This window comes from Achromobacter sp. DH1f (assembly GCF_000633435.1).
Classification (GTDB): domain Bacteria; phylum Pseudomonadota; class Gammaproteobacteria; order Burkholderiales; family Burkholderiaceae_B; genus Achromobacter; species Achromobacter deleyi.
In genome coordinates, this window is sequence record NZ_AYMF01000003.1 from 1 (window position 1) to 106,503 (window position 106,503).

96 protein-coding genes, 1 tRNA gene and 1 riboswitch are annotated in these 106,503 nt (G+C 67.6%); of the genes, 50 read left to right on the forward strand and 47 right to left on the reverse strand.

Annotation, left to right across the window (positions count from 1 at the left end; genetic code table 11):
* Nucleotides 1-683 precede the first annotated feature (683 nt).
* Complete coding sequence (locus U858_RS0101960) at nt 684-1,913, forward strand: CaiB/BaiF CoA-transferase family protein (RefSeq protein ID WP_025135514.1); 1,230 nt, start codon at nt 684-686, stop codon at nt 1,911-1,913.
* Between the two features lie 88 nt (nt 1,914-2,001).
* Nucleotides 2,002-3,528, forward strand: a complete 1,527-nt coding sequence (locus U858_RS0101965; protein ID WP_025135515.1) for a 3-hydroxyacyl-CoA dehydrogenase — start codon at nt 2,002-2,004, stop codon at nt 3,526-3,528.
* Between the two features lie 119 nt (nt 3,529-3,647).
* Here U858_RS0101965 and U858_RS0101970 read toward each other — a convergent pair whose 3' ends face one another.
* Entirely contained in the window at nt 3,648-4,568 is a 921-nt protein-coding gene (locus U858_RS0101970; protein ID WP_025135516.1) for a cytochrome c5 family protein, read from the reverse strand.
* A 231-nt stretch (nt 4,569-4,799) separates the two neighbouring features.
* Between U858_RS0101970 and U858_RS0101975 the strand changes: the two genes are divergently transcribed.
* A tRNA-Arg gene (locus U858_RS0101975) sits at nt 4,800-4,874 on the forward strand.
* Between the two features lie 195 nt (nt 4,875-5,069).
* Here U858_RS0101975 and U858_RS0101980 read toward each other — a convergent pair.
* Complete coding sequence (locus U858_RS0101980; RefSeq protein WP_025135517.1) at nt 5,070-6,230, reverse strand: calcium:proton antiporter; 1,161 nt, start codon at nt 6,228-6,230, stop codon at nt 5,070-5,072.
* Nucleotides 6,231-6,455: 225 nt separating this feature from the next.
* Here U858_RS0101980 and U858_RS0101985 point away from each other — a divergent pair, with 225 nt between their 5' ends.
* Entirely contained in the window at nt 6,456-7,481 is a 1,026-nt protein-coding gene (locus U858_RS0101985; protein ID WP_025135518.1) for a helix-turn-helix domain-containing protein, read from the forward strand.
* On the opposite strand, the gene U858_RS0101990 is transcribed toward U858_RS0101985, so the two are convergent.
* Together U858_RS0101990 and U858_RS0101995 are read right to left on the reverse strand one after the other, a co-directional pair.
* Nucleotides 7,469-8,260 (reverse strand): hypothetical protein, encoded by a 792-nt coding sequence (locus U858_RS0101990; protein ID WP_025135519.1) that lies wholly within the window; start codon nt 8,258-8,260, stop codon nt 7,469-7,471. The genes U858_RS0101985 and U858_RS0101990 overlap by 13 nt on opposite strands.
* A 48-nt stretch (nt 8,261-8,308) precedes the next feature.
* Nucleotides 8,309-9,136 (reverse strand): phosphatase PAP2 family protein, encoded by an 828-nt coding sequence (locus U858_RS0101995; RefSeq protein WP_029953458.1) that lies wholly within the window; start codon nt 9,134-9,136, stop codon nt 8,309-8,311.
* Nucleotides 9,137-9,551: 415 nt separating this feature from the next.
* On the opposite strand from U858_RS0101995, the gene U858_RS0102000 reads away from it, so the two are divergent.
* On the forward strand, nt 9,552-10,670 hold the full coding sequence (locus U858_RS0102000) for a porin (protein WP_025135521.1): 1,119 nt from the start codon (nt 9,552-9,554) through the stop codon (nt 10,668-10,670).
* A gap of 299 nt (nt 10,671-10,969) precedes the next feature.
* On the opposite strand, the gene U858_RS0102005 is transcribed toward U858_RS0102000, so the two are convergent.
* A complete protein-coding gene (locus tag U858_RS0102005; RefSeq protein WP_025135522.1) occupies nt 10,970-11,215 on the reverse strand; it encodes a hypothetical protein in 246 nt (81 codons plus the stop codon).
* A 207-nt stretch (nt 11,216-11,422) separates the two neighbouring features.
* On the opposite strand from U858_RS0102005, the gene U858_RS0102010 reads away from it, so the two are divergent.
* The 13 genes from U858_RS0102010 (at nt 11,423) to U858_RS0102070 (ending at nt 23,962) form a co-directional block, all read left to right on the forward strand.
* Nucleotides 11,423-12,547 carry a cupin domain-containing protein gene (locus tag U858_RS0102010; protein ID WP_025135523.1) on the forward strand — a complete coding sequence of 375 codons (1,125 nt, stop codon included), beginning with the start codon at nt 11,423-11,425 and terminating at the stop codon, nt 12,545-12,547.
* An 89-nt stretch (nt 12,548-12,636) separates the two neighbouring features.
* Nucleotides 12,637-13,548 carry a fumarylacetoacetate hydrolase family protein gene (locus U858_RS0102015; protein WP_025135524.1) on the forward strand — a complete coding sequence of 304 codons (912 nt, stop codon included), beginning with the start codon at nt 12,637-12,639 and terminating at the stop codon, nt 13,546-13,548.
* A gap of 58 nt (nt 13,549-13,606) precedes the next feature.
* A complete protein-coding gene (locus U858_RS0102020; RefSeq protein WP_025135525.1) occupies nt 13,607-14,776 on the forward strand; it encodes an ABC transporter substrate-binding protein in 1,170 nt (389 codons plus the stop codon).
* Entirely contained in the window at nt 14,773-15,687 is a 915-nt protein-coding gene (locus U858_RS0102025) for a branched-chain amino acid ABC transporter permease (protein WP_025135526.1), read from the forward strand. Before U858_RS0102020 ends, U858_RS0102025 begins: the two co-directional genes overlap by 4 nt.
* Entirely contained in the window at nt 15,687-16,670 is a 984-nt protein-coding gene (locus tag U858_RS0102030) for a branched-chain amino acid ABC transporter permease (RefSeq protein ID WP_232786473.1), read from the forward strand. Before U858_RS0102025 ends, U858_RS0102030 begins: the two co-directional genes overlap by 1 nt.
* Nucleotides 16,660-17,427 carry an ABC transporter ATP-binding protein gene (locus U858_RS0102035; RefSeq protein ID WP_025135528.1) on the forward strand — a complete coding sequence of 256 codons (768 nt, stop codon included), beginning with the start codon at nt 16,660-16,662 and terminating at the stop codon, nt 17,425-17,427. Before U858_RS0102030 ends, U858_RS0102035 begins: the two co-directional genes overlap by 11 nt.
* Nucleotides 17,414-18,106, forward strand: a complete 693-nt coding sequence (locus U858_RS0102040; protein WP_025135529.1) for an ABC transporter ATP-binding protein — start codon at nt 17,414-17,416, stop codon at nt 18,104-18,106. Before U858_RS0102035 ends, U858_RS0102040 begins: the two co-directional genes overlap by 14 nt.
* A 21-nt stretch (nt 18,107-18,127) precedes the next feature.
* The gene (locus U858_RS0102045) at nt 18,128-19,189 is read left to right on the forward strand and encodes a carbon-nitrogen hydrolase family protein (protein ID WP_025135530.1); all 1,062 of its coding nucleotides are present in this window, start codon (nt 18,128-18,130) and stop codon (nt 19,187-19,189) included.
* A gap of 54 nt (nt 19,190-19,243) precedes the next feature.
* Complete coding sequence (locus U858_RS0102050; RefSeq protein WP_025135531.1) at nt 19,244-20,005, forward strand: GntR family transcriptional regulator; 762 nt, start codon at nt 19,244-19,246, stop codon at nt 20,003-20,005.
* On the forward strand, nt 19,998-20,882 hold the full coding sequence (locus tag U858_RS0102055; protein ID WP_025135532.1) for an alpha/beta hydrolase: 885 nt from the start codon (nt 19,998-20,000) through the stop codon (nt 20,880-20,882). Before U858_RS0102050 ends, U858_RS0102055 begins: the two co-directional genes overlap by 8 nt.
* 25 nt (nt 20,883-20,907) lie before the next feature.
* On the forward strand, nt 20,908-21,822 hold the full coding sequence (locus tag U858_RS0102060; protein WP_025135533.1) for a LysR family transcriptional regulator: 915 nt from the start codon (nt 20,908-20,910) through the stop codon (nt 21,820-21,822).
* Between the two features lie 157 nt (nt 21,823-21,979).
* A complete protein-coding gene (locus U858_RS0102065) occupies nt 21,980-22,972 on the forward strand; it encodes a tripartite tricarboxylate transporter substrate binding protein (protein WP_025135534.1) in 993 nt (330 codons plus the stop codon).
* A gap of 45 nt (nt 22,973-23,017) precedes the next feature.
* A complete protein-coding gene (locus U858_RS0102070; protein ID WP_025135535.1) occupies nt 23,018-23,962 on the forward strand; it encodes a succinylglutamate desuccinylase/aspartoacylase family protein in 945 nt (314 codons plus the stop codon).
* Nucleotides 23,963-23,968: 6 nt separating this feature from the next.
* Here the strand turns inward: U858_RS0102070 and U858_RS0102075 are convergent, their stop codons facing one another.
* Genes U858_RS0102075 through U858_RS0102085 form a run of 3 tightly spaced genes read right to left on the reverse strand, consistent with a single transcriptional unit; the run spans nt 23,969 to nt 27,056 of the window.
* On the reverse strand, nt 23,969-24,490 hold the full coding sequence (locus U858_RS0102075; RefSeq protein WP_025135536.1) for a lipocalin family protein: 522 nt from the start codon (nt 24,488-24,490) through the stop codon (nt 23,969-23,971).
* 53 nt (nt 24,491-24,543) lie between these two features.
* Nucleotides 24,544-26,115, reverse strand: coding sequence for a glutamate--cysteine ligase (gshA, locus tag U858_RS0102080; RefSeq protein ID WP_025135537.1), 1,572 nt, complete (start codon nt 26,113-26,115; stop codon nt 24,544-24,546).
* Nucleotides 26,116-26,147: 32 nt separating this feature from the next.
* Nucleotides 26,148-27,056, reverse strand: coding sequence for an alpha/beta hydrolase (locus tag U858_RS0102085; RefSeq protein WP_042884166.1), 909 nt, complete (start codon nt 27,054-27,056; stop codon nt 26,148-26,150).
* Nucleotides 27,057-27,101: 45 nt separating this feature from the next.
* Between U858_RS0102085 and U858_RS0102090 the strand changes: the two genes are divergently transcribed.
* Nucleotides 27,102-27,641, forward strand: a complete 540-nt coding sequence (locus U858_RS0102090) for a hypothetical protein (protein ID WP_025135539.1) — start codon at nt 27,102-27,104, stop codon at nt 27,639-27,641.
* Here U858_RS0102090 and U858_RS0102095 read toward each other — a convergent pair.
* Nucleotides 27,631-27,867 carry a helix-turn-helix domain-containing protein gene (locus U858_RS0102095; protein WP_115596918.1) on the reverse strand — a complete coding sequence of 79 codons (237 nt, stop codon included), beginning with the start codon at nt 27,865-27,867 and terminating at the stop codon, nt 27,631-27,633. The genes U858_RS0102090 and U858_RS0102095 overlap by 11 nt on opposite strands.
* Before the next feature lie 109 nt (nt 27,868-27,976).
* Between U858_RS0102095 and U858_RS0102100 the strand changes: the two genes are divergently transcribed.
* Nucleotides 27,977-28,873: an AEC family transporter gene (locus U858_RS0102100; RefSeq protein ID WP_025135541.1), complete on the forward strand. Its 897-nt coding sequence runs from the start codon at nt 27,977-27,979 to the stop codon at nt 28,871-28,873.
* Nucleotides 28,874-28,919: 46 nt separating this feature from the next.
* Here U858_RS0102100 and U858_RS0102105 read toward each other — a convergent pair whose 3' ends face one another.
* The 5 genes from U858_RS0102105 to U858_RS0102125 form a co-directional block, all read right to left on the reverse strand.
* Complete coding sequence (locus U858_RS0102105) at nt 28,920-29,927, reverse strand: Ldh family oxidoreductase (RefSeq protein WP_025135542.1); 1,008 nt, start codon at nt 29,925-29,927, stop codon at nt 28,920-28,922.
* 31 nt (nt 29,928-29,958) lie between these two features.
* A complete protein-coding gene (locus U858_RS0102110) occupies nt 29,959-30,894 on the reverse strand; it encodes a hydroxyacid dehydrogenase (RefSeq protein ID WP_025135543.1) in 936 nt (311 codons plus the stop codon).
* Between the two features lie 13 nt (nt 30,895-30,907).
* Nucleotides 30,908-31,921, reverse strand: coding sequence for a tripartite tricarboxylate transporter substrate binding protein (locus U858_RS0102115; protein WP_025135544.1), 1,014 nt, complete (start codon nt 31,919-31,921; stop codon nt 30,908-30,910).
* A gap of 90 nt (nt 31,922-32,011) precedes the next feature.
* Nucleotides 32,012-33,187: a UxaA family hydrolase gene (locus U858_RS0102120; RefSeq protein WP_025135545.1), complete on the reverse strand. Its 1,176-nt coding sequence runs from the start codon at nt 33,185-33,187 to the stop codon at nt 32,012-32,014.
* Nucleotides 33,188-33,218: 31 nt separating this feature from the next.
* On the reverse strand, nt 33,219-33,500 hold the full coding sequence (locus tag U858_RS0102125) for a UxaA family hydrolase (RefSeq protein WP_025135546.1): 282 nt from the start codon (nt 33,498-33,500) through the stop codon (nt 33,219-33,221).
* A 183-nt stretch (nt 33,501-33,683) separates the two neighbouring features.
* Here U858_RS0102125 and U858_RS0102130 point away from each other — a divergent pair, with 183 nt between their 5' ends.
* The 4 genes from U858_RS0102130 to U858_RS0102145 all read left to right on the forward strand — a co-directional run bounded on the left by U858_RS0102130 (nt 33,684) and on the right by U858_RS0102145 (nt 37,829).
* Nucleotides 33,684-34,439 (forward strand): GntR family transcriptional regulator, encoded by a 756-nt coding sequence (locus U858_RS0102130; protein WP_025135547.1) that lies wholly within the window; start codon nt 33,684-33,686, stop codon nt 34,437-34,439.
* Between the two features lie 79 nt (nt 34,440-34,518).
* Nucleotides 34,519-34,600, forward strand: a riboswitch (SAM riboswitch).
* Nucleotides 34,590-35,867, forward strand: coding sequence for a homoserine O-acetyltransferase (locus U858_RS0102135; RefSeq protein WP_025135548.1), 1,278 nt, complete (start codon nt 34,590-34,592; stop codon nt 35,865-35,867). It overlaps the preceding riboswitch by 11 nt.
* Nucleotides 35,864-36,478, forward strand: coding sequence for a methionine biosynthesis protein MetW (metW, locus tag U858_RS0102140; RefSeq protein ID WP_025135549.1), 615 nt, complete (start codon nt 35,864-35,866; stop codon nt 36,476-36,478). The genes U858_RS0102135 and metW overlap by 4 nt, the downstream gene beginning before the upstream one ends.
* A gap of 103 nt (nt 36,479-36,581) precedes the next feature.
* Nucleotides 36,582-37,829 carry a muropeptide transporter gene (locus U858_RS0102145; protein ID WP_042884187.1) on the forward strand — a complete coding sequence of 416 codons (1,248 nt, stop codon included), beginning with the start codon at nt 36,582-36,584 and terminating at the stop codon, nt 37,827-37,829.
* 16 nt (nt 37,830-37,845) lie between these two features.
* Here the strand turns inward: U858_RS0102145 and U858_RS0102150 are convergent, their stop codons facing one another.
* Nucleotides 37,846-38,715 carry a universal stress protein gene (locus tag U858_RS0102150; RefSeq protein WP_025135550.1) on the reverse strand — a complete coding sequence of 290 codons (870 nt, stop codon included), beginning with the start codon at nt 38,713-38,715 and terminating at the stop codon, nt 37,846-37,848.
* A 250-nt stretch (nt 38,716-38,965) separates the two neighbouring features.
* Here U858_RS0102150 and U858_RS0102155 point away from each other — a divergent pair, with 250 nt between their 5' ends.
* Both U858_RS0102155 and U858_RS0102160 read left to right on the forward strand, forming a co-directional pair.
* Nucleotides 38,966-39,604: a trimeric intracellular cation channel family protein gene (locus tag U858_RS0102155; protein ID WP_025135551.1), complete on the forward strand. Its 639-nt coding sequence runs from the start codon at nt 38,966-38,968 to the stop codon at nt 39,602-39,604.
* Between the two features lie 188 nt (nt 39,605-39,792).
* Nucleotides 39,793-40,494, forward strand: a complete 702-nt coding sequence (locus U858_RS0102160; RefSeq protein WP_025135552.1) for a GntR family transcriptional regulator — start codon at nt 39,793-39,795, stop codon at nt 40,492-40,494.
* A 26-nt stretch (nt 40,495-40,520) separates the two neighbouring features.
* Here the strand turns inward: U858_RS0102160 and U858_RS0102165 are convergent, their stop codons facing one another.
* Genes U858_RS0102165 through U858_RS0102180 form a run of 4 tightly spaced genes read right to left on the reverse strand, consistent with a single transcriptional unit; the run spans nt 40,521 to nt 43,475 of the window.
* Nucleotides 40,521-41,288, reverse strand: a complete 768-nt coding sequence (locus tag U858_RS0102165; RefSeq protein WP_025135553.1) for a LamB/YcsF family protein — start codon at nt 41,286-41,288, stop codon at nt 40,521-40,523.
* 1 nt (nt 41,289) lies between these two features.
* Nucleotides 41,290-42,288, reverse strand: coding sequence for a biotin-dependent carboxyltransferase family protein (locus U858_RS0102170; RefSeq protein WP_025135554.1), 999 nt, complete (start codon nt 42,286-42,288; stop codon nt 41,290-41,292).
* Nucleotides 42,285-43,019 carry a 5-oxoprolinase subunit PxpB gene (gene pxpB / locus U858_RS0102175; protein ID WP_025135555.1) on the reverse strand — a complete coding sequence of 245 codons (735 nt, stop codon included), beginning with the start codon at nt 43,017-43,019 and terminating at the stop codon, nt 42,285-42,287. Before pxpB ends, U858_RS0102170 begins: the two co-directional genes overlap by 4 nt.
* A gap of 24 nt (nt 43,020-43,043) precedes the next feature.
* Nucleotides 43,044-43,475, reverse strand: coding sequence for a VOC family protein (locus U858_RS0102180; RefSeq protein ID WP_013391240.1), 432 nt, complete (start codon nt 43,473-43,475; stop codon nt 43,044-43,046).
* A 140-nt stretch (nt 43,476-43,615) separates the two neighbouring features.
* Between U858_RS0102180 and U858_RS0102185 the strand changes: the two genes are divergently transcribed.
* Nucleotides 43,616-44,479: a LysR family transcriptional regulator gene (locus U858_RS0102185; RefSeq protein ID WP_025135556.1), complete on the forward strand. Its 864-nt coding sequence runs from the start codon at nt 43,616-43,618 to the stop codon at nt 44,477-44,479.
* Between the two features lie 14 nt (nt 44,480-44,493).
* Complete coding sequence (locus U858_RS0102195) at nt 44,494-45,084, forward strand: HD family hydrolase (protein WP_025135557.1); 591 nt, start codon at nt 44,494-44,496, stop codon at nt 45,082-45,084.
* Between the two features lie 446 nt (nt 45,085-45,530).
* Here the strand turns inward: U858_RS0102195 and serA are convergent, their stop codons facing one another.
* The 9 genes from serA to phoB all read right to left on the reverse strand — a co-directional run bounded on the left by serA (nt 45,531) and on the right by phoB (nt 54,972).
* A complete protein-coding gene (gene serA / locus U858_RS0102200) occupies nt 45,531-46,730 on the reverse strand; it encodes a phosphoglycerate dehydrogenase (protein WP_025135558.1) in 1,200 nt (399 codons plus the stop codon).
* A 165-nt stretch (nt 46,731-46,895) separates the two neighbouring features.
* Nucleotides 46,896-47,369, reverse strand: coding sequence for a DUF411 domain-containing protein (locus U858_RS0102205; protein ID WP_025135559.1), 474 nt, complete (start codon nt 47,367-47,369; stop codon nt 46,896-46,898).
* 25 nt (nt 47,370-47,394) lie between these two features.
* On the reverse strand, nt 47,395-48,396 hold the full coding sequence (locus U858_RS0102210) for a copper resistance protein B (protein ID WP_025135560.1): 1,002 nt from the start codon (nt 48,394-48,396) through the stop codon (nt 47,395-47,397).
* A gap of 18 nt (nt 48,397-48,414) precedes the next feature.
* Entirely contained in the window at nt 48,415-50,232 is a 1,818-nt protein-coding gene (locus U858_RS0102215; protein ID WP_042884172.1) for a copper resistance system multicopper oxidase, read from the reverse strand.
* Between the two features lie 18 nt (nt 50,233-50,250).
* Nucleotides 50,251-50,745 (reverse strand): plastocyanin/azurin family copper-binding protein, encoded by a 495-nt coding sequence (locus U858_RS0102220; protein ID WP_025135562.1) that lies wholly within the window; start codon nt 50,743-50,745, stop codon nt 50,251-50,253.
* A gap of 73 nt (nt 50,746-50,818) precedes the next feature.
* Nucleotides 50,819-52,213, reverse strand: coding sequence for a heavy metal sensor histidine kinase (locus tag U858_RS0102225; RefSeq protein WP_025135563.1), 1,395 nt, complete (start codon nt 52,211-52,213; stop codon nt 50,819-50,821).
* Entirely contained in the window at nt 52,210-52,896 is a 687-nt protein-coding gene (locus U858_RS0102230) for a heavy metal response regulator transcription factor (protein WP_025135564.1), read from the reverse strand. The genes U858_RS0102225 and U858_RS0102230 overlap by 4 nt, the downstream gene beginning before the upstream one ends.
* A gap of 57 nt (nt 52,897-52,953) precedes the next feature.
* Entirely contained in the window at nt 52,954-54,261 is a 1,308-nt protein-coding gene (gene phoR / locus U858_RS0102235) for a phosphate regulon sensor histidine kinase PhoR (protein WP_025135565.1), read from the reverse strand.
* A gap of 12 nt (nt 54,262-54,273) precedes the next feature.
* A complete protein-coding gene (gene phoB / locus U858_RS0102240; protein ID WP_006386862.1) occupies nt 54,274-54,972 on the reverse strand; it encodes a phosphate regulon transcriptional regulator PhoB in 699 nt (232 codons plus the stop codon).
* 161 nt (nt 54,973-55,133) lie between these two features.
* Here phoB and ubiE point away from each other — a divergent pair, with 161 nt between their 5' ends.
* From ubiE to rfaE2, 6 genes are all read left to right on the forward strand, one after another.
* Nucleotides 55,134-55,910 carry a bifunctional demethylmenaquinone methyltransferase/2-methoxy-6-polyprenyl-1,4-benzoquinol methylase UbiE gene (ubiE, locus tag U858_RS0102245; protein ID WP_025135566.1) on the forward strand — a complete coding sequence of 259 codons (777 nt, stop codon included), beginning with the start codon at nt 55,134-55,136 and terminating at the stop codon, nt 55,908-55,910.
* Nucleotides 55,911-56,090: 180 nt separating this feature from the next.
* On the forward strand, nt 56,091-57,092 hold the full coding sequence (locus U858_RS0102250; RefSeq protein WP_025135567.1) for a Tim44 domain-containing protein: 1,002 nt from the start codon (nt 56,091-56,093) through the stop codon (nt 57,090-57,092).
* A gap of 218 nt (nt 57,093-57,310) precedes the next feature.
* Nucleotides 57,311-57,949: an SCP2 domain-containing protein gene (locus U858_RS0102255; protein ID WP_025135568.1), complete on the forward strand. Its 639-nt coding sequence runs from the start codon at nt 57,311-57,313 to the stop codon at nt 57,947-57,949.
* A gap of 3 nt (nt 57,950-57,952) precedes the next feature.
* Nucleotides 57,953-59,506 carry a ubiquinone biosynthesis regulatory protein kinase UbiB gene (gene ubiB / locus U858_RS0102260; RefSeq protein ID WP_025135569.1) on the forward strand — a complete coding sequence of 518 codons (1,554 nt, stop codon included), beginning with the start codon at nt 57,953-57,955 and terminating at the stop codon, nt 59,504-59,506.
* 180 nt (nt 59,507-59,686) lie between these two features.
* Nucleotides 59,687-60,565, forward strand: coding sequence for a ferritin (locus U858_RS0102265; RefSeq protein ID WP_025135570.1), 879 nt, complete (start codon nt 59,687-59,689; stop codon nt 60,563-60,565).
* A 13-nt stretch (nt 60,566-60,578) separates the two neighbouring features.
* Nucleotides 60,579-61,067 (forward strand): D-glycero-beta-D-manno-heptose 1-phosphate adenylyltransferase, encoded by a 489-nt coding sequence (rfaE2, locus tag U858_RS0102270; protein WP_025135571.1) that lies wholly within the window; start codon nt 60,579-60,581, stop codon nt 61,065-61,067.
* 77 nt (nt 61,068-61,144) lie between these two features.
* Here rfaE2 and U858_RS0102275 read toward each other — a convergent pair whose 3' ends face one another.
* From U858_RS0102275 to U858_RS0102305, 7 genes are all read right to left on the reverse strand, one after another.
* The gene (locus U858_RS0102275) at nt 61,145-63,763 is read right to left on the reverse strand and encodes an autotransporter outer membrane beta-barrel domain-containing protein (RefSeq protein ID WP_304413253.1); all 2,619 of its coding nucleotides are present in this window, start codon (nt 63,761-63,763) and stop codon (nt 61,145-61,147) included.
* A 205-nt stretch (nt 63,764-63,968) separates the two neighbouring features.
* Nucleotides 63,969-65,297 carry a TolC family outer membrane protein gene (locus tag U858_RS0102280; protein WP_025135573.1) on the reverse strand — a complete coding sequence of 443 codons (1,329 nt, stop codon included), beginning with the start codon at nt 65,295-65,297 and terminating at the stop codon, nt 63,969-63,971.
* 107 nt (nt 65,298-65,404) lie between these two features.
* Entirely contained in the window at nt 65,405-66,085 is a 681-nt protein-coding gene (locus U858_RS0102285; RefSeq protein ID WP_006386870.1) for a protein-L-isoaspartate O-methyltransferase, read from the reverse strand.
* A gap of 205 nt (nt 66,086-66,290) precedes the next feature.
* Complete coding sequence (gene thiD, locus U858_RS0102290) at nt 66,291-67,133, reverse strand: bifunctional hydroxymethylpyrimidine kinase/phosphomethylpyrimidine kinase (RefSeq protein ID WP_025135574.1); 843 nt, start codon at nt 67,131-67,133, stop codon at nt 66,291-66,293.
* Nucleotides 67,130-67,939 carry a thiazole synthase gene (locus U858_RS0102295; RefSeq protein WP_025135575.1) on the reverse strand — a complete coding sequence of 270 codons (810 nt, stop codon included), beginning with the start codon at nt 67,937-67,939 and terminating at the stop codon, nt 67,130-67,132. Before U858_RS0102295 ends, thiD begins: the two co-directional genes overlap by 4 nt.
* 229 nt (nt 67,940-68,168) lie before the next feature.
* Entirely contained in the window at nt 68,169-69,071 is a 903-nt protein-coding gene (locus U858_RS0102300) for a cobalamin-binding protein (RefSeq protein ID WP_025135576.1), read from the reverse strand.
* 121 nt (nt 69,072-69,192) lie between these two features.
* On the reverse strand, nt 69,193-71,244 hold the full coding sequence (locus U858_RS0102305; RefSeq protein WP_025135577.1) for a TonB-dependent receptor: 2,052 nt from the start codon (nt 71,242-71,244) through the stop codon (nt 69,193-69,195).
* 443 nt (nt 71,245-71,687) lie between these two features.
* Between U858_RS0102305 and metH the strand changes: the two genes are divergently transcribed.
* The 10 genes from metH to U858_RS0102355 all read left to right on the forward strand — a co-directional run bounded on the left by metH (nt 71,688) and on the right by U858_RS0102355 (nt 84,347).
* The gene (metH, locus tag U858_RS0102310) at nt 71,688-75,461 is read left to right on the forward strand and encodes a methionine synthase (protein ID WP_025135578.1); all 3,774 of its coding nucleotides are present in this window, start codon (nt 71,688-71,690) and stop codon (nt 75,459-75,461) included.
* A gap of 155 nt (nt 75,462-75,616) precedes the next feature.
* On the forward strand, nt 75,617-76,345 hold the full coding sequence (locus tag U858_RS0102315; protein WP_025135579.1) for a FadR/GntR family transcriptional regulator: 729 nt from the start codon (nt 75,617-75,619) through the stop codon (nt 76,343-76,345).
* 83 nt (nt 76,346-76,428) lie between these two features.
* Nucleotides 76,429-77,328 carry an ABC transporter substrate-binding protein gene (locus U858_RS0102320; protein ID WP_025135580.1) on the forward strand — a complete coding sequence of 300 codons (900 nt, stop codon included), beginning with the start codon at nt 76,429-76,431 and terminating at the stop codon, nt 77,326-77,328.
* Between the two features lie 150 nt (nt 77,329-77,478).
* Nucleotides 77,479-78,312, forward strand: a complete 834-nt coding sequence (locus U858_RS0102325; RefSeq protein WP_025135581.1) for an ABC transporter substrate-binding protein — start codon at nt 77,479-77,481, stop codon at nt 78,310-78,312.
* 10 nt (nt 78,313-78,322) lie between these two features.
* A complete protein-coding gene (locus tag U858_RS0102330) occupies nt 78,323-79,360 on the forward strand; it encodes an L-idonate 5-dehydrogenase (RefSeq protein WP_025135582.1) in 1,038 nt (345 codons plus the stop codon).
* 33 nt (nt 79,361-79,393) lie between these two features.
* Nucleotides 79,394-80,059 carry an amino acid ABC transporter permease gene (locus tag U858_RS0102335; protein WP_025135583.1) on the forward strand — a complete coding sequence of 222 codons (666 nt, stop codon included), beginning with the start codon at nt 79,394-79,396 and terminating at the stop codon, nt 80,057-80,059.
* Complete coding sequence (locus U858_RS0102340) at nt 80,056-80,715, forward strand: amino acid ABC transporter permease (RefSeq protein WP_025135584.1); 660 nt, start codon at nt 80,056-80,058, stop codon at nt 80,713-80,715. The genes U858_RS0102335 and U858_RS0102340 overlap by 4 nt, the downstream gene beginning before the upstream one ends.
* Nucleotides 80,712-81,524: an amino acid ABC transporter ATP-binding protein gene (locus U858_RS0102345; RefSeq protein ID WP_025135585.1), complete on the forward strand. Its 813-nt coding sequence runs from the start codon at nt 80,712-80,714 to the stop codon at nt 81,522-81,524. Before U858_RS0102340 ends, U858_RS0102345 begins: the two co-directional genes overlap by 4 nt.
* A gap of 28 nt (nt 81,525-81,552) precedes the next feature.
* On the forward strand, nt 81,553-82,764 hold the full coding sequence (gene manD / locus U858_RS0102350; protein ID WP_025135586.1) for a D-mannonate dehydratase ManD: 1,212 nt from the start codon (nt 81,553-81,555) through the stop codon (nt 82,762-82,764).
* Entirely contained in the window at nt 82,752-84,347 is a 1,596-nt protein-coding gene (locus U858_RS0102355; RefSeq protein WP_025135587.1) for a mannitol dehydrogenase family protein, read from the forward strand. The genes manD and U858_RS0102355 overlap by 13 nt, the downstream gene beginning before the upstream one ends.
* Before the next feature lie 68 nt (nt 84,348-84,415).
* On the opposite strand, the gene iaaH is transcribed toward U858_RS0102355, so the two are convergent.
* A complete protein-coding gene (gene iaaH, locus U858_RS0102360; RefSeq protein ID WP_025135588.1) occupies nt 84,416-85,864 on the reverse strand; it encodes an indoleacetamide hydrolase in 1,449 nt (482 codons plus the stop codon).
* A 146-nt stretch (nt 85,865-86,010) separates the two neighbouring features.
* Between iaaH and U858_RS0102365 the strand changes: the two genes are divergently transcribed.
* Complete coding sequence (locus U858_RS0102365; RefSeq protein WP_025135589.1) at nt 86,011-86,838, forward strand: helix-turn-helix transcriptional regulator; 828 nt, start codon at nt 86,011-86,013, stop codon at nt 86,836-86,838.
* Between the two features lie 45 nt (nt 86,839-86,883).
* Here U858_RS0102365 and U858_RS0102370 read toward each other — a convergent pair whose 3' ends face one another.
* From U858_RS0102370 to U858_RS0102395, 6 genes are read right to left on the reverse strand one after another with little or no spacing between them, the layout of a single operon-like run.
* On the reverse strand, nt 86,884-87,873 hold the full coding sequence (locus tag U858_RS0102370; RefSeq protein WP_025135590.1) for a tripartite tricarboxylate transporter substrate binding protein: 990 nt from the start codon (nt 87,871-87,873) through the stop codon (nt 86,884-86,886).
* 23 nt (nt 87,874-87,896) lie between these two features.
* Nucleotides 87,897-89,036, reverse strand: a complete 1,140-nt coding sequence (locus U858_RS0102375) for an FAD-dependent monooxygenase (RefSeq protein WP_025135591.1) — start codon at nt 89,034-89,036, stop codon at nt 87,897-87,899.
* A complete protein-coding gene (locus U858_RS0102380) occupies nt 89,033-89,509 on the reverse strand; it encodes a thioesterase family protein (RefSeq protein ID WP_025135592.1) in 477 nt (158 codons plus the stop codon). Before U858_RS0102380 ends, U858_RS0102375 begins: the two co-directional genes overlap by 4 nt.
* Nucleotides 89,496-91,184, reverse strand: coding sequence for an AMP-binding protein (locus U858_RS0102385; protein ID WP_025135593.1), 1,689 nt, complete (start codon nt 91,182-91,184; stop codon nt 89,496-89,498). Before U858_RS0102385 ends, U858_RS0102380 begins: the two co-directional genes overlap by 14 nt.
* Nucleotides 91,185-91,207: 23 nt before the next feature.
* Entirely contained in the window at nt 91,208-92,101 is an 894-nt protein-coding gene (locus U858_RS0102390; protein WP_025135594.1) for a VOC family protein, read from the reverse strand.
* 24 nt (nt 92,102-92,125) lie between these two features.
* Nucleotides 92,126-93,385, reverse strand: coding sequence for a hypothetical protein (locus U858_RS0102395; RefSeq protein WP_029953463.1), 1,260 nt, complete (start codon nt 93,383-93,385; stop codon nt 92,126-92,128).
* A gap of 153 nt (nt 93,386-93,538) precedes the next feature.
* Here U858_RS0102395 and U858_RS0102400 point away from each other — a divergent pair, with 153 nt between their 5' ends.
* Nucleotides 93,539-94,261: a TetR/AcrR family transcriptional regulator gene (locus tag U858_RS0102400; protein ID WP_025135596.1), complete on the forward strand. Its 723-nt coding sequence runs from the start codon at nt 93,539-93,541 to the stop codon at nt 94,259-94,261.
* 24 nt (nt 94,262-94,285) lie between these two features.
* Here U858_RS0102400 and mutY read toward each other — a convergent pair whose 3' ends face one another.
* Nucleotides 94,286-95,353, reverse strand: coding sequence for an A/G-specific adenine glycosylase (mutY, locus tag U858_RS0102405; protein ID WP_029953465.1), 1,068 nt, complete (start codon nt 95,351-95,353; stop codon nt 94,286-94,288).
* 168 nt (nt 95,354-95,521) lie between these two features.
* On the opposite strand from mutY, the gene U858_RS0102410 reads away from it, so the two are divergent.
* The gene (locus tag U858_RS0102410) at nt 95,522-99,133 is read left to right on the forward strand and encodes an indolepyruvate ferredoxin oxidoreductase family protein (protein WP_025135598.1); all 3,612 of its coding nucleotides are present in this window, start codon (nt 95,522-95,524) and stop codon (nt 99,131-99,133) included.
* 100 nt (nt 99,134-99,233) lie between these two features.
* Here U858_RS0102410 and U858_RS0102415 read toward each other — a convergent pair whose 3' ends face one another.
* Nucleotides 99,234-99,935: a M24 family metallopeptidase gene (locus tag U858_RS0102415; protein ID WP_025135599.1), complete on the reverse strand. Its 702-nt coding sequence runs from the start codon at nt 99,933-99,935 to the stop codon at nt 99,234-99,236.
* A gap of 264 nt (nt 99,936-100,199) precedes the next feature.
* On the opposite strand from U858_RS0102415, the gene U858_RS0102420 reads away from it, so the two are divergent.
* Nucleotides 100,200-101,156, forward strand: a complete 957-nt coding sequence (locus U858_RS0102420; protein ID WP_025135600.1) for a GlxA family transcriptional regulator — start codon at nt 100,200-100,202, stop codon at nt 101,154-101,156.
* A gap of 53 nt (nt 101,157-101,209) precedes the next feature.
* Here the strand turns inward: U858_RS0102420 and cheD are convergent, their stop codons facing one another.
* The 3 genes from cheD to U858_RS0102435 all read right to left on the reverse strand — a co-directional run bounded on the left by cheD (nt 101,210) and on the right by U858_RS0102435 (nt 103,939).
* The gene (gene cheD / locus U858_RS0102425; protein WP_025135601.1) at nt 101,210-101,986 is read right to left on the reverse strand and encodes a chemoreceptor glutamine deamidase CheD; all 777 of its coding nucleotides are present in this window, start codon (nt 101,984-101,986) and stop codon (nt 101,210-101,212) included.
* A 325-nt stretch (nt 101,987-102,311) separates the two neighbouring features.
* Nucleotides 102,312-103,220 (reverse strand): ABC transporter permease, encoded by a 909-nt coding sequence (locus tag U858_RS0102430; protein WP_025135602.1) that lies wholly within the window; start codon nt 103,218-103,220, stop codon nt 102,312-102,314.
* Nucleotides 103,217-103,939 (reverse strand): cell division ATP-binding protein FtsE, encoded by a 723-nt coding sequence (locus U858_RS0102435; protein WP_025135603.1) that lies wholly within the window; start codon nt 103,937-103,939, stop codon nt 103,217-103,219. Before U858_RS0102435 ends, U858_RS0102430 begins: the two co-directional genes overlap by 4 nt.
* Before the next feature lie 315 nt (nt 103,940-104,254).
* Between U858_RS0102435 and U858_RS0102440 the strand changes: the two genes are divergently transcribed.
* Together U858_RS0102440 and U858_RS0102445 are read left to right on the forward strand one after the other, a co-directional pair.
* Entirely contained in the window at nt 104,255-105,271 is a 1,017-nt protein-coding gene (locus U858_RS0102440) for an amino acid ABC transporter substrate-binding protein (RefSeq protein ID WP_025135604.1), read from the forward strand.
* Nucleotides 105,272-105,405: 134 nt separating this feature from the next.
* On the forward strand, nt 105,406-106,503 hold a 1,098-nt coding region (locus U858_RS0102445), incomplete at its 3' end, for an amino acid ABC transporter permease (RefSeq protein WP_025135605.1).

The window sequence follows — 106,503 nt, forward strand, 5'->3', positions numbered from 1 at the left end:
GCGCGGGCGGCCACGTTTGGCATTCGCGTTGTGGACCGTGTTGTGGGGGCGCTTCGCGCTTATGGAGATGGGTTTTCTAATGGTTTCCCCGTCAGGGGGGAGGGGCGGTGATGGGCGGCGCGGCAGGTACTGGTTTGCGCGGGGTGACTGTCTCGCGCGCCGCCCATCGGGCGCTGTATGTTCATGTGGAACGCCACGGCATCCGCGCCGCTCGAGAACAGCAGCCTCACCTATGCGCGAGAGCGTCATTGGTGCACGCAAGACGCCGCGTAAGCCTCGTAAGGCCGCCCGCGCGGCCGGCACGAGGCGGGCACCGTCCCACCCCGCCCACTCCCCTAGTTCGACATAAAAATGCCAAGCACACCGCCCGCCCCAGCCGACGTCAAATTGCAACTGATGCAGCTCTGTGGCGTGTGGCCGGGGGGACGCGGGGCGTGTAGATGCGCCCGACGGAATCCGTAGGGAGCCGAAGGCGTACGAGGATGAGGACGGGGCAGTCCGGAGCGAAGGCTCCGGACCGCAATCGTAGCCCCGCGTCCCCCCGGCCACACGCCGCAGAGCGTCTCAAGAACCTAAACTCAAGCAATCAACCGTCCGCCACTCGACCACCCAAAAAGCCACACAAAGCCCCCACCGGCTAATATCCCCCCTAACCTATCACTCTTGCCGCGAATAGATAAAAAATGTCGCAACGTCCTGCTCCTCTTACTGGTGTGCGTGTGTTGGATTTGACTCGTGTGTTGGCGGGTCCTTGGTGCACGCAGAACTTGGCTGATCTTGGGGCCGAGGTCATCAAGATCGAACGGCCCGGCGCGGGCGATGACACGCGCGCCTGGGGGCCTCCGTATCTCAAGGATGCGGCGGGCAATGACACCAGCGAGGCGGCTTACTACCTGTCTGCCAATCGCAACAAGTTTTCGGTCGCGCTCGACATCGCGTCGCCGCGTGGGGCCGAGCTGGTGCGCGAATTGGCGTTGCAGAGCGACATCCTGGTTGAAAACTTCAAGGTCGGCGGGCTTTCCAAATATGGGCTGGATTACGACAGCCTCAAGGAAATCAATCCGCGCCTCATCTATTGCTCCATCACCGGCTTTGGCCAGACCGGGCCTTATGCCAGCCGTCCGGGCTATGACTTCATGATCCAGGGCATGGGCGGGCTGATGAGCATCACCGGCGAACGCGATGATTTGCCAGGCGGCGGGCCGCAGAAGGCGGGCGTGGCGGTGGCGGATCTGATGACCGGCATGTATTCCACCGTGGGCATCCTGGCGGCGCTGCATGAACGTTCGGTCAGCGGGCTGGGGCAGCACATCGACATGGCGCTGCTCGATTGCCAGGTGGCCATGATGGCCAACCAGAATCTGAACTTCATGACCTCCGGCAACGCGCCGCGGCGGGCCGGCAATGCGCACCAGAACCTGGTGCCGTATCAGGTCTTTGCGGCCAGTGATGGCCACCTGATCGTGGCCGTGGGCAACGACAGCCAGTTCCGCAACTATTGCGGCGCCATCGGCTTGCCCGAGCTGTCGGCGGATCCGCGGTTTTCCACCAATCCTCAGCGCGTGAAGAACCGCGAAGCACTCGTGCCCTTGCTGGTCGAGCGCATGGCCACGGGGGCGCGCGATTACTGGCTGGCAGCGCTGGAAGGCGTGGGCGTGCCGGCCGGGCCCATCAATACGCTGGACCAGGTCTATGAAGATCCGCAGGTGCTGGCGCGCGGCATGAAGCGCGAGCTGCCGCATCCGGTGGCCGGCACGGTGCCCATGGCGGCCAGTCCGCTGAAGTTCTCGGGCAGCCCGGTGCAATACCGGCGTCCGCCGCCCATGCTGGGCGAGCACACGGCGCAGGTGCTGGCTGAAAAGCTGGGCTTGTCCGCCGAAGAAATCCAGGCGCTGGCCCAGGGCCAGGCCTGATTCATAGGGCCGCGCGGCGCTTGCCGCCGCGTGGCAGCAAGCGCCGCGGCGCGCGAACACTATTCCCATTACAGGCAGGAGAGAGTTGATGACGGAGATTCAAACCATCGGCGTCGTGGGCGCCGGGGCCATGGGGCGGGGCATTGCCCAGATCGCGGCGCAAGCCGGTCTGCGCGTGCGCCTGTACGACACCAGCGCCGATGCGGTGGCGGCGGCGCGCGAATCGCTGCGCCAGACCTGGGACAAGCTGGCCCAGAAGGGCAAGCTGTCGGCCGCGGATGCGCAGGCCGCGCTGGACCGTGTCGAATCGGCCACGGCGCTGACCGATATGTCGCAGTGCCAGCTGGTGGTCGAAGCCATCGTCGAGCGCCTGGACGTCAAGCGTGACCTGTTTGCCGCGCTGGAAGGCGTGGTGGCCGATGACTGCATCCTGGCCTCGAATACGTCGTCGCTGTCCATCACCGCCATCGCCGCGGCGTGCAAGCGGCCGCAGCGCGTGGCGGGCTATCACTTCTTCAACCCGGTGGCGCTGATGAAGGTCGTCGAGGTGATCGACGGCCTGCGCAGCGCGCCCGAAACCGGCGACGCGCTGGCCGAGCTGGCGCGCCGCATGGGTCATACGCCCGTGCGCGCCAAGGACATGCCCGGCTTCATCGTCAACCATGCGGGCCGTGGCATGAACACCGAAGGCCTGCGCGTGGCGCAGGAATCGGTGGCGACCTTCGCGCAGGTGGATGCCATCATGCGCGAGCAGGCCGGTTTTCGCATGGGCCCGTTCGAGCTGCTGGACCTGACCGCGCTGGATGTCTCGCACCCGGTGATGGAATCGATCTATCGCCAGTTCTTCGACGAGCCGCGCTTCCGTCCGTCGCCCATCACCACCGTGCGCCTGGCCGGTGGCCTGATCGGCCGCAAGGCTGGCGAAGGTTTCTACACCTATGTCGACGGCCAGAAGCAGGTGCCCGCCGAGCCGCCCGTGCCGGCGTTGCCGCAGGGCCTGAAGGTCTGGATCAGCCCCAGGCATCCCGAGGGCTATGCACGCGCCACGGCGCTGCTGGAAAAGCTGGGTGCGCCGCTGGTGTCGGGCGCATCGCCGGCCGCGGACGCGCTCATCATCGTCACGCCCTTTGGCGAAGACGTGTCCACCACGGTGTCGGCGCAGGGCCTGGATGCCTCGCGCACCGTGGGCCTGGATACGCTGCAGGCCTTTGACACGGCGCGCCGCCGCAGCATCATGGTGTCGCCGGCCACGCAGGACAAGTGGCGCGATGCCGCCCATGCGTTGCTGGCGGGCGATGGCGTGCCGGTGTCGGTGATCCAGGATTCGCCGGGTTTCGTGGCCCAGCGCATCGTGGCCATGATCGTCAACATTGCCGCCGACATCGCGCAGCAGCAGATTGCCACGCCCGAGGATATCGACCGTGCCGTGACGCTGGGCCTGGGCTATCCGGTGGGGCCGCTGGCGCTGGGCGATGCCCTGGGCGCCGAGCGCATCCTGGAAATCCTCAAGAGCATGCAGCGCGTCACGGGCGACCCGCGCTATCGCCCCAGCCTGTGGCTGCAGCGCCGCGTGCAGTTGGGCATGTCGTTGCTGAAGGCGTCCGCCGCCGACTGATCCCCGGTGGGCTGTGCGCCATGTAAAAAGCCCTTCGATTTCTCGAAGGGCTTTTTCTTGCGGGGGCCTGGTGTGCCAGGCGCCCTGCGTGCGCCGCGGGGCGTGGCGTGGATGCGGCCTTACTTGGCGGCGTCCACCATGTACTGCACCGCCGCACGGATGTCGTCTTCCGAGGCGTTGGCCGCGCCGCCCTTGGGGGGCATCGGCGGCTTGCCTTGCATGGCGACCTTGACCATCGCGTCCATGCCGGTCTTGATGTAAGGGTCCCAGGCGGCCTTGTCGCCGAACTTGGGCGCGTTGGCCACGCCGGTGGCGTGACAGGCGAAGCAGACGCTCTTGTAGAGCTTTTCGCCGGCCGGATTGACGGCAGCGGTGGACTGCGCGGGGGCCGGTGTGGCAGCAGGAGCCGGCGCAGCGGCGGCGGCAGCAGGGGCGGCCGCAGCGGGTGCAGCAGCAGCGGGTGCAGCAGCAGGGGCAGCGGGCGCCGCGGCCGGCGTGGCGTCGGCTTCCTTCTTGGCGCCTTCTTCCGCGGGGGCGGCTGGTTCGGGCAGCGAGCCGCCGGACTTGTTGGCCATGTAGACCACGGCACGGGCCACTTCGTAGTCGGACAGCGTGGGGTTGCCGCCCTTGGCGGGCATGCCGCCCTTGCCATGCAGGGCCACGTTCATCATGGCGTCAAAGCCGGACTGGATGAAGGGCGCCCAAGCGGAGTTGTCGCCGATCTTGGGGGCGCCCGCCACGCCGGCGGTATGACAGGCCGTACAGACGGCGGCAAAGACTTGTTCGCCCGTCTTGAAGACCTTGGGGGCGTTGGCGTCGACCAGATCGAAACCGGCGACTGGGGCAATGCGTTTGGTGACGGCTTCGTTGGACAGGGTGTCCGAGCCGGCGCCTACCTTGGTGCCTGATACGACCAGATTCACCAACAGGATGATGATCGCGATGGGCACCACGAAGGATAGGACGATGGTGACGACCAGTTGCTTCGGGGTCTTGATGGGGGAGGAGTGCTCTTCTATGTGTTCCTGCTCGTTGCTCATGACCAAATCCTGCTAACGGGTACCGGGGGCGCCTGGCGGCGGCAACAGAAAATCAGTACTGCACAAAGGGCGGCAAAAGCAGACCGCCTTGCAAGCAAACGCTGGATTATATAACGGTGTCATGGACACGCGTCCAACCCCCGGACACGGGTTTTCGCGGAGTTTTCCCTATGCTTTGATCTGCTTCATGCAGATTGCGCAAAACTAGGTACAATACCGCCTCCTTGCGCTGCGCCCGTAGTTCAATGGATAGAATGAGAGTTTCCGAAGCTCTTGATACAGGTTCGATTCCTGTCGGGCGCGCCACCTCTGCGCTTTACCCCCCTCCCTGCAAGTCCCCCTCCAGCTTTATTCAAGCCCTGTCTTCGCCGTTTCGAGCCAGACTCGAATATGCCGTGGCCGATGCATGCTGCCTGGTCGTCGCAATACTGAAGCTGGCGGTTCGTTGCCATGACGAATATCGGGCGCGCGTTCAACGTCAGCGATTTCGCTTCACCCGCTTCAGGGGTTGAATAATAAAAAGCCGTACACCGCAAACAATGCCAGGTGCATCGCACCCTGCATGACGGACGTCCGCTGGCCATTGAAAGACAGCATGCCCAGCAGCACCGTCAGCCCCAGCAAACCCGTTTCCAGCATCGATATGCCCATGACGACCTGCTTGCCGGTCACCAGGCCGATGACGAGCACGGCGGGGACGGTCAGGCCGACGGTCGACACGAAGGCGCCCAGGCACAGGTTGACCGAGCGCTGCATTTCATTGCTGCGCGCGGCCTTGATCGCGGTCAGTGATTCCGGGGTGAAGACGATGATGGCGATCAGCACGCCGCTGACGGCGATGGGCGCGCCGGCCGTGACCACGCCGTAGTCGATGACGATGGCCAGGTGGTGCGCCAGCAGCACGATGGGGATGATCATGCCCAGCAGCAGCGCGCTGCTGCGCCAGATCGAGGTGTTGTCGCCCGATTCGCTGGTCGGCTCGTTGGGCGCAGGGGTCGCGCTACCGGCAGTCACGGCCATCTGCCCCGCGGGCGGCTGGATGAACAGCCGCTTTTCGCGGCCCATCTGCAACCCCAGGAACACCGCATACAGGCCGGCAGTGATGGCGGCAATGGTCCAGGCCTGCAGCGTGGTGAATTCGCCGGCGCCCGACAGGTAGTTGGGCAGGACGAGCGCGGTGCCGGTCAGCAGCACGATCATCGTCAAGTAGGCGTTGGCGCCTTGCGCGTTGTATTCCTGTTCGCCGTGCTTCAAGCCGCCCACGACCAGGCAGAGCCCCATGACGAGGTTCAGGATGATCATCATCACCGCGAAGATCGAGTCGCGGCCGATGGTGGGAAATTCCCCCGGGCCCAGCAGCATCGACGCGATCAGGATCACTTCGATCGAGACGATGGACAGTGTCAGGATCAGCGTGCCGTAGGGTTCGCCCAGCCTGTGGGCCAGCAGGTCCGCTTCGTGCACCACGCCAAACGAGGCCGCGATGATGGTGAAGAACAGGACGGCGAAGCAGAGCATCGCGGCCACCGGGGTCAGCGGCTGCGCGAGCCACGTGCCGCCGTAGACGGTGAAGGCAATCACGACCAGCCAGGCCCAGCCCAGTTTCAGCCAGGTGGTCTTGGGGATGCGAGGGGGGTGTGCAGAAGAGGAGGGGACGGGCATCGCTGTTCTTTCCGTGAAAGATGACAGGGTCGTCCCTAGGAGTGACACGCCGGCCAGGTCGTCCTGGCGGGGTAAGCGCGAGTGCGCTTGAGTGAATGCGATTTTAACCGATCGGGCGTCGCGCTCAAGCGGGCCGCCGTGCCCGGATAGTCACACGTCATGGCGGCAAAGCTACCTGCGTCGGTTATCCTGCGGTTGATCGCTCTCAAAGAAGAAGACCTCATCATGGCCTCCACGGATATCCTTATTTCCACGGACGCAGTCGAGCCCGCGCTTCGCAACGACTATTGGCGCGAGGTCACGCGGCCGTTCTGCGACACGACGCCGATGGCCGATGACGAGGCCGCGACGCTGGAAGGCACGATGCGCATCCGCACCGTGGCCGGCCTGACGCTGGGGTCTACGGCCTTCAATGCCCAGCGCTACAAGCGCGACCGCTGGACCATCGCCCGCAGTCCCATCGACCACTATCTGGTGCACGTGCTGGTGGCCGGCTCGATCCGCGGCGATTTTGCCGGACGCAACGCCGTGGCCGCGCCCGGGGGCATCTGCATCATCGACTTGTCGCGGCCCTACGCCTGCGAGGTGGACGCGGGCGTGCGCCTGGCCACGACGGTGCCGCGCGCCAGCATCGATAAATTGCTGGGCGCGCGCGACCTGCACGGTTTCGCGCTGGATCCCCGACTGCCGATCACGCGGCTGCTGGTGGATTATCTGCAAGGGCTGCATGCGGTATCCGGCGATCTTTCCGCCAGCGAGGACGTCGCGGTGCAAGAAGCGCTGATGACCTTGCTGTCGGCGGGCCTGGCCGGGGCAGGCCCCGCCCAGGATGAGCCGCAGTCTGTGCTGGGACGGGCGCTGCGCGCACGCACGCTGGCTTTCATCGACCGCTACCTGGCCGATCCGAAGCTGGGCCCCGAACTTCTGATGCAGCGCTTCAGCGTCTCGCGTGCCCACCTGTACCGCGCGTTTGCGGATCTGGGCGGCATTGCCCATGTCATCAAGAGCAAGCGGCTGGATGCCGCCTACGCCGCATTGATCGATCCGCGAAGCGCCGCGGTCGCTACGGCGCGGATCGCCGCCGATACGGGGTTTTCGGATACCGGAAAATTCCGCAAGGCGTTCATCGAGCGCTTTGGCATGACGCCGCAAGACGCGCGTGATCGTGAACACTGGCCCGTGTCCATCACTGGCGGGGCGCCCCAGCTATCGCAGCATTTCGCGGCCTACGGCGCGGATCAGAAGCGGTAGGCCAGGCCCATGATCGGGCCTTGCTGAACCACGTTGTAGATGAAGCCGTTGCGGTTGTAGTTCACGCCCAGCGCGCGATAGCCCAGCACCGCGGAAAAATTGTTCTTGAACTGGTAGCCAAATGCCGCGGTGGCGTCCCAGTCGAGCCGGGCCTGGCCCGCGCCGACGAGGCCCCATCCGGTCACGAACCAACTGTCGTCCAGCATGTAGCGTCCGCGCAGGCCGACGACGGCGTCGATCCACGTCGCGCTGTCGCGTTCGCCCTTGCCATCCAGCCGTCCGCCCTTCAGTGAAATCTCGGTGCTGGCATACCAGAGGCGCCCGCCGCCGACGACGTCCAGGTGGCCGCGATCGGATTCGGCCACGCTGTAGCCTGCCCCTAGAAAGCCGGAGAACGACTTGGACGTGATGTCGACTTCCTTGCTGAGCACGCCGATGCGGTTCTTGCCGCTGACCGACAGGCGGCTGTACATCACATCGCCCAGCAGGCTGACGCGTTGGCGCCGGGCTTCGATGGCGCCCATGAAGGCCAGGTCGAGGTCGCTGAAGATCTTGCTGAAGCTGGAATCGATCTTGCTGGCCGGCTGGCCGAATTGGCCGGCCTTGCCGCTCAGGCTCGCGGCCCAGATATAGGGGCTGGCGCTGACGCTCCAGCTGTCGCCGCTGTTGGCGTTGTCCTTGAGCAGCGGGCTGATGGGCAGCGGGTTGTCGGCCAACGCCGCGCCGGACAGGGCGGACAGCGCAGTGGCGAGGATCAAGGTGGGGACGAAAGACCGCATGATTTCCTGATGAGGCAATGTCTGGAAAGGCGTGGCGATGCGCGCCGATCAACGCGCCGACAGGACGGCGTCTTCCACACCGCAGTTCTGTTTGGGCGCTGCGCCATTGGCCTTGGCCGCCAGCACTTCCTGGCGAGCGGCAGCCATGTCGGCCAGGAATTCGGCGTTGGTGTGCAGTTTGGCCACCGTGGCGGCGCCCATCGTGCGGCCGGCGTCGACATCGCTTTGCCAGTGGGCGTTGCAGATGACGCGGCTTTGGCCGAATTCCAGGCCGCGGCGCAGCAGCGCGTTGGTTCGTTCAGGATTGAGTTCGGCCAGCACCAGCGCCCAGGCCCAGCCTGCGGCCGTGTGGCCCGACGGATAGGAGCCGTCGTTGCGCAGCAGCGGTTCCTGTTCGGCGAAGCAGGTGCCTTCGTTGTGCACCACAAACGGACGGGTGCGGTTGTAGGTGTTCTTGACGCCGTAGGTGGACAGGCCGGCGTCGGTCAGCACGCGCTGCATCAGCACGAACAGGCGCGGCGTGGTGGTCTCGCTGATGTCGATGCCCATCGCGCACGAGAAGTTCGCGGCCGGCTGCGGAAACTGCAGATCGGCGTCCAGCCTTGCCAGGCCGGCGCGTGCCTTGCCGCGTAAGGGGATCGTGGCAGTGCGGGCTTCTTCATCGCGGGCCAGCGCGGCGCTGCCCTTGGCGGGCGGGGGGCCGAGCAGTTCCAGGCTGTCGGGCAGTTCCTTGGGCGGGATATAGCCGGCCGCCAGCTGGAAGTGCGGATCGGTGACCTTGGGGCCGGGCGCGTCCTGCGCGGCAGCGACCCCGGCGTTCATGCCGGCCAGGGCCAGCGCAAAAAGGGTTGCTGTCTTGGAAATTCTCGAGCGCATGTTCGGCCTGTACCGTCGGTGAAATCAGTGTCTGCGGGAAGTCATTCAATGCGGCCTGGCGCGGCCCGACCTGAATGTGCGGCAGAATTTACACCGGGGTATCGCACGTAGAACCACGCGTGCGGCGGGATGAGACAAATTGGCGGGAAGATTGAGACAGATGGGCGCGGGGGCCGTCGAGGCCTCTTGAATAACACACCCGCATGACACCCCATGCAGCGGCGCGCCACGCGTTTTCGCTGTCGGCCATACACCACAGATCGCCCATGATTTCAGGGTGAGTCACCTGTTTCCGCTTGTGTCCCGAAAACTGACACATAGCGTTCCTAGAATCCATTCCTGTCATGCGCGGCGTTGCCGCTGGTGTTGCGGGGCGCCCGCAAGCGCATGTCTGTTCAATTAACGGGAATCTGTAATGAAAAAGACTTTGTTCGTCACCGCCCTGTTCGCCGCGCTGTCTGGCGTTGCGCACGCTGATACCTCGGTGACTCTGTACGGCTTGATCGACACGGGCGTGGGCTTCCAGCGCATCAAGGGCAACGATGGCTACAAGGAATCGAAGGTCGGCATGACCAACGGCGTGTCCAGCGGCTCGCGTTGGGGCCTGCGTGGCGCCGAAGACCTGGGCGATGGCCTGAGCGCCGTCTTCACGCTGGAAAGCGGCTTCAACTCGGCCAACGGCCAGTCGGGCCAGAGCAGCCGCCTGTTCGGCCGCCAAGCCACCGTCGGCCTGAAGAGCGATTCCTGGGGCCTCCTGGAATTCGGCCGCCAGACCAACATCGCTTCGAAGTACTTCGGCGCGATCGATCCGTTCGGCGCCAGCTACGGCCAGGCCAACGTCGGCGCAGCCTTTGGCGCGGCCAACACGGTCCGTCACGACAACATGGTGCAGTACTCGACCCCGTCGTTCGGTGGCTTCCAGGTCGGCCTGGGCTACTCGTTCAACGTGGCTGACACCACCGCCGCGCAAACCGGCTTCAAGACCGCCGACAACACCCGCGCCATCACGGCCGGCGTGCGCTACGTGAATGGTCCGCTGAACGTGGCCCTGTCGTACGACCAGCTGAACCTGGCCAACCAGGTTGCCGGCGCCAACGACTCGTCGCCCAAGCAGTGGATCATCGGCGGTTCGTACGACTTCGAAGTGGTCAAGCTGGCCCTGGCTTACGGCCAGACGCGTGACGGCTGGTTCACCGGCCAGGCCATCAACGCCTTCGGCAGCGGTTCGACCACGGCCAAGAGCTTCGGCAGCAACGTCGTCGCCAAGGACTTCAAGTCGAACTCGTACCTGGTCGGCCTGTCGGCCCCGATCGGTGGCGCAAGCAGCATCCTGGCCTCGTGGCAGCGTGCTGACGCCAACAACACCGCTCTGACCGGCGACGATGCCACGATGAACATCTACAGCCTGGGCTACACGTACAACCTGTCCAAGCGTACCAACCTGTACGCGCTGGCTTCGTACGCCACGAACTTCGCCTTCATCGACGGTGTGAAGAGCACGGTCGGCCTGGTGGGCGTGCGTCACCGCTTCTAAGCGACGCCTCGCGGTCCGGCGCCTCGGCGGCGCGTGCATCGTGCGCGCCGTGGAGAAGCCGGACCCGCCGAACCGGCGGCCATGCCGCCGGTTTGGCGGACCGCGGTTGCATTGAGCGGACTGGGCGTCTTACCCGGCCACAGACGCGAAAAAAGCGGCCACCTCCCTAGCTCCACTCTCAGTCCGCTCACCCTAACCCAGGTCAGGATGAGTCAGCCTGCCCGAAGGCCCAAGCGCCACCGGCACCGCAATGCGGTGCCGGTGGCGCTTCCGTTTGAGGGGACGGAAAAGGGGAAGGGTCAGTCGTCCAGCGACGGCACGGTGCCGATCTGGGCGAGGATGCGGGGCGATTCCATGTCGCCGGTTTCCTTGTCGATCATGACTTCGTAGGCAGCCACGCCGGCGAACTTGGAGGCCATGGAGTTGGCGATGCGGATGGCGCCGAACTCGCTGCTGGCCGGTCGGATTTCTCCGGGGGCCACGCCGTTGGCGGCAGCGCGGTAGGGGACGACGATGTACTGGACGAGATGAGCGGCTTCGGACACAGGATTCTCCTGGACGACGTTTTTCGGGCGAGCGAAATGTAGCATGTTGCACTGTGTTTTTGTACAGTATTTTCAGCAAGTGCGCAGGTAAATTTTTGACGGGCCCATCGGCCCCAGGAAAACCCCTAGCGCGCAAAGATTGCCCAAAGTCCCGCCCGCCTCTAATATTTTCGAAAATCTTTTAGGTTTTATAAAAAGAGGCAAGGGATGGAAGCGAACAGGTACGACGCCTACCGGGAAAGCACCGCCGGCCGCGCCAACGTGGCGGATTCGCCGGAGCGCATCGCCTACTACGAGGAACTGGCGCGCCTGGAGACCGGCGCGCTCTGGACGGTCGCCAACAAGATCGAGCCCTGGGCGCCGCGTTCGGCCTCGGTGCCAGTCGTGTGGCGCTACCAGGAACTGCGGGGCCACGTGCTGCGCTCGGCCGAGCTGGTCTCGCCCGAAGAGGCGGGCCGCCGGGTGATCTACCTGAACAACCCCGGCCGGCGCGACGTGGCCGCGGCGGTGGGCTGGCTTTATTCGGGGCTGCAGGTGATGCAGCCGGGCGAGTTGGCGTCGGCCCATGCGCATTCGCATTCGGCGCTGCGCTTCATCATGGAAGGCACAGGCGCGTTCACGGTGGTGGATGGCCACAAGATGACGCTGGGCGCGAACGATTTCGTGCTGACGCCCAACGGCACCTGGCACGAGCATGGCGTGGCCGAAAACGGCAGCACCTGCATCTGGCAGGACGGCCTGGACATTCCGCTGGTCAACGCGCTGGAGGCCGGCTTCTATGCGGTGCATCCCGACCTGAACCAGACGGTGACGTACCCGGTGGACGACACCAGCGCCAATTGGGGCAACGTCGCGCTGCGGCCGCAGGCGTCGGGCTGGACCAAACCCTATTCGCCGCTGTTCAAGTACGAATGGGAGCCCACCTACGAAGCGCTGCGCCGCCACGCGCGGGTGTCGGCGGGCAGCCCTTACGACGGCGTGCTGATGGACTACGTGAACCCGGCCACGGGCGGGCCGGTCATGCCCACCATCGGCGCCAGCATGCAGCTCTTGCGGCCGGGCGAACACACGCAGGCCCACCGCCATACCGGCAGCTTCATCTACCAGGTGGCCAAGGGCAGCGGCTTTTCGATCATCGATGGCAAGCGCTACGACTGGACCGAACGCGACATCTTCTGTGTGCCGTCCTGGGCCGTGCACGAGCACGCCAACCTGTCGTCCAACGACGATGCCTGCCTGTTCTGCTTCAACGACCTGCCGGTGATGCGATCGCTGGCCCTGTACCGCGAAGAGGCGGTCAAGGACAACGGCGGCCACCAGAAACTGATCTAGCGGCGGCACCCCCCTCTCTGAATCTTCATCCGCCGCCCGGGGCCACCCGGGCGCCTGTCTCAACTCGTCTTGAATTTCCTGGAGTTCCTATGCGCTTGGTAACTTTTCGCGCCCATCCCACCGCCGCCGCCCGCCTGGGTGCGCTGGCCGAAGGCTATGTGATCGACCTGGCCCGCCTGGGCGAGGCCGGCGGCGTGGCGCTGCCGGACGACATGCTGGCCTTCATCGACCTGGGCCCGGTGGCCGTGGCGCAGGCGTCGCGGCTGCTGGAGGCCTACCGCGGCAATTGGCCCGTGGGCGCCGCCCTGCCGCAGGAAAACGTGAAGCTGCTGGCGCCGATTCCGCGGCCGCGCAAGAACATCTTCGGCATCGGCCTGAACTACGTCGAGCACGTGGTGGAATCGAGCCGCACGCTGGACACGTCGGCCGACCTGCCCAAGCAACCCGTGATCTTCTCCAAGCCGCCCACCACGGTGATCGGCCCGGGCGACGCCATCGAGCACAACGCCAAGATTACCCAGCAGCTGGACTGGGAGGTGGAACTGGCGGTGATCATGGGCCGGCGCGCCACGCGCGTGGCCGAGGCCGATGCGCTGTCGTACGTGTTCGGCTACAGCGTGATGCTGGACATGAGCGCGCGCGATTGCCGCCGCGCCGGCCAGTGGATCTATTCCAAGGGCCAGGACACCTATGCGCCGTTCGGTCCGTGCATCGTCACCGCCGACGAGATTCCCGATCCGCAGGTGCTGGACCTGTGGCTGACGGTGAACGGCGAAAAGAAGCAGGGCTCGAACACGCGCCACATGCTGTTCAAGGTGCCGTTCCTGATTTCCGACATCAGTGCGGGCATCACGCTGGAGCCGGGCGACATCATCGCCACCGGCACGCCGGAAGGCGTAGGGGCGGGCCGCAAGCCGCAGGAATGGCTGTGGCCGGGCGACGTGGTGGTGGCGTGCGTGGAAGGCATCGGCACGCTGCGGCATCCGGTGGTGGCGGTCTAGGCGAATTCCGGCGCCGGCCGCAAGGGCGGCCGGCGCAGCGGTCTCCAAGGGGAAAACAATGATCAAGCAAACAGTATGGGCGGCCGCAATGGCCATGGCGCTGGGCGGCGCGGCGCAGGCCGCGGACCCGGTCAAGATCGGCTTCATCGCCACGCTGTCCACGCCGGCGGGCTACATCGGCGAAGACGAACGCGATGCCTTCAATCTGGCCATCAAGCAGGGCGGCGGCGCGCTGGGCGGGGTGCCGGTGCAGCTGGTGATCGAGGACGACGGCCTGAAGCCGGCCAATGCCAAGCAGGCGGCCGACCGGATGCTGCAATCGGGCGTGAAGCTGTTCACCGGTGTGAATTTTTCGAACGTGCTGGCCGCGGTGGCGCCGGGCGTGGTCAAGGCGGGCGCCTTCTACGTCAGCCTGAATCCCGGGCCGTCCAGTTTCGCGGGCGAGAAGTGCGACCAGAATTACTTCGTGGCCTCGTACCAGAACGACGCCTTCCACACGGCCGGCGGCGTGGCCGCCAACGAGCTTGGCTACAAGCGGGTCGTGCTGCTGGCGCCCAACTACCAGGCCGGGCGCGACGCCATCGAAGGCTTCAAGCGCACCTACAGGGGCGAGGTGGTGGCCGAGATCTACACCAAGCTGGATCAGTCGGACTTTTCGGTGGAACTGGCGCGCCTGCGGTCGCTGGCGCCCGAAGCCGTCTACCAGTTCCATCCGGGCGGCACCGGCATCAACTTCGTCAAGCAGTACGCGGCGGCTGGCCTGAACAAGACCATTCCGATGCTGATGCCCAGCTTCTCGATGGATGCGCGCATGATCCAGGCCACCGGCGACGCGGCGCTGGGCGCCTACACCACCGGCATCTGGTCGGTGGACTTCGACAACCCGCAGTCCAAGGCTTTCGTGGCGGCATTCAAAGCGGCCTACGGCCGCGTGCCGACGGACTACGCCATGCAGGCCTACGACACCGCGCAGTTGATCGGGGCGGGCCTCAAGGCCACCGGCGGCGATCTGTCGCGCCAGGCCGAGTTCCGGGCCGCGCTGCGCAAGCCAGAATTCGCGTCGTTGCGCGGCAAGTTCAGCATGAACACCAACCAGCATCCGGTGCAGGACCTGTACCTGATGAAGATTGAAAAGGACGCCAGCGGCGCGCTGTCGCCGCATCTGGTGCGCAAGCTGGTGTCGGACGACAAGGACGCCTACGCCCAATTCTGCAAGATGCCGTCATGACCTTGCTCTTTGAACAGTTGCTCAACGGGCTGCAGTTCGGCGCGATGCTGTTCCTGCTCGCGGCCGGACTGACCCTGATCTTCGGGATCATGGGCGTGGTGAACCTGACCCACGGCTCGTTCTACATGGTGGGCGCGTACTGCGCGGCCTACGCCATCGGCACCACCGGCTCGTTCCTGGCGGGCGTGCTGGCGGCGTTGCTGGGGGCGGGGCTGTACGGCCTGTCGGTCGAGGTGCTGGTGATCCGCAAGCTGTACAAGCGCGACCACCTGTACCAGGTGCTGGCCACGTTCGGCCTGCTGCTGTTTTCGAACGAGGCGGTCAGCCTGATCTTCGGGCGGCGCCCGCCGCTGGTGGGCATTCCGTCGTTCCTGGAAGGCGCGGTGACGCTGGCGCCGGGGTTCCAGTATCCGCTGATCCGCCTGTCGTTCATCGCCATCGGCGCGCTGGTGGCGGTGGGGCTGTGGTGGCTGGTGAACCGCACACGCATCGGCATGCTGATCCGTGCCGGCGCCGACGACCGTGAAATGGTCGACGCGCTGGGCATCGACATCAAGAAGCTCTACACGCTGGTGTTCGGCCTGGGTGCGATCTTGTGCGGTCTGGCGGGCGTGATGGCCGCGCCGCTGCTGGCGGTGGAAATCGGCATGGGCGAACGCATCCTGATCACCACCTTCGTCGTGATCGTGATCGGTGGCGTGGGCTCGGTGCGCGGGGCGCTGGCGGGGGCCTTGCTGGTGGGCATGGTGGACAGCATGGGGCGGGCCTTCCTGCCGCAGCTGCTGGGCGCGGTGTTCTCGCCGGCCACGGCAGACCCGCTGGCCGCGGGCCTGGCATCGGCCAGCATCTATGTGTTGATGGCGATCGTGCTGATCGCCAAGCCGGGCGGGCTGTTTCCGGCGCGGGGATGATGATGACAATGAATCTTTCGAATCGCGCGCGCTGGGGGCTGGCCGGGCTGGTCCTGCTGCTGGCGCTGCCGGGGGCCGCGGCGGCCTCGGGTTCGCCGTTCCTGATCGGCGTGGTGACGCGCTTTCTGATCTACGGGCTGGCGGCGGTCAGCCTGGATCTCGTGATCGGCTACGGCGCCATGGTCAGCTTCGGCCATGCGATGTTCTTCGGGCTGGGCGGCTATGCGGTGGGCATCATCGCGTTCCACACGGCCGAGGCGGGCCCGCTGTTCGGCTGGGCCGGCAGCAATGCCGCGCTGGTGGTGTGGCCGATCGCGCTGGTGGTGTGCGCGCTGGCGGGCTGGGTGTTCGGCTACCTGGCGCTGCGCACGCGCGGGGTGCAGTTCATCATGATTACGCTGGCGTTCGGCCAGATGGTGTATTTCATCCTGGTGTCGCTGCAGTTCTACGGCGGCGACGACGGCCTGATGATCGCGCAGCGCAATGTGCTGCCGGGCCTGAACCTGGAGAACCCGGTGACGTTCTACTACGTCTGCCTGGCGCTGCTGGTGGCCTGGACGCTGCTGTGCATCCGCATCGTCAATTCGCGGTTCGGCATGGTGCTGCAAGCGCTGCGCCAGAGCGAGCGGCGCGCGCTGAACCTGGGCGTGGCGCCCACGCCGTACCGCCTCTCCGCCTTCGTGCTGTCGGCGGTGGGCACGGGGCTGGCCGGCGTGCTGTGGGCGAACTACGCGGGGCTGGTGACGCCCGACATGGCGGCCTGGACCAAGTCCGGCGAGCTGATGGCGATCGTGATCCTGGGCGGCGTGGGCACGCTGCTGGGGCCGATTGCGGGCGCGGCCGTGTTCCTGGGGCTGGAGCAGCTGCTGTCGTCGTTGACCGAGCATTGGCTGCTGTACATGGGGCCGATCCTGGTGCTGGTGGTGCTGTGGGGTCAGAAAGGCCTCTTCGGTCGCTTGTTGGAGACGCGTCATGCCGACTGACACGCAAACCCTGTTGCAGCTATCCGGATTGCGCAAGGCCTTCGACGCGGTGGTGGCGACCAATGGGGTCGACCTGGACGTGCGGGCAGGTGAGATTCACGCCATCATCGGCCCGAATGGCGCGGGCAAGTCGACGCTGATCGCGCAGATCTGCGGCGAGATCCGGCCGGACTCGGGGACCATCCACCTGGAAGGGCGCGACGTGACCGCGCTGCGGGCCTTCGAACGCGCCCGGCTGGGGCTGGGGCGATCGTTCCAGATCACCGAGCTGTGCCACGAATACACCGCGCTGGAAAACGTGATTCTATCGAGCATGCTCAAGGGCGGCCGGGCGTTCGGCGCCTGGTCCGACCCGCGGCGCGACGCGGGCCTGAAGGCACAGGCGATGCAGTGGCTGACGCACGTGGGCCTGGCCGAGCGCCGTCACGTGCGCACGGCCGACCTGGCCCATGGCGAAAAGCGCCAGCTGGAATTGGCGGTGGCGTTGGCGCGCTCACCGCGGCTGTTGCTGCTGGACGAGCCCATGGCCGGGATGGGCCCTGAGGAATCGGCCCGCATGACCCGGCTGCTGCTGGGCATGAAGGGCGACTACGGCATCCTGCTGGTCGAACACGATATGGACGCCGTCTTCGCGCTGGCCGATCGCATCAGCGTGCTGGTCTACGGCAAGGTGGTGTTCAGCGGTGCCCCCGACGAGGTGCGGCGCCATCCGGACGTGCGCGCCGCCTACCTGGGAGAAGAACATGTTGAAGGTTGACGGCCTGACGGGCGGTTATGGCTCGAGCAAGGTGCTGTTCGGCATGTCGTTCGAGGCGGGCGAGGGCGAGGTGATTTCGCTGATCGGCCGCAACGGCATGGGCAAGACCACCACCATCAAGACGCTGATGGGCATGCTGCCGGCGACCGGCGGGCAGGTGCAGTTTCGCGGCCAGACGCTGTCGCGGCCCGCGCCCAGCGTGGTGGCGCGGCTGGGCGTGGGGCTGGTGCCCGAGGGCCGGCGCGTGTTCGGGTCGCTGACGGTGGAAGAAAACCTGGTGGCGACCTCGCGCGCCGCACCCGGCGGCTGGGACCTGGCCCGCGTCTACGCGCTGTTTCCGCGCTTGCAGGAACGCCGCGGGCAATCGTCGCGCACGCTGTCGGGCGGCGAACAGCAGATGCTGGTGGTGGGCCGCGCGCTGATGACCAACCCCAAGCTGCTGATCCTGGACGAGGCCACCGAAGGGCTGGCCCCGCTGATCCGGCAGGAAATCTGGCGGTGCCTGCGCACCCTGAAGGCCGAAGGCCAGACGATTCTGGTGATCGACAAGAACCTGCCCGAGATGGCGACGCTGGTGGACCGCCACTACATCGTCGACAAGGGCCGCGTGGCCTGGTCGGGCCAGCCGGCCGAACTGTCTGCGCAGCCCGAGCTGGCGCAGCGCTATCTGGGTATCTGACCCGCAACAGGAACCGAAATCATGCTGAATCTGCCCCAATTCAAGGCCGCTGCCGTGCAGGCGGCCCCCGTCTTCCTGGACACCGACGCCACGGTCGACAAGACCTGCGCGCTGATCGCCGAGGCCGCCGGCCAGGGCGCCCGCCTGGTGGCGTTTCCGGAGGTGTTCATCTCGGCCTATCCGTACTGGAGCTGGGTGATGAACCCGGTGCAGGGCAGTCCGTGGTTTGAAAAGCTCTGCAAGAGCGCCATCGAGCTGCCCGGCCCCGAGATCCGCCGCATCGCGCAAGCCGCGCGCCAGCACGGCATCAACGTGGTGGTGGGCGTGAACGAGCGCAGCCGTTTTGGCGTGGGCACGATCTACAACACCATGGTGTTCATCAACGACGAAGGCCGCATCCTGGGCCGCCATCGCAAACTGGTGCCGACCTGGGCCGAAAAGCTGACCTGGGCGCACGGCGATGGCGAATCGCTGCGGGTGTACGACACCTCGGTCGGCAAGCTGGGCGGGCTGGCCTGCGGTGAAAACACCAATACGCTGGCGCGCTTTTCGCTGCTGGCGCAGGGCGAAATGGTGCACGTGGCCAGCTATATCTCGCTGCCGGTGGCGCCGCCCGACTACGACATGGCCGAGGCCATCCGCCTGCGCGCAGCAGCCCATTCGTTCGAAGGCAAGGTGTTCACGGTGGTGTCGTGCTCGACGATCTCGACCGAGATCCAGGACGCCATCAGCGCCAGCCACCCCGAGGCCCGCGAGACGCTGGCGCGCCGCAACAGCGCGTTTTCGGGGATCTTGGGGCCGGACGGCCGCGTGATCGGCGAACCGCTGATCGACGACGAAGGCATCGTCTATGCCGACATCGACCTGTCACGCTGCATCCAGCCGCGCCAGATGCACGACATCACCGGCCACTACAACCGCTTCGACGTGTTCGACCTGCGCGTGAACCGCCGGCCCCTGCAGGCGGCCCGCTATGACGACCAGGACGATCTGAACCGCGAGGAGCCCGACTGGGCCTCGTCGGCCGCGCCCGCCGAGCCGCAGCCCGATGCGCGCCGGCAAGGGCGGTCGGCCCGCGAGTAGAATGGGCCGCCGGCCCCGGGCCGGCCGGCTAGCCGCCGACATCTGGAGAGCACGTTGAAGCCAAGAATCAAAGCCTCCCGCCTGGACGAGCCCGGATCGGACGGGAGCGCCGAGGTAGAGGAAATCACGCTGTCCGAGCAGGTCTACCGCCTGCTTCGACGCGACATCATGAGCGGAGCCTTCGCGCCGGGCCAGTCCCTGCGCCTGGAATTGCTCAAGCAGCGCTACGGCAGCAGTTTTTCTCCCATCCGCGAAGCCCTGAACCGCCTGCGCAGCGAGCGCATGGTGGTCACCACGACCTCGCGCGGTTTTCGCATTGCGCCCCTGTCGATCGAAGAGATGTGGGACGCCTGTGAAACGCGCATCCTGATCGATTGCGACGCCTTGAGACGGTCGCTGGCCAATGCCGACGATGCCTGGGAGACGCGCCTGGTGGGCGCGTACCACGCGCTGACGCTGGCGGCGCAGCGCGCGGGCGAAGCCTCGCCGCCCAGCCAGGAACTCGAAGAATCGCTCGAGGCCCGCCACCTGGACTTCCATCACGCGTTGATCGGCGCCTGCCGTTCGCATTGGCTGCTGGACCTGTCCACGCAGCTGTACGCGCAGACCGAACGCTACCGGCGCCCGGCGCGTGCCGGCGCCACGGCCTACGGACCCGAGCGCAACGTTGACGACGAACATCGCCAGCTGCTGGACGCCGCGATCTCGCGCGACGTCGAGCGTTCGGTGGCGATGCTGGCGGCGCATTACCGCAAGACAGCGCAGTTCATCGAGCACATCATTTCCCAGGACGACAGGCAGGCCATCAATGAGTGACGCGGATATCGATCTGTTTTTTCCCACCATCGCCGAGCGCGAGGTGCAATACAACGCCCGGGAATCGGTGCCGGATTTCGACGCCTGCGTGCGCCGCTACGCGGAATCTGCCGCAGCGGTGAAGTCGCGCCGCCCCGGTCTCCTGAACCTGCGCTACGGCATGGGACACGATGAACGGCTGGACCTGTTCCTTCCCGCCGCCACGTGCACGCCGGCACCGCTGTTCGTGTTCATCCATGGCGGCTACTGGCGCGCACAGCGCAAGGAAGACGCGCCGGTGATGGCCGAGGCCTTCAACAACGCCGGTGCCGCAGTGGCGGTGCCTGAGTACACGCTGGTGCCCGAGGCCACGCTGGGCGAAGTGGTGCGCGAAATGCGTTCGGCGCTGGCCTGGCTGTATCACAACGCGGCTGCCTATGGCGTGGACCGCGACCGCATCTACGTGGGCGGCAGCTCGGCGGGCGGCCAACTGGCCGGCATGCTCGCCGCGCCCGACTGGCCGGCGCGCTATGGCGTGCCCGACGACGTGGTCAAGGGCACCCTGGCGCTGAGCGGCCTGTTCGATCTGCGGCCGCTGTGCGACATCCTGCCCAACACCTGGCTGCAGCTCACGCCCGACCAGGCCGCGCACCAGAGCCCGATCTTTCACCTGCCCAAGCGCGCCGGCCCGATGCTGCTGGCGGTGGGCGGGCTGGAAACGCAAGGCTTCAAGAACCAGACCGAGGCCTTTGAACGGGCCTGGAAGGGCGCCGGCCTGCAAGCCACCCGCATCCCCACGCCGCAGTGCAATCACTTCGACCTGGTGAACGAGCTGGAAGACCCGAACAGCGACCTGACCCGCGCCACCCTGGCGATGATGGGTCTGGCGCCGGCCTGACGGTCAGGCCGACGCCTCGCATGCCATGGCTGACCTGAAGCTGCTGGAAGACCTGATCGCGCTGGCGCAGACCGGCAGCTTCGTGCGCGCCGCCGAGGCGCGGCACGTGACGCATCCGGCGTTCGGGCGCCGCATCCGCGCCCTGGAAGCCTGGGCCGGCGCGCCGCTGGTGGAACGCCAGCGCGTGCCCGTCACGCTCACAGCCGAAGGCGAGGCCCTGCTCAAGACGGCCACGCAGGTGGTCGAGCAGATGGGGCTGGTGCGGCATCGCATCCGCAGCTCGGGCGCGGGCGGCGAGGCGGTGCTGCGCATCGCCACCGGCCGCAGCCTGGCGCGCACGCTGGTGGCCGACTGGATCGCGCGGCTGCGCCACCGCGCACCCAAGGTACTGGTCGACGGCACCCAGCTGGAAATCTCCACCGGCAAGATGGAAGACATGGCGATGCGGCTGGAGCAGGGCAAGGTGGACCTGCTGTGCTGCTACGAGCATCCCGCCCTGTCGATGCCGCTCAATCCCGTGCGCTATCGCTACATGACGCTGGGCACCGACAAGCTGGTGCCGGTCAGTCAGGCCGACGGCCGCGGGCGCGCCCGCTACACGCTGGGCGAGGGCGGCCAGCCTGTGCCGCTGATCACCTATGCCGGCGGCCTGTCGATGGAACGCATTCTGGGCGACCGGCTGGAAGCCACGCCCTACGCACTGGCGCCGTTCGTACGCAGCGACTCGCTGGACGCGGCGCACGGCGCGGCGGCCAAGGGGCTGGGCGTGGCCTGGCTGCCCTGGTCGATGGTGGCGGCCGATTGCCGCCGCGGCACGCTGGTGTCCCTGGGCGGACGCAGCGACGAGATCGCCTTCGAGGTGCGGCTGTACCGGTCGCGGGCGCGCCTGGCGGATCTGGCCGAGGCGGCCTGGGAAGCCACCGCCAATCGCAAGGCCTGAGCGTCGGCTGTCATGGCGGGGCGCTGGCCCGAGAGCCGAATTAGCACCAGAATGTGCCGACTCGGCACGTAGCGGGCCTGGCCTGCGCCGCAAAATGTCTCCCGAAATTCGAACGAGGCGGCTCCGCCGTCCGACTCAGCACCCCAGGGAGAAATTCATGAAATCCGTACCGTATCCGCTGCGCGGCGCATTGGCCGTGTTCTGTGCCGCATCGGCGTTGGCCGTGGCCCAGCCCGCCGTGGCCGCCGGCTACCCCGATCATCCCATTTCGCTGGTCGTCGGCTACCCGGCCGGCGGCAGCGTCGACCTGACCGCGCGCCTGTTCGGCGAAGAACTGGCCAAGCGCATGGGCCAGAGCGTGGTGGTGGAAAACGCCGGCGGGGCCGGCGGCACCATCGGCGCGCAGCGCGTGGCCCGCGCGGCACCCGACGGCTACACCTTGCTGCTCGGCTCGACCAACGAAATGGTCATTGCCCGCATGATCAACAACGCGGTCAAGTACGACGGCGCCAAGGACTTCACGGCGCTGGGCGTGATCGCCTCGCAGCCGATGCTGCTGGCGGCCAGCAAGAATTCGGGCGTGAAGACCGCGGCCGACTACCTGAAGAAACTGCGCGAGGCCAAGCCGGGCAGCTTCAACTATGGCTCGTCGGGCGTGGGCACCACGCTGCACCTGGCCGGCGAAATGATCAACCAGTCCACCGCCACGCGCGCCGAACACGTGCCCTATCGCGGCGTGTCGCCGTTGGTGACCGACCTGATGAGCGGCCAGCTGGACTTCGGCATGCTGGTGCTGTCTTCGGGCTTGCCGCAAGTGCGCGGCGACAAGATCGTGGCGCTGGGCGTGACGCAGAAGCAGCGTTCGCCCGTGGCGCCCGACGTGCCCGCGCTGGCCGAAACCCCGGGCTTCGAGTCGGTGGACATCAGCGTGTCGTTCTCGCTGTACGGCCCCGCCGGCCTGCCCGAGCCCGTGGCCGCCAAGCTGCGCGAGGCGCTGGCCGATACGCTCAAGTCGGAGCAGTTCCGCGCCAAGATGCAGGAAGCGGGCGGCGTGCTGTCGCAACCGGGCCTGGACCCGGTGGCCTACCAGGCTGAAGAAACCCGCAAGTACGGCGCCCTGGTCAAGGCCGCCAAGATCGAGGCGCAGTAAGGCGCCATCGCACCCCCGTTTCACCGTCATCACGCAGATAACAAGATGGATTTCACGCTTTCCGTACCCGACCTCGCCGCCGAGCGCATGGGCAATACCGACACGCCAGGCGTCTGGCATTTCGATTCCGGCGTGCCCGGACGCACCTTGGTGCTGTCGGCGCTGGTGCACGGCAACGAGCTGTGCGGCGCCTGGGCGCTGAAAGACCTGCTCGCGGCCGGCGTGCGGCCGCGCCGCGGCAGCCTGACGCTGGCGTTCTGCAACCTGCCGGCCTTTGACCGGTTCGACCTGGCCCGCCACGACGCCTCGCGTTTCGTGGACGAAGACATGAACCGGGTCTGGAGCGCCAAGCGGCTGGACAACCCCACAAGCGTCGACCGCCAACGCGCCGTGCAGCTGCGCCCCTGGGTGGAACGCGCCGATTGGCTGCTGGACCTGCATTCGATGCACGAGCCGGGCGCGCCGCTGCTGTTGACCGGCGTGCTGCCGCGCAATATCGCGCTGGCGCGGCGCCTGAAGGCGCCGCAGCACGTGATCGTGGACGCGGGCCACAAGGATGGCGTGCGCATGCGCGACTTCGCCCAGTTCGGCGACCCTGCGCGTGAAGACGCCTGCGCCTTGCTGATCGAATGCGGCTTTCATGGCGACCCGGCCGCGCGCGACGTGGCGCGCGACATGGTGGCGCGCATGCTGGTCGAGTCGGGCGTGGTCGATGCGGCGGACATCCCGGCCGGCTGGCTGCGGCCGGACCCGGCCGCGCAGCGCGTGCTGGAAGTGACCGACGCCGTGGTGGCGCCGTCGATGGACCTGACGTTCTCGCAGCCCTGGCAGGGGCTGGAAACGCTGGACAAGGCGGGGTCGGTGATCGGCTGGGCGGATGGCCAGCCGATCGTGTCGCCGTATGACCGCTGCACGTTGGTCATGCCGTCGCTGCGGCAACTCAAACCCGGCGTGACGGTGGTGAGATTGGCGCGCGACTACGCGGGCTGAGCTCGCTTATTTCTGCGGCGTGTAGCGCAGCTCGTCCAGCTGGTAACCCTGCGCCGTGGCGGCAGCCAGGGCGCGGTCCAGGTCTTCCTTGGGCAGTTGCGGCGAGCGCGACAGAATCCACAGGTATTTGCGGTCGGGGGTGCCGACGACGGCCCAGCGGTAGTCGGGGTCCAGGCCGATCACCCAGTAATCGCCCTTGATCGGCTTGAAGAACGAGACTTCAAGCTTGGCGTTGTTGCTGCCTTCGACCACGGTGGCGGTGCCCGATGCCGAGTCGACATCGCCGTCTTTCGTGCGGCAGCGGTTGTTCACGCCAACGGTGCCGTCCGGGTGCAGCGTGTATTCGGCGGTGGTGTCGCCCACGCAGTTGCGCTGGAAGAACATCGGGAAATTGGCGATCTCGTACCACATGCCGGCATAGCGCTTCAGGTCCACCGAGTCCACGGTTTGCATGGGCGGCGGGGCGGCGTGGGAAATCGCCGCGGTGCTGGCGGCCAGGGCCAGCAATAGCGTTGCGAAGCGGCGCATGGAAAGAGTCTCCTGATCCAAAACCTGGGTATCAACAGGCCATACGATACGCCTTATTTGCGCGGCGCCTTCAGGGCGGCGTGGTAACGCGCGACGTAGGTGTCGAAATCCACGTCGTCCGATTGCTCGATGTGCAATTGCTCGGCGCTGGAGTCCAGCGCGCCTTGGCGGTACTGGGCAGCCAGGTCGGCCGGCAGGGCCTGCGCGCGCAGCGTATCGGCGTGTGCCTGGCTTTGGCGCAGGGAGAAGTCGTGGAACGATTCGCCGCTGTCGGTCAGCGCGGCGAGCAGGTGCGCCGACGGGGTGGCGTCGGGGCGGCCGAGCTTGGCGCGCTGCACGGCCAGGCTGTCGGCGTAGGCGCTGCCGCCCAGTGCGGCGTCGTACAAGGCGGCATAGGGTGCGATCTGGTCCAGCAACTGCTGGCCCCATTCGGCCAGCCCGATGGCCTGTCCGTCGCGGTCCAGTTGCAGGCCGGGCTTGCGCCCTTCCTTGACGACGGTGGAGAAATTATCGGCGCTGCGCTGGCAATAGCCGTTGGCCGGGAAGAACGGGCTGTCGGCGGTGGCGCAGAACAGCAGGAAGGCGTCGACGAAACGGCTGGTGTCGGCATCGATGCCCACCGGCGATTCCGGATTGATGTCCAGGCAGCGCACTTCCACGTATTGCACGCCGCGCTCGGCCAGCGCGGTGATCGGGCGTTCACAGCGGCCAGTGGCGCGCTTGGGTCGGATGCTGGAGTAGTACTCGTTTTCGATCTGCAGCACGTTGGTGTTGAGCTGGATCCATTCGCCGTTGCGGTGCGTGCCCAGTTTCTGGTAATCGGGCCAGGGCTGGGTGACGGCGTCGTACAGGCGGCCCAGGAAGGTATCCAGGTCGTTGTAGCAGAGCTTGAGCTGCGACTGCGCCTTGTTCTGGTAGCCCAGGTCGCTCATGCGCAAGCTGGTGGCGTAGGGCAGGTACAGCGTGTGGTCGCCCAGGCTTTGCAGCGGGTGTTCGCGGCCGCGCAGGAAATCGCGTGCCAGCGCGGGCGCCGCGCCGAACAGGTACATCAGCAGCCAGGAATAACGCGTGAAGTTGCGGATCAGGCCGATGTAGCCGCGCGAACGGCGTTCCTGATCGGTGCCGGGCTGGTTGTCCAGCACCGACCACAGTTGTTCGGGCAGCGAGAAGTTGTAGTGCACGCCGGCAATGCATTGCATAGTCTTGCCGTAGCGTTCGGCCAGGCCGCGGCGGTACACGTGCTTGAGCATGCCGGTATTGGACGTGCCGTACCAGGCGATGGGAATGTCGGCCTCGGACGGCAGCGTGGCGGGCATGGACTGGTTCCAGATCAGTTCATGGTCCAGCACGCTGTAGACGTGGCGGTGGGTGGCTGTCAGTTCGGCCAGCAGGGCCTCCACATTGTTGTGGGTGCCGGTGATGAGTTCGAGCAGGGATTCGGAATAGTCGGTCGTGACGTGCGCGTTGGTCAGCGCGGAACCGAGGCCGGCCGGATGCGGCGTGCGGGCCAGGATGCCCTGCTCGTCGACGCGCAGGCCTTCTTTTTCGATGCCTCGCAGGGTCTGGGCCAGCAGCGGGCGATTGGCCTCCAGGCGGGCGAGGCGGTGTGCGGCGGTATCAGTCACGGAATATTCTCGATGGGGTCTGTCGCGGGATTTTACGGGGTGCTGGCCTCCTCTGCAGAGGGAGTCAGTACTGGGGACAGGGACAATACCGCGGCGGTGCGCGCCAGCCACTCGTCCAGGTCGGCGTAGACCGGGTCGGCGATGGGGGCGGTTTCATTGAAAATCTCGTGCCAGGCGGTGTCGTACCAGCGCAATGTCAGCAATTCGGCAGGGGCCCGCTGGGCGAATTGGCGGCTGCCCTCGGCCGCCACGATGGAATCGTCGCCCGCCACCATCAACAGGGTGCGGCAGGCCAGCAGGTGGGCCTCGCGCAGGGAATCGCGCCCGCCGTCGTCCACGAAACGGGCCAGCCGGCCGGTCATGCTGCGGCGCACCAGGGGGTCGGATCGATACGCCTTGACCACCGCCCGGTCGTGCGAGATGCGGGCCGGCGCCAGGCCGTGGGGCACCCGCAGGTCGGGGGCGTGCAGCGACATCCAGGTCAGGGTGCGGCGCACCCACATGGGCACGTTGACCACGAACGGCGGCGAACTGAGCACCAGGGCGTCGATCGGGGTCAGTTGCTGCAGCGCGATGCGCACCGCCACCAGGGCCCCCAGGCTGTGGCCCAGCAGGATGGGCGGGCGGCCATGGGCGGCGGTCCAGGCGTCCAGGCGCGACACCGCGTCGGTGACCAGGTCTTCCTGGCGCGCCAGGGTGGCGGGCCGGCCGGCCGATCGGCCGTGGCCGCGGTGGTCGTGGGCGCCGACCGTCCAGCCGCGGGCGGTCAGCCAGCGCGCCAGCCGGTCATAGCGTCCGGCGTGCTCGCTCAGGCCATGCAGCAGGTAGATGCTGGGGGTGCCGGGGCCGGAGACCGGCGTGGGCACATTCGGGGCGGCAGCCCAGACATAATTGGCCAAAAGCGTGCCGTCGGGCGCGGGGGTCATCGAAATCGGCGACAATTTGGGGCTTTCCTCGAAATGAAAAGACCGTGGGGTCTTCCGGTAATGACGATTTCATCGCTGTTTCGTTTCATGTTCAAGAAAGGCGGCGCGATTCTTGCGCTGGCCCTGCTGCTGGCCGCGTGCTCGCCTCGTTACAACTGGCGGGAAGTCGACGTGGCGGACGGTCGCGTGCGGGCGGCTTTCCCGGATCGGGTGCAGACCGAGACCCGCCAGCTGCGGCTGGATACCCATACCCTGAGTTTTACCCTGGCCAGCGCCACGGTGGGCGAGGCCGTGTTCGCGGTCGGATCGGCCCCGCTGCCGCCCGAGATTGCCGCCGACCCGGTGGCCCGCCAGGCGCTGGGCCTGGCGCTGATGCGTTCGTTGTACGTCAACATGCAGGCGCCGCCGCCTACCGACTGGCCGCCGTTCGGGCAGGACATCGACGTGCAGGGCAAGGCCATGGGCAAGCCCGGCTGGCTGCGGGCGCGGGTGTGGGTGACCGACAACATGCTGATCGAGGCCGTGGCTGCCGGCACCGAGGAAAGCCTGCCGGCCGAACGCGCCCGCGAATTCCTGAGATCGGTCGTCGTCAAGCCGTGATGGGGTGCAACAGCCCCCGCCGAATGGCCGCCGCCACGGCGGCGCGCCGGCCCCGCACCTGCAGTTTTCGGCTGGCGTTGCGCAGATGGAAATTGACGGTGCTTTCACTGATGTCGAGAATGCGGCCGGTTTCCCAGCTGGTCTTGCCGGCGGCTGCCCAGTGCAGGCAGGCGGATTCGCGCGGCGACAGCCGGACGGCGGGGATGGGTTTGGCGGGCGTGGGCAATGGCGCGGGTTCCTGGCAAGAGAATCCCCATGCTGGGGCCAAGCCGTTGCGCCGGGCAAGCTTTGATGCTGCCGCGAATTACTTTACTTATCTCTGACGGAATAACCGGATGCTCGCCATCGCGCAGTTCTACCTGTCGGCCATCGTGCTGATGATGCCCCTGTTGTCGTGCGTGGGCATTGGCGTGTTCTGGGGCAAGCGCGACCTGCCGTTCGGCGGTTCCTTCATCACCACGCTGGTCACCTCCGTGACCACGCCCGCGCTGGTGTTCCATACTTTCGTCACCACCCACCTGGACGACCGCGCGCTGGCCGACGTGGCTGCGGCCACGCTGCTGGCGCTGCTGCTGTGCGCGCTGGCCTGCGCGCTGCTGCTCAAGCTGGGCCGGCTGCCGGTGCGCACGCTCTTGCCCACCGCCTTCCTGCCCAACGCCGGCAACCTGGGCCTGCCGATTTCGCAGCTGGCCTTCGGCGACGCGGGCCTGTCGGTGGCCGTGGCGTTCTTCGCCGTCAATTCCTTCGTGATGCACACGATCGCGGTGCGGCTGCTGCCGGGCGTCAACACCAAGGGCAGCTGGAAGAGTCCGATTTTGCTGGCATCCGTCGTGGCGGTAGCGATGCGCATGCTGCACATTCCGGTGCCGGACTGGGTGATCGAAACCGCCCGCATGCTGGGCGCGGTGACCGTGCCGCTGATGCTGCTGAGCCTGGGCCACGCACTGGCGCTGATACCAGCCAATGGCATCAAGGACGGCGCCAAGGTGGCGGCGATGCGCCTGGTCACCGGCCTGGCCGCGGGCCTGGCGATCGTGTGGCTGCTGGACCTGGAACCGGTGCTGGCCGGCGCACTGACGCTGCAGATGGCGATGCCCTGCGCGGTGGTCAGCTACATGTACGCCAAGCGCTACACCGCCATGGGCGATACCGCGGCCGGCGCCGTGCTGGTGTCGACCGTGGTGTTCCTGCTGCTGGCGCCGCTGATGCTGTGGTTCAGCCACGGCGGCTAGGGGCCGTGGCGGGGAAGGGGGCGGCGCCGCGCCGCCCCGGCCGGCGCTAGGCCGCGCCCGACATGGCGCGCAATTGCGCCATCAGCGCCTCGGGAATCTCCACGCCGTGCTTGATCGCTTCGTCGCGCAGCTTGCGGCGGCGCTCGCCCGGCAGGCGCACGCCGTCGTCTTCCAGCATGGCGTCCACCAGGACTTCGACACGATCCAGGTAGGTTTCCTTGCCGGCCAGGGCGCCGGGGTCGATTGCCATGAAGGCCTGGCCCAGGCGGGCGGGGCCGCCTTCGTCGACGAAGAAGGACTCGGTCTCGAAGCCGAAGTGCGAGCCGGTCAGGGCGCACGCCAGCAGTTCGATGATCAACGCCAGCATCGCGCCCTTGACGCCGCCCGCGGGCAGCATGCTGCCGGCCAGGCCGGCCTTGGGGTCGGTGGTGGGCTGGCCGTCCGCGTCCAGCGCCCAGCCCAGCGGAATCGGCTGGTTGTCGCGCGCCGCGATCATGAGCTTGCCGCGCGCGACTTGCGACAGCGACAGGTCGATGACGATGCGCGCGCCGCCGCGCCGCGGGAACACCGCGGCGATGGGATTGGTGCCGAACAGCGGGCGCTTGCCGCCCCAGGCCGGCATGGCGGCGGGGGAATTGCTCAGGGCCAGGGCCACCAGGCCGGCGTCCGCCAGGGCTTCCAGGTGGTAGCCGGCTTCGCCGAAGTGGTGGCTGTTGGCCACGCCGATGAAGGCCACGCCGTGTTCGCGGGCGCGCACGGCGGCCTGTTCCACCGCCATGGCGCAGGCGGGGAATGCCAGGCCGGAGCCGGCGTCGATCAGGGCGGCGCCGCCGCGCTCGTGCACGATGCGCGGCACGGCGTTGCCCAGCGCGCGGCCAGTGCGCAGGTGGCCGGCATAGAACGGCACGCGCGACAGGCCGTGCGAGCTCAGGCCCTGGCTTTCGGCGAAGACCAGGGCTCGCGCCGTGCTGTCGGCCATGGCGGGGTTGGCGCCCGCGGCGGCCAGGCTGGCCGCGGCCAGGTGTTGCAGTTCGTCCAGATAGATGTGAGCCATATCCTTCCTGTTCGGGGGGGCGCGCCGCGCGTCATCGGGCGCCGCCGGTAAGCGCTATTGTCACACCGGCGGCCACCATGTCGGAAACCCGGGTGTTGGCTTCCTGCGTCAGGCCGGCGATGTGCGGGGTCAGGATCAGGTTGGGCGCGTCCGCCAGCGAGCCGCCGCCAGGCAGGGGTTCCTGGTCGAACACGTCCAGCGCCGCGCCGCGCAGGTGGCCCATGCGCAGCGCTGCGGCCAGGGCGGCCTCGTCGACGATGCCGCCGCGCGACGTATTGACCAGAATGGCGCCCGGACGCATGCCGCGGATACGGTCGGCGTTGAGCAGGTGGCGGGTGTCGGCATTGAGCGGCACGTGCAGCGACACGGCGTCAGCCTGCGCCAGCAGCGCCTCCAGCGGCAGAGGCGTGGCGCCGCTTTCGGCCCAGACGGGATGCGTGGCCGGCAGCGCCGCGTCGCAGGCGACGACGCGCATGCCCAGGCCCGCCGCCAGCCGCGCGGTCAGTTGGCCGATGCCGCCAAAGCCCACCACGCCCAGGGTGCGGCCGTGCGCCTCCAGCCCTTGCGACAGCGCCGTGCGCGGCCAGCGTCCGGCCGCGACGTCGGCGCTGGATGCATAGGCGCCGCGCAGCAGCGCCAGCACGGTGCCGATGACGTACTCGGCCACCGCGCGGGCGTTGGCGCCGGTGGCCGGCACCACCTGGATGCCGCGGGCGGCGCAACCTGGCAGGTCGATGTTGTCCAGCCCCACGCCCAGGCGGCCCACCGCCCGCAGCCGCGGCGCCGCAGCCAGCAGGGCGGCATCCACCTGGCTGCGGTTGCGCACGATCAGGCCGTCGGCCTGGCGCGCGGCATCGAGCAGCGCATCGCGCGCATCCACCAGGTCGGGGGCGTAGCGCACGTCAAAGCGCTGGCGCAGGGCGTCGACGGCGGGCGCGTCCATGAATTCCGAGATCAGTACATGCATGGGGCCTCCGGGCTCAGGCGATCTGGATGTTGGCATCGCGGATGATCTTGGCCCAGCGCTCCACTTCCGACCCCAGGTAGGTGCCGAAGGCTTCGGGCCCGCGCGGTTGCGGCACGAAGCCCAGCTGCAGCAAGGCTTGCTGCATGGCGGGCTGCGACACCTGCTTGACGATGGCCGCGCCGATACGCTGCACCAGTTCGGGCGGCATGCCGGCCGGGCCCATGACGCCGGTGAAGTTTTCCACCACCAGGTCGGGCAGCCCGGCCTGTGCCACGGTGGGCACGTCGGGCAGGTCGGCGCTGCGCTCGCGGGTGGTGATGGCCAGGGCCCGCAGCGAACCGTTCTTCACGTGCGACAGCGACTCGGGGTAATTCGAGAACACCACGTCCAGGTGCCCGCCGATCAGGTCGGTCAGCGAAGGCGCGCCACCCTTGTACGGCACGTGCATCAGCGGCGCGCCGGTCAGCTTCTGGTACAGCGCCAGCGTCAGGTGCGGGGGCGTGCCGTTGCCGCTGGAGCCGGCCGCCAGCGGCTTGGCGGCCGCCGCGCGGGCCAGGTCGTCCATGGTCTTGATGGGGCTCTTGGCATTGACCACCACCATGATGGGCGACGAGGCCAGCCCGGCCAGCGGCGTCAGGTCGCGTGTCAGGTCGTAGCCGGCCTTGCCGGCGAACAGCGTGGCGTTGGCGGCGTGCGACAGGGTGATCGCCAGCCAGGTATAGCCGTCCGGCGCGGCGTGCGACACGTGGGCCGCGCCGATGTTGGCGCTGCCGCCGGGCTTGTTTTCCACCACCACGTTCCAGCGCTCGGCATCGCCCAGCGCCTTGCCGACCTGGCGCGCGGCCACGTCGGTCAGACCGCCGGGCGGGAAGGGCACGACGTAGTTGATGGGGCGCTCCGGCCAGGCGCGCTTTTGCGCCAGCGCCTGTTGCCAGGGCGTCAGCGCACAGAGACCGGCGGCGCCCAGGGCGCCCAGCACGCGCCGGCGCTGCGCGCCGTCGATCGGGGGGGATTGCTCGCGATTCATCTGTCTTCCTCCTTGGGGGTGGCGCCCGGGTAGGAATGCATACGCCTGTGCTGCCGTGGCGGCTTGCGCCCGGGTCTGCGTGTTTTTTTGTCAGGCGCTTTCGAAGATGCGGGTCAGCACGAATTCGCGGTGGCCCAGCGCCTCGGCCGCGGTCCAGCGGCCATTGGCGGTGGCCAGCATGCATTCCAGCAGCTTGTCGCCGGCCTGGTTCAGATCGATCTCGCGCTGCAGCAACGCGCTGGTGTCCACGTCCACGTGTTCCGACATGGTGCGCACGGTGCGCGGGTTGGCGCAGATCTTGATGACCGGCAGGATGGGGTTGCCGATGACGTTGCCCTGGCCGGTAGGAAAGAAGTGCACCGCATAGCCGGAGGCCGCGCACAGCGTCACCATTTCGGCCGCGGCCGACGACGAATCCATGAACCACAGGCCCGGCCCGTCGGGAATCTCGGCCTTGTCGATCACGCCGTCCACGCGGCAATGCTTGCCGATCTTCTGGATGTTGCCCAGCGCCTTTTCCTCGATGGTGGTCAGGCCGCCGGCGATGTTGCCCTTGGTAGGTTGGGATTCGGACAGGTCGCTGGTCTTCCAGCGGTCGATCATGGCCTGGTAGCGGTTGAACATGAACATGAAGCGTTCGCGCACGGCATCGTTGGCGCAGCGCTCGGCCACGATGTGTTCGCCGCCCGTCAGTTCCGAGGTTTCGCCGAACACCAGGGTCGAGCCCAGCGCATACAGCTTGTCGAAGGCATTGCCCACCGTGGGGTTGGCGCCGCAGCCGGACGTGGTGTCGGACTCGCCGCACTTGGTCGACACCCACAGGTCCGAGATCGGACACGTGCTGCGCGTGAGCGCCGTGGCGTAGTGCACGAATTCCTTGGCGCAGCGCGAGGCGCGCATGATGGTGTCGTGGTCGCCATGCAGTTCGATGCTGAAGCCCATGACCGGCTTGCCGGTGGCGGCAATGCCGTCGACCACGCGCTTGGTCCAGCCTTCTTCGATGCCGATCACCACCACCGCGGCCACGTTGGGATTGCAGCCGGTGCCGATCAGGGTGCGAAAGTGCAGCTCCAGGTCTTCGCCGAATTGCAGCCGGCCATAGGGGTGGGGCAACGCCAGCGTGCCCTTGATGTTGTGGGCGACGGCCTCGGCCGCGGCGTTGGAAATATCGTCCACGGGCAGCACGATGACGTGGTTGCGCACGCCGACCCGGCCGTTGTCGCGGCGGTAACCCTGGAAGGTGGTCTGAGCATTGATGACGGACATGATTTTTTCCTCTTGGGGGGCGGGGGGACGCTTACCAGCGCTTGGTCTTGATGTTGTGCACGTGGGCGTGCTGGCCGGCCTTGATCGGCGCCACGACGCGGCCGATGTCCACGCCGTACTTGAAGACCGTGTCGCCCTCGGCCATGTCTTTCATCGCGACCTTGTGGCCGATGGGAATGTCCTGCGAGGCCCGCACATGGATGATCTTGTCCTCGTCCATGATCCAGGCGTTCAGTTCCGTTCCGGCGGTCAGGCCTTCCACCACGGCGACCGCCACCGTGTCCTTGGCATCGTGCAATACGGCATGAATCATCGTCTTCCTCTCTTGGGCTGGGCGTGCGGCCGGGTGCCGCAAGCGCTTCGGGATCACAACGTCCGGCAAATCTTAAGATCGGCTTTTCGGCATGTCAACTAAATCATATATATGAATTGTATGACTTGAGCCGAGCCGTCGTGGACCGCTACACTGGAGGTCCCTGATTTTTGCGATGCACCCATGAACACCAGCCTGTCATCGACTGTGCCTTTGGGCAGTCCCTTGTACGAGCAGGTCAAGCAAGCCGTGCTTGCCGCGCTGGCGCAAGGCGAATGGAAGCAGGGCGAGGCGATCCCCCCGGAAAAGAACCTGGCAGAACGCTTTGGCGTGTCGATCGGCACGCTGCGCAAGGCCATCGACGAACTGGCCGCGGAAAACATCCTGGTGCGCCATCAGGGCCGGGGCACCTATGTGGCGGTGCACACGCGCAACCACCACTTCTTCAAGTTCTTCCGCATCCTGCGCCAGGACGGCAACAAGTCGTACCCCACGACCGAGCTGCTGCGGTTCCGCCGCGTCAAGGCATCGGCCGCGGCGCGCGAGAAGCTGGGCCTGCCTGCCGGCGCCTATGTGTTCGAGTTCCTGAACATGCTGTCGTTGAACGGCGACGTGGTCATGATCGACGACATCTGCCTGCCCGAATCGCGCTTTCCCGGCATGACCGAGGCGCACCTGCGCGAGCGCGCCAGCACCTTGTACGCGCTGTACCAGGACGTATTCGGCGTCAACGTCATCGCCACCGACGAGCGCCTGCGCACCTGCCTGGCCGACCGCGCCCATGCGCGCTGGCTGGGCGTGGCCGAGGGCGCGCCCCTGCTCGAGATCCGCCGCGTGGCGTTTTCGTACAACCGCCAGCCGGTGGAATGGCGCATCTCGCGCGTGAACACCGAGCATTACGAATACCTGGGCCACGAACCCTGGGAGGCCGGCGCCTGACCGGTTGCCCGCTGCTGCGCGGCGTGGGTGGGGCTTGCGGCCCCCACCGCAAGCAGTGCTAGAATTCTTGCCGCACTATCCTAATTTCGGCGCCGATTTGCCTGATCCGCTTGCGGGCGCCTTCCAATAAATCCAGCTAAAGAGGTCCGTATGACCACTCCTGCCCAACATTTGGCCGGTGATTCGGCCAGCGCCGCGCTTGCAGGCTCGCCTGCCACCGTCGCACCCGTCACTCAGTCCGACGCCGTTGATCCCGGTTCCGTCGGTCTGGTCGCACCCGTCTATCTTCGTTTCGACGAACCGCTGTCGTTGCTCAGCGGACAGTCGCTGGCCGCCTACGAACTGGCGGTCGAGACCTACGGCACTCTGAACGCCCAGCGCACCAACGCGGTGCTGATCTGCCACGCCCTGAACGCCTCGCACCACGTGGCGGGCCAGGCGGCCGACACACCCAGCGACGTGGGCTGGTGGGACAACATGGTGGGCCCCGGCAAGCCGGTGGATACCAACCTGTTCTTCGTCATCGGCGTGAACAACCTGGGTTCGTGCTTTGGTTCGACCGGCCCGGCCAGCATCAACCCCGAGACCGGCAAGCCCTGGGGCGCCGCGTTCCCGGTGCTGACGGTGGAAGACTGGGTGCAGGCGCAGGCCCGCGTCGCCGACCACTTCGGCATCGAGCGCTTTGCCGCCGTGATGGGCGGTTCGCTGGGCGGCATGCAGGCCCTGAGCTGGGCCATCACCTTGCCCGAGCGCGTGGCCAATTGCGTGGTCATCGCCAGCACGCCGCGCCTGTCGGCGCAGAACATCGGCTTTAACGAGGTGGCGCGCCGCGCCATCATCACCGACCCGGATTTCCACGGCGGCGACTACTACGCGCAAGACACCGTGCCGCGCCGCGGCCTGTCGGTGGCGCGCATGATCGGCCATATCACCTACCTGTCCGACGACGACATGGCCGAGAAATTCGGCCGTGCCCAGCGCGAGCCGGCGGCGGACGGTGCGTACCACTATGGCTACGGCGTCGAGTTCGAGGTCGAGTCGTACCTGCGCTACCAGGGCGAGAAATTCACCCGCTATTTCGACGCCAACACCTACCTGCTGATCACCCGCGCGCTGGATTACTTCGATCCGGCCCGCAAGACCGGCGGCGACCTGGCGCGCGCGCTGGCGCCGGCCAAGGCCGACTTCCTGCTGGTGTCGTTCAGCACCGACTGGCGCTTCCCGCCGGAACGTTCGCGCGAGATCGTGCGGGCCCTGCTCAAGAACGCCAGCCCCGTCACCTACGCCGAGATCGACGCGCCGCACGGGCACGACGCCTTCCTGCTGGACGACGCGCGCTACCATGCCGTGGTTCGCGGCTATTACGAGCGCATCGCCCGTGAACTGGGCCTGGTCGACGCCGCTCAGATCGAAGGATCCTACGCATGAACCCTGTCACTCCCCGGCCTGCCGTGGCCACGCTGCGGCCCGACCTGGCGCGCATCGCCAGCTGGATCGAGCCCGGCAGCCGCGTACTGGACCTGGGCTGCGGCGACGGCGCGCTGCTGGCGCACCTGCGCGACCACCGCCAGGTGCGCGGCGCGGGCGTGGAACTGGACGACACCTGCGTCATCGCCTGCGTGAAACGCGGCGTGGAAGTGATCCAGCAGAACCTGGAAGACGGGCTGGCGCTGTTCGACGACAAGCAGTTCGATACCGTGGTGCTGTCGCAGACGTTGCAGTCCATGCACCGCACCGAGCACATCCTGCGCGAAATGGCCCGGGTGGCGCGCCACGGCGTGGTGTCGTTTCCCAATTTCGGCTACTGGCCGCACGGCTGGATGATCCTGCGCGGCCGCATGCCGGTGACCGGCCAGATGCCTTACCAGTGGTACAACACGCCCAACATCCACCTGTGCACGCTGCGCGACTTCGAACAGCTGGCCGGTGAACTGGGCCTGCGCATCCTGGAACGCGCCACCTTCAACGAAGGGCGCGAGATCAAGGCGTTTCCCAGCTGGCGCAGCACCCTGGCGGTGTACCGCTTCGCCTCTCCCTGACTTTCTGCAACGGCGGCTGACGGCCCGGGCGATCCGCGCCTAAAATGCCGCAAGCCCGTGGCGCACGCCTGTGCGCCGCGCCGGCCCGTTCCAGGAGACCGTCATTACCGCTGTATCCAACGTCTACACCAGCCCCCGCGTCGCACCCCTGCTGGTCCTGGGGTTTGCCAGCGGATTGCCGCTGGCCCTGACCAGCGGCACCTTGCAGGCCTGGGCTACTGTGGCCGGCGTGCCGTTGCAGCAGATCGGTTTCCTCACCCTGGTAGGCACCGCCTACACCCTGAAATTCCTGTGGGCCCCGCTGGTCGACCGCTACGTGCCGCCGCTGCTGGGCCGGCGCCGCGGCTGGATGCTGGTCACGCAAGTCCTGCTGGCCCTGGCCATCATGGTGATGGGCACGCTGTCGCCGTCGTCGGCCTTGCAGACGCTGGCGCTGCTGGCGGTGCTGGTGGCTTTCCTGTCCGCCACCCAGGACATCGCTTTCGACGCCTATTGCACCGACGTGCTGCGCAAGGAAGAGCGCGGCGCGGGCGCGGCCATCAAGGTCATGGGCTACCGCCTGGCCATGATCGTCTCGGGCGGGTTGGCGCTGATCATGGCCGACCAATGGATCGGCTGGGGCAATACCTATGTGGTGATGGGCGGCCTGATGCTGCTGTGCGCGCTGGCCACGTTGTGGGCGCCCGAACCGGAACGCGTGGCCGTGGCCCCGCGCAGCCTGGGCGAAGCCGTGGCGGCGCCATTGCAGGAATTCTTCACCCGCCGCGGCGCCTTGCTGGTGCTGCTGCTGATCGTGCTGTACAAGCTGGGCGACGCCTTTGCCGGCGCGCTGTCCACCACCTTCCTGATCCGCGGCGCGGGCTATACGCCCACCGAGGTCGGTGCGGTCAACAAGGTCATGGGCATGGCCGCCACCATCGTCGGCGCGCTGGCCGGCGGTTTCATCATGTCGCGCTGGACGCTGTACCGGTCGCTGATGGTGTTCGGCCTGCTGCAAGCGGTGTCCAACCTGGGCTATTGGCTCATTGCCGTCAGCCCCAAGAGCATCTGGCTGATGGCCAGCGCCGTCGGCCTTGAAAACCTGTGCGGCGGGCTGGGCACGGCCTCGTTCGTGGGCCTGCTGATGGCCCTGTGCCGCCAGCGTTTTTCGGCCACGCAGTTCGCGCTCTTGTCGGCGCTGTCGGCCGTGGGCCGCACCTACCTGGCCGGACCGCTGACGCCGCCCCTGGTCGAACACCTGGGCTGGCCGGGGTTCTTCCTGGTGACGGTCGTCATTGCGTTGCCCGGCCTGGTGCTGCTGCGCATGCTGCGCAGCCGCATCGAGGCCATGATCCAGAACGGGGACACCTGAGCCCCCGCGCGGCGGGCTATTGCTCGCCGGTCAGCCGCACGATCAGCACGTCGCTGGGCAGGGCTTCCAGCAGCCGTTCGGCGACGCTGCCGATGGCGGTGCGCAAGAGGCCGGTGCGGCCATGGGTGCCCGTCACCACCAGGTCAGACCGATGGTTGAACGAGTATTCCGACAGCACGGTTTCCGGCTGGCCGCATTCCAGCACCACTTTGGGCGCCGCCACGTCCGCCAGTTCTGCCGTTTCTGCGATGAACTCGCGCGCGCTTTGCTCGGCCGCCTTGTAGAAGCTGCGCGTCACGGCGTCGTCCGGCACATTCTTGCCCTGGAACGGCACGTCGTAGGCGTGGAACAGCGTCAGGCTGGCGTCGGGCACCAGGTGCAGCGCGGCGCGCAGGGCCTGGCGCGAGCCCGGCGAAAAGTCGGTGGCGACCAGCACGTCGTGGTAGGGCTTGCGCGGCCGGGTCTTGACCACCAGCACCGGCTGGCGGGCCTGGCGCGCCAGCTTTTCCACCGTGGTGCCCAAGAGCAGCCGGCCCAGCGTTTCGTCGCGGGCAATGCCGGTGACGATCAGCGAGCAGCCGAAGCTGTCGGCGGTTTCCATGATGCGCACCAGCGGATCGCCGGTGGCCACCACGACCTCGGTGGGAATCCCGGCGTCGGCCAGGTCTTCGGCCAGCTCGCGCTCGGCCAGGGCCTTGTGGTCGGTCGACAGCCGGCGCCAGACCGGCGTGGTCAGGCGCGCCGGCACGGAATGGGTTTCCATGACGTGCAGCACGACCAGCTTGGTATTGCGTTCCTTGGCCAGTTGCAGCGCGCGGTCCAGTGCGCGGTCGCCCCGCGCGCTCAGGTCCGTGGCCAGAAGGATGGGGCCTGGTTGTTCAGACATACGTTTCTCCCGAGGTAGGACCGGGCCGGTGGCTCCCGCCAGCCTCCGTCCGGCCGATGGCGCCCTTGGCGGGCATACCCCATTGTCCGGCCGCGGCGCGTACAGGGGCTTGACCGATATCAACGTGCTTTCAGCGTAAGGGATGGCGGGGGCCGGCGGCAACGCCATTGCGCGGTGTCAATACAATAGGGGCCTGCCGCCCGCCGTGGGGTCCGACCCCGGTGGCGCCTTTTTCACGCTTGCCCGATCCATGTTCCCCGATCTTTCCCCCACCCTGCTGCATACGCTCTACCTGGTCGCCATCGTGGCCGAAGCCATGACCGCGGCGCTCTCGGCCGGCCGGCGCGACATGGACTGGATGGGCGTGTGCATCATCGCCTGCGTCACCGCGCTGGGCGGCGGCTCGCTGCGCGATGTGCTGCTGGGCCATTACCCGCTGACCTGGGTGGTGCATCCGGAATACCTGTGGATGACGGCGGGTGCGGCGCTGCTCACGGCCCTGATCGCACCGATCATGCGGCGGTTGCGCAGCCTGTTCCTGCTGGCCGATGCCCTGGGCCTGGTGGCCTTCACCGTGATCGGCTGCCAGGTGGCGCAACTGATGCAGCTGCCGATCACGGTGGTGCTGATCAGCGGCATGATCACCGGCTGCGCCGGCGGCGTGCTGCGCGACGTGCTCTGCAACGAGGTGCCGCTGCTGTTCCGCAAGGAACTCTACGCCAGCGTGTCGGTGGTGACCGGGGCGCTGTACCTGGGCAGCCAGGCGCTGGGGCTGTCCGCCAACGCCGCCGTGCCCATCGCCCTGGCCGCCGGCCTGGCCTTGCGCCTGCTGGCCCTGCGCTTCAACTGGCAGATGCCCAAGTTCGTCTACCGCGACGATTGGGATTGACGCGCTCAGGCGACGTCTGCTGGCCTGGCGCTTGACTCGCCAGTTGCCACAGTTCACCTGCCGTGCCCATGGCCATCAACGGGTTCCCGCACGAACTGCTGCAACAATTTTCTTATTTGTGTTTCAATAAATTTCTAGTATCTTCTCGGTGTCGCAATACTTGCATCACGCAGTACAAGGGGAGCCGATTGGACGTCAAAGCGCCCGCCACGATTCCGTATTTCCTACAGGAACAGATTCGTGAGTTGATAGTGGATGGCACTATCAGGCCCGGGCAGCCGTTGCGGGAACAGGAACTGGAGCAGCGTTTCGGCACCAGCCGCAGTCCCATCCGGGAAGCGCTGCGGTTGCTGGAATTGAGCGGCCTGGTGACGCATGTCCAACGCAAAGGTTTCAGGGCCACCCTGTATTCGGAAACCCAGATCCGCCACCTGTACAAGCTGCGCGCGGAGCTGGAGGCCTACTGTATCCGTCAGGTCGCCGAGATGGACGACGTGTCGCCGCTGGTGGCTGAACTGCGCACCTACGACGATGCCATCGCCGCGGCCATGGCCAAGCGCGACGTGCGCGCCTACATCGCGGCGCTGCGCGAGTTCTACCTGGCCGGCGCCCGCTTCACGGGCAACGCGCCGCTGGTGGGCGTGCTGACCAAGCTGTACGAGCAGGTCGAGCCGCTGCGCTATCTGCTGGCCAAAGAGACGATGGACTCGAACAACCTGCAGACCTACACCCAGGGCATCACGCAGGCCATGGCCAGCCGCGATTTCGACCGCGCGGCCGAACTGACGCGCAGCTACGTGCTGGATGTGCTGCCGGGCATTTTGCGGGCCTATCACGAGGCCTCGCTGCAGGACGCCGAAGAGCCGGCGCCGCGTTTCGGCCGCGGCTAACGCGGCCTCTCTCACCCAGACCGTCTCTATCGCGCCTGCGGCGTGCGCACCGCGATGCCTGCCTGTTGCAGCGCGTCGCGGATGGCGCGTGCGAACACCAGCGCGTTGGGCTGGTCGCCGTGGATACAGAGCGTGTCGGCCTGCACCGGCACGTCCTTGCCGTCGACCGAGCGCACCAGGCCTTCGCGGGCCATGCGCAGCACCTGCGCAACCGCCTGGTTCACGTCTTCGATCATGGCGCCTGCGCGGGTGCGCGGGGTGAGCGAGCCGTCGTCCTGGTAGGACCGGTCGGCGAAGACTTCGCTGGCCGCGGCCAGGCCGATGTCGCGGGCGGCATCGATCAGCTTGCTGCCCGCCAGGCCGTACAGCACCAGCGAAGCATCCACGTCTTTCACGGCCTGGCAGATGGCGCGCGCCAGGCCGGCGTCTTTCGCGGCCATGTTGTACAGCGCGCCATGCGCCTTGACGTGATGCAGCCGCGCGCCCTGCGAGGCGGCCACGCCGGCCAGCGCGCCGATCTGGTAGACGACGATGTCGTAGGCTTCTTCGGGCGTGGTGGGGATGGCGCGGCGGCCGAAGCCGGCCAGGTCCTGCAGGCTGGGGTGCGCGCCCAGCGCCACGCCCTGGGCCAGCGCGGCGGCCACGGTCTTGCGCAGGGTGGCGGGGTCGCCGCCATGGAAGCCGCAGGCGATGTTGGCCGAGCTGACGAACGCCAGCACCGCGGCATCGTTGCCCATGGTCCAGGCGCCGTAGCTTTCGCCCATGTCGCAGTTCAGGTCGATGCTTTGGCTCATGTCAGTGTCCTTGTGTCAGCAATGCGCGCAGCGGCGCCAGCGTGTCCAGCAATTGGGTAAAGGCGCGTTCGCGCTCGCCATCCAGGCGCTGGGCCTCGTCCAGGTCGATGCGCGCAAAGCGCAGCGTGCGTCCCGGCGCGTATTGGGCCAGCAGCGGCAGGTCGACGGTGGCGATCTGCGCAATCTTGGGGTAGCCGCCGGTGGTCTGGCGGTCGGCCATGAGGATGATGGCTTCGCCGCCGGACGGCACCTGCACGGTACCGAAGCAGGCGGCTTCCGACAGCATCTGGCGCGGCCGGCTCATGGATAGCGCCGGGCCCTGCAGGCGGTAGCCCATGCGGTCCGATTGCGGACTGATGCGAAATTCCGAGCCGCCGAAGGCATGGCGGGTGGCTTCGGAAAATTCTTCCCATTGCAGGCCGGGCAGGAAGCGGATGGCGTCGCGTTGCTTGTGGCCCAGCGCGCCGGGCAGGTAGATGCGGAGGTCCCACAGCGCTTTCTGCAGGGCGTCCAGATCGGCATGGCCCAGCGCCTGGCGCAGGCCGACCTGGTCGCCCTTGGCCAGCGCGCGGCCTTCGAAACCGCCGAAGCCGCTGCGCAGGTAGGTGGTTTCGCTGCCCATCACGGCCGGCAGCGCAAAACCGCCATGCACCGCCAGGTAGCCGCGCACGCCGTTGGCGGGCCGGGCGCCGAACGCCAGCGTGTCGCCGGCGCGTGCCACCAGCGGGCGATGCAGGGGGATGTCCTGGCCGTTGAGCGTGGCGCCCAGGTCGGCGCCCGCGAGAGCGAAGCAGGCCGGCGCATCGAAGCGCAGCGTGGGGCCGGTCAGGGTCATTTCGAGCGTGGCCGGGTCGCCGGTGTTGCCGGCCAGTGCATTGGCCAGGCGGTGGGCGCGTTCGTCCATGGCGCCGGCAGCGGGAATGCCCTGGTGCTGGTAGCCGTCGCGGCCGCGGTTCTGGAAACTGGACAGCATGCCCGGCTTGATGACGGTGATGCTCACGGCCGGGCCTCGCGCAGACGGTCGAATTCTTCAGGGGTGATGGGCACGAAGCGGACCGAGTCGCCGGGTTGCAGCAGCGCAGCGGGTTCGCGCGCGGGGTCGAACATGGTCAGCGGCGTGGTGCCGATGATGTGCCAGCCGCCGGGCAGGCGGTTGGGGTAGATGACGGTCTGGCGGTTGGCGATGGCCACGGCGCCAGGGGGCACGGCGGTGCGCGGCGAGGCGCGCCGCGGCAGGTTCAGTTTTTCGTCGTGTACGCCCAGGTAGGCATGGCCGGGCGCAAAGCCCAGCATGAACACCATGCTGCGCGGCCCGCTGTGCAGCGCGATGACCTCGTCGGGCGCCAGGCCAGCGGCGGTGGCCACCTCGAGCAGGTCGGGGCCATGTTCGCCGCCGTAGCAGACAGGCACGTCGACGTCGCGGCCGCCGGCGGCGTCGGCGGCAATGCCTTCGGCCAGCAGGGTTTCAATGCGGTCGGCCAGGCTGGCGTAGGTGGGGCCGTTGCCCAGGCCGTCGGGCCGGTAGTGGACTGCCACCGCCACGAACGAGGGCACGACGTCGGTCACGCCCGGCAGGCCGGCATCGCGCAGCTTGCGCGCCGCGGCCAGACAGGTGCGTCCGACAGCGGCGTCGATCTGGTCGCCGAACGAGACGATCAGGCAGCGGTCACCCTGGGGCTGGATGCGCCAGGGGGTTTCGGCCGAAGAAGGTGGGTCTGATATTGCGTTCAACGGCACGAAACCTGTAGAGACGGATTACTTGGCGAACAACGAATCCATGTTCTTGAACGCCTTGAATTCCAGCGCATTGCCCGACGGATCCAGGAAGAACATGGTGGCCTGTTCGCCGACTTCGCCCTTGAAGCGGATGTAGGGCTCGATGACGAACTCGGTGCCGGCATCGGTCAGGCGCTTGGCCATGGCTTCCCATTGTTCCATGGAAAGCACGGCGCCGAAATGGCGCACGGGCACATTATGCGAATCGACGGCGCTGGTGGCCTTGTGGCCGCACTCGCTGGGGGCCAGGTGGGCGACGATCTGGTGGCCGTAGAAGTTGAAGTCGATCCATTCGGGCGAGCTGCGGCCCTCGGGACAGCCCAGCTTTTCGCCGTAGAAGGCGCGGGCTTCGGCCAGGTCGCGGACCGGGAAGGCCAGGTGGAACGGCGGCAAGTTGGTTTGAGCGGTCATGAAAAGCTCCGGATAAGGCGGAAAAGGTAAATCAGAATGCGGACCGTCACCATCGGGTCGTGTCCTGATTGCTAGTTTATGAATTGTTTTTTTGATTGAAAAACGATATTTTTTGTGTCTTAGCATCGAAAATATTGATCGTGATCAAAGAATTCAAGACCTTCATCGCCGTGGCGCGGGACGGCACCTTCACGGGGGCAGGCGCCCAGCTGGGCCTGACCCAGTCGGCCGTCAGCGCGCAGATCAAGCGCCTGGAGGAATACCTGGGCGTGGCGCTGTTCGACCGCGGCGCCCGCGCGGCGACGCTGAACGCGCACGGGCGCGAGATGCTGCCGCAGGCCGAGGAACTGGTGGCCATGGCCGAGCGCATGGCCACGGCGGGCGCGGGCCACGTCAGCGGGTCGCTGCGCATCGGCGCCATTGCGTCGGTGCAGCAGGACCTGCTGGTGCGGGCGCTGGGGGAGTTCCGCGCGGGCTATCCGGACGTGCGGGTGCGCATCGTGCCGGGGGTGTCGCTGTCGCTTTTGGGGCAGGTGGACGCGGGCGAGGTCGACATGGCGCTGCTGATTCGCCCGCCATTCGCGCTACCGCCCGAGCTGGGCTGGCAGCCGCTGCTGCGCGAAGAGGTGGTGCTGGCCATGCCGGAATCGATGCCGCTGGCGCCGTGGCGCGAGCTGCTGGCCACGCAGCCGTTCATTCGCTACGACCGGGCGTCGTTCGGCGGGCGGGTGGTGGATCTGTTCCTGAAGAAGCAGCGCATCACGGTGCACGAGGCGGTGGAGCTCGATGAAATCGAAGCGATCGCCAATATGGTGCGGCACGGGCTGGGGGTGGGGTTGTTGCCGCGGCTGCGAGGCTTGAACCTGGACGGGTTGCGGCTGCTGTCGCTGGGCGAGGCGGCGTTCCATCGGGAAATCGGCATCATCGGGCGCTTGCCGTTCGATGCGGGCAGCGTCGGGGGCAAAATGGCGGAATGCCTGGGGCGGGCCGCGGCCGCGCCTTGAATGAGGAGAAGGGGATGGAATTGTCGGCGTTGGAGAAGCAACTGGGCTTTCTGCGGGAAATTGACCGGCTGAAATCGGTAGTGCGGCAGTCGCCGCTGCTGGACACGAGCCGCAAGGAAAATTCGGCGGAACATTCGTGGCATCTGGCGATGTATGCGCTGGTGCTGAGCGAGTACGCCTGTGGCCCGGTGGATACGGGGCGGGTGATGCGGATGCTGCTGCTGCACGACGTGGTGGAGATCGACGTGGGTGATTTTCCGATCCACGGCGGCTCGTCGGCGCAGGTGCAGGCGGAGCAGGAGGACGCGGCGGCGGTGCGGTTGTTCGGGTTGTTGCCGGGGGCGCAGGGGGATGAGTTCCTGGCGTTGTGGCGGGAGTTCGAGCAGGCCGAGTCGGAAGATGCGAAGTTCGCGAAGGCGTTGGATCGGTTTCAGCCGCTGCTGATCAATGTGTTTACCGGTGGGGGCACTTGGACGGAGAACGGAGTGTCGATGGAGCAGGTGCTGGCGCGCTATGGGCCGGTGATTGAACGCGGTGCGCCCGCATTGTGGGCCGTGTGCGAGAAATGGGTAGCGGCGCATTTTGTTGGGCAGGCGGGGGGGTGATCGTCCGTAGTGCTCGCGGCTGTTGGGTGGCCGTGGCTTCGTAGGTCGCCTGGGGCGGGCGGCGCACAGGGGACGCGCGCCAACGATTGCGGTCCGGAGCCTTCGCTCCGGACTACCCTCTCGTCATCTTCGTTGTCGCCTTCGGCGCCTGCCTTCAGATTCCCTCGGGCGCATCGACGGCGCGCGTCCCCTGTGCGCCGCCCACCCCAGGCTACGGCGTGCGAGGTTTGGGGCGCTGTTGCGTTCGAGGCTGGCCAAGCGTGTGCGGGGCCGCCGATTTCCAGGCCGCGCGGACGGCCGGAATCGGCATTGGCGCCTGTGGGGCGTCGTGGCGGTGCTGGGTTGCTGGCGGGTGGTGGAGGCGCGCCACGGAGGAGGGCGGGATTGAAAAAAGAGGGGACCGTTTTTCGGTCCCCTCTTTTTTCTTGCCTTGCCGGTTGCGCGCTTTACAGCCGGTCGCAGCGGACCGTGATGGGGTGGTCGCGCAGCGTGGTCATGACGAGGTCGTCGACGTGGCCTTCGACGTCGGTGATGACGTAGCCGATCTGGCCCTTGGTCTGCAGGGTCTGGCTGACGATGTTCAGGCCGTGTTGGGCCATCAGGTTGTCCAGCGTGCCCAGGGCGCCGGGGGCGTTGCGGTGTACGTGCAGGATGCGGGTGGCGCCGGCCTGTTCCAGGAAGGGCAGTTCGGGGAAGTTGACGGCGCCCTTGGTGGTGCCGGCCTGCAGGAAGCGCACGAGCTTTTCGGCGACTTCGCGGCCGATGTTCTCTTGGGATTCTTGCGTGCTGCCGCCGATGTGCGGGGTGAGGATGACGTTGGGCAGGCCGATCAGGGGGCTGGCCAGGGGCTCGTCGGCGCTCTTGGGTTCGGTGGGGAAGACGTCGAGCGCGGCGCCGGCCAGGTGGCCGGATTTCAGGGCGGCGTGCAGGGCGTTGATGTCGACGACGGTGCCGCGCGAGGCGTTGATGAGGATGGCGCCGCGGCGCATGCGGGCCAGCGCGTCGGCGTCGATGATGTTTTCGGTGGACTTGCCGCCGGGCACGTGCAGGGTGACGACGTCGGCTTGTTCGAGCAGGTCGTTGAGCGAACCGGCCGGACGGGCGTTGCCCAGGGGTAGTTTGGCTTCGACGTCGTGGTAGATGACGCGCATGCCCAGGCTTTCGGCCAGGGTGCTGATCTGCGAGCCGATGTTGCCGTAGCCGACGATGCCCAGGGTCTTGCCGCGGGTCTCGAAAGCGCCGGAGGCGCTCTTGTCCCAGTGGCCCAGGTGCACGCGGGCGTTCTTTTCGGGAATGCGGCGCAGCAGCAGGATGGCTTCGCCCAGCACGAGCTCGGCGACCGAGCGGGTGTTGGAGAAGGGGGCGTTGAACACCGGGATGCCGCGTTGCATGGCGGTGTCGAGGTCGACCTGGTTGGTGCCGATGCAGAAGCAGCCGACGACGCGCAGGTCGGGGTTGCCGGACAGCAGGGCGGCGTCCAGGTGGGTGCGAGAACGAATGCCGGCGACGTGGGCGCCGCGCAGGGCGTCGTGCATCTGCGCGGGCGGCAGGGCCGCGGCGTGCGAGACGATGTCGGTGTAGCCGGCGGTTTCGAAGACGGCGCGGGCGCTCGGATGGATGTTCTCGAACAGGACGATTTTTGCCATGACTGCCAGGGGTCGGGTGGGGAAATGCGTTTTATTTATTGTGGCGCATTTTTGCTGCAGTGCAAGGAGTAGCCATTGGCGCGGTGTGGATGAATTGTTTCAAGGGCCGCGCCGGGGCGGCTTTCAGCGCGCCGGTCCGGGGTGGGACCGGCGGACGTGTTGCCATCAACGATACGCCTGGAAGACCTTGGCGCCACCGCGTTTGTCCACCAGCAGGACGTCGTGTGGGGTCTTGCGGCCGCCGTATTCGGGGCCGTCCATGCCGGGCGAGCCCAGGGGCATGCCGGGGGCGGCCAGGCCGGCGGCGTCGGGTTTTTCGAGCAGCAGGCGGCGCACGTCGCTGGCGGGCACGTGGCCTTCGATGGCGTAGCCGTCGACCACGGCGGTGTGGCAGGAGCCGTAGTCGGCCATGCCGGCATTGCGGCGCACGGGGCCGGTGTCCTGGACGTCGTGGGTGGTGACCTCGAAGCCGTTGTCGCGCATGTGCTTGACCCAGTCTTCGCAGCAGCCGCAGGTGGGGGTCTTCCAGACCTGGACCTTGGCGGCGGGCTGCGCCAGGGCGAAGGCCGGGGCGTACAGCGGCAGGGACAGGGCGGCGGCCAGGATCAGGCGGCGGGTGGGGGCGAGCGTTTTTTTCATGGGGCTCCGTTGGCGGGCAAGGGGGTCAGAACCAGAAGCGCACGCCGGCCAGCACGGCGGCCTGCGAGCGGCTTTGGCCTGCATCGGACGCGTAGTCCGCGGTGCGGCCGAATTTACGTTCAAAGGATACGCCAACGTAGGGGGCGAATTCGCGCGTGACTTCGTAGCGCAGGCGCAATGACAGCGAACCCTTGGACAGGCCCGAGCCGATGCCGCGTTCGGGGTCGTTGCGGCCGTAGGCGCTGGCTTCGAGTTCGGGCGTGAAGATCAGGCGCTGGGTCAGCAGCAGGTCGTATTCGGCCTTCATGGCCAGCGCGGTGCGGCCGGACGGGCCGGCGTAGGCGGTGGTTTCCAGTTCGATGTTGTAGGGCAGCACGCCTTCGATGCCGACGGCGGCCCAGTTGCGCTTGGGGCCGGTGCCGACGTCGCGCCGGGCGCCCAGCTGCAGGTCCCAGAAGGGCGAGATGGCGTGGCTCCAGAAGGCCTCGACCTTGGCGTCGGAACCGCCGCCGCTTTCGCGTTCGCCTTCGCTCTTGATGACCAGGCGATCGGTGGCGGTGCCGTACCAGAAGCGGCCGTCCCACTCCAATGCGTTCTGGCCGTCGCGATTGCGCGACCCGCCGAATTTGTCGAACAGCAGGTGCCAGGTGGCCGCGTTGTCCATCATGTGCGGATGGATGCCGTAGCTGTCGTAGCCGCGCAGGGCCGCGCCGTCGCTGGACGGCAGGCTGCCGACGGGGGGCGAGTTGTTGGGGGCGGCCGGGTTCATGCCGGGCATCGATGCATGATCCATCGGCGCGGCCGGGCTTGCTGCGCCGTGGTTCATGCCGGGCATGGAGGCATGATCCATCGGTGCCGGGGCAGCCGGGGCCTTGTCGGCAGGGCCGTGGTTCATTCCTGGCATCGATGCATGATCCATTCCGGCATGATCCGGCATGGATTGGGCGCGCGCCGGGTGCGCCGCGAAGCTGGCGAGCAGGGCTGCGGCGAACGCGGCGTGGCGGATGAAGTGAAGGCGGTCGGGCATGGTCGGATGTCTCATCGCCTACTCCACCACCACGGCCCTGAACATGCCGGCTTCCATGTGGTACAGCAGGTGGCAGTGGTAGGCCCAGTGGCCGCGGGCATCGGCGCTGACGCGGTAGGACAGGCGCTGCGCGGGGTTGAGCGACAGGGTGTGCTTGCGCACCTGGAAGGCGCCGTCGGGCGATTCCAGGTCGCTCCACAGGCCGTGCAGATGGATCGGGTGGGTCATCATGGTGTCGTTGACCAGCACGAAGCGCACGCGCTCGCCGTAGCGCAGCAGGATGGGTTTGGCGTCCGAGAATTTCACGCCGTTGAACGACCACATATAGCGTTCCATGTTGCCGGTCAGGTGCAATTCGATTTCGCGGGTGGGCGGGCGGTTGTCGGCGGGTTCGCGCACCGAGCGCAGGTCGGCGTAGGTCAGCACCCGGCGGCCGTTGTCGCGCAGGCCGATGCCGGGGTCGTCCAGGCGGGTGGACACCACGTCGGGCAGCATGGAATTGCCGGGGCCGTGTTCGGTGGGGTAGGGGTGCTTGACCTCGACCATGCCGCCCTGATCGGCGTCGGCCCCGTGGCGGCTGCCATGGTCCATGCCGGGCATGGCGCCGTGGTTCATGCCTGCCATGGCACCAGTGGCCGCGGGCGTTGCGCCATGGCCCATCGCGGCGTGATCCATGCCGGCCATGTCCTGGCCGGGCGACATGTCGTGCTTCATGCCCATGTCCATCATGCCCAGCAACTGCACCCGGTCCACATCCGGCACGGCGGCCTGCATGCCGGGGCGCGGCGCGAGGGTGGCGCGGGCATAGCCGGACCGGTCCATGGCCTGCGAGAAGATCGTGTAGGCGCGGTCTTCGGCCGGTTCGACGATGACGTCGTAGGTCTCGGCCACGGCGATGCGCAGTTCCTCGACCTCCACCGGCCGCACATCTAGGCCGTCGGCCGCCACCACCGTCATCTTCAGGCCCGGAATGCGGACGTCGAAGTAGGTCATGGCCGAGCCGTTGATCAGGCGCAGCCGCACCCGCTCGCCGGGCGTGAACAGGCCGGTCCAGTTGCCGGCGGGCGTGGCGCCATTGGTCAGGTAGGTATAGGTGGCGCCCGAGACGTCGGCCAGGTCCGACGGGTTCATGCGCATCTGTTCCCACATCAGCCGTTCGGACAGCGCGGCGCGCCAGCCCTTGTCCTTTGCTTCGCGCGCCAGGCTTGCGACGCTGGGCTGGTTGCGGTTGTAGTAGTCGGGCATGGCGCGCAGCTTGTCGAAGACGCGCATGGGGTCTTCGTCGGTCCAGTCGGACAGCAGCACGGTGTAGTCGCGGTCCGAGGCGATCGGATCGCGCCGCCGGGGGTCGATGACGATGGCGCCGTACAGGCCGGTCTGTTCCTGGAAGCCCGAATGGCTGTGATACCAGTAGGTGCCGCTTTGGCGCACATCGAAGCGGTAGGTGAAGGTCTGGCCCGGATCGATGCCGGCAAAGCTCAGGCCCGGCACGCCGTCCATGTCGGTGGGCAACAGGATGCCGTGCCAGTGGATCGACGTTTGCTCGCGCAGGCGGTTGGTGACGTGCAGGGTCACCGTGTCGCCTTCGCGCCAGCGCAAGAGCGGCGCGGGCACCTGGCCGTTGACGGTGGTGGCGATGCGGGCGGCGCCGGTGTAGTTCACCGGCGTTTCGCCGATTTCCAGGTGGAATTCGGTGCCGCGCAGTTCGGCGGGGCCGGCGGGCGTGGCTGGCGTGGCGGCCTGGGCCGCGCGCCAGCCGCCCAGGGCGGCCAGCGCGCCGCCGGCGGCCAGGCCCTGCACGAAGCGGCGGCGGGTGGAAAGCAGACGGGAGCTCATGGCGGATCCGGGCGGGCGCTACTGCACCGACACCGCGCCCTTCATGCCGGCGGCGTAGTGGCCGGGTTCCAGGCAGCCGAAGGACACGCTGCCGGCGCGGTCGAATTTCCAGACGATCTGGCCGCTCTTGCCCGCGTCCAGCGACACGGCGTTGGCCTCTTCGTGGCGCATGCCGGGGTCCTGCATCATCATGGTGTAGTGGGCCTGCAGGTCGGCCTCGCTGCCCAGCACCATTTCGTGGCGTATCTTGCCCGAGTTGCGCACATTGAAGCGCACGGTCTCGCCGGCCTTCACCTGCACCTGGGCGGGGGTGAAGCGCATGGCGTCGGTCATGTCGATGTCGATGGTGCGCGTGACGCGGGCGGCGTCGCCGGGCACGCCGATGGGCGTGGACGCCATCGGCATGGCGTGGCCGGCATGCTCGCCATGGGCGCCCGCCGCGAATGCGGAGCCGGCGCCCAGCAGGGCGGCCAGGGCCGCGGCCAGGGTGATGCGGTGCAAAGTGCCTTTCATGCTGTTCCCTTCAAGGGGGTTGACCATGCAGGCACTTTAGGAAAACCGGGGTGACCCGGTTCTGTCGCGCAGATTACTTCTTTGTAATGTTGGGTCCGGTGGTGGCCGGCCCGCGCAGGGTGATGCCGACCACCGTGCCGCCGGGGCCGGAGGCCGCATCGACCTCGCCGCCATGCATGCGGGCGATGGCGCGCACGATGGCCAGGCCCAGTCCGTGGCCTTCGCTGCGCGGCGCGCGGGCCTGGCCCGCGCGGAAGAAGCGGTCGAAGATGCGGGGCAGGTCGGCCGCGGGGATGGGGTCGCCCGGGTTGCGCACTTCGACCCGCGCGCCTTGCGGCTGCGGCTGGCAGGCCAGCACGATTTCGCCGCCGCGGGGCGTGGCCTTGATGGCGTTCGAGATCAGATTGGCCAGCGCGCGGCGCACCAGGCCGGCGTTGGCAGCCACGATGGCGTCGCCCTCGCAGCGCAGCGCCACGCCGCGCTCTTCCAGCGCGGCCTCGTAGAAATCGGCCACCCGCCGCGCTTCGGCAGCCAGTGACACCGGCACCGGGTCGGCCGCCTGTTCGCCGCGGTCGGCGCGGGCCAGGAACAGCATGTCGTTGACCAGCGTCTTCAGGTCTTCCAGCGTTTCCAGGTTGGATTCCAGCGTCTCGCGCAATTCGTCGGCATCGCGGCCGCTGGACAGCGTGACCTGGGTGCCGTTGATCAGCGTGGCCAGCGGCGTGCGCAGTTCGTGGGCGACGTCGGCATTGAAGCCTTCCATCTGCTGGTAGGCGGCCTGCAGCCGTTCCAGCGTGCGGTTGAAGGACAGCACCAGTTCGTGCAGTTCGCGGTCGGTGTCGCGCAGCGGCAGGCGCACCGCCAGGTTGTCGGGCTGGATGCGTGCGGCCTGTTCCGACAGGCGGCGCGTGGGCGCCATGCTGCGGCGCACCGCCCAGGCGGCCAGCACTACCGTGGCGCCCACCCACAGCGCGCAGATCAGCGCCAGCGCAGTGCCGTAGGCGTACAGGAACTGCGAGCTGGTGCGGGTGCTGACCGCCACGGTCAGGTGCGCGCCGGGCAGGATGCGGTCGTCGACGGCCACGCGCAGGCCGCGCATGCGGCTGCCATCGGCCAGTTGCAGCAGCACCTGCTGGTCGGGCAGGGTGTCCAGCGTTTCGGGGGCGTCGCCGCCATACACGGGGTGGCCCTGGGCGTCGACGATCCAGATGCCCAGCTGGCTCTGGCCGGTACGCATGTCGTCAAACGTCGCGGCCAGGTCGTGCAGGCCGCGCGCGCTGTTCTGCATGTCGATCAGGTGGTTGATCAATTCCAGCTTGCCGCTGACTTCGGTGATTTCCTGGCGTTCGACCTCGCGCTTGAGCGCCCAGAACAGCGTGGCGCCGGCCAGGCTGGACACCAGCAGGGCGATGGCGCCCAGCAGCAGGGTCAGCCGCGCCTGCATCGAACGCATGCGCGGCGGCTTCATGGGCGCGCGGGCGTCGGGCGCGATTCGAGCACGTAGCCCATGCCACGCACCGTGTGCAGCAGCTTGGCCTCGAACGGATCGTCCAGCTTGCTGCGCAGGCGCCGCACGGCCACGTCGATGACGTTGGTGTCGCTGTCGAAGTTCATGTCCCATACCTGTTCGGCCAGGGTGGTACGCGACAGCACCTGGCCCTGGCGCCGCAGCAGCAGGGCCAGCAGGTTGAATTCCTTGGCGGTCAGGTCCAGCCGCTGGCCGCCGCGCGTGGCCTTGCGCCGCGCCAGGTCCAGCTCCAGGTCGGCCAGGCGGAACACGGTGGGTTCCTGCGAGCGGCCGCGGCGCAGCAGCGCCTGCACGCGCGCCAGCAGTTCGGAAAACGCGAAGGGCTTGACCAGGTAGTCGTCGGCGCCGCCTTCCAGGCCGCGCACGCGGTCTTCGACGGCGTCGCGCGCTGTCAGCATCAGGATGGGGGTGTCTTTGCGGGCCCGTACCGACGCGAGGATGCCGAAGCCGTCCACGCCCGGCAGCATCACGTCCAGCACGATCAGGTCGTGGCTGCCTTCCAGCGCCAGGTGCAGGCCGTTGACGCCGTCGCGCGCCAGGTCGACCACGTGGCTTTGCTCCGACAGGCCTTTTTTCAGGTAGTCGGCGAGTTTGGGTTCGTCTTCGATGACCAGGATGCGCATGGCCGGAAATTTACCACCCGCGCCGCCGGGGCGGCGCGAATGTCGGGCGCGCGGGGGTCAGGTCGGCAGGGCGACGGCGATGCGGTCGGGCGGAAAGCGCAGCGTGAACAGGCTGCCCTTGCCCGGTTCGCTGCTGATGAGCAGCTCGGCGTCGTGGCGCATGGCGATGTGCTTGGTGATGGCCAGGCCCAGGCCGGTGCCGCCGACGGCGCGCGAGCGGCCGCGGTCGACCCGATAGAAGCGTTCGGTCAGGCGCGGGATGTGGCGGGCGGGAATGCCGATGCCGGTGTCCTGCACGCTGTAGCGGCCGCCGCCGTCGGCCTCGCGTTCCCAGCGCACGGTGATGGTGCCGCCGTCGGGCGTGTAGCGCACGGCGTTGGTGAGCAGGTTCGACAGGGCCGAGGTCAATTCGGTTTCGGCGCCCAGCACGTCCAGCGTGTCGTCGATGTGCCATTCCAGCACATGGCGCCCGCCCGACAGGGCTTCGATCTGCTGGCGCGCCTTCTGCAGCAGCGCGCCCATGTTGACGGCGCGCGGGTCGCTGCCCGGCGACGATTCCAGGGTCGACAGCGTCAGCAGGTCTTCGACGATGGCCTGCATGCGCTGGGCCTGCTCGTGCATCATGTCGATGTACTGCGCGCGCTGTTCGGGCGGCAGGGCGTCGGCCGGCATGTCGCGCAGCGTTTCCAGGAAGCCCGCCAGCACGGTCAGCGGCGTGCGCAGCTCGTGCGAGACGTTGGCCACGAAGTCGCGCCGCGTGGTTTCCAGGCGTTCGATCTGGGTCACGTCGCGGGTGATGAGCAGGCGCTGGTTGCTGGCGTAGGCGGTCAGCTGCATCATCATCAGCCGTTCCTGGCCGTTCTGGCCCAGGCGCACCAGGATCGGGTCGGGCCAGGACGCGCGGTGCGCGTATTCGACGAATTCCGGCGCGCGCAGCAGGTTCAGCAGGTTATGGCCGCGATCGGCCGGCAGGCGCAGCCCCAGGTGCTGGCGCGCCATGCGGTTGCACCAGTCGATCTGGAAGTCTTCATTCAGCGTCACCGCGCCGTCCGGCAGGGCCTGGGCGGCCGCCAGCATGCCTTGCATGGTGTCGCGGGTTTCGGTCAGTTCGCGGGCGCGGGCCCGGGTGTAGCGGTAGAGCGGGGCGAGAATATCGTCCCAGGGGCCCACCGAGGCGGGGGGAGAGGTGTCCGGGTGATTGGCCCAGTGGGAAACCAGGTGCAGGCGCCAGCTGCGCCAGAGCAGCATGGCGGCCAGCGCGGCGGAAAACACGATCCAGCCCGCCGGGTCTCCAATGAGCCATTGCGCCAATAGTGCCACCGCCGCCCACAGGGCGACCAGGAAGAGGGTACGCAGCCAGATCATCGTGCGGGAGTTTTACCGCGCCGGGACCTGTGCCGTAAACCGGTAGCCGCTGCCGCGCACCGTTTCCACATGGGCGTCGTGGCCGCTGGGCTCCAGCGCCTTGCGCAGGCGGCGGATGTGCACGTCCACGGTACGCTCTTCGACGAAGACGTGGTCGCCCCAGACCTGGTCCAGCAACTGCGAGCGGGAAAACACGCGTTCCGGGTGGGTCATGAAGAAGTGCAGCAGGCGGAATTCGGTGGGGCCGATCTGCAGCGACTGGCTGTTGCCCGACAGGCGGTGCGTCACCGGGTCGAGCTTGAGGCCGCCGACGTCGATCACGTCGTCGGTCAGCTGCGGCGCACGGCGGCGCAGCACGGCCTTGATGCGGGCCATCAGCTCTTTGGGCGAGAAGGGCTTGGTAATGTAGTCGTCGGCGCCGGCTTCCAGGCCATCCACCTTGTCCTGCTCGGACCCCTTGGCGGTCAGCATGATGACGGGGACGGCGCGGGTGCGTTCGTCGTTGCGCAGCTTGCGCGCCATGGCCAGGCCGGACGTGCCGGGCAACATCCAGTCCAGCAGGATCAGGTCAGGCAATTCGGCGCGGATCAGGGTCTGGGCCTGGTCGGCGTCGAAGGCGCGCAGCACCTTGTGCCCCGCGAAGGACAGGTTGACGGCGATCAGTTCCTGGATTGCGGGTTCGTCTTCGACGACGAGGATAGTGCTGGACATGGCGGATAGGGCACGCTTCTGAGCGCCGGCGCGGCGCGAACATTGCGATAGTATGGCCGCAATATTTCAGGTATGTGACCGCGGGTTGCGCCAGGGGGCCGGCGGGCGGCCTTTGGCAGGCCCCGATAGGCTACCATTGGACGATATATCGGGAATTCACCATGCAAAACCCCTCCGAATCGCAACATTCCGCGGATTCCGCCTCGCAATCGACCCATTTCGGCTTCCAATCGGTGCCGGAAACCGAAAAAGCCCGCAAGGTCGCTGAAGTCTTCCATTCCGTGGCCCAGCGCTACGACATCATGAATGATTTCATGTCGGCCGGGCTGCACCGCGTCTGGAAAGCCTTCACCATCGGCCGCGCCGCCGTGCGCCCGGGCATGAAGGTCCTGGACATCGCCGGCGGCACGGGTGACCTGGCCAAGGCGTTTGCCAAGCGCGCCGGCCCCACCGGCGAGGTCTGGCTGACCGACATCAATGATTCCATGCTGCGCGTGGGCCGCGACCGCCTGGCCGACGCCGGCCAGCTGGTGCCCACCGCCGTCTGCGACGCCGAGCGCCTGCCGTTCCCGTCGGGCTACTTCGACCGCGTCAGCGTGGCCTTCGGCCTGCGCAACATGACCCACAAAGACCGCGCCCTGGCCGAAATGACCCGCGTGCTCAAGCCGGGCGGCAAGCTGCTGGTGCTGGAATTCTCGCGGGTGGCCAAGCCCTTGGCGCCCGCCTACGACTGGTATTCCTTCAATGTGCTGCCCTGGCTGGGCAAGAAGGTCGCCAAGGACGAGGCCAGCTACCGTTATCTGGCCGAATCCATCCGCATGCACCCCGACCAGGACACCCTGGCGGACATGCTGCGCACCGCCGGTCTCGAGCGGGTGCAGTACTTCAACCTGACGGCGGGCATCGCCGCCCTGCACGAGGGTGTGCGGCTGGGCTGAGCGCCCCAGGTTCAGACGGCATTTCTTTGCCTCACGGGGAACTTGTGGGGCGGCGTCTTGTCCGTTATTCTTACGTCATTCAGATTACTGTAAGAAAGTCGCGCTGAGGGCTGCACGATATCCGTGCAGCTTCCTGCTGCTCGGGGCAGCAGGGGCGCGAGTACGAGGGAGCAAAAATCCATGACCAAATTCTGTTTCTCGCGGTTTGTCGCCGCGGCGCTCATCGCCATCTCCGGCGCTGCGCTGGTGACGGCGTCGTTTGACGCCGAAGCCCGCCGCGCGGGCGGCGGCTCCAGTGCCGGCCGCCAATCCTCCAACGTGACCCAGCAGCGCCAGGCCACCACGCCGCCGTCGGCGGCCAGCAACACGGCAGGCGCCACCGCCGCCCCGGCAGCCGCCGGTGCGGCCACGGCCGGCGCTGCGGGCGCTGCCGCCAAGAGCGGCGCGTCGCGCTGGCTCGGCCCCATCGCCGGCATCGCCGCCGGCCTGGGCATTGCCGCCCTGCTGTCCAGCATGGGCCTGTCCGGCGCCTTCGCCGAATTCCTGTCGTCGGCCCTCCTGATCGCCGTGGCCGTGTTCGCCGTCATGTTCATCATCCGCCGCCTGCGTGGCGCGGGCCCCCGTCCGGCGACGCAAGGCGCCTTTGGCGGCGCCAACAACGCTCCTGGCCAGCAGCCGCAGCAACCCATGTGGCGCGAAACGCTGAAGCCGGCTGCGCCGGCCGCGGCACCCGTCGCCGCCGCCGTGGCAGCCCCGGTGGCTGACCTGCCCAAGCCGGGCGAGGATGGCAACTGGTTCGTGCCTGGCGACTTCGATACGCCCGCTTTCCTGAAGCAAGCCAAGGAACAGTTCGTGCGCATCCAGGCCGTCTGGGACAGCGGCAGCACCGACCGCCTGCGCGACTACCTGACCGACGACCTGATCACCGAGCTCAAGCCGCAACTGGCCGAGCGCGGCGCCACCCCCAACAAGACCGAAGTGGTGCTGCTCAACGCTGAACTGCTGGGCATTGAAACGGTGTCCGACGGCCACCTGGCCAGCGTCCGCTTCTCGGGCATGCTGCGCGAGGCTGCCGGCGCCGAAGCCTTCCGCTTCGAAGAAGTCTGGAACCTGTTCAAGCCCGCCAACGGCGGCTGGCTGCTGGCCGGCATCCAGCAGATTCCGGTGGAATTCGCCAGCTAAGCAGGCCGGCGGTTTTCGCCAGACATCGTGGGGGCCCCTGGCGGGCCGCCCGTTGCAACCGGCCCGCCAGGGCCGGTTTTTCCATGTGCCCCGCACGCGTTCCCCATGCGTCCGCGCAAACGGTGCCCAGTCTCCCGGGAACAGACCCTCAACTAACCCGTTACACTCCCGATTTACCCATCAACTTCGTCACCCCGCCCGCGGGGCTGCGGACCGTCATGTTGCCTTTCTCGTTTCTGCCCACTCCCTCGCGGCTGGCTGTGAACGCGCTCAACGCCCTGTTGAAGCGCGAAGACTGGGCGCGCGAACGCCTGGCCCGCCATGCCGGCAAGACCGTGCGCTTCGCGCTGGGCGGATTCACGCTGGGCCTGACGATCGACAGCGAGGGCCTGGCGGCCCAGGCCGACCCGGTCGTGGTGCCCGACGTGACGCTGACCGTCGCACCCGAGAAGCTGCCGCTGCCGCGCCTGGGCGCGACCGGTGACGCCCCTGATTTCGCCGAGGCCACGCATATCTCGGGCGACGCGGCGCTGGCCCAGGTGGTGGCGGACCTGTCCAAGCAACTGCGCTGGGACCCCGAAGACAGCCTGGCCCGCGTGGTGGGCGACATTCCCGCGCTGCGCATTGCCGGCGGGCTGCGCGCGGCGGCCGGTGGCGCCCGCAAGGCCAGCCAGCGGTTGGCTGAAAACGTGTCCGAATACCTGGCCGAGGAAAGCGGCATGCTGCTGGGCCGCCCGGCGCTGGAGCAGTGGCGCCTGGACCTGGCCGAACTGAACGCCCGCGCCGATGCCGTGGCCCGTTCGGCCGCCGCCCTGCAAACCCGTCTGGCCACGGCCGGCGCGAAGCGGGGCGCCTGATCCATGTTCCCGTTGCTGCGCCTGTTACGCATCATCCTGGTTTCGCTGCGCTATGGCCTGGACGAGCTGGTGCTGTCCAGCCTGAACCACCCGCTGGCCACCTGCCTGCTGCGCGTCATCCGCCTGGGCACCCGCCCGCGCCAGCCGCGCGGCCAGCGCCTGCGCCTGGCGCTGGAATCGCTGGGCCCGATCTTCGTCAAGTTTGGCCAGGTGCTGTCCACCCGCCGTGACCTGATTCCCGCCGACATCGCCAACGAATTGGCGCTGCTGCAAGACCGTGTGCCGCCGTTCCCGTCGGCGCAGGCCGCGGCCTGCATCGAGGCCGCGCTGGGCGCGCCGCCCGAAAAGCTGTTCGCGCAGTTCCAGGTCGACCCGGTGGCGTCGGCCTCGATCGCGCAGGTGCACTTCGCGGTGCTGCACGACGGCCGCGAAGTCGCGGTCAAGGTGCTGCGCCCGGGCATGCTCAACATCATCGAGAAAGACCTGTCGCTGCTCAAGATCGTGGCGCGCATCATCGAGCGCCTGGGCGCTGATGGCCGCCGGCTCAAGCCGCGCGAGGTCGTGGCCGAGTTCGACAAGTACCTGCACGACGAGCTGGACCTGGTGCGCGAGGCCTCCAATTGCAGCCAGTTGCGCCGCAATTTCGGCCCCGAATCCGGCCGCGGCGACATGCTGATGGTGCCCGAGGTCATCTGGGAATACACCGCGTCCACCGTGTTCACCATGCAGCGCATGTACGGCGTACCGGTGGGCCAGGTCGAACGCATGCGCGAGCTGGGCATCGACATTCCCACGCTGGCCCGCACCGGCGTCGAGATTTTCTTCACCCAGGTGTTCACAGACGGCTTCTTTCACGCCGACATGCACCCGGGCAACATCTACGTGTCCGACCGCCCCGAAACGCTGGGCAGCTACATCGCGCTGGACTTCGGCATCGTCGGTTCGCTGTCCGAGTTCGACAAGAACTACCTGGCGCAGAACTTCCTGGCGTTCTTCCACCGCGACTACCGCCGTGTGGCGCAACTGCACATCGAATCCGGCTGGGTGCCGCCGGACACGCGCGAAGAAGAACTGGAAGGCGCGGTGCGCGCCGTTTGCGAACCCTATTTCGATCGGCCTTTGTCCGAGATTTCACTGGGCCAGGTGCTGTTGCGCCTGTTCCAGACCTCGCGTCGTTTCAACGTCGAGATCCAGCCCCAATTGGTGCTGTTGCAAAAGACCCTGCTGAACGTCGAGGGCCTGGGGCGCCAGTTGGACCCCAACCTGGATCTCTGGAAAACCGCCAAGCCCTATCTCGAACGCTGGATGCGCCAGCGCGTCGGCATCAAGGGCCTGCGGCAGAGCCTGGAAAAGGAAGCCGTGCAGTGGTCGCAGATGCTGCCGGCCCTGCCCAGGCTGGTCCATGACCACCTGAACCGTCCGAATGTATCGCCGGCCCTGTTGGCCGAAATGGTGCAGTTGCGGCGGGCCCAGGAACAGAGCAACCGGCTCGTCGCGGCGCTGGTTGGAGTGCTTGCCTTGGCGATCGGGGTCGCCTTATGGGCATTGACGCGATAGGCGGCGCGATGGTGTAGTGCGATCCCCTGTCATGTTTCATTCATGAAACAGTCATCATAGCTTCGCGGGAGACGGCGAAAAATAGCGCTGCGGCGGCCAATGCAGCGTCACGCCAGCAAGCGCGTGCGCCATTCATTAATTTCTATAGCCCCACTAGCGGGACGAAAACAAGGGCAGAACATGCTTTATCCTGAACTCTTCAAGACCATGGAAGCGGTGCGCTGGAACATGGCGCACGATATTCCCTGGGGCGATTTTGATCGCAGCAAGCTCTCGGACGAGCAGGCCCAGACGATCAAGATGAACGCCATCACCGAATGGGCGGCGCTGCCGGCCACCGAAATGTTCCTGCGCGACAATCGCGGCGACAGCGATTTCTGCGCGTTCATGTCGGTGTGGTTCTTCGAAGAGCAGAAGCATTCCCTGGTGCTGATCGAATACCTGCGCCGTTTCTGCCCCGACCTGGTGCCCACCGAAGAAGAACTGCACAACGTGCGCTTCGAATTCGACGTGGCGCCTGAACTCGAAACGCTGATGCTGCACTTCTGCGGCGAAGTGCGCCTGAACCACTGGTATCGCCGTGCCGCCGAATGGCACACCGAACCGGTCATCAAGGCCATCTACAAGACCGTGGCCCAGGACGAAGCCCGCCATGCCGGCGCGTACCTGCAGTACATGCGCCGCGCGCTGCACGACCGCGGCCAGGACACCAGCGCCCAGGCCCGCCTGGCGTTTTCCAAGATCGGCGTGCTGATGGCCTCGGCCGGCCGCACGCAGCAGGCGCTGCACCCGACCAACCTGCACGTCAACAAAGACCTGTTCCCCAACGACACGGTGCAGTCGCGCCTGCCCGAACCGGGCTGGCTGGAACACTGGCTGGACACGCAGATCCGCTTTGACGGCGTCTGGGAACAGAAGGTCGCCACGCGCATTCTGCACATCCTGTCCAAACTGATGGACCGCAGCTTCGAGTCCGTCAAGGACCTGAACCGCTACCGCAAGGAAATGACCGCGCTGGTGATGCCCAAGGAAAAGGAAATCATCCTGGCCGGCGCCTGAGTACAATCGCGCCATGCCTGCCGCCCGTTTCGAATCCAAAGTCCTGTCCCGCGACGACTGCGTCGCCGCGGTCGCTGCTGGCCGCCTGCCGCGGCCGCTGGTGTTCACCAACGGCGTCTTCGACATCCTGCACCGCGGCCACGCCACCTACCTGGACCAGGCTGCCCAACTGGGCGCCACGCTGGTCGTGGCGGTCAACACCGACGAATCGGTGCGCCGCCTGGGCAAGGGTGAAGAACGCCCCTTGAACCGCATGGAAGACCGCGCCGCGCTGCTGGCGGCGCTGGGCTTCGTGACCGTGGTCACGTCGTTTCACGAAGACACCCCCGAAGCCTTGATCGGCCAGCTCAAGCCCGACCTGATCGTCAAGGGCGGCGACTACGACATGGAAAAACTGCCCGAAACCGCCTTGGTGAAATCCTGGGGCGGCCGCGCGGTGGCCATCCCGTTCGAGTTCGAGCGGTCCACCACGGCGCTGGTCAAGAAGATCCAGGGTGCCTAGCTGCAGGTCGGCCAGCGCCCATGAAAAAGGCGGCCTGCGGGCCGCCTTTGTTTTGCTGGCGCGGGTGGCCGCCCAGGCTAGAACTTCCAGCGCAGCGTGACCGACCCCGTCTGGTCGCGGTTGCCGTTGCCGAATTGGCCGCTGTAGCCCAGCGCGACGGTGGTGCTGCGCGACACCTGGGCGTCCAGGCTCAGTTCCAGCAGCGCCGCATCGCGTGCGATGGGCGCGCCCATCGCCGTGAACGTATCGCTGCCTTCAAACGCCATGCTGGTGCGCGGCTGCACGTCGCCGAAGGCGTGGCGCCAACCGAGCGTGCCGCGTACGACGCCATCCAGCGACCCCAGCGCCACCGCGTGGTACGTGCGCAGGCCCAGGGTGGTGGTGGTCAGGTCATTGCGCATGCGCTCGCCCGACAGCGCGGCCGAGCCGCCCGATTCCGAAAAGCCGCGGATGCGCTGGTCGCTCCAGGACACGCCGGCGTAGGGCTCCAGCGTGAAGGCGCTGTTGATGGGCAGCGCATAGCCCAATTCGGTGAACAGCTGGGCGGTGCTGGCGCCGTAGTCGGCGGTCAGCTTCTGGTCGATCGCGCCCAGGCTGACGCGGCGCTGGGTGCCGATGTCGTGCCAGGTGTAGGCGCCGCCAGCCAGGAAGTTCAGCTTGCCGGGGCCGGCGGCGAACGATTTGCCGCTGTAGAGCGTCAGGCTGTAGCTGCTGATGTCGGCCTGGGAATTCACGGCGTCGGCGCGGGCCCGGGCGTCGGTGTAGCCGACGGCGCCACCCACGCGCCACCCGTTGGCCAGCGCATGATCGGCGCCCATGAAGAGGCCGCCGGTGTGCTGGCGGACCTCCGCGGTTTCTCCGGTGGCGCTGCTGCGCTGCCAATTGCCGACCACTTGGGCCCAGATGGGGCGCGCGCTGGACTGCGGCAGCGTCGAGGCAGCGGGCGCGGCATCGCTGCCGCCGGCAGCGGCGGTGGGCACGCCGGCCTGCATGACGGCGTTCAGGTTGCTGCGGAAATGCTCCAGCGGCACCGCGGCCGCCGTTGAGGCCGTGTTGCGCAGCGAGGATGCGGCGCTGGCATGCGTTTCGCCGGACAGGGCCTGGAACGCCGCAGCCGGTGCGCCCACGGGCAGGTTCAGCACAGCCTGATAGACAGGGTTTCCGGTGGACAGGCTTTCGACCGCGTTGGCGACCGAGCGCTGGTTGCGCGAATTGGCCGCATCCTCGAACTTCATGGGACGAGCGGGCTCGCCGTTGCCATTGCCATTGCCGTTGCCATTGCCACTGCCGTTATCCGGCGTGACGGGGGGCACCACGCGCCGCGCCAGAGTCAGCACGACATCGTTGCCGTTGTTGGCGACGGTGGGCGTCAGATACGCGAGATTGCTGCTGGCCGATGCAAAGCGGCCCGTCAGCGATTGCGCCGACAGGATCGTATAGGTGGTGTTTTCGGCATAGGTGCCATTGCCCGCCAGCACGCTCACCGCGGCGCCGCCCAGTTGGGCGTTGCCGCGGATGGTCAGCTTGTCGCTCTGGCCCGCAGCGGTGACGCGGGTTTCGTAAGTGGAGGCGGCGCTCAGGCTCACGTTGCCGTCAATGACGGCGGTGACGGGCGCGCCGTCCGCGCTGCCCAGCGCCAGCGTATTGCGGCCCAGCGATCGCACATCGCCTATGGTGTTCGATCCGTTCCAGAGTTCAAGGCGATTGCCGTTGCCCTGCAGCAGCACCGCATCGCCGAGACGGGTGCGTTCCGCATTCGTGCCCGCTTGAATGGTGCCGCGGTTGCGGATCGTGACATTCGTGTCGGCGATCAGGCCCGCCCCGCCGTTGCCCTGGACGTACGAGTCCGTTGGCGAACCGAAGTAGCCCCCGGCCTCGCCGCCCGTGATGAAGCCTTGGTTGTCGACGCTGAGCGCGCCGCCCGTTCCGTTCATGATCACCAGCCCGGCGCCGCCATTGCCGCCCTTGCCGCCGGGAGTCGAGGTCGAGCCGCCATAGCCGCCCTTGATGGCGCCCTGGTTGAACACGACGCCGCTTTGGACGAAGGCGCCATCGCCGCCGTTACCGCCATTGCCGTTGGCGGAGGGGCCAGCGTTGTAGGCGCCCCTGCCACCTGTCAGGCTGCCGCCCGCCTGGTTATGTAATTCGCCCGAGCCGAGATAGACGCCGTGGCCTCCCCCTCCGCCCGACCCCGCGAACGTGAATGTGGAATCGCCGCCTGCGATGTTGCCGGTTCCCGTGTTGGTGATCTTCCCGGACAGGACGATCAGCCCGTCGCCGCCGCCGCCGTTGCCGTCATAGCCCACGTAGGCGAACCCGCCAATGATGCCCGCGGAGACCGTGACGTTGGCGTTGGCGCCGCCCAGGAAAATGGCGGCGCCGCCACCGCCGATGCCGTTGCTGCCACCCAGGCCGCCTTCCAGGTGGGTGGTGAAGAGGTACGTCCGATTTGCAGTTGCATCGGTAAACCCGGGCAAGCCCTCGCCTGGGTCATTGCTTTCACCTATCCCGCCGTTATCCCAACTGCCGCCCCGGCCACCTTCAATGCCTCCGCTGATACCGGTGCCGCCAGCGCCGCCGGCAACGGCCTGTATGCTGACCGAGACTCCCAGTGCGCCGATGACCAGCAAGGTCAATAGCCGAACGGAAGAGGGAATGGACGGCACCGCCAGACGGGAAATGGGGGATACGCGCATGGGACGCACCTAGGTGGAAACGAAGCGTCGAATGGCCCCGTTCAGCGCGCAGGATCGTAACAGGTTAATTAAAAAAATTACTGAATATTTATACAGTGCGCGTAAATAAATCTACTTTCAAGTAGTTTGACGGCAATGCTGGCGCGTAGCGGCCCGCGCCTATGTCAGGCGGGGCGCGTGGGATGCGCTCGGTGGGCGTTGGCGTTCAGCGCGGTTCGCGCAGCAGCCGGTTGATGGCGTCCAGGTCGGTTTCGGCCAGGATGCCGCTGGTGGCCTTCAGGCGTAGCCCGGCCAGCACCGTGCTGTAGCGCGCCAGCGCCAGGTCGCGCTGGGTGGCGTAGAGCTGCTGCTGGGCGTTGAGCACGTCCAGGTTGATGCGCACGCCGACTTCGTAGCCGGTGCGGTTGGCCTCGACGGCGGCGCGGCTGGATTTTTCGCCGGCTTCCAGGGCCTGGATGCGGGCCAGGCCGCTGGTCACGCCGGTGTAGTACTGGCGGGCGGCCTGCACGGCCTGGCGGCGTGCGGCCTCGAAGTCATAGCGGGCCTTTTGTTCGAGCTGCACCTTTTCGGTGACCTGCGACGACACGCCGCCGCCCGAATACAGCGGAATCGACAGCACCACGCCGATGCTGCTGTCGATGGGCTTGCCCGGCGCGCCGTTGCGCAGCACGGCGTCGCTGGCGCTGCCGCTGGTGGCGCGCAGATTCAGGGTGGGGTAGTGGCCGCTCTTGGCGATCTGGATTTCGCGCCCGGCGATGCGGGTCAGCAGTTGGGCGCGCAGCACGTCCAGGCTGGAGGCCTCGGCCTGGGTGCTCCAGTCGGCCACGCGGGCCGGCTGCGGGGCGGGCAACTGCACGCCTTGCGGCAGTTCGGCCAGGGCGCCAGGCGGGGTGCCGATGATCTTGGCCAGTTCGTCGCGGCGCACGTCCAGGTCGTTCTGCAGCCGCAGTTCCTGGGCCACCACCAGGTCGTAGCGCGCCTGCGCTTCGTAGGTGTCGGTGATGGTGGCGTTGCCCAGCTCGAAGTTGCGCTTGGCCGATTCCAGCTGGCCGGCCACCGCGGCCTTTTCGGCTTCGGTGGCCGACAGGGTGTCCTGGGCGTACAGCACGTTGAAATAGGCGTCGGCCACGCGCAGCAGCAGGTCCTGGTAGGCCTGTTGCAGCTGGACTTCGACGTCGGCGACGATCAGCTTGGACTGCTCGAAATTCTGCCAGCGGCCCCAGTCGAACAGGGGTTGGGTCAGCGCCAGGTCCCAGATGCCGCGGCCGCCGCTGTAGGCGACGCCGCCGCGGGTGCTGCGGGTCTGCTGGTAGGCGCCGCCCGCACCGGCCGACACGTCGGGCAGCAGCAGGGCGCGGGCCTGGGGTTCTTTTTCCAGGCCGGCGCGGTAGTTGGCGCGCGCCGAGGCATAGAGGGGATCATTGCCGAGCGCGGCCTGCCAGACCTGCAGCAGGTTCTGCGCGGACGCGGGCGACGGGCCGACGCTTGCGGCGGAGGTAAAAACCAGTAAAGCCGTAAGCAGTCGGACGCGCATGATCTGTCAGGAGGAGGGGTGTTGCTCCAGGAAACCCGGGGTCCCGTTGCCGGCCGGCGGACGCGGGTCGCAAGGGCGGGGCCGACGAGGCCCCACCCCGAAGGGACTCAGAACTTGAATTGCGACACCGTCGCGCCGCGCAGGGGCTTGATGACCGTTTCGAACAGATTCACGGTCTCGAAGCTGGCGGCAGTGGTGCGGGTGATGCGACAGGCGGTCATGACGGGGGCCTGGCCCACGACGACCACGAGGCGGCCGCCCACGCGCAGCTGGTACTTCAGCGCGTCGGGCACGACCGGCACCGAGCCGGTGACCAGGATGGCGTCGTATTCGGTGGAGCCCCAGCCGTTGCGGCCGTCGCCGGTTTCGACCTTGACGTTGGTGACGTTGTTCATCTGCAGGTTCTGCTGCGCGAACGTGACCAGGCGGCTGTCGATTTCGACCGAGGTGACCTGTTGCGCCAGGTAGCCCAGGAGGGCAGCCTGGTAGCCCGAGCCGGTGCCGATTTCCAGCACGCAGTCGGATTTGCTCAGTTGCAGTTCCTGCGCCAGGCGGGCTTCGACCTTGGGGGCGAGCATGGTCTGGCGGGTGTTGACCGCGTTGATTTCCAGCGGCAGTTCCAGGTCGGAAAAGGCCAGGGCGCGCAGGGCGGGCGGCACGAATTGTTCGCGGCGCACGTCGAACAGCGCTTGCAGCACGTTGGCGTCCAGGACGTCCCACGGGCGGATCTGCTGTTCCACCATGTTGAAGCGGGCTTGTTCTACGTCGGGCAGGGTCGAAGCGTTCATGACGGTCAGAAAAAACAGAGGAATCAACTGACCATTGTACCGATTCGTAGCGTCCTGTGACGCGGCGGGGGGCGACAGAGAAGTTACAGGCCGGACTGGCCGTTCTGGCTTGCCGGGCTGTACACCGGCCAGGCCCGCACGGGGCCTGGCGGATGTAACTGCCCGCAGGCGGATACGGCCAGTGGCCATACCCGCCTGCCGGGGCTTACCACCAGCCGTGGAAGTGGTGCACGGGGCCGTGGCCCGAACCGACCGACAGGCGTTCGGCGTGGCGGATGGCTTCGGTCAGGTAGGCCTTGGCGCGACGGGCGGCCTCGGGTACGTCCTCGACCTGCGGCAGCAGGGCGGCCAGGGCGGCCGACAGGGTGCAGCCGGTGCCGTGGGTATTGGCGGTTTCGATGCGGTGGCCGGGCAGCTCGATCATGCGGTCGCCGTCGTGCAGCAGGTCGATGGTTTCGTTGCCGGGCAGGTGGCCGCCCTTGACCATCACCCAGCGCTGGCCGGAATGGGCCATCTTGTTGCGCAGGCGCTCGGCCACGCGGCGCATTTCCTTGACCGTTTCGACGGGCCGCTCTTCGAGCAGCACGCCGGCTTCGGGCAGGTTGGGCGTGAGCAGGGTGGCCTGCGGCAGCATGGCTTCGCGCATGGCGCCGACGGCCTCGCGTTCGAGCAGCAGGTCGCCGCTCTTGGCGACCATCACGGGGTCCAGCACCACGTGGGCGGGGGCCCACTTGGCCAGCTTTTCGGCTACGACCTGAATGACCGGCTTCTGGCCCAGCATGCCGATCTTGACGGCATCGATGCGCACATCGGTGAACAGGGTGTCGATCTGCAGGCCGACGAAGTCGGGCGGCACGGGCGAAATGCCGGTGACGCCCTGGGTGTTCTGGGCAGTCAGGGCGGCGATGACGGCGCAGCCGTAGGCGCCCAGGGCGCTCATGGCCTTGACGTCGGCCAGGATGCCGGCGCCGCCCGAGGGGTCGACGCCCGCGATGGTCAGCGCGTTGGGAATGCGGCGCTCGCTGGCGGCCGATTGGCGGGTGCTCATTTGGCAGCGCCCGGGGCGGCGGTGATCAGGCCTTCAGTGGGCGAGCTGGGCGCGCCGCTGTACAGCTTTTTGGGCATGCGGCCGGCCAGGAAGGCCTCGCGGCCGGATTCCACGCCCTTTTTCATGGCGCTGGCCATCAGCACCGGGTCGCGCGCGGCGGCGATGGCGGTGTTCATCAGCACGGCGTCGCAGCCCAGTTCCATGGCGATGGCGGCGTCGGACGCGGTGCCCACGCCGGCATCCACCACCACCGGCACACGGGCCTGGTCGATGATCAGGCGCAGGTTCCAGGGGTTCAGGATGCCCATGCCCGAGCCGATCAGCGAGGCCAGCGGCATGACGGCCACGGCGCCCAGGTCTTCCAGCATGCGGCACTGGATGGGATCGTCGGTGCAATAGACCATGACCTTGAAGCCTTCGTCGACCAGCGTCTTGGTGGCCTTGAGCGTTTCGGGCATGTTGGGGAACAGGGTGTGCGAGTCGCCCAGCACTTCCAGTTTGACCAGGTCATGGCCGTCGAGCAGTTCGCGCGCCAGGCGCAGCGTGCGCACGGCGTCGTCGGCCGAATAGCAGCCGGCGGTGTTGGGCAGCAACGTGAATTTGGACGGCGGCACGTAGTCGAGCAGGTTCGGTTCGCCGGGGTTCTGGCCGATGTTGGTGCGGCGGATGGCGACCGTGACGATTTCGGTGCCGCTGGCGTCCAGCGCCGCGCGGGTCTGTTCGAAGTCCTTGTACTTGCCGGTGCCGACGAGCAGGCGCGACGAGTAGGCGCGGCCGGCGATGCTGAGAGTGTCTTGAGTGGTCATGGCGGTGTTTCAAAGAGCGGGCGCGCGCTGCGGGACCCGCGGGGGCTGGCTGATGATCAGAGGCGGATCAACGGGTCGATCTCGGCGGGTTGATCACGGTTACGCGAATCATAAAGCACCGGGGGCGGGCGCCGTTCCAGAAACCGCGCTTCCTGCATGGCCTGCGCGGCGAGCGGCCGGTTGTCCCTTACCGGAATCGCGTCGGCCGCCGCGGGCAGGATGCGCCTGCCTACGGCGCGCGCACGCGGTCCAGGTCCGCGCACAGCTGTTCGGCGGCGTCGACCAGCCGTGGACCGGGGCGGTACAGCGCGTCGGCGTCGATGCCGTACACATGGCCGGCCGCGGCCGCGGGCAGGCCCATGCCGCGCCAGGCGGCCAGGTTGCGGGCGGTGTCGGCGGGCGTGGATACGCCGGCGAGCACGGCGTCGGGGCGCGCGGCCAGCACGTTTTCCAGGCCCACCTGCGGCGCCACCACGGGCGCCTGGGCGAACACGTTGACGCCGCCGCACAGGCGCAGGGCGTCGCTGACGATGCTGGCGTGGTTCAGGGTGTAGATCGGGTCCAGGCCCGCTTGCACGAACACGCGCACGGGCTTGCGCGACGCGTAGCGCGCGGCCAGCGTGTCCAGCCGTGCCCGCAGCGCCTGGGCCGCGGGCGCGGCGGTCGATTCGGTGCCGAACAGCACGCCCAGCCGCTCGATGGCGTCGGGAATGGCGGCCAGCGTCTGCGGATCGCTGTAGTAGACGGGCACGCCCAGCTTGTCCATGACGCGCACCAGCGGCGCGGCGGCCGACGGCTGCCAGGCGATGATCAGGTCGGGCCGAACAGCAGCCACCCGTTCGGGATCCGGCTGGGTGCCATCGCCGATGACGGGCAACTGGCGGGCGGCGGGCGGATAGTCGCTGCCGCGGATGGTGGCGATCAGGTAGCCGCCCGCGCCCGCGGCATAGACCAGTTCGGTGGCATGCGGCGCCAGGGTGACGGCGCGGCGGGCCGGGGCGGCCAGGTCGACGGTGCGGCCGCGGTCGTCCTGCGCGTGGATCGCGGTGGCATCCGCCGCGTTCGAAATGGCCGGTCCGAAGACCGGCAGCAGACCCAGGAGGGCGGGGCAAAGCGCGCGGAAAAGTTTCATGGGGGCAAAAAAAAGTCGGCGCGAAGCGCCGACTATATCGGATGGCTGGCAAGAACCTCGGTCACGCGGCAGGCAGGCATGGCGCCGTGCTGTCGCGTAACCGGGTTCGCGGCCGCGCGGCTTAGTAACGCACCGTCAGCGAGGCGTAGAAGTTGCGGCCAGGTGCGGGGTACAGGTTGTAGTTGGCAACCGGGCCCAGCATTTCGAACGACGCATTGCCGCCGCGGATGCCGTAGGTGGCGTACTTGCGGTCCAGCAGGTTGTTCACGCCCAGCGCGCCTTCGATGTTGCGGGTGAACTTGTAGGCCACCTTGGTATTGAACAGCACGTAGGCGTCCAGTTCGGTGTCGAACTGGTTGGCCTGGTCGTTGTCCATGCGCGACTTGCCCACGTATTGCGCCGACACGTTCCACAGGAAGGCGTCGGTGGGGCGCCAGGTCACGCCGGCGTTGGCCAGCCACTTGGGCGCCAGCGGCACGGTCTTGCCCGACAGGTCCACGCCGGCATAGGTGCCCGAACGGAATTGCGCTTGCATCCAGGTCACGTTGGCGTCCAGCGTAATGCTGCTGGTCAGGGCGTGGTGGCCTTCCAGTTCGATGCCTTGGCGGCGGGTCGGGTCCAGGTTGGTGTTGGCGCCGGTGCCCGGGCCCCACATGCCGTCGGCCAGCGGGTTGTACTGGATCTCGTTGGTCAGGTCATAGCGGAACCACGACAGGCGGGCGCTGCTCTTGTCCGAGGCCCAGGTCACGCCCAGTTCCTTGTCGGTGGACGTCTGCGGCGCCAGCGGCGACTGCACCGACAGCGCTTCGTCGGCATTGGGCAGGCGGAAGCTGCGGCCGACCTTGCCGTACAGGCCGAAGCCGGCGGCCAGGTCCTGGCGCACGCCCAGTTGCCAGGCGGTCAGGTGATGGCCCTTGTCCGATTCTTCGCCCGAACCGGAGATCACTTCCAGCTTGTCCGAGGCGTACTGGCGGCGCACGCCCATGGTGACGTAGGTGCTGTCCGTGGCGCGGATCTGGCCTTCGGCGAACAGGCCGTACTGGTGCTGGCGCGACTGCCACTTGGACGGCGCGAAGTCGTAGTAGGCGTTCTGGTCGGCGGTGGTCTTGGCTTCCTGTGCGTCGGCGCCGAACACCACGCTGTGGCCGCCATTGATCGGCAGGCGGTAGCGCAGGCTGGCCAGGTTTTCTTGCAGCTTCTGATCGCGCAGCGTGTCGCCGAAACCGTCGTACGACAGGCCGTTCAGCTTCTTCTCGCGGGTCGAGGCGTCGGCGTACAGGGTGCCCACGCCAAGCTGCTGCTCGACCTGCAGGCCGAAGGTGGTGGTGGTCGTCTTGATGTAGTCGACCTTGTTCTTGGCGCCGCGCGGGTCGCTTTCGAACTGGTTTTCGCCCGTGGTCGGGTTGATCAGGCGCGGGCCCGGCAGGTCCAGCTTCTGCGTGGTGGTGTTGCCGTACAGGCGGATCGAGCCGTTGTCGTGGCGGAAGGTCACGCCGCCGCCGCCGCCCTCGCGGCTTTCGCCGCTGTGGTCGCGGTAGCCGTCGCTGTGCAGCGACTGCAGGTAGGCGTCCACGCCGACTTTCTGGTTGTTCATGGCCACGGCGGCGTCATATTGGCGCAGGCCGTAGCTGCCGAAGGTGGCGGTGGCGCGGGCGGTCACCGGTTCCTTCGAGAAATCCTTGCGGGTGATGATGTTGATCACGCCGCCGGTCGTGCCGCCGCCGTATTGCACCGAGCCGCTGCCGCGCACGATTTCGACGCGTTCGACCTGGTCCAGCGGCACCACGCCCAGGCTGGGGGCCGACAGGTCGTTGGTGTTCTGCTTGACGCCGTCGATCATGATCAGCGTGTTGCTGGCGCCGGTGATGCCGAAGCCTCGCAGGTCGACGATGGCGTTGTCGCTGGCGCTGCTGGTGTTGATCAGGTGGATGCCGGCCTGGGTCGACAGCAGGTCCTGCATGGTGCGCGCGCTGCTGGCGGCGATGTCGTCGGCCGTGATGACCGAGATGGACACGGGCAGGGTGCGGCCATCGGTCGGTACGCGTTGCGCGGTGACGGTGATGGCGTCGAGTTCGGACGGGGTAGCGGGGGTAGCGGCTTGCTGGGCTGCCGACAGGGCGGGAGCGGAACAGAGCAGGGCGCCGGCGTAGCGCCGGATGGAGCGGGATTTCATCTACGTAACCTCGATGCGACCCGCGACCCCGCAGGTCAATCACGATGGGGAGGATGCCCAAGCCTGCAGCGGCCCGTGAAGGGCGCCGGGCGGACATCCTGGCGATCGAACTGGCCGGTATCGGGCTGCCATGGGCGCATCGCGCGCATGGGGACCGTTGCGGGGGCAGCACAGGCTGGAAGCCGGCCGGGCCGGCCTTGTGGGCGGCGGGGCGCAAGCGTCTTCCTGTTTCCCGTTTACCTTTCGCGCGCGCTGGGCAAGTGTTGCGTTCTTGCCCGTCCTGATGCGCCGAAAGCACCGGTTCGGGGCCGAAACTGTATCACCGCGGGGCGAAATCGAGCCCATTTTGTTACGATCAGGGCTTGTTTTTTCGGCGTTTATCGCTTTTTAGCGACAATTGCGCAGCCTCTGGCGCCGCCGCCCAACCCCATCCGGACCTGAACGTGTCGTATCCCCGCCTGCCTTATCCGCCCGAAAGCTATACCCGCGGCGGCGATTTCGCCCGCCTGCTTGGCCAGCGCATCCTGATCCTGGATGGCGCCATGGGCACGATGATCCAGCGCTACAAGCTGGGCGAGGCCGATTTTCGCGGCGAGCGCTTCGCCGACCACGGCAAGGACCTGAAGGGCGACAACGAGCTGCTGACGCTGGTGCGCCCGGACGTGATTTCGGAGATCCACCGCCAGTACCTGGAGGCCGGCGCCGACGTCATCGAAACCAATACCTTCGGCGCCACGTCGATCGCGCAGGGCGACTACGACCTGCCGGAACTGGCCTACGAACTGAACCTGGTGTCCGCCCAGCTGGCGCGCGAGGCCTGTGACCAATACAGCACGCCGGACAAGCCGCGCTTCGTGGCCGGCGCGCTGGGCCCGCAGCCCAAGACCGCCTCGATCTCGCCGGACGTGAACGACCCGGGCGCGCGCAACGTCACCTTCGACGAATTGCGGGTCGCCTATATAGAGCAGTTGAACGGCCTCTTGGACGGCGGCATCGACATCGTCCTGATCGAAACCATTTTCGACACGCTCAACGCCAAGGCGGCCATCTTCGCCACCGAAGAAGTGTTCGAGGAACGCGGCATCCGCCTGCCGGTGATGATTTCGGGCACCGTCACCGACGCGTCCGGCCGGATCCTGTCGGGCCAGACCGTCGAGGCCTTCTGGAACTCGGTGCGCCATGCCCGCCCGGTGACCATCGGCCTGAACTGTGCGCTGGGCGCCGCCCTGATGCGCCCCTACGTGGCCGAGCTGTCCAAGCTCTGCGACACCTACGTCTGCGTGTACCCCAACGCCGGCCTGCCCAACCCCATGGCCGAAACCGGCTTTGACGAAACGCCGGCCGACACGTCGGCGCTGCTCGAGGAATTCGCCCGCGCCGGGCTGGTGAACATGTCCGGCGGCTGCTGCGGCACCACGCCCGACCACATCCGCGCGATCGCCGAGAAGGTCACGGTGCTGACGCCGCGCGTCGTGCCCGACATTCCGGTCAAGACCCGCCTGTCGGGCCTGGAACCGCTGAACATCGACGAAGACACGCTGTACGTGAACGTCGGCGAACGCACCAACGTGACGGGCAGCAAGATGTTTGCGCGCCTGATCCGCGAAGAGAAATACGACGAGGCGCTGGCCGTGGCCCGCCAGCAGGTCGAGAACGGCGCGCAGATCATCGACATCAACATGGACGAGGCCATGCTGGATTCGGTGGCCTGCATGCACCGCTTCCTGAACCTGATCGCGTCCGAACCCGACATCGCGCGGGTGCCGGTGATGATCGACAGCTCGAAATGGGAAGTCATCGAGACCGGCCTGAAGTGCGTGCAGGGCAAACCGGTGGTGAACTCGATCTCCATGAAGGAAGGGCTGGAGCCTTTCCGTCACCATGCCCGCCTGTGCCGCCGTTACGGCGCCGCGGTGGTGGTGATGGCGTTCGACGAACTCGGCCAGGCCGACACGCTGGAGCGGCGCAAGGAAATCTGCGGCCGCGCCTACAAGATCCTGGTCGAAGAAGAAGGCTTCCCGCCCGAAGACATCATTTTCGATCCCAACGTGTTCGCGGTCGCCACCGGCATCGACGAGCACAACCACTACGCGGTGGACTTCATCGAAGGCACGCGCTGGATCCGCGAGAACCTGCCTCACGCCCGCATTTCGGGCGGGGTGTCCAACGTCAGCTTCTCGTTCCGCGGCAATGAGCCGATGCGCGAGGCCATCCACACCGTGTTCCTGTACTACGCGGTCAAGGAAGGCATGACGATGGGCATCGTCAACGCCGGCCAGCTGGGCGTGTACGCCGACCTGGACCCGGCGCTGCGCGATCTGGTCGAAGACGTGGTGCTGGACCGCCCCGTGCCGGTCGGCAAGACCGACCCGGCCGACGAACGCACGCCCACCGAACGCCTGGTGCAGTTCGCCGACACGGTGAAGGGCTCGGGCGCCAAGAAGGAAGAAGACCTGGTCTGGCGCAATGCCGAGGTCGAGGCGCGCCTGTCGCACGCGCTGGTGCACGGCATCACCGCCTTCATCGTCGAAGACACCGAAGAAGTGCGCCAGAAGATCGCCGCGCGCGGCGGCCGTCCGATCGAAGTGATCGAAGGTCCGCTGATGGACGGCATGAACGTGGTGGGCGACCTGTTCGGCGAAGGCAAGATGTTCCTGCCGCAGGTGGTGAAATCGGCGCGCGTCATGAAGCAGGCCGTGGCTCACCTGATTCCGTTCATCGAAGAGGAAAAGCGCCAGATCGCGGCGGCCGGCGGCGATGTGCGCGCCAAGGGCAAGATCGTCATCGCGACCGTCAAGGGCGACGTGCACGACATCGGCAAGAACATCGTGTCGGTGGTCCTGCAGTGCAATAACTTCGAAGTCGTGAACATGGGCGTGATGGTGCCTTGCGCCCAGATCCTGGAAAAGGCCAAGGAAGAGAACGCCGACATCGTCGGCCTGTCCGGCCTGATCACGCCCAGCCTCGAGGAAATGGCCTACGTTGCCTCGGAAATGCAGCGCGACGAGTACTTCCGCAGCCGCAAGGTGCCGCTGATGATCGGCGGCGCCACCACCAGCCGCGTGCACACCGCCGTGAAGATCGCGCCGAACTACGAAGGCCCGGTGATCTACGTGCCGGACGCCAGCCGTTCGGTGGGCGTGGCCACCAACCTGATGTCGGACCAGGCGGACGCCTACCTGGCCGAGCTGGCCGAAGAATACGAGGACGTGCGCCGCCGCCACGCCAACCGCAAGGCCACGCCGATCCTGCCGCTGGCCGAGGCGCGCGCCTCGCGGCCGCAGATCGACTGGGACGCCTACACCCCGCCGCGGCCCAAGTTCATCGGCCGCCGTACTTTCAAGAGCTACGACCTGGCCGAAATCGCCAAGTACGTGGACTGGGGCCCGTTCTTCCAGACCTGGAGCCTGTTCGGGCCGTTCCCGGCGATCCTGGACGACAAGGTGGTGGGCGAGCAGGCCCGCAAGGTCTACGCCGACGGCCTGGCCATGATGAAGCGCATCGTCGAAGGCCGCTGGCTGACCGCCAACGGCGTGGTCGGCTTCTACCCGGCCAACAGCGTCAACGATGAAGACATCGAGGTCTACAAGGACGAGACCCGCAGCGAAGTGCTGTTCACCTACCGCAACCTGCGCCAGCAGGGCGCCAAGCGCGAAGGCGTCAGCAACAAGTCGCTGTCGGACTTCATTGCGCCCAAGTCCAGCGGCAAGCTGGACTACATCGGCATGTTCGCGGTCACAGCCGGCCTGGGCATCGAGAAGAAGGAAGCCGAGTTCGAGAAGGCGCTGGACGACTATTCCAGCATCATGCTCAAGTCGCTGGCCGACCGCCTGGCCGAAGCCTTCGCCGAATGCCTGCATGCCCGCGTGCGCCAGGACCTGTGGGGCTATGCGGCCGACGAGGCCCTGTCCAACGAAGACATGATCGCCGAGAAGTACGTGGGCATCCGCCCGGCGCCCGGCTACCCGGCTTGCCCGGAACACGTCATCAAGACCGACATGTTCCGCGTGCTGGACGGCGCCGACATCGGCATGATGCTGACCGACAGCTACGCCATGTTCCCGGCGTCCAGCGTGTCGGGCTTTTACTTCAGCCACCCGCAGTCGCAGTACTTCAACGTCGGCATCATCGGCGAAGACCAGTTGCAGGACTACGCCGCGCGCAGTGGCCGCAGCCTGGAAGACCTGAAGCGCACCCTGGCGCCCAACCTGGGCTGATCCCGCTCGCGGCCATCGACCCCCAAGCGCCGCCCCGGCTTGCCCGGCGCGGCGCTTTGTTTTGTCCCCAATGGTTCACCACCCTGATAGTGGTAAACCATGATGTGCCAAATTGGTAAACCACATAATATTTGGTCCAACCACTTTTAACTGCCATGACACTACAACTGATCCCCAAGCCCGAGGAACCCGCCGCCAAGCCCGGGGCCGACCGCGCCTACCTGCGGCTGGCCGCCCAGATCCAGGCGCTGGTCGCCCAGGGTGAATTCGCAGTGGGCAAGCGCCTGCCGGCCGAGCGGGCGCTGGCCGAACGCTTCGACGTCAGCCGCACCTCGCTGCGCGAGGCCATCATCGCGCTGGAACTGCAGGGCGTGGTGGAAGTGCGCGGCGGCTCGGGCATCTATGTCTGTGAAGCGCCCGCGGGCGTGGCCCGCCTGCCGGCCACGCAAGAGCCGGGCGCCGGGCCGTTCGAGCTGTTGCGCGCCCGCTGCCTGATCGAATCCGAAATCGCCGCGTTGGCGGCCACCACGCGTAACGACGCCGACCTGGACCGCATCTTCGAAGCGCTGACGACCATGCGCGAACAGATGATGAACAAGGCGGCCAACGAGGCCGCCGACCGGGCCTTTCACCTGTACATCGCCCAGTCCACCGGCAACAGCGTGCTGCTGGGCACGGTGTCGGCGATGTGGGACCAGGCCCAGGGACCCATCTGGGAAAAGATCGAACAGCATTTTCACACCCAGGAATTGCGCCAGGCCTCGCAGGAAGACCATCAGCGCATCTTCAGCGCGCTGGTGGCCCGCGACGCGGACGGCGCGCGCCTGGCCATGCGCGGCCATCTGGAACGCGTCATCGGCGAATTCGCGCAAGGGTGGCGCTAACGCGGCAACGGCAGGCGGCCCCCGGCTGAGCGCGGAAGATACCGCGCCCCGGAATCGGGCTTATTCGAATCAGGAGACAAGCAATGCAGCAAACGAACAAGGGGAGCCGCACCGCGACAGGTGGGGCAGCCATCCGCGGGGTGGCCATCCGTGGGGCGGCCAAGGCGCTGTCGGCATGTGTGCTGACCGCCTGCGCGCTGGCCGCGCCTGCGTCGGCGCAGCAAGCGCCCGCCGCAGGCCAGAGCCCGCGCATCGACGCCATCCGCAAGGCCGGTGAGCTGCGCGTGGGCGTGTTGCAGAACGCGCCCTGGCTGATCCAGGATGTGTCCGGCCGGGGCGGCGAAGCCTGGAGCGGCCCGGCCTGGCTGCTGGCCAAGGAATATGCCCGCCAACTGGGCGTGACGCTGACCGCCGTGCCGGTGTCGCACGAAACCAAGGTGCCGGTGCTGGCGGCCAACCAGGTCGACATGACCATCAGCCCGCTGGCCGAAACGCCCGAGCGCCTGAAGGTGGTGGATTTCGTGCTGTATTCGTCGACCAGCGTCTGCATGTTCGGCCTGGCGGCCAACCCCAAGCTGGCCGCGGCCAAATCGGTGGACGACCTGAACCGGCCCGAGATCACCATCGCCTACTTCACCGGCGGGGCCGAAGAGGCCTGGGTCAAGCAGCGCTTTCCGCAGGCCCGGCTGCGCGCCGTGGCCAATTCGGGCGCCACCGCGCCCATCGAGGAAATCATGGCCAAGCGCGCCGACGCGGCGCCCATCAACCGGGTGCCCTGGGTGGGGCTGAACCGCAAGGTGCGCGGCCTGGCCGTGCTGCCCGCCGAATCCAATTGCCAGCAAAGCACCGAAAAGGCCTCGCCGGTGGGCCTGGCGATCGACAAGAACCAGCCTGAATTCCTGGCCTGGCTGCGGCAGGTGGCGGCAGAGATGAAGCCGCGCCTGGATGCCGACGAAATGCGCGTCATCGAACAGAGTCCGTAAGCGGCCGGGCCGCTATTTCCGGCAACACACCCCGACACACACACCGATTTTCCGACCCCGCGCAAGGCGCGCGCGGCCCGGGCGACTGCCCGCGGCTTCGTGCGGCCGTATCCGGCGCAAACCGCCGCGCTTCCCTCCAAGGAGACAGCAATGCAACAGCCTTACTTCCTTCGTCTTGCCGCCGCGGCCCTGCTGCTGGCCTCGGCATCCGTGGCCCAGGCGCAGACGCCGCCCGCGCCCGGCGAAAGCCCGCGCATCGATGCCATCCGCAAGGCCGGCGTGCTGCGTGTGGGCGTGGTGAACAACCCGCCCTGGCTGGTGCAGAACACCAGCGGCTCGGGCGAGCCGTGGATGGGGTCGTCGTGGCTGCTGGGCAAGGAATTCGCGCGCCTCCTGGACGTGAAGATCGTGCCGGTGCAGGTCAGTCACGAAACCAAGGTGCCGGCGCTGATCGCCAACCAGATGGACGTCATGATCGGGCCGCTGAACCAGAACGCCGAACGCGCCAAGATCATCGACTTCGTGACCTTCTCGAACACCAGCGTGTGCATGTTCGGGCTGGCGTCCAACCCCAAGTTCACCAACGCCACCAAGGTCGAGGACTTCAACCAGCCCGGCATCACCATGGCGTACTTCTCGGGCGCCGGCGAAGAACCGCTGGTGCTGGAAAACTTTCCCAAGGCCAAGCTGCGCGGCGTGACCAACTCGGGCTCGGTCGCGCCCATCGAGGAAGTGCTGGCCGGCCGTTCCGACGTGGCGCCGCTGAACCGCATGCTGTGGCCCAACATCAGCAAGAAGGTCAAGGGCCTGGCCGTGTTCCCCAAGGAAAACGACTGCCAGGACAGCAAGATCTTCGCGATCGACGCCGGCATGGGCGTGGCCAAGGGCCAGCCCGTGTACCTGGAATGGCTGCGCAAGGTCGAAGCGCGCATGCATCCCGAGCTGGTCGCCGAAGAGCGCCGCATGACCCAGCAGCTGAAATAAGGCGGACGCCATGCTCAATTGCGCAATCCATGGGGCCGAAGACCTGCGGCTGGTCGAACAGGCGCCCGAACCCCTGGGCCCGACCCAGGTGCGGGTCGGCGTCAAGGCGGTGGGTATCTGCGGGTCTGACCTGCACTACTACCGCCACGGCCGGGTGGGCGACTTCGTCATCCGCGAGCCGTTGACGCCGGGCCACGAGGCGTCGGGCCAGGTGCTGGAGATCGGCTCGGCGGTCACTGCCGTCAAGCCGGGCGACCGCGTGGCGCTGGACCCGGCCCGCACCTGCGGCGTGTGCCGCTACTGCCGCCAGGGCGATTCCAACCATTGCGAGGCGGTGTTCTTCTTCGGCAGCGCCAGCCGCTATCCGCACATGCAGGGCGCGATGCGCGAGCAGGTGGTGGTAGAGGAAAAGCAGTGCCTGCCGGTGCCCGACAGCCTGTCGTTCGAGCTGGCCGCCTTTGGCGAACCGCTGGCCGTGGCGCTGCACGCGGTGCGCAGCGCCGGCTCGTTGCTGGGCAAGACCGTGATGGTGGTGGGCGCCGGGCCCATCGGCGCGCTGGTCATGATGGCGGCGAAGCTGGCCGGGGCCAGCCAGCTGATCGTGGTCGACATCGTCGACCAGACGCTGGCCACCTGCGCCAAGGTGGGGGCCACGCGCACCATCAATGCGGCTACCGACCCGGCGGCGCTGGAGGCGTTGGCGGCGGGCAAGGGCACGGTCGACGTGTGCTTCGAGGCCTCGGGCAACTACGCCGGCCTGGCCAACTGCATCCGCGTGACTCGGCCGCGCGGCACCATCGTCACGGTGGGCACGCTGGGCGGCAGCAGCGAGCAGTGCCCCTTCAACCAGATCATGGTCAAGAGCCTGAATGTCGTCGGCAGCTTCCGCTTCGTCGACGAATACGCCTGGGCCGTGGACTACCTGAGCCGCGGCCTGGTCGACGTGGCGCCGCTCTTGACGGCGGCGATTCCGGCGCGCCAGGCGCACGAGGCCTTCGCGCTGGCGGCCGACCGGCGCCAGGCCATGAAAGTGATGGTGACGTTCTGAGCCGGTCTGCGTTCCTGTCCGTACGGAGATTCCATGGACTTTGATTTTTCACCCATCGTCGAGAACTGGCGCTTCTTTGCCGGCGGCCTGGGCATCACGGTCGCGCTCAGCGCGGTCACCGCGGTGTCCAGCATCCTGCTGGGGCTGGTGATCGCGCTCTTGCGCCTGTACGGGCCGCGCTGGCTGCGCGTGCTGCTGGTGTTCTACATCGACAGCATGCGCGCCATTCCGGTGCTGGTCGTGCTGGTGTGGATCTACTTCGCCTTCCCGCTGCTGGCCGGCGTGAATTTCGCGCCGTTCTGGGCCGCGCTGGTGGCGCTGACGCTGCACATCGCGGCCTATTCGGCCGAGGTGATCCGCGCGGGCATCGAATCGGTGCGCCCGGGGCAGATGCGCGCTGGGCTGGCGCTGGGCATGTCGCGGGCGCAGGCGCTGCGCAAGATCATCCTGCCGCAGGCCACCATCCGCATGCTGCCGGCCTTCGGATCGGTGCTGACGGTGGCCATCAAGGACACCGCGATCGCCACGGTGATTGCCGTGCCGGAACTGATGCACAAGGCCGAGACCATCGCCGGGCAGAGCTACCGGCCCATCGAGGTGTTCACCGCCGTGATCGTGGCGTACTTCGTGATCCTGTTCCCGGTGACCCGCGGCGTCGACCGCCTGTACCAACGCTACGCACATCTGGGGCGCTCATGAACTTGGATTGGGGAATTATCTGGGACTCGCGCCAGGTGCTGCTGCAGGGCGCGGCCATGACCGTGATGCTGACGGTGGTGACCATGGCGCTGGCCGTGCCCGGCGGCATGGTGCTGGCGCTGATGCGTCTGTCGTCAAACCGCCTGGCCAACGGCGTCGCCGTGGCCATCGTCGAGTTCTTTCGCAACCTGCCGCTGATCCTGGTGATCTATTGGGCGTTCTACGTCATGCCGATGGCGCTGGACGTGCAGTTCTCGGCGGTGACGACCGCGCTGGTGGCGCTGGTGCTGAACGTGTCGGCCTACAACTCCGAGACCTTTCGCGCCGGCATCAATTCCATCCGCAAGGGGCAGATGGAAGCCGCGCTGGCGATGGGCATGTCGCGCCGCCAGGCCATGTTCAAGGTGCTGATCCCGCAAGCGGCGCGGCGCATCCTGCCGGTGCTGGCCAGCACCTGGATCTCGCTGTTCAAGGATACGTCGCTGGTGTCGGTGATTGCGGTCAGCGAGCTGGCCTACGCCTCGATGCAGGTGCGCGCGCAGAGTTTCCGCGTGCTGGAAATGCTGACCGCGATGGCGGTGATCTATTGGCTGATGGGGTATCCGCAGGCCAAGCTGGTCGACTGGATCCATCGCAAATACGGAGTCAAGGAATGAACGAGATGATCCTGGAACAACAAGCGGTGGGCGCGGCGGCTGCCGCCGCGGCACGCAAAGGCGCCGACCAGCCGCCGGTGCTGGTCTATGAAAACGTGCGCAAGGTCTATGGCGACTTCGTGGCGCTGGGCGACGTGTCGCTGCAGGTCAACAAGGGCGAGGTCATGTGCCTGATCGGGCCGTCCGGCTCGGGCAAATCCACGCTGCTTCGCTGCACCAACGCGCTGGAAAAGCTGGATGGCGGCCGCGTGCTGCTGGACGGCGTGGCGCTGCCCGAGGCCGAATCCGAAGTGCGCAAGGTGCGCCAGCGCATGGGCATGGTGTTCCAGAGCTTCGAGCTGTTTCCGCACAAGTCGGCGCTGGACAACGTGGCCATGGGCCCGATCACGGTGCTGGGCATGGCGCCCGAACAGGCCCGCGCCCGCGCCATGGCGCTGCTGGAAAAGGTGGGCCTGGCCGCCAAGGCCGGCAACTTTCCGGCCAACCTGTCCGGCGGCCAGCAGCAGCGCGTGGCGATCGCGCGCGCCCTGGCGATGGAGCCGGAGGTGATGCTGTTCGACGAACCGACCTCGGCGCTGGACCCCGAGACGGTGGGCGAAGTGCTCAACGTCATGAAGAAACTGGCGCAGGAGGGCATGACCATGATCGTCGTGACCCACGAAATGAGCTTCGCCAAGCGCGTGGCCAACTGGGTGGTGGTGTTCGAGAACGGCGCCATCCTGGAACAAGGCCCGCCCACGCAGATTTTCGACAACCCGCAGGTCGCCCGTACCCGCGACTTCCTCAGCCACCTGGGCTGGGAAGGCTGAACACTCTCCCGTCCTTACGGAACCCATGATGAAAATTACGAACGCACGCGTCATTGTTTGTTCGCCGGGCCGCAATTTCGTGACCCTGAAAATCGAAACCGACCAGGGCCTGACCGGCATCGGCGATGCCACCCTGAACGGACGCGAGCTGGCCGTGGCGGCCTACCTGACCGAACACGTGGTGCCCTGCCTGATCGGCCGCGACGCGCACCAGATCGAAGACATCTGGCAGTACCTGTACAAGGGCGCCTACTGGCGCCGCGGGCCGGTCACCATGACCGCCATCGCCGCGGTGGACACGGCGCTGTGGGACCTGAAGGCCAAGGCCGCCGGCCTGCCGCTGTACCAGCTGCTGGGCGGCAAGAGCCGCAGCGGCGTGATGGTCTACGGCCACGCCAACGGCAGCGACATCGAGCACACGGTCGACGAAGTGCTGCGCTATGCCGACATGGGCTATCGCGCCATCCGCGCGCAAAGCGGCGTGCCGGGCCTGGACAAGGTCTACGGCGTGGGCCGCGGCAACCTGTTCTACGAACCCGCCGACAGCGACCTGCCCAGCGAGCACGACTGGTCCACCGAGAAATACCTGCAGCACACGCCCAAGCTGTTCGAGCGCATCCGCGAAAAGCTGGGTTTCGACCACCACCTGCTGCACGACGTGCATCACCGCCTGACGCCGATCGAAGCGGGCCGCCTGGGCAAGTCGCTGGAACCCTACAACCTGTTCTGGATGGAAGACGCCACGCCAGCCGAGAACCAGGAGGCCTTTCGCCTGATCCGCCAGCACACCACCACGCCGCTGGCGGTGGGCGAGATCTTCAATTCGATCTGGGACTGCAAGGACCTGGTGCAGAACCAGCTGATCGACTTCATCCGCACGACCGTGGTGCACGCGGGCGGCATCACCCACCTGCGGCGTATCGCCGACCTGGCCTCGCTGTACCAGGTGCGCACCGGCTGCCACGGGGCCACCGACCTGTCGCCCGTGTGCATGGGCGCGGCGCTGCACTTCGACCTGTGGGTGCCCAATTTCGGCATCCAGGAATACATGCGCCACACCGATGAGACGGACGCCGTGTTCCCGCACGCCTATACGTTCAACCAGGGCATGCTGTATCCCGGCGACGTGCCGGGCCACGGCGTGGATATCGACGAGAAGCTGGCCGCCAAGTACCCGTACAAGCGCGCCTACCTGCCGGTGAACCGGCTGCAGCAGGATGGGACGTTATGGAACTGGTAGCGCGGCAGCCTGACCCGGCGCAACCGGGCGCGGCGCAACCCGTCGCCCGCCTGCATCCGTCACGGTTGGCGGGGCTGGCGCCCGGCGTGGCGCGGCCGGCCTACGATCGCACGGCGCTGCGCACCGGCATCGTGCACCTGGGGCTGGGCGCGTTCGCGCGCGGCCACCTGGCGGCGGTGAACGAAGCGGCGCTGCATGCCGGCGGCGAGCTGGCATGGGGCCTGTGCGGCGTGTCGCTGCGCCAGGCCGACACGCGCGATGCGCTGGCGCCGCAGGGCGGTCTGTACACGCTGGCGCTGCGCAGCGCCGATGCCCAGGGGCAGCCGCGCCAGCAGCTGGCCGTGATCGGCTGCCTGCTGGAAACGCGGGTGGCGCCCGAAGATCCGCAAGCCGTGCTGGCGCACATCGCTGCCGCCGACACGCGCATCGTCAGCCTGACGGTGACCGAGAAGGGCTATTGCCACGATCCGGCCAGCGGTGCGCTGAATCTGGACCATCCGGACATCGTGCACGACCTGGGGCAACCGGCGGCGCCGCGCAGCGCCATCGGCTTCCTGGTGTGGGGGTTGCAGCGGCGGCGCGCGGCGGGGCTGGGGCCGGTGACGCTGCTGTCGCTGGACAACCTGCCGTCCAATGGTCGCCTGCTGCGCGGCCTGGTGCTGGCGTTCGCCGCGCAGGTGGACGCGGGGCTGGCCGACTGGATCGGGCAGGCCTGCACCTTCCCGTGCTCGATGGTGGACCGCATCGTGCCGCGCACCACGGACGAGGACCGCATTGCGGTGACGCAGGCGCTGGGTCTGACGGATGCCTGGCCGGTGCTGGCCGAGCCGTATCTGGAATGGGTGGTGGAAGACACTTTCGCTGCCAGCCGCCCGGATTGGGCGGTGGGCGGGGCGCGCTTCGTGGCCGAGGCGGCGCCGTTCGAGACGCTGAAACTGCGCATGGTGAACGGCGCGCATTCGGCGCTGGCCTACCTGTCGGTGATGGCGGGTTGGGCCACGGTGGATCAGGCGGTGGCGCAACCGCTGTTGCGGCGCTATCTGGCCAGGCTGATGCAGACGGAGATCGCGCCGACGCTGCCGGCGTTGCCGGGGCTGGACCTGGCGCACTACCAGGAACGACTGCTGCAGCGCTATGCCAATCCGGCGCTCAAGCACCAGACGCGGCAGATCGCCATGGACGGCTCGCAGAAAATGCCGCAGCGGCTGCTGGGCACGGTGCGCGACCGGCTGGCGGCGGATCAGCCGATGGCGGGGCTGGCGCTGGCGGTGGCGGGCTGGCTGCACTTTCTGCGCGGGGTGGACCAGGCGGGGCGCCGCTATAACATCGACGATCCGCTGGCAGACGTGTTGGCAGCGCGGCTGGATCTGGCGGAACAGGCGGCGCGGGCTGCCGGGCCGGGACCGGCAGCGGCGTCGGCCTGGACGGTGCAGATGACGGGCCTGCCTGCGGTATTCGGCGACCTGGGCCAGGACGCGCGCTTCGTGCGGGCGGTGGCGCAGGCGGTGCAATCGCTGCGCACGCTGGGCGTGGCGGGGGCGCTGGAAGCCACGCTGGCGGTCATGCCGGAGGCGTCGGCGTAGGGGAACTGGCCTGACGGAACTGACCTGAAATCAGGTCCGAAGTCAGGCCAGCAAGTCAGGTTTGAAACTCAGGCCGAAGTCGGCGGCGCCAGTCTTCCCAGCGCACCCTCCAGCGCCAGGCCGATCGCGATGACCTGGCGGTCGTCGCCGGGCAAGCCATCCACCTCCAGCCCGATCGGCAATCCGCCTTCAGACAGGCCGGCGGGCAGACTCAAGCCGGGCAGGCCCGCATTGCTGCCGGGGTCGACGTTGCGCGCCAGCCGCAGGAATGTCTCCAGGCTGCTGGCTTCTGGCGCGGCGATGGGCGGCAGGACCGGCACGGTGGGAAACAGCAGGCCATGCAGGCCATGCGCCTGGAACGCGTGCCGATAGACATCGATGAGCGCATCGCGATGCACCGCCATCGCGCTGTCGTACAGCGGCTGCAGCGCCAGCAATTCGCCGGTCGGCGTGGGCAGCACGCCCGGCACGACCAGGTTGTCGAAGATGCCCTTGACGTCGGGGCTGGCGATCTGCGCCACGACGTCCTCGAAACTCACGCCGACCTCGTAGCGTTGCAGGTACGCGATGAGATCCACTTTCTGTTCATGCAGGCAGATCGGCATGCCGCTGGCGGCGTTGCTGGCCTCCAGGCCGGGCATGTCCATGGCAATCAGGGTGACGCCGGCCGCGCGCAGCGTGTCCAGGGCCGCCTGCATGACGGCCTGCACCTGCGGGTCCAGGTCCTGCCAGAAGTAGGCGGGCAGGCCCAGGCGCAGGTCCGTGGGGCGCAGGACGGGCAAGGGCGAGTGGTCGCCGGTCAGCACGGCATCGAGCAGCGCGATGTCGGCCATGCTGTTGGCGATGGGCCCGGGGGTGTCGCGGGTGTGGGAAATCGGGGTGATGCCGGCGCCGTCGTAGCGGCCCACCGACGGGCGCAAGCCCACGGCGCCATTGAGCGCAGCCGGCAGGCGCACCGAGGCGCCCGTGTCGGTGCCCAGTGCGGCCGGCACCAGCCGTGCGCCCACGGCGGCGCCGCTGCCCGAGGACGAGCCGCCCGCGATGCGTTCGGGGTCGTAGGCGTTGCGGGTGCCGGCGCCCCGCGAGCCGGGATAGGCAGCGTTGTAGCCCGAGACGCCGAAAGCCAGTTCATGCATGTGGGCCTTGCCGACGATGATGGCGCCGGCATCGCGCAGGCGCTGCACGACGGGCGCGTTCGCGGCAGGGCGGAAGTCGCGCAAGGCCGGGGTGCCAGCGGTATTGGGCAAGCCGGCGACGTGGATATTGTCTTTGATGGCCAGAGGCACGCCTTCCAGGGGGCGGGCGGCGCGGCCCGCGGCGCGTGCGGCGTCGGCGGCGCGGGCTTGGGCCAGGGCGCCGTCGGCATCGACGGTGATGAAGGCATTGAGATCCTGGCGCGAGGCGATGCGGTCCAGGCAGGCTTGGGTCAACGCCTCGCTGGTGACCGCGCCGTCTCGAAACCGTGCGGCGGCGTCGGTGACGGTGGGGCAGAGGGGGGGCGTGTGGGGAGCGGGCATGGCGGGTTGTCTCCTGCTTGTTGATTCGGTTTTTTCGGCTCAATCCCGATCTATACAGGGTCGACGGTGATGCTGTCGAGCGCTGGGCGTCGAGGCGCTAAGATAGACGGCACTTATACACGTACAAGCCTGCACCTTATCCTGGTATGAACACTTCCCCCCAAGCCGGCGCGGCCGGCCACGAAGGCTCCCGCCTGCGCCGCCAGGCGCTGGGCGAATTCGTGCGCAGCGCCCGCTCGCGCATCACGCCGCAGATGGCCGGGCTGCCCGAAGGCATGCGGCGGCGCACGCCGGGGCTGCGGCGCGAAGAGGTGGCGCAGCTGTGCGGGATCAGCGTCACCTGGTATACGTGGATCGAGCAGGGGCGCGAGGTGTCGGTGTCACCATCGGTGTGGTCGCGGATTGCGGGGGTGCTGCAGTTGGCGCGGGCCGAGCGGGCGTATCTGTTCGATCTGGCGGACTGCGCGGATCCGCAGCATGCGCGCGATGATGCGATGGGGGCGCCGGGGTCATTGCGCGAGTGCGTGGATGCGATCACGGCGCCGGCCTATGTGCTGGACCGGGCGTGGAATGTGCTGGCCTGTAATGCGCCGCTGCGGGATCTGTTCGATGACTGGCCGGATCGGGATCCTGAGCCGAATCTGCTGCGCTATATCTTTCTGGATCCGGCCGCGCGGGAGCTGGTGGTGGATTGGGAGCAGCGGGCGCGCCGGGTGGTGGCAGAATTTCGGGCGGATGCGGGGGCGCATCTTGATGAGCCCGCGGTGCTGGCGTTGATCGATGCCTTGAATCGGCAAAGCGCGGTGTTCGCGCACTGGTGGAACCGGCATGCCGTCGTCGAACGGGAAGGCGGCCTGCGCGAGTTCGCGCATCCTCGCCGGGGCCGGATGGGGTTTCAACAGATCACCTTCCGCTTGGCGACCCATCTGGATCTGAAGCTGGTGATGCTGCTGGACGGCGTCGAGCAGGAATGACGCGCACGCCGGGCCGCCGGGCCCGGCTTGCGCGCGGCCAACGTGTCAGTCCAACGAGATGTTGGCTTTCTTGACTACCTGCGCGAAGCGCGCCGAGTCCGCGTCCCGGGCCTGGGCCAGCGCCGCCGTGTCAGCCGGCCAGGCCTGAAAACCGAAGGTCTCGAAGCGCTTGACCACCGCAGGCGTCTGGACGGCCGCGGCGATGGCGGCGTTGATGCGTTTCACCACGGCCTCGGGCGTGCCCTTGGGGGCAAACGCGGCGACCCAGGTTTTCAGTTCGAAATCCTTGGGGCCGCCGGCCTCGGCGACGGTCGGCACATCCGGGTACGAGGCCAGCCGCGCCGGAGCGGCCAGCGCCAGCAGCTTGACCCGCTTGGCCTGATACAGATTCTGCACCGTCGCCGCCGTGCCGAAGGCCCAGTCGACCTCGCCGTTGGCCACTGCGGTGTATAGCTGCGCCAGGTCCTTGAACGGCACGTGCGTCATGCGGGTGCGCGTGGCGTCCTGGAACATGGTGGTGCCGACATGCGCCACGCTGCCCATGCCCCACGATCCGTAGGTCAGCCTGTCCGGCTGCGCCCGCGCCGCTTCGATCAGGTCATTCACATCGTTCCACGCCGAGCGGGCGGAGACGACGATGAAGAAGTGCGTGTGATAGATGGGCGCGGCGGGTTCGAAATCGCGCACCGGGTCGAACGGCAGGTTGCGGTACAGGTGCGGCTGCAAGGTCATGTGCGTGTTGTCGACGATGGCCAGCGAGTAGCCATCCTGGCCGCCGCGCTTGACGTCGCCAATCGCCAGCCAGCCGTTCGCGCCGGGCTTGTTCTCGACGATGACCGGCTGCTTCCAGGCCGCCGTGAGCTGTTCGCCCACCAGGCGCGCCACCGCGTCCGGGCCGCTGCCGACCGAATAGGGCAGCACCATGCGCACTGGCCGTTCGGGAAATTGCCCCGACTGCGCCTGAACCGTGGCACAGACGAGCGCTGCGGCCGTCGCGGTAATAACCGTCGCGGCATATTTCACTATTTTTTTCATGTCTCCTCCCTTTTTCTGGATGGCTAGGCGGCCACGGCATGGCGGGCTTCGTACGCCGCGGCAAACGCCGGATCGCGCTGGCGCAGGTCGTCATGGCTGACCTGGCCGGTGCGGCGCATGTAGTCGTAGGCGAATTCGACGGGGTCCAGATGCATCTTCGATGCCACGTTCTCGTACCAGTCCAGGCTGCGCCCCGCGGCCGCCTGGAAGCTGGACGAGGCCGGTCGGCGCAAGGCCTCGAACGCCGCGAAGGCCGCGCGGGCGTCGCCCGGATGCTGCAGCAGGCCCTGATGCAGCGCGATCGCGTCCTGCATCGCCATCCGGGTGCCGGAGCCCAACGAGAAATGCACGGTGCGCAGCGCATCGCCCAGCAGCACGATGTTCTCGTGCGACCAGCGCTCGTTGCGCACGATGTTCGCCTCGAACCACAGCGATCGGTTGCCCAGCAGTTCGTGGGCGCCGAGGTCGTCGCGGAATACCTGGCCGCAGTAGCGCCGGCTGTCTTCCTCGCTGGCGGTGTCCAGGCCGGCGCGTTGCCAGCTGTCCGGATCCACTTCCACCAGGAAGGTGCTCAGGTCGCGGCTGTACTGATAGCTGTGCGCGATGAAGATGCCGTGCTCGGTGTCGCGAAAGATCAGCGAGACCGGATGGAAGCGTTGGCGCGTGCCGTACCAGGCAAACTTGTTGCGCCGGCGCTCGAACGCCGGGCGGAAGTGTTCGGCGTATTGCTTGCGCACGGCGCTGTTGCTGCCGTCCGCGGCGACCAGCACGTCGACCTCGGACGCAAGCCGCGCCACGTCGTCCACACGCTGCTGATAGCGTATCCGCACGCCGGCGTCCAGGCAGGCCTGCTCCAGTACCGCCAGCATGTCGATGCGGGCAGTGCGGGAAAACGGGTTGCCCTGCACCTGGACCCGCGTGCCCCGGTGCACGATTTCCATGTAGTCGCAGCGTTCGTGGTGGGCCACGAACCTGGCAAAGAACGCCGGATCCGCCTCACGCAGGAACGACAGGCCGATGTCGGAGAACACCACGCCCCAGCCGTAGGTGGCGCCTTGTGGGTTCTGTTCATAGACCGTGATCTCGTGGCCGGGATCGTGCTTCTTGGCGAGCAGGGAGAAATACAGGCCGGCAGGGCCGGCTCCGATAACGGCGATTTTCATGGTTCAGCGCTCCCGCTGGGTTGTGCCTGCGTGCAGGCTTCCTGGTAAGACAACAGAGCGTCGCGCAAGGCGTCGGGCACGGCGATTGCGCGCCGTTCGCCGCGCGCGACGCAGATCGGGGTCAGGATGGCATCGAACGCGGGCGCGCCCCGCACGCTGCCATGGATGCGCAGCGTGTAGGTGCGGGTGCGAACCTGTTCCACCGTGACGCGCATGTCGAATTCCTCGTCCGGCCACAGCGAGGCCTGGAAGTCGAACGACAGCGCGCGCGTCGGGGTGCCGAAGCCATGCTCGTCCTTGATGCGTTGCGGCGTGCCGCCAAAGAGGCGGCCATAGAACAGCTCGGCCGCCGACAGCGCGTATTCGCCGAACGTGACGGTGTAGACCACGCCGGCCGGGTCGCAGTCGCCCCACTTGACGCGGCGCCGCACCACGAAAGGCGTTTCGCTCACGACGTATTCAGTGCTGGTCATTGGCGGACTCCCTGGCCTGCGCGGCCTCCTGGTTCAAGCGTTCGGCCACGCTCTGGCGCAAGGCGGCCTTGTCCAGCTTTCCCACTTTGGTGACGGGAAAGGCGTCGATCTGCTCGATGCGTTCGGGACACTTGTATTTGGCGAGCCCGCGGCCCGTGAGAAAGGCCGCCAGCTCCGGCACCGTGGGCGCGGCGTGGCCGGGGCGCAGGATCACGAACACGCAGCCCTTTTCGCCGTAGTAGGCGTCGGGCATGGCGACCAGCTTGGCCTCGGCGACGGCGGGATGGGCGCCGACCTGGGCCTCGACTTCTTCGCAGCCGATCTTTTCGCCGCCGCGGTTGATGTTGTCGCGCAGCCGGCCTTCGAACGTGTAGCAGGTCTGCCCGTCCACGACGCGGGCGGTCATCATGTCGCCGCTGCGATAGAAGCCGTCAGACGTGAAGGCCGTGGCATTGGCTTGGGGCGCATCGAAGAAGCCTGGCAGCGTGGCGGGGCCGCGAAAGCACAGTTCGCCCATTTCCTGCGGCGCCACGGGCGTCTCGGTGCCGGGGTGCAGCAGCCGGATTTCGTCGTCGGGACAGCCGGACCAGCCCTGGGTCTGGTGGCGCGCCAGCGCCGAGGCCTCGGCGGGCGTGCCCAGCAGCAGCCCTTCGGTGATGCCGAACAGGTTGGAACAGGGCACGCCCAGGTGCGCTTCCAGCCGTTGTGCCGCGCTCATGGTGATGAACAGCCGCAGCGAGCGGATGTCGTGCTCGGCCAGGCGGTCGTAGGCCATGATCTGCGGCGCGATGGGGCCGATGGACATGGCGCGAGTAACGCCGTGCCGTTCGATCAGTTCCAGCATGCGCGGCACGTCCACGCGCGGCATCAGCACGGCGGACACGCCCATGGCGATCACCGGAATCAGCACGTAGACCTGGGCGGCGTTGTGCAGCAACGGCAACGACCAGATGATGCGTTCCGTCTCTTGCATGCCATAGCGGCGCGCGCAGGCCAGCGCATGCCCCAGGTATTCGGCGTGGAAGCGGGGAATGATCTTGGGCATGCCGGTGGTGCCGCCCGACAGCTGGAAGCTCAGCACGTCTTCGCAGCCGGGACCGTGTCGTTGCAGCAACGCGATTGCGTCATCCGGCGGCATGCCGTCGATCAGCGCCTGCATGCCGGCGTGGCTGCCGGCGGGTCCCCGGGCGACGATCAGGTGCGTGAGCGTATCGCTGGCCGCGACCATGGCGGCGGCAAAGCCCGTCAGGTCGAAGCTGCCGAAGTCCGCCTGCACGAAATAGCCGCGCGCCTGCGTCTGCCGGGCCAGCTGACCGATCTCCAGTTCGCGATGCTGGGGCAGCGTGCACACCGGCACGATGCCTGCCTTGTAGCAAGCGAGCAGGGCGACCGCCGTGTCCAGCGTCGTGCCCATCTGGAACAGGGCGCGGTCCGCCGGGCGCAGGCCACGTTGCAGCAGGGCGGCGCCCAGCCGTTCGCTGCGTTCGTCCAGCGCCTGGAACGTCAGGCTGCCTTCATCGGTGATCAGCGCGGTGCGGCCGGGGCAGCGCCGCGCGGTGGCGCGCAACGCGTCGCCGACGGTGCGGCGCTCCCAGGCGCCGCTGGCGAAATAGCGCTGGGCGCGGTCTTCGGGGTGGTAGATCACACCCTCTATGGGGTGGCGTAGATCTCGCATGGTTGTCTCCTCCTGGCGTGGCGCTACTGGCCGGCTGGCGATATCCGCACGCGATCCCGGTCGAACACGTCGATGGTGCCGCGCACGCCGCCCGTGAACAGGCCATACCAGACCGCCGGTTTGAGCCCCAGCGTCTTGCGCCGGAACTCCAGCGGCCCGTCCGCGACAATGCAGTCGAATTCATCGACGGGCACCACCGCGCAGTCGCTGCGCTGTGAGGCGTCTTCGATCAGCGACGAGAATTCCTCCACGCGCGGCACGAAGATCCGCACGCCGGAATCGGCGGGCTTGCTAGTTGGGTCCAGGTGCGATGCCAGCAATGCGGCCTTGCGTGCCCAGATGTCGTCCACCTGACGGATGCGCTGCCCCTGCGCCTGCGCGTCCGCCTCCGCCTGCATCGCCGCCTGCAACGTCAGGGCCGCATCGATCGCATCGACCTCAGCCAGGGGGCGCAGCTTGCGCGTGAATTCGATGAAGTAGCCGTTCGGGTCGCGCACGTAGATCGACTCGATGACCTCGTGGCGGGTTTCCACCGACACGTCCAGGCCGGCCGCCTGCAGTTTTTCCTTCCAGGCGTGCAGCTCGGCCTCGCTCTGCACCAGCCAGGCAGTGTGCGTGGCGTCGGAGACATGGTCTTCGGGCAGGGGCCGCATCGCGGCGCGTCCCTGCATGGCCGGCGGTTCTTCGGCGCCCAGGTAATAGAAGAACGCGATGGTGCTGCCGCGCCCGCTGTCAAAGAAGAAATGCAGGAAATCAGGGTGCGTCTCGGGGCCCCAGCCGCGCGCCGAAATGACGTGGACCAGCGGCAAGCCGAGGATGTCGCGATAGAAATTGACGGTCTCGCGCAGCCGCCACGTGGGCCGGGCGGTGTGGTCCACGCCATGCAGGCGCAGCGGGGACGGCGGGGGGGAGGTCATGGGGGGCTCCAGAAAAGGGGTCGATTACAGAAAGCGCGCGCGCAGCCACGCCGCCAGTTCGCGTCCGGCGAGGTAGCGGCCGGGTTCTTCGCCGTCGGCCAGGGCGCGGCCGTGGTGGTCGCCGCGGATGCGCAGGTGCGTCTTGTCCGAGGCGGCAATGGCGTCATGGATGGCGCGCACATCCGAGGGAAAGCAGGCTTGGTCGCCGGTGTATTCGATGACCAACGTGGGCTGGACGATGCCGGGGGCCGTGCGCGACAGGTTGGCGTTGGACGACAGGCCCGACCAGGTGGACAGCCAGCTCTCCGGTGTGCAAAAGCGCGCGAAACCCACCGCGCCGTAGTTCGACGCATAGGGGTCCTTGCCCCATAGCGAGCCGGGGTGGCGGTCGGAAGGATCCAGGCTCAGGTCCAGGCAGCGCAGGTCCGCATCGGTGCGCCATACCACCAGCACCGGCGTGTGGGCCGCGCGGCGGCGCAGCTCGGGCGGCGGCGCGGCCTGTTCCTTGAGCATGGCGCGCGCCTGCATGCGGTCGGCGATCAGTTGCCGTGCCAGCACGTCCAGACGCGCGACGCGCTGGCGTTGCGCCGCGCGGTACTGCTCGACGAACGGCGGCGCATAGCGGGCGCGGCCACCGGGCTGGTAGCCATTGGCGGGCGACAGCGGGTCCAGCGCCGCTACGACCGACAGCGCGTCGTTTTCATCCGCGACGGACGGGTCGATGCCGTTCAGCAGCAGCGCGCCCTGGCCCGGGTGGGGGCCGACCAGCACCATGCCGTGGACGGCGGGCATATCCAGTTCGTCCAGCCCGCTGCGCTTGCCGCCGGGCGTGCGGGCCACGCGTTGCGCCGGCGGCAGGCCGGCCTGGTGCGCATAGAAGGCATAGAGCCCCGCGCCGCCCGAGTTGCCCAGCAGGATGATCCGCGCAAAGCCCTGGTCGCGCAGGTGGCGCAGCCCGGCGGCCACGTCCTGCAAGGCGGTTTCGTGTTCCAGCCGCAGGTCGTTGCCGACCGAACGCGCGCCTTGCGACCAGGCCGCGCAACCCGCCGCGACGATGTCGGGGATCAGGTAATGGCAGGCCATGAATTCACGCGGATGCATCACGCAGACGACGGTGTCCGGGCGCGGACCGGACGGCAGGTAGAGCGATCCGGAGGTGGCCGCGCCGTCGGCGGTGCGCAGCACGGTGTTGCGGGTGATGGCGCCCGCCGGCAGGTCGCGGGGGTTCCAGTCGGTGTTCAGAAAGCCAGCGGTGATCTGGCTGGAAGGACTGCCGGAAGTCATATCCGTCTCCTGGGATAGTCGTTGCATGGCTCGATTCGTCAGATTAGACAAATATTTGACTTTGATGTCAATCAAAGTCGAAAAACTGACAGTGTGGTCAAATCGGACCATCGTCCGCGCGCCGCGGACGGCCATTGAAGGAACCTCGCAACCGTGACTGAAGCAAGCACCAAGGGCACCCTGAAGGGCGAAGCGCTGCGCGGCGCCATCCTCGATGCGGCGGCCACGCTGTTCATCGAGCGCGGCACCGGCGGCACCAGCATCCAGGACATCGCCGAAACGCTGGGCTTGAGCCGCACCGCGGTCTACTACTACTTCAAGAGCAAGGACGCGATCCTGCGCGCGCTGACCGAAGAGGTGCTGAATACGGCGCGCAAGCTGGCCGGCGACACCGTGGCCCGCGCGGACCTGGACCCGGTCCAGGCGCTGGGCGCCCTGGTGGCCCAGCACGCCGACCTGATCCTGTCGCGGCCGGCGGAATTCCGCGTGGCCGACCGCACCGAAGGCGACATGACGCCCAAGCAGCGCGCGGCCCTGCAGGCGGCGCGTCGCGGCCTGCTGGACAACTTCAGCGTGGTCATTGAAAAGGGGGTCCGGGACGGCCAGTTCCGGATGGTGGATCCGCACATCGCGGCCGTCAGCCTGATCGGCATGTGCAACTGGTCGGCCTGGTGGTACAAGCCGGACGGCCGGCTGAGCCGGGCCGAGGTGTCCGCCATCATGGCGGACATGGCGGTGCGTTCGCTGCTGCGTGACGAGGCGCGGCGTTCGCGCAGCCCCGACGTCAGCGAATCACTGCGGTTGCTGCGCGAAGACCTGGCCTACCTGGAAAAACTGGTGCTGCCCGAGACGCCGGCGGCGCCCAAGTCCCGGTAAGCGGGCGCGGGAACGCGCCGGGGTTCAGAACAGCGTGCCGTGCGCCGCGTTGGCCTGGGCCAATCCCAGCAGCAGTTTTTTCACGGGCGCCGGCAAGGCGGTGGACGCCAGTTCGCCGGCCGGCACCCAGCGCGAGGGCGGGTGGCCGTCGCGCAGGCCCGCCGCGCGCACCTCGACCCACCAGGGCCGGATGTGCAGCCGGTAATGTGTGAAGGTGTGCGAGAACGCGGCCAGCGCGCTGTGGCGCTCGGGCTCCAGCCCCAAGGCCCGCGACGCCGCGCCGGGGTCGCCGGCCACGTCGAATTCGGGCAGGCTCCACAGGCCACCCCAGATGCCGGGTTCGGGGCGTTGTTGCAGGAGAAAGGCGCCCTGGTGCTGCAGCACCAGCATGGCGGTCTCGCGTTCCGGAATTGCCTTGCGGACTTTGGGGGTGGGCAGTTCGGCCTGGCGGCCTTCCTGCCGCGCGATACAGGTGGTGGTGACGGGGCAGCGGTCGCAGGCGGGTTTGCCGCGAGTGCAAAGGGTGGCGCCCAGGTCCATCAGGCCTTGGGTGTAGGCGGCCATGTCCAGGCCGGGGGCGGCATCGACCTGGGCGTCGGCCAGGGCCCACAGGCGTTGTTCTGTTTCGCGTTTGGCGGGGTCGCCGGCGATGCCGAAGTGGCGGGTGAAGACGCGTTTGACGTTGCCGTCCAGGATGGGCGAGCGTTCGCCGTAGGCGAAGGCGGCGATGGCGGCGGCGGTGGATCGGCCGATGCCGGGCAGCGTGGCGATGGCTTCGGCAGTGGGCGGGAAGCGGCCGTTCCAGTCGCGTGCGATTTCCTGGGCGCAGCGGTGCAGGTTGCGGGCGCGGGCGTAGTAGCCCAGGCCGGCCCAGTAGGGCATGACGTCTTCCTGGGCGGCGGCGGCGAGCGCGGCGACGTCGGGGAAGCGCTGCAGGAAGCGTTCGTAGTAGGGGATGACGGTGGCCACCTGCGTCTGCTGCAGCATGATCTCGGATAGCCAGATGCGGTAGGGGTCCCGGGTGTTCTGCCAGGGGAGATCGTGGCGGCCATGCTGGCGTTGCCAGGCGACGATGCGAGGGGCGAAGTCCATGGCCGCAATTATCGCATCGCCCTATTGCCGGGGGTGGGGCGAGCGGTTACAACCGTCAGGTAGAGGCGCGCCAAGCGCCCGGAATTCACCTCCGCCGTAGGCCCGCCCGGGCTCCAGAAGAACTCGGCGCGATGCTGCTGCGGGCGTTCCACGACCCTCGGAGTAGACATGAATGCCCCTCTCACGCCCGCGGTCCGCGCGGCGCTCGAATCCGTCCAGCTGGACGACAAATACACCCTTGAAACCGGCCGCGCCTGGATGAGCGGCATCCATGCCCTGGTGCGCCTGCCGATGATGCAGCGGCTGCGCGACCTGCGCGCGGGGCTGAACACGGCGGGGTTCGTGTCGGGGTATCGGGGGTCGCCGCTGGGCGGGGTGGACCAGAACATGTGGAAGGCGGCCAAGTACCTGAAGGCGCACCACGTGGAGTTCCAGCCGGGCATCAACGAAGACCTGGCGGCAACGGCGGTGTGGGGCTCGCAGCAGGTGAATCTGTTCCCCGGGGCGAAGTACGACGGGGTGTTCGGCATGTGGTACGGCAAGGGGCCGGGGGTGGACCGCTGCGGCGACGTGTTCAAGCACGCCAATGCCGCGGGCACGGCGCCGCACGGCGGGGTGCTGGTGGTGGCGGGCGACGATCATCCGGCCAAGTCGTCGACGCTGCCGCACCAGAGCGACCACATCCTGAAGGCCTGCATGATCCCGGCGCTGTTTCCGTCCAGCGTGCAAGAGGTGCTGGACTTCGGCCTGCATGGCTGGGCGATGAGCCGCTACGCCGGGGTGTGGGTGGGCATGAAGTGCATCACCGATATCGTCGAGGTGTCGGCGTCGGTCGAGGTGGACCCGTACCGGGTGCAGATCGTGCTGCCGGAAGATTTCCAGTTGCCGCCTGACGGGCTGAACATCCGCGTGCCGGATACGCCGCTGCTGCAAGAGGCGCGGCTGCTGGACTACAAGCTGTACGCGGCGCTGGCCTATGCGCGCGCCAACAAGCTCAACCGTGAACTGTGGCAGGTGCCGCAGCGCGATGCGCGCTTTGGCATCATGACGTCGGGCAAGGCTTATCTGGATACGCGCCAGGCGCTGTCGGACCTGGGCCTGACCGAAGCGGTGTGCCAGCGCATCGGCCTGCGCCTCTTCAAGGTGGGCATGGTGTGGCCGCTGGAATCGACCGGCATGGCGCATTTCGCCGAAGGCCTGGACGAGATCCTGGTGGTCGAGGAAAAGCGTCAGGTGCTGGAGTACCAGCTGAAGGAAGAGTTGTTCAGCTGGATCGGCAGCGGCAAGAAGATTCCGCGCGTGGTGGGCAAGTTCGACGACAAGGACGGCGGCGAATGGTCGGTGCCGCAGGGCAACTGGCTGCTGCCGGCGCATTACGAGTTTTCGCCCGCCATGGTGGCCAAGGCCATCGCGGCGCGGCTGTTGCGGTTCGAGCTGCCGCCGGACGTGCGCGCGGGCATCGAGGCGCGGCTGGCCTTCATTGCCGGCCGCGAGCAGGCGCTGGCGCGGCCGCGCGTGGTCGAAGACCGCAAGCCCTGGTTCTGTTCGGGCTGCCCGCACAATACGTCTACCCGCGTGCCGGAAGGTTCGCGCGGCATGGCGGGCATCGGTTGCCACTACATGGTGACCTGGATGGGCCGCAATACGCAGGTGTACACGCAGATGGGCGGCGAGGGCGTGCCGTGGCTGGGCCAGGCGCCGTTCACCGAGGAAAAGCACGTGTTCGCCAACCTGGGCGACGGCACCTATTTCCATTCAGGCCTGTTGGCGATCCGCGCCGCGGTGGCGGCCAAGGCGCCCATCACCTACAAGATCCTGTTCAATGACGCGGTGGCGATGACCGGCGGGCAGCCGGTGGACGGCCCCATTAGCGTGCCGATGATCAGCCGCCAGGTGGCGGCCGAAGGCATCGACAAGATCGTGGTCGTGACGGACGAGCCGGACAAATACAAGGACATGGCCGGCCTGGCGCCGGGCGTGCCGGTCAAGCATCGCGACGAGCTGGACGCGGTGATGCGCGAACTGCGCGAATATCCCGGCGTGTCGGTGCTGATCTACGACCAGACCTGTGCGACCGAGAAGCGCCGCCGCCGCAAGCGCAATGCGTATCCCGACCCGGCGCGCCGGGTGGTCATCAACGAGCGCGTGTGCGAGGGCTGCGGCGACTGTTCTCAGAAGTCGCACTGCCTGTCGGTCGAACCGCTGGAAACCGAGTTCGGGCGCAAGCGCACGATCAACCAGTCCAGCTGCAATAAAGACTTTTCCTGTCTGAAGGGCTTTTGCCCCAGCTTCGTCACGGTGGAAGGCGGCAAGCTGAAAAAGCCGCGCGCCCTGGCGCCCGACGGTGCGGTCGACGACGATGTGCCGCAGCCGGCCGCGCGCGGGCTGGACCAGGCGTACGGCGTGTTCATTGCCGGCGTGGGCGGTACGGGCGTGGTCACCATCGGCCAGCTGCTGGGGATGGCCGCGCACCTGGAAGGCAAGGGCTGTTCGGTGCTGGACATGGCCGGCCTGGCGCAAAAGGGCGGTGCGGTGTATTCGCACGTGGTGCTGGCGCAAACGCCAGACCACCTGATGAACACGCGCGTGGCAATGGGCGAGGCCGACCTGCTGCTGGCCGGCGACCTGGTGGTGGCCACCAGCGCGGACGCCATGGCGCGGCTGCGCCCGGGGCGCACTCATGCGCTGCTCAACAGCGACACCGCGCCTACCGCGGCGTTCGTGTCCAACCCGGACTGGACGCTGCCCGGGGCCAACCTGACCGCCGACCTGCAGGCCGCCTGCGGCAAAGACAACCTGCACGCGGTGGACGCGTCGGCGCTGGCGGTGGGCCTGCTGGGGGACGCGATCTATTCGAACCCGCTGATGATGGGCTACGCCTACCAGAAGGGCTGGCTGCCGCTGTCGCGCGAAGCGCTGCTGCGCGCGATTGAATTGAACGGCCAGCAGGTGCCCAACAACCTGGCGGCGTTCGCCTGGGGGCGGCGCGCGGCCCACGACCTGGCCGGCGTGATGCGGCTGTTGGCCGCGGGCGCCGCGGCGCCCGCGCATCCGGACGGCATCATCGAGATTCGCCGGCCGCGCGCAACGCCGGTGCTGGAACTGAAGAAGCCGCCGGGCGAGCTGGCCCGGCTGGTCGAGGTGCGACGCGCGTTTCTCACGCAATACCAGGATGCCGCCTACGCCAGGCAGTACACGGACCTGGTGGACAAGGTGGCGCACGCCGAGCACGAGGCCACCGGCACCCAGCGGCTGGCGCTGGCGGTGGCGCGCTACTACTTCAAGCTGCTGGCCTACAAGGACGAATACGAAGTGGCGCGGCTGTACACCGACGGCGACTTCCTCAAGCGCGTGAGCGAGCAGTTCGAAGGCGACTGGAAACTGCGCTTTCACCTGGCGCCGCCGCTGTTCGCGCGCCGCGGTCCCGACGGCCACCTGGTCAAGAAGGCTTACGGGCCGGGCATGCTGCGCGTGTTCCGCCTGCTGGCGCGCATGAAGCGCCTGCGTGGCACGCGGCTGGACCCGTTCGGCTACACGCGCGAGCGCCGTGCCGAGCGTGAACTGGCGCGCGAGTATGGCGAGACCATCGGGGCCATCCTGTGCAAGCTGAACCGCGGCAACCTGGACCGCGCGGTGGCGTTGGCCAGCGTGCCTGAAGATATCCGCGGCTATGGCCACGTGAAAGAAGCGGCAATGGAAAAGGCCGCGGCGCGGCGCGAAGCCTTGCTGAAGGACTTCACGGCCAGCGTGGTGTCGATCGGCGGGGCGCGGGCGGCTTGATGCGCGTGACGTGATGCGCGTGACGTGATGCAGTGGCGACGGGCGCGGATTTCATGCGCGCCTGTCGTCATACTCTTCTGTGATGCGTTACGCCGGCGGCCTACGCCGGGTAGTGCGTATCGTCCAGCAGCATGTCTTCAAAGAACGCGCCGTAGCGGCCCTGCGGATCGCGCAGGTGGATCTCCAGGATCCAGCGCATTTCCGACGGGCTGATGGCCAGGTCGGCCAGCGACCCGGTATGGATCGCCGCATGCGGAAAGTCCGACACGCGGTGGCCCGGCAGGTCGAAGTTCAATTCCCAACCCATGGCGCGGGCCTGGCGGTCGGCGTAGGCATACAAGGCCTGTCCGCTCAGGCGCTCGCGCAGCCACACGCCGCGCACGTCGTGGAACAGGGCTTCGGCGTCGCGGGCGCAGCGCGCCTGGCCGGGGTCGTTGCCCACCACGTAGCTCTTGCCGCCGTCGCCTTCCCAGGCATCCAGCCGGGGCGCGATGTCCAGGAAGAAGATGTCGTCGTCGCCCAGCACCGCGCCGGGGGTCGAGGCCTGGCGCATGGCTTTCATGGTGTTGGCGCCGAAGCGCACGCGGGTGGGGTGCCAGCTGAGCGCCATGCCGGCGTCGATCAACGTCTGCTTGGCCATCGCCACCGCGTCTTCCTCGACCATGCCGGGCCGGATGCGCGCGGCGATGGCTTCGATGGCATGGCGGGTCTTGTTGCGGGCCCGCAGCATGCCATCCACGGAAAAGGCGGGGCCGACGCGTTCGCTGGCGGCGGGGTGCTGGGTCTGGGTTGGGTTCTGCATGAATGGCGCTTCCTGGTGGGCGGCGCGTAGGCCGATGCAGGCATTCTGGGCGGTGGCGCCTGCGTGCACGAGCGCCGCGCGGCACGGATTCCGGCCAGCGTGGCGCGTCCTGCGGCCAAGGCCCTGGCCGGCGGCGGATCAGCGCCGCCCTGGTACGGATTGCGGCCAGGGCGTGTGAGGCGAGGCGCTCGGCACGGCCCCGCTGGGCTAAGGTAGCGGCATGCCGCCCGCCGGCCTTCCTCTCCTGCGCCATTGCCCGCCGCCATGAAATCCGTCGCCATCGTCGTGTTCCCCGGAGTGCAGTCCCTGGACGTCAGCGGGCCGCTGGACGTGTTCGCCGAAGCCAACCGCTTCCTGCTGCCCGCCCAGCATTACCGGCTGGAACTGATCGGCCTGACGCGCGGCGCCGTGCCCTGTTCCAACGGCATGCTGCTGGCGCCGCAGCGGCACTACACCGATGCCGTCGACGTGCCCGACCTGCTGCTGGCCGCCGGCGGACCGGGCCTGCCCGACATCCGCGAACCGGACGAGGCCCTGGCCTGGCTGCGCGAAGCCTGTGCCAAGGCGCCGCGCTACGGCTCGATCTGCAATGGCGTGTTCCTGCTGGCCCGAGCCGGCCTGCCGCCAGGCGCCGTCGTGACCACGCACTGGAACGACGCGCAGACGCTGGCCGCGCGCTATCCGGACCTGCAGGTGCAGGCCGACCGCCTGTATGCCCAGGATGGCCGGCTGCACACCTCGGCCGGCGTCACGGCGGGCATCGACCTGGCGCTGTACCTGGTGGCGCAGGACCATGGGCCGGATGTGGCGCTGAACGTGGCCAAGCGGCTGGTCGTCTTCATGCAGCGCGCGGGCGGCCAATCGCAGTTCAGCCCGTTCCTGACGCCGTTCGTCGAGGAAACGTCAGCCGTCGCCCAGGTGCAGCAGTACGTGCTGGGCCACCTGGCCGACGACCTGGGCCTGGATGCGCTGGCGGCGCAGGCCCACATGAGCCGCCGCAATTTCTCGCGTGTGTTCCTGCGCGATGCGGGGGTGACGCCGGCGGATTTCGTCGAAAGTGCGCGCGTGGATGCGGCGCGCGCGCGGCTCGAACGAGAGTCCGCGCCGCTCAAGACCGTGGCCTTTCGTTGCGGTTTTCGGGATGCGCGTCATCTGCGCGAGGTGTTCCAGCGGCGGTTGGGCGTGTCGCCCAGCGAGTACCGCGCCCGCTTCGGCCGCTGACACCGACCGGGGGGCGGGCATAGCGGCCGGCACAGGTGCCGGCCGGGCAGGGCTCAGCTGCCAGCGGTCTCTGGCTTGCGGCGCCGGACCACGCCGGTGTCGAAGCGTTCCACGCCAGGGCGGGCCGCAGGCCGATCGAAACGCTCGACGCCAGGGCGGTCGAAGCGTTCCACGCCGGGACGCGCGGCCGGCCGGTCAAAGCGCTCGACGCCAGGCGGCGCAAAGCGTTCGACCCGCGGCGGGCTCTGGGTCTTGGCCTGCACGCTCTGGGCGGCGGCCTGTTCGCGCTTGGCAATGATTTCTTCGGCGCGCTGGTGGTGGGGCGCCATCTTGCGCACCATCACGCGGCCGTCGCGCGGGAAATAGTTGATGCGGCGCGCGTGCACGTCGCCCAAGTCCTGCGCCTTGACCGGAATGCCTTCCGTCTTCAGGTAGTTCAGGACGAACTGGCCGTTACGTTCGCCGATGTTCATCTGCTGCATGGCCGAGAGCACGGCGCCGCCGCCGAACACCTTGGCTTCCAGGCGGTCGCGTACCGCGCCGGCCTTGAGCAGCTCGTTGATCAGCACTTCCATGGCGAACGCGCCGTAGCGCATGGTGGCCGAGGCAGGCGACTGCATGTCGCCCTCGGGCAGCATGAAGTGATTCATGCCGCCCACACCGGTGACGGGGTCGTGGATACAGGCGGCCACGCACGACCCGAGCACGGTCGAGATCATCAGGTCTTCGTCGGTGACGTAGTACTCGTTGGGGAGTACCTTCACCGCCTGACACTGGAACGCGCTATCGAAGTAATGGCGCGTCGCACGGGCTTCAAGACGGGCGACCATGGAGCGGAATAAAGGGCAAGAACAGCGATTGGGACACGAAGGGCAGCGCTCGGTGGAACAATAAACGTTTCAAAATATGTGCAAAAATGTCGCTTTATTCTTACACATCTCGCCAACAATAGGGTGAAATCCTGTGTAACCGCAACTTTGTTATGTCCCTGATTTATAAGCGTTTGCAGTTCCTTGGTATTCACGCCGACGGGCCGCGCAGGGCCGCTGCGAGGATGGTGCATCCATCCTACACAGGACCAGGCGGGGTCTTTCCCCGGATCACGGGGACGATCGGGGGCTATACGAAGGTTTAGAACCGGGCTTGGGCCCGGGTTCAGAACCGCGTGCTGCGGGTCACGGACCAGCGCGCCGACAGTGCGCCCAGGGCGGCCGAGGCCACGATGGCCACCAGCAGCACGGGGGCGCCGGGCAGATGCAGCGCGAACTCGGCCCCGTAGCTGCGGGCCAGGCCGAGCAGGGCGTTGTTCAGGGGCGACAGCGCCAACGCCGCCACGCCGATGGCGAGCAGCGAGGCCAGGGCGCCCGACAGCGCGCCCAGATACAGGAACGGCCGGCGCACGAACGATTCGGTGGCGCCCACCAGCCGCGCCACCGCGATTTCCTCGCGCTGCGACAGGGCCTGCATGCGTACGGTGTTGAACACCGTGGCCAGCACCACCACCGCCACGCAGGCGGCCAGGAAGGCCAGCCCGATGCGGGCAAAGCGCAGGATGGCCTCCAGGCGCTTCACCCAGGCGCTGTCCAGCTGCACCAGGTCGACCTGGTCCCATTGTTTCCAGTCTTTGGCCAGCTTGCCGGCGCGGCCGGCCAGGTCTTCGCCGTCGGCAAGCGTGACCACCACGGCGTCGGGCAGCGGGTTGCCCGGCAGCACGGCCAGCGCCTGCGCCCAGGCGGGGTTGGCACGCAGGTCGGCCAGGGCGTCTTCGCGGCCCACCACGCGCACCGCGCGGATGTCGGCGGCGTAGTCGGCCTGAATGCGCTTGGCAACGTCGGCTGCGGCACCGGCGGGCGCGTCCACGCGCATGAACACGGTGACCTCGGGGGTGACGGACATTTCGCGCGCCACCGGCTGCACCGACACCAGAATGGCGCTGCCCAGCAGGGGCAACGCCAGCGCCAGCGCCATGACCAGCAGGTTGGCCAGCGACGAGAACGGCTGTTTCACCAGCCGGCGCAGGGTGACCATGAGCGCATAGCGATGCTGCCGCAGCCAGGCGTTCATGCCGATTCTCCGGCAACGCCGCGACCGGCCGCGGGGGCCGTCGGGGCGGGCGTGGCGTCGCCCTGCGAATCGGCGAACTTGCCCGGATCGATGCGCAGGGTGCGGGTGGCGTAGCGCGCCATGAGTTCCTGGTCGTGCGAGGCGATCAGCGTGGTGACGCCGACGCGGTTGAAGTCGCGGAACACGTTCATGATGCGCTGCGCGTTGTCGTGGTCGAGGTTGGCGGTGGGTTCGTCGGCGATCAGGATGGCGGGCCGGTTGACGATGGCGCGCGCGATCGCCAGGCGTTGCTGTTCGCCGCCCGACAATTCGATGGGGTTCAGGTCTTCTTTGCCCGACAGGCCGACCTTGTCCAGCGCGGCGCGGGCGCGGGCGGCGGCGGAATCCCAGGGGTGGCCCGTGACGGCCAGGGGCAGCATCACGTTTTCGAAGGCGCTGCGGTCGAACAGCAGGTGGGTGTCCTGCAGGATCACGCCGACGGCGCGGCGCAGGTAGGGCCGGGCGCGGGCGGGCAGCTTGTCCAGCCGCTGGCCGTTGACCTGGATCGAGCCGCGGCTGGCGGGTTCAAGCCCGCCGATCAGCTTGAGCAGGGTCGACTTGCCGGCGCCGGACGGCCCCGACACGAAGACGAACTCTCCCGCGCTCACGCGGAAGTTGATGTCGGCCAGAATATTGCGGCCGCGACCATACGATTTGAATACGTGCTGGAATTCGATCATGGCGGCTGTCGGATGAAGCCGCAATAGTAACTCGGGGACAGTAAGCCGGACCAAATCCGCAGCCCCGGTCCGGCGGAAAAAGTGTCCTGATGTCACCGGAAACCGGCACGGCATGTGACCGCGTGGACACGTTTTGCACGACAAAACCGTGTCCCCGTTTTTGCCGCCGAACTGCGTTTGATTTCATCCAGTGTCCCTATATTTCAAGGGAATTCCCGGATGCGGAGGCTGCTTTGCGGACGCTACCATCCGCCCCATGCGTAAAGCCCGACCCGGCCTTGCGTTCGGCTTCGCATCACCCCTACGGAGATCACGATGAAAGTACTGAAACTCGCTGCCATTGGCACCGCCCTGTTCGCTGCGTCCGCGGCTGCCAATGCAGGTGCGACCTTCGATAACGTCAAGAAAAAAGGGTTTGTCCAGTGCGGCGTTTCAACGGGCATCCCGGGGTTCTCCATCGCGGACAGCAAGGGTGAGTACAAGGGCCTGGACGTGGACCTGTGCCGCGCCGTCGCCGCCACCATGTTCGGCGATGCCACCAAGATCAAGGTCACCCCGCTGAACACCCAGCAACGCTTCACCGCGCTGCAATCGGGCGAAGTGGACGTGCTGACCCGCAACACCACCGTCACGCTGACCCGCGACACCACCCTGGGCCTGATCGGCGTGGGCGTGAACTACTACGACAGCCAGGGCGTCATGGTCTCCAAGGACCTGAACGTCAAGAGCGCCAAGGAACTGAACGGCGCCACCATCTGCGTGCAGCCCGGCACCACCACCGAGCTGAACCTGGCTGACTGGTTCCGCGGCCAGAAGATCGAATTCAAGCCCGTCGTGATCGACAAGTACGACGAAATCATCCGCGCCTTCTCGGCCGGCCGTTGCGATGCCTTCACGACCGACAAGTCGCAGCTGGCCTCGACCCGCACCACGCTCGAGAATCCGGACAAGTACATCATCCTGCCGGAAGACTTCTCCAAGGAGCCGCTGGGCCCCATGGTCCGCCAGGGCGACGAGCAGTGGTTCAACATCGTGCGCTGGTCGCTGAACGCGATGCTGGAAGCCGAGGAATACGGCATCACCAAGGCCAACGTCGATGAAATGACCAAGAGCACCAACCCCAACATCCAGCGCATCCTGGGCGTGACCCCGGGCATGGGCAAGAACCTGGGCGTTGATGACAAGTGGGCCTACAACATCATCAAGCAGATCGGCAACTACGGCGAAAGCTTCGAAGCCACGCTCGGCAAGAGCAGCGCCATGAAGCTGGACCGCGGCTTGAATGCAAACTATAAGCAAGGTGGCTTGATGTACGGCTGGCCGGTGCGCTAACACACGGCTCTGCCCGGCATGGCGCAGTCCCCCTGCGCCATGCCTAGCCCGCCTCCGAGCGGGCGGCAGGAGTGGGCGGCGCGCGGCCTTTCAGGCCCCAGCCGCCCGGTGTCCGACTTCTGTAGATTCATTCGATGACAACTCCAAATAAAAACGCCCCGATTTCGGCACCCCCCCGGCGTCTGAACTGGAACGACCCTGGCGTGCGCGCCGTGGTCTATCAGGTGATAGCACTGGCCGCCGTGGCTTTGGCGGTGTGGTTCCTGGTTTCAAACACGCTTCACAACCTGTCCGTGCGCAACATCGCCACGGGCTTCGGCTTCCTTGACCGCGAGGCCGGCTTCGCCATCGGCGAAACGCCCGTCGCCTACACCCCCGCAGACACCTATGGCCGCGCCATCGTGGTGGGCCTGCTCAATACGCTGCGCGTCGCCGTGCTGGGTATCGTGCTGGCCACCATCCTGGGCACGCTGATCGGCGTGGGCCGCCTGTCCAAGAACTGGCTCGTTGCCAAGATCACCTCGATCTACGTCGAAGTGATGCGCAACGTGCCGCTGCTGTTGCAGCTGTTCTTCTGGTACGCGCTCATCACCGAGAACATGCCCGGCCCACGCCAGGCGCACAACCCCTTGCCGGGCGTGTTCATTTCCAACCGCGGCCTGAAAGTGCCGGCGCTGGAAGGCCACTCGCTCGACTGGATGCTGGCCGGACTGGGCCTGGCCATCGTGGCCATCCTGTTCCTGGGCCACTGGGGCAAGAAGCGCCAGGAGGCCACCGGCCACGTGTTCCCGCTGGGCCGCGCCGCCATCGGCCTGTTGATCGGCTTGCCGCTCGTGGGTTGGCTGGTCAGCGGCGCCTCGCTGACGCTGGACATGCCCGAACTGAAGGGTTTCAACTTCTCGGGCGGCTTGACGCTGTCGCCGGAATTCGCCGCGTTGCTGGCGGGCCTGGTGATCTACACCTCGGCGTTCATCGCCGAAGTGGTGCGCTCGGGCATCCAGGCCGTCAACAAAGGCCAGTGGGAAGCAGCTGAAGCCCTGGGCCTGCGCCGCAAGCAGATGCTGCGCCTGGTGGTGCTGCCGCAGGCGCTGCGCGTGATCATCCCGCCGATGACCAGCCAGTTCCTGAACCTCACCAAGAACAGCTCGCTGGCGGTGGCCATCGGCTATCCGGACATCGTTTCGGTGGTGAACACCACGCTGAACCAGACTGGCCAGGCCATCGAGGGCATT

Bases quoted from the DNA above. Each gene is read 5' to 3' on its own strand.
- U858_RS0101960 (WP_025135514.1), top strand. From the start codon at position 684: ATGTCGCAACGTCCTGCTCCTCTTACTGGTGTGCGTGTGTTGGATTTG.
- U858_RS0101965 (WP_025135515.1), top strand. From the start codon at position 2,002: ATGACGGAGATTCAAACCATCGGCGTCGTGGGCGCCGGGGCCATGGGG.
- U858_RS0101970 (WP_025135516.1), bottom strand. From the start codon at position 4,568: ATGAGCAACGAGCAGGAACACATAGAAGAGCACTCCTCCCCCATCAAG.
- U858_RS0101980 (WP_025135517.1), bottom strand. From the start codon at position 6,230: ATGCCCGTCCCCTCCTCTTCTGCACACCCCCCTCGCATCCCCAAGACC.
- U858_RS0101985 (WP_025135518.1), top strand. From the start codon at position 6,456: ATGGCCTCCACGGATATCCTTATTTCCACGGACGCAGTCGAGCCCGCG.
- U858_RS0101990 (WP_025135519.1), bottom strand. From the start codon at position 8,260: ATGCGGTCTTTCGTCCCCACCTTGATCCTCGCCACTGCGCTGTCCGCC.
- U858_RS0101995 (WP_029953458.1), bottom strand. From the start codon at position 9,136: ATGCGCTCGAGAATTTCCAAGACAGCAACCCTTTTTGCGCTGGCCCTG.
- U858_RS0102000 (WP_025135521.1), top strand. From the start codon at position 9,552: ATGAAAAAGACTTTGTTCGTCACCGCCCTGTTCGCCGCGCTGTCTGGC.
- U858_RS0102010 (WP_025135523.1), top strand. From the start codon at position 11,423: ATGGAAGCGAACAGGTACGACGCCTACCGGGAAAGCACCGCCGGCCGC.
- U858_RS0102015 (WP_025135524.1), top strand. From the start codon at position 12,637: ATGCGCTTGGTAACTTTTCGCGCCCATCCCACCGCCGCCGCCCGCCTG.
- U858_RS0102020 (WP_025135525.1), top strand. From the start codon at position 13,607: ATGATCAAGCAAACAGTATGGGCGGCCGCAATGGCCATGGCGCTGGGC.
- U858_RS0102025 (WP_025135526.1), top strand. From the start codon at position 14,773: ATGACCTTGCTCTTTGAACAGTTGCTCAACGGGCTGCAGTTCGGCGCG.
- U858_RS0102030 (WP_232786473.1), top strand. From the start codon at position 15,687: ATGATGACAATGAATCTTTCGAATCGCGCGCGCTGGGGGCTGGCCGGG.
- U858_RS0102035 (WP_025135528.1), top strand. From the start codon at position 16,660: ATGCCGACTGACACGCAAACCCTGTTGCAGCTATCCGGATTGCGCAAG.
- U858_RS0102040 (WP_025135529.1), top strand. From the start codon at position 17,414: ATGTTGAAGGTTGACGGCCTGACGGGCGGTTATGGCTCGAGCAAGGTG.
- U858_RS0102045 (WP_025135530.1), top strand. From the start codon at position 18,128: ATGCTGAATCTGCCCCAATTCAAGGCCGCTGCCGTGCAGGCGGCCCCC.
- U858_RS0102055 (WP_025135532.1), top strand. From the start codon at position 19,998: ATGAGTGACGCGGATATCGATCTGTTTTTTCCCACCATCGCCGAGCGC.
- U858_RS0102060 (WP_025135533.1), top strand. From the start codon at position 20,908: ATGGCTGACCTGAAGCTGCTGGAAGACCTGATCGCGCTGGCGCAGACC.
- U858_RS0102065 (WP_025135534.1), top strand. From the start codon at position 21,980: ATGAAATCCGTACCGTATCCGCTGCGCGGCGCATTGGCCGTGTTCTGT.
- U858_RS0102070 (WP_025135535.1), top strand. From the start codon at position 23,018: ATGGATTTCACGCTTTCCGTACCCGACCTCGCCGCCGAGCGCATGGGC.
- U858_RS0102075 (WP_025135536.1), bottom strand. From the start codon at position 24,490: ATGCGCCGCTTCGCAACGCTATTGCTGGCCCTGGCCGCCAGCACCGCG.
- U858_RS0102090 (WP_025135539.1), top strand. From the start codon at position 27,102: ATGACGATTTCATCGCTGTTTCGTTTCATGTTCAAGAAAGGCGGCGCG.
- U858_RS0102100 (WP_025135541.1), top strand. From the start codon at position 27,977: ATGCTCGCCATCGCGCAGTTCTACCTGTCGGCCATCGTGCTGATGATG.
- U858_RS0102105 (WP_025135542.1), bottom strand. From the start codon at position 29,927: ATGGCTCACATCTATCTGGACGAACTGCAACACCTGGCCGCGGCCAGC.
- U858_RS0102110 (WP_025135543.1), bottom strand. From the start codon at position 30,894: ATGCATGTACTGATCTCGGAATTCATGGACGCGCCCGCCGTCGACGCC.
- U858_RS0102115 (WP_025135544.1), bottom strand. From the start codon at position 31,921: ATGAATCGCGAGCAATCCCCCCCGATCGACGGCGCGCAGCGCCGGCGC.
- U858_RS0102120 (WP_025135545.1), bottom strand. From the start codon at position 33,187: ATGTCCGTCATCAATGCTCAGACCACCTTCCAGGGTTACCGCCGCGAC.
- U858_RS0102125 (WP_025135546.1), bottom strand. From the start codon at position 33,500: ATGATTCATGCCGTATTGCACGATGCCAAGGACACGGTGGCGGTCGCC.
- U858_RS0102130 (WP_025135547.1), top strand. From the start codon at position 33,684: ATGAACACCAGCCTGTCATCGACTGTGCCTTTGGGCAGTCCCTTGTAC.
- U858_RS0102135 (WP_025135548.1), top strand. From the start codon at position 34,590: ATGACCACTCCTGCCCAACATTTGGCCGGTGATTCGGCCAGCGCCGCG.
- metW (WP_025135549.1), top strand. From the start codon at position 35,864: ATGAACCCTGTCACTCCCCGGCCTGCCGTGGCCACGCTGCGGCCCGAC.
- U858_RS0102150 (WP_025135550.1), bottom strand. From the start codon at position 38,715: ATGTCTGAACAACCAGGCCCCATCCTTCTGGCCACGGACCTGAGCGCG.
- U858_RS0102155 (WP_025135551.1), top strand. From the start codon at position 38,966: ATGTTCCCCGATCTTTCCCCCACCCTGCTGCATACGCTCTACCTGGTC.
- U858_RS0102165 (WP_025135553.1), bottom strand. From the start codon at position 41,288: ATGAGCCAAAGCATCGACCTGAACTGCGACATGGGCGAAAGCTACGGC.
- U858_RS0102180 (WP_013391240.1), bottom strand. From the start codon at position 43,475: ATGACCGCTCAAACCAACTTGCCGCCGTTCCACCTGGCCTTCCCGGTC.
- U858_RS0102195 (WP_025135557.1), top strand. From the start codon at position 44,494: ATGGAATTGTCGGCGTTGGAGAAGCAACTGGGCTTTCTGCGGGAAATT.
- serA (WP_025135558.1), bottom strand. From the start codon at position 46,730: ATGGCAAAAATCGTCCTGTTCGAGAACATCCATCCGAGCGCCCGCGCC.
- U858_RS0102205 (WP_025135559.1), bottom strand. From the start codon at position 47,369: ATGAAAAAAACGCTCGCCCCCACCCGCCGCCTGATCCTGGCCGCCGCC.
- U858_RS0102210 (WP_025135560.1), bottom strand. From the start codon at position 48,396: ATGCCCGACCGCCTTCACTTCATCCGCCACGCCGCGTTCGCCGCAGCC.
- U858_RS0102215 (WP_042884172.1), bottom strand. From the start codon at position 50,232: ATGAGCTCCCGTCTGCTTTCCACCCGCCGCCGCTTCGTGCAGGGCCTG.
- U858_RS0102220 (WP_025135562.1), bottom strand. From the start codon at position 50,745: ATGAAAGGCACTTTGCACCGCATCACCCTGGCCGCGGCCCTGGCCGCC.
- U858_RS0102225 (WP_025135563.1), bottom strand. From the start codon at position 52,213: ATGAAGCCGCCGCGCATGCGTTCGATGCAGGCGCGGCTGACCCTGCTG.
- U858_RS0102230 (WP_025135564.1), bottom strand. From the start codon at position 52,896: ATGCGCATCCTGGTCATCGAAGACGAACCCAAACTCGCCGACTACCTG.
- phoR (WP_025135565.1), bottom strand. From the start codon at position 54,261: ATGATCTGGCTGCGTACCCTCTTCCTGGTCGCCCTGTGGGCGGCGGTG.
- phoB (WP_006386862.1), bottom strand. From the start codon at position 54,972: ATGTCCAGCACTATCCTCGTCGTCGAAGACGAACCCGCAATCCAGGAA.
- ubiE (WP_025135566.1), top strand. From the start codon at position 55,134: ATGCAAAACCCCTCCGAATCGCAACATTCCGCGGATTCCGCCTCGCAA.
- U858_RS0102250 (WP_025135567.1), top strand. From the start codon at position 56,091: ATGACCAAATTCTGTTTCTCGCGGTTTGTCGCCGCGGCGCTCATCGCC.
- U858_RS0102255 (WP_025135568.1), top strand. From the start codon at position 57,311: ATGTTGCCTTTCTCGTTTCTGCCCACTCCCTCGCGGCTGGCTGTGAAC.
- ubiB (WP_025135569.1), top strand. From the start codon at position 57,953: ATGTTCCCGTTGCTGCGCCTGTTACGCATCATCCTGGTTTCGCTGCGC.
- U858_RS0102265 (WP_025135570.1), top strand. From the start codon at position 59,687: ATGCTTTATCCTGAACTCTTCAAGACCATGGAAGCGGTGCGCTGGAAC.
- rfaE2 (WP_025135571.1), top strand. From the start codon at position 60,579: ATGCCTGCCGCCCGTTTCGAATCCAAAGTCCTGTCCCGCGACGACTGC.
- U858_RS0102275 (WP_304413253.1), bottom strand. From the start codon at position 63,763: ATGCGCGTATCCCCCATTTCCCGTCTGGCGGTGCCGTCCATTCCCTCT.
- U858_RS0102280 (WP_025135573.1), bottom strand. From the start codon at position 65,297: ATGCGCGTCCGACTGCTTACGGCTTTACTGGTTTTTACCTCCGCCGCA.
- U858_RS0102285 (WP_006386870.1), bottom strand. From the start codon at position 66,085: ATGAACGCTTCGACCCTGCCCGACGTAGAACAAGCCCGCTTCAACATG.
- thiD (WP_025135574.1), bottom strand. From the start codon at position 67,133: ATGAGCACCCGCCAATCGGCCGCCAGCGAGCGCCGCATTCCCAACGCG.
- U858_RS0102295 (WP_025135575.1), bottom strand. From the start codon at position 67,939: ATGACCACTCAAGACACTCTCAGCATCGCCGGCCGCGCCTACTCGTCG.
- U858_RS0102300 (WP_025135576.1), bottom strand. From the start codon at position 69,071: ATGAAACTTTTCCGCGCGCTTTGCCCCGCCCTCCTGGGTCTGCTGCCG.
- U858_RS0102305 (WP_025135577.1), bottom strand. From the start codon at position 71,244: ATGAAATCCCGCTCCATCCGGCGCTACGCCGGCGCCCTGCTCTGTTCC.
- U858_RS0102315 (WP_025135579.1), top strand. From the start codon at position 75,617: ATGACACTACAACTGATCCCCAAGCCCGAGGAACCCGCCGCCAAGCCC.
- U858_RS0102320 (WP_025135580.1), top strand. From the start codon at position 76,429: ATGCAGCAAACGAACAAGGGGAGCCGCACCGCGACAGGTGGGGCAGCC.
- U858_RS0102325 (WP_025135581.1), top strand. From the start codon at position 77,479: ATGCAACAGCCTTACTTCCTTCGTCTTGCCGCCGCGGCCCTGCTGCTG.
- U858_RS0102330 (WP_025135582.1), top strand. From the start codon at position 78,323: ATGCTCAATTGCGCAATCCATGGGGCCGAAGACCTGCGGCTGGTCGAA.
- U858_RS0102335 (WP_025135583.1), top strand. From the start codon at position 79,394: ATGGACTTTGATTTTTCACCCATCGTCGAGAACTGGCGCTTCTTTGCC.
- U858_RS0102340 (WP_025135584.1), top strand. From the start codon at position 80,056: ATGAACTTGGATTGGGGAATTATCTGGGACTCGCGCCAGGTGCTGCTG.
- U858_RS0102345 (WP_025135585.1), top strand. From the start codon at position 80,712: ATGAACGAGATGATCCTGGAACAACAAGCGGTGGGCGCGGCGGCTGCC.
- manD (WP_025135586.1), top strand. From the start codon at position 81,553: ATGAAAATTACGAACGCACGCGTCATTGTTTGTTCGCCGGGCCGCAAT.
- U858_RS0102355 (WP_025135587.1), top strand. From the start codon at position 82,752: ATGGAACTGGTAGCGCGGCAGCCTGACCCGGCGCAACCGGGCGCGGCG.
- iaaH (WP_025135588.1), bottom strand. From the start codon at position 85,864: ATGCCCGCTCCCCACACGCCCCCCCTCTGCCCCACCGTCACCGACGCC.
- U858_RS0102365 (WP_025135589.1), top strand. From the start codon at position 86,011: ATGAACACTTCCCCCCAAGCCGGCGCGGCCGGCCACGAAGGCTCCCGC.
- U858_RS0102370 (WP_025135590.1), bottom strand. From the start codon at position 87,873: ATGAAAAAAATAGTGAAATATGCCGCGACGGTTATTACCGCGACGGCC.
- U858_RS0102375 (WP_025135591.1), bottom strand. From the start codon at position 89,036: ATGAAAATCGCCGTTATCGGAGCCGGCCCTGCCGGCCTGTATTTCTCC.
- U858_RS0102380 (WP_025135592.1), bottom strand. From the start codon at position 89,509: ATGACCAGCACTGAATACGTCGTGAGCGAAACGCCTTTCGTGGTGCGG.
- U858_RS0102385 (WP_025135593.1), bottom strand. From the start codon at position 91,184: ATGCGAGATCTACGCCACCCCATAGAGGGTGTGATCTACCACCCCGAA.
- U858_RS0102390 (WP_025135594.1), bottom strand. From the start codon at position 92,101: ATGACCTCCCCCCCGCCGTCCCCGCTGCGCCTGCATGGCGTGGACCAC.
- U858_RS0102395 (WP_029953463.1), bottom strand. From the start codon at position 93,385: ATGACTTCCGGCAGTCCTTCCAGCCAGATCACCGCTGGCTTTCTGAAC.
- mutY (WP_029953465.1), bottom strand. From the start codon at position 95,353: ATGGACTTCGCCCCTCGCATCGTCGCCTGGCAACGCCAGCATGGCCGC.
- U858_RS0102410 (WP_025135598.1), top strand. From the start codon at position 95,522: ATGAATGCCCCTCTCACGCCCGCGGTCCGCGCGGCGCTCGAATCCGTC.
- U858_RS0102415 (WP_025135599.1), bottom strand. From the start codon at position 99,935: ATGCAGAACCCAACCCAGACCCAGCACCCCGCCGCCAGCGAACGCGTC.
- U858_RS0102420 (WP_025135600.1), top strand. From the start codon at position 100,200: ATGAAATCCGTCGCCATCGTCGTGTTCCCCGGAGTGCAGTCCCTGGAC.
- cheD (WP_025135601.1), bottom strand. From the start codon at position 101,986: ATGGTCGCCCGTCTTGAAGCCCGTGCGACGCGCCATTACTTCGATAGC.
- U858_RS0102430 (WP_025135602.1), bottom strand. From the start codon at position 103,220: ATGAACGCCTGGCTGCGGCAGCATCGCTATGCGCTCATGGTCACCCTG.
- U858_RS0102435 (WP_025135603.1), bottom strand. From the start codon at position 103,939: ATGATCGAATTCCAGCACGTATTCAAATCGTATGGTCGCGGCCGCAAT.
- U858_RS0102440 (WP_025135604.1), top strand. From the start codon at position 104,255: ATGAAAGTACTGAAACTCGCTGCCATTGGCACCGCCCTGTTCGCTGCG.